Below are 111,510 nucleotides of genomic sequence, written 5' to 3' on the forward strand. Positions count from 1 at the left end.
GCGCGGTGATCCAGGTGCGTGCCGAAGAGCGCGATGCCGTATTCGCGGTGCTGCGCGAGGCCGGCCTGTCGGCGTGCAGCCACGTGATCGGCAAGCCGAACACGAACGACCAGATCGAGATCTATCGCGACGCGAAGAAGGTCTTCGGCGCTGCCCGTGCCGATCTGCAGCGCACCTGGACCGAGGTGAGCTGGCGTATCGCGCGGCTGCGCGACAACCCGGCCTGCGCCGACAGCGAGTACGACCGCGTTCTGGACGCTGCCGATCCTGGCATCAGCCCCGTGCTGACCTTCGATCCGGCGCAAGACATTGCTGCGCCGTTCATCGCCACCGGTAACCGTCCGCGTGTGGCGATCCTGCGTGAGCAGGGCGTCAATTCGCAGATCGAGATGGCCTACAGCATGGACCTGGCCGGTTTCGACACGGTCGACGTCCATATGAGCGACCTGATCGCCGGTCGCGCCACATTGGCCGATTTCAAGGGTTTCGTGGCTTGCGGCGGCTTCAGCTACGGCGACGTGCTTGGCGCGGGCGAAGGCTGGGCCAAGACGATCCTGTTCAACGGCCAGATGGCGGAGCAGTTTGCGGCGTTCTTCAACCGCCAGGACACTTTCGCGCTGGGTGTTTGCAATGGCTGCCAGATGCTGAGCAACCTGGCCCCGATCATCCCGGGCGCCGGCGCATGGCCGAAGTTCACGCGCAACCAGTCCGAGCAGTACGAAGCACGCTTCGTTACGGTGGAAGTGCAGCAATCGCCGTCGATCTTCTTCGCGGGCATGGAAGGCAGCCGCATCCCCATCGCCGTGGCGCACGGCGAAGGTTTCGCCGATTTCTCGCAGCAGGGCGATATGGCGAAGGTGGCCGTGGCGCTGCGCTTCGTCGACAACCGCGGTGTCGTGACGCAGACCTATCCGCTGAACCCGAACGGCTCGCCGCAGGGCATCACGTCGGTGACGACGGTGGACGGCCGCTTCACCGCGCTGATGCCGCACCCGGAGCGCGTGTTCCGAACCGCGACCATGAGCTGGGCACCTGACGCCTGGAAGGACATCCCCGATGGTGGCAGCCCGTGGATGCGCATGTTCCGCAATGCGCGCAAGTGGGTCGGCTGATAGAACCTGCTGCTTCGAACGAAACGCCCGCGCAAGCGGGCGTTTTTTATGGCCTAGGCTGCGGTGTCATCGCCTGACCAGATAGAGCCATGCGAAAAAGAAGATAAAGGTGAACGTCGCGTAGGCGATGATGCCCCACTCGGCGCGCTTCAAGACCTTGAATTGAAACTCGTCATCTTCGAAAAACCGGGTCAGAAACTTGCTCATCTATTTCTCCTCGTACGATTTGCGGAAGCCCCTTGACGAAGGTTAACTGGCAGTCGAAGTCAGCGCCAGACGGGCCGATGCCCATTGGACAGGACTGCGTGTGGGGCAATGCATGCCTTCACGTTCGCAACGCAGTGATCCTAGGCCTCGAGAATGGGTGCGCCAAGAGGGGTTTTGTGAACTTGTGTGTCCAGAAAACCGGCGCTTGCTTCAGGTCATGAGAAAGGTCTCAGACTGTGACAGGAGCGGGGAGGTCGACGGGGTGTTCGCCAGTTTGCGGGGCCTGGGCTTGCTGCGCGCGCAGGCGTTCGCTCCATGGCAGGTAGCGGGAATAGAGCAGGCGCATACGGTCTGCGCCGGGCGGTACGGGGATTTCGCCGCGTACTTCCATGAACGCGACGGTCGCTTGCAGCAGCTTTGACTGGGCGTAGCGGTCACGCGTCGGCAGGTGAGGATGAAGGTCGCGCCATCGGCGGCCGGTGCATTCGATGTGGGGCATGCCTAGCGCGCAGTAGACCATGCCGCTGGAATAGAGATGCCACATGTACCAGTAGCCGCTCATCATGCCCATAGCAATATGCCCTCGATCCTGGCGCTCGATACCTTGGCGGGACGGGTGTCCGGCTTCGTCGAGCCCTTCGATATTACTGGGGCCGGAGGAGCGATGGAACCCGCCAACTGCACTAGAATGTTACCGAGCGCGCCAAGGTGCGCCCCAAAAAACGAAAACCGGCGCACAGGCGCCGGTTTTTGTATGCAGCAAGCAAGGGGATTACTGGATCTTGGCCTTGTCCTTGAGCGACTTCATCATCGCCTGGAACTGCTCGCGCTGCCAGGCCTGGTCGCCCATCAGCATCTGCTGGAGCTGAGGCTTCACTTCCTCGAACGTCGGAATCTTCTGGTCGCGCACGTCCACGAGTTCAATGATGTGCCAGCCGAACTGGGTCTTGACCGGCGTATCGGTCATCTGGCCCTTCTTCAGGCCGGTCATGGCCGCCGAGAATTCCGGCACGTAGCTGCCGCTGTTGGCCCAGTCCAGGTCGCCGCCATTGGCTGCCGAGCCGGTGTCCTTCGACGATGCCTTGGCTACGTCTTCGAACTTGGCGCCGCCCTTGATCTTGGCGATCAGTGCCTTGGCGTCCGCTTCCTTTTCCACCAGGATGTGGCGGGCGTGGTATTCCTTGCCATTGCCGAACTGGCCCTTGATCTTCTCGTATTGCTTGCGCAGTTCGTCGTCGCTGGCGCCATGGGTCTTGACGTAGTCCTCGAACACCGCACCGGCCAGCACGTTCAGGCGGGCCTGTTCGAGCTGGTCCTGAACGTCGTCGCGTTGCAGGATGCCGCGCTTGGAGGCTTCCTGCACCAGCAGTTCCCGGTCGATCAGCATGGTGCGGGCACGGTCGCGCAGTTCGGGCGAGGCGGGCTGGCCGGTGCCGGCGATCAGCTTGTCCACCTTGGCCGACGGGATGGGCTTGCCATTCACAACGGCGGCGTTCTGGGCGAACACGGGCAGGCTGCCAGCAGCGAGCACAGCCGCCAGGCTGAACGAGAGGACGGTGGTCTTCATGGAGTCAGGTCTGAGAGTAGCGAGAGCGCGTCGCGTCATGCTTCGCGGGATTGATATTCTTGGTCGGTGTACGCGCTGACGGCCAGCGCATGGATCTGCGCGGGGAATAGTTCGCGCAGCGCATCATACACCATACGGTGGCGGGTCACGCGCGAATGGCCAGCGAAGCGGTTGCTGACGATCAGAACGTTGTAATGACCCCCACCCGACGCCGCGCCGGCATGGCCCGCATGGGCCGCGCTGTCGTCGTGGACGTGCAGGTGGGAGGGTTCGAGCGCCGCACGCAGCAGCGCGTCGATGGTGGCGGGATCGGCGGCCATCGGTTAGTCCTTCGGGAGTGTCATCGGGAGCGGCAGGGCGGCTGCGCTTATTCGGAGCGGCCTTCCCGCGACGGGGTTTCCTCGATGTGGCGCGACAGCCAGATGCTCTGCGCGACAATGAAGACGACCATCAGGCCCATGCTGCCGAACAGCTTGAAATTGACCCAGGTATCGGTGGAAAACTGATACGCCACGTAGAGGTTCAGCACGCCCATCACGGCGAAGAACGCGGCCCATGCAACGTTGAGCCGGCCCCACATCGCGTCCGGCATCGTGACCTGCTTTTCCATCATGGCGCGGATCAGGTTCTTGCGCCAGCCGATGACCGAGCCGATCAGCGTGACCGCGAACAGCCAGTAGAGCACCGTGGGCTTCCACTTGATGAAGGTTTCGTTGTGCAGAACAATCGTCGCGCCGCCGAAAACGCCGATGATCAGCAGGCTGACCCATTGCATCGGCTCCACCTTGCCATGACGGATGCGCACCCACGCGATCTGCAGCACCGTGGCCACGATGGCCACCGCGGTGGCCGGATAGATGCCGAACAGCTTGAAGGCGACAAAAAACAGGATGACTGGGAACAGGTCGAACAGGAATTTCATGCGGACCAAATCAGGTTGGCGAGCCAGGCATGCGGCCGGGCCCGCTGGGAATCCGCGAGGCGGATCGGACGTGGCGTCCGGTGTGCGGGTGGCGTCACCCGCGATCAGCCGGATCGCGATCGTCGAATTTTAGCGCAGCCGAGTTGATGCAATAGCGCAGACCGGTTGGGGCCGGGCCATCCTCGAAGACATGGCCCAGATGGCTGCCGCATTCCTTGCAACGGACTTCCACCCGCGTCATGCCGTGGCTGTGGTCCACGTGCTCGGCAATCACCTCGCCGTTGATCGGACGGAAATAGCTGGGCCAGCCGCAGCCGGCGTCGAACTTGGTGGCCGACTCGAACAGCGGGGTGCCGCAGCCTACGCAGTGGTAGATGCCCTGGTCCCAGTGGTCCCAGTAGCGGCCCGTGAACGGACGCTCGGTGGCGGCCTCGCGCGTCACGCGGTACTCGATGTCGGACAGCTGGTCACGCCATTCGGCGTCGGTCTTAGTGGTGGTCATCTCGTTTCCTTGTTGCGATCCCGGGCAGGCTGCCAGGCTTACGACGAACAGCTGACTTCGAGCCCCGACGCCCAGTCGGGTGGCAGGGCGGCATAGTGTTCCGCATCGGGCTGCTCGTCGAAGGGCCGCGACAGCACGGCCAGCAGGCGGTCCACCTCGGAGAAGTCCTTGTCGCGCGCGGCACGGATCGCGGTTTCGGCCAAATGATTCCGGAGCACGTATTTCGGGTTGACTTGCCGCATTGCAACCCCGCGGGCGGCATCGTCGGACTGTTCCGACTGCAGGCGGGCGCGGTATTCGGCGGCCCACGCGTCCCACGCCGCGCGGTCCAGGAACAGGTCGCGCACGGGCGCATCGCGTGATCCGTCCTGCGACCCCACCTGGGCCAGGTTGCGCCAGAACAGCGTGTAGTCCACGCGATTGGCGTGCATCACACGGAACAGGTTCGTCATCAGCGTCTCGTCCTGGTCATGCGCGGTGCGCAGGCCAAGCTTGGCGCGGTAATGGCGGAAGAAGGCCTCGGCATAGCGGTCCCGGAACGGGTCGAGCGCCTCGCGAGCGGCTTCCACGGCTTCGTTCTTGGCCGCTTCGGCATCGCTGGCATCCGCGTTGCGCCACAGCGGCAGCAGCGCCTGGGCCAGGCAATGCAGGTTCCAGAACGCGATCTGGGGCTGCTGGCTGTACGCGTAGCGGCCCTGCTGGTCGGAATGGTTGCAGATGTGGTTCGCGTCGAAGGCGTCGAGGAACCCGAACGGTCCATAGTCGATGGTCAGGCCCAGGATCGACATGTTGTCGGTGTTCATCACGCCATGACAGAAGCCCACGGCCTGCCAGTGCGCCACCATGTCCGCCGTGAGCAGCGATACCTCGCGCAGCAGCGCCTGGTACGGGCTGGCCGCGTCGCGGCAGGCCGGATAAAAACGGTCGATCACGAAATCGGCAAGCTGCTTCAGCGAGGCGTGGTCCTCGCGGGCGGCGAAATGCTCGAAATGACCAAAGCGGATGAAGCTCGGCGCCAGCCGCGTGACCACGGCCGATGTCTCGATGGTTTCGCGCCGTACCGGTGCGTCGGAGCCCATGATCGCCAGTGCCCGCGTGGTGGGCACGTCCAGCGCATGCATGGCTTCCGAGCAGAGGTATTCACGGATCGACGAGCGCAGCACCGCGCGGCCATCTGCCATGCGCGAGTAGGGGGTCAGGCCGGCGCCCTTGAGCTGGATCTCCCACGGACCGTCGGGCATCGCGGCCTCGGCCAGCCGGATGGCGCGGCCATCGCCAAGCTGCCCGGCCCAGACGCCGAACTGATGGCCGGAGTAGACCGTGGCCAGTGGGTCTGCCCAGTCCGGCACGGCGTTGCCGGCGAAGGTGTCGACGAACTTCGGGTCGTGCGTGGCGGCGCGCAAGCCTGCTTCATCCCATCCGAGCAGGGCCGCAGCCGCGGGGGCTACGCTGACTACATAAGGCGAAGGCAGGGCGGTCGGCGCCAGCCGCGTAAAAAACCGATCGCCGAGGGCCGCCATGCCGGGTGCGGTCTTGAACGGCACGGGCAATGCAATACGCGGCAGGGCGTCGTTGGATTCAGTAGGCATAGACGGCGTGCATGACGCTAGGGGAAAACGACATATTGAGGCGCTTCAGGGCTCGCAGTATTGTACTTGCACCGGTTTTCTCCTGCCGGCCAAGGGTTGTCCGCTGCTCGCAGACCATTCAAAAAGCGACGCAAATATCGGACATCAATCCGGTGCATGGCAGGGTCTGCGTATGGGTGCCAGGAGCGCGCCCACTACGTGTCAGTCCACCAACAACACCAACAAGTTTCTTCATTTTTTGTCGATGCTTTTGCAGGGTGTGGGATAGTCGGCCAAAAATAAGAACGGTTGTTCGTTTTTTCCGAACCAAGGAGACCGTTTCATGGCATTGATGGGTCAAATGATGAGCGCGCCGCTGCTCATTTCCTCCATCATCAAGCACGCTGCGCGCTACTACGGCAGCACCGAAATCGTCTCGCGGCGAACCGAAGGCGACCTTCACCGATATACCTACCGCGACTGCGAACTGCGTGCCCGCAAGTTGGCCCAGGCGCTGGCGACGTTGGGCGTGGCGCAGGGCGAGCGTGTGGGTACGCTCGCCTGGAACGGTTACCGGCACCTGGAGATCTACTACGGCGTGTCGGGCATGGGCGCCGTCTGCCACACGATCAATCCGCGCCTGTTCCCGGAGCAGATCGCCTACATCGTCAATCACGCCGACGACCAGTTCATCTTCTTCGATGCCACGTTCCTGCCGCTGGTGGAAGGCGTGGCGCCGCACTGCCCGAACGTGAAGGGCTGGGTCATGATGACGGACCGCGCGCATATGCCGGCGGAATCGAAGGTCGACCTGCTGTGCTACGAAGACCTGATCGACGCCCACGACGGCGCCTACGAATGGCCGGAATTCGACGAGAACCTGGCGTCGAGCCTGTGCTACACGTCGGGCACGACCGGCAATCCGAAGGGCGCGCTGTATTCGCACCGCTCGACTGTGCTGCATTCCTATGCGTCGGCCCTGCCCGATGCCCTGGGCTGCTCGGCCAAGGACGTGATCCTGCCGGTAGTGCCGATGTTCCACGTCAACGCCTGGGGCCTGCCGTATTCGGTGCCGCTGGTGGGCGCCAAGCTCGTGTTTCCGGGCGCCAAGCTCGACGGCGCATCGCTCTACGAGCTGTTCGAGCAGGAGGGCGTGACGTTCTCCGCGGGCGTGCCGACCGTCTGGCTGGGCCTGCTGCAATACGTGCAGGCCAACAAGCTGAAGTTCTCCACCTTCCGCCGCACGGTGATCGGCGGCTCGGCCGCGCCGCCCGCCATGATCCGCACGCTCGAGGCCTTCGACGTGGAGGTCATCCACGCCTGGGGCATGACCGAGATGTCGCCGCTGGGCACGTCCTGCAAGCTGCTGGCGCGCCACAAGGACCTGCCCGAGGACGCCCGGCACAAGATCCTGGAAAAGCAGGGCCGGGTGATCTACGGCGTGGACATGAAGATCGTGGACGGCGAAGGCCTGGAACTGCCGTGGGACGGCAAGGCCTTCGGCGACCTGCTGGTACGCGGCCCGTGGGTGATCGACCATTACTTCCGCAACGACAGCAACCCGCTGGTGGATGGCTGGTTCCCCACCGGCGACGTGGCCACCATCGACGAAGACGGCTACATGCAGATCACGGACCGCAGCAAGGACGTGATCAAGTCCGGCGGCGAGTGGATTTCGTCGATCGACGTCGAGAACGTGGCGGCGGCGCACCCGGCCGTGCATATGGCCGCCTGCATCTCCGCGTACCACCCCAAGTGGGACGAACGGCCGCTGCTGGTGGTGGTCAAGCGGCCCGGCATGGACGTCACCCGCGAGGAACTGCTGGGCTTCTTCGAAGGCAAGGTCGCCAAGTGGTGGATTCCCGATGACGTGGCATTCGTGACCGAGATTCCGCTGACGGCCACCGGCAAGATGCAGAAGCTCCGGCTGCGCGAGCAGTTCAAGGAATACAGGCTGCCCGGCGTCTGAAGGCCGGACCCCGGCATTTCCGGACCGGCAGGGCAGCAACAGGCATTTGCGGTGTCCCGCCATGGCAATCGGATGGCGGTCACAGCGCAGACGCGGCGGCCTGGCGCGAGGAGGGCACGGGCCGCCGCCCATCGCCAATGACAACAAGTGAAGGAGACAGGTATGACAAGGTTGCGTCCGCTGGTACGAGGTGTGGCTGCAGTTGTTGCTCTGGGTTCCGTGCTGGCATCGGGCGCCGCGGCGGCCGATACGGTGAAGATCGCCTTCATCGATCCGTTGTCGGGGCTGATGGCCCCGGTGGGGCAGAACCAGCTCAAGAGCTGGCAGTACGTGGCCGAGGTGGCCAACCAGAAGGGCTGGGGCGGGGCGCACAAGTTCGAGGTGGTGGGCTTCGACAACAAGCTGAGCCCGCAGGAAAGCCTGACCATCCTCAAGCAGGTGGTGGACCAGAATATCCGCTACATCGTGCAGGGCAACGGCTCGTCGGTGGGCCTGGCGCTGGAAGACGCAGTGGCCAAGCACAACGAGCGCAACCCGGGCAAGGAAATCGTCTACCTGAACTACGCCGCGGTAGACCCGGACATGACCAACAGCAAATGCAGCTACTGGCATTTCCGGCTCGATGCCAATTCCGACATGAAGATGGAGGCCCTGACCACCTACCTGGCCAAGGACCCCAGCGTCAAGAAGGTCTATCTGATCAACCAGAACTATTCGTTCGGCCACCAGGTGGCACGGGCGGCCAAGGACTACCTGAAGCGCAAGCGGCCTGACATCCAGATCGTTGGCGAAGACCTGCACCCGCTGGCGCAGGTCAAGGACTTCGCGCCGTACGCGGCCAAGATCAAGGCGTCGGGCGCCGATACGGTGATCACCGGCAACTGGGGCAGCGACCTGGCCCTGCTGATCAAGGCGGGCAAGGATGCCGGCCTGCCGGTCAACTACTACACGTACTACGCCGCCACGACGGGCGTGCCCACCGCCATGGGCGCGGCCGGCGCCGAGCACGTCAAGTACGTGGGCTACTACAACCCGAACAACGCCACCTTCCGGGGCGGAGACATCGTCGAGGGCTACAAGAAGAAGTACAACGACGACTTCTACGTGATGGCGTCGTACACGGGCGTCGCCATGCTGGCCAAGGCCATCAAGGACACCGGATCCACCGATCCGGTCAAGGTGGCCAAGGCGATGGAGGGCCTGAAGGTGGAAAGCATGAATGGCACGGTGGAGATGCGTGCCAGCGACCACCAGGCCCAGCAGCCGCTGGTGGTGGCCACCTGGACCAAGGTCAACGGCAAGGACATCAAGTACGACCAGGAAAACACCGGCTATGGCTGGAAGACCAATGCGACGCTTGACCAGTTCGTGGCGGCGCAGCCCACCTCGTGCCAGATGAAGCGGCCGGGCAGCGGTAGCTGACACCGCGACGGGTGGGAAGGGGTTCCCCACCACGCGGGAACCCCTGACAATATGGCTTTTGTCGGGTCAGGCTCCGGCTCCGGGAGCAGGCCCTGAGGACTTGCCGTGGAATTCTTCATCATCTCGCTACTGAACGGCGTCAGCTACGGCTTGCTGCTGTTCATGCTGTCATCGGGGCTGACGCTGATCTTCAGCATGATGGGCGTGCTCAACTTCGCCCATGCCAGCTTCTACATGCTGGGCGCCTACTTTGCCTACACCATCGCCACCAAGGTCGGCTTCTGGCCGGCGCTGATCCTGGCGCCGCTGCTGGTGGCCGGCGCCGGGGCGCTAGTGGAGCGGTTCGGGCTGCGCACGGTCCACAAGTACGGCCATGTGGCCGAACTGCTATTTACCTTCGGCCTGGCCTACCTGATCGAGGAAGGCGTCAAGCTGGTCTGGGGCCTGGCCGCCGTGCCGTACCGCATCCCGGCCGAGCTCGATGGGCCGCTGTTCACGGTCTTTACCTCGTCTTTCCCCAAATACCGCGCATTCATGATGCTGGTGTCGTTGGGCATGCTGGTGGCGATCTACCTGGTACTGACGCGCACCCGCATTGGCCTGGTCATCCAGGCGGCGCTGACCCATCCGGAGATGGTCGAGGCATTGGGCCATAACGTGCCGCGCGTATTCATGCTGGTGTTCGGCGGCGGTGCGGCGCTGGCTGGCCTGGCCGGCGTGATCGGCGGCAACGCGTTTGTCACCGAGCCGTCGATGGCGGCGGCCGTCGGGTCCATCGTCTTTGTCGTGGCGGTGGTGGGGGGCATGGGCTCGCTGGTCGGGGCGTTTATCGCATCGATCCTGATCGGCGTGCTGCAGACGTTCGCCGTGACCATCGATGCATCGCTGGCCGGCCTGTTCGGCAGCTTCGGCATGGCCGTCAACGATGCCACGCCGCTCAGTTCGGTCTGGAAGCTCACCGTGGCGCAGGTGGCGCCCGTGCTGCCGTACCTGCTGCTGGTGGTCATGCTGATATTCCGCCCGCGTGGGCTGATGGGCACCCGGGAGAGCTGAGCGATGGAGTCGACGACGATGCAACCTAGCTCCAACCCGGTCGTGACCGGACGCACCCTGCGGTACCGCCCGCTGAATCTGGCGCGCTGGATCATCTGGACCACCACGGCGCTGCTGATGCTGGTGGCGCCGCTGGCCTTCACGGGCGGGTTCGCGGTGACGCTGATGTCCCAGATGGGCATCATGATCATCTTCGCGCTGTCGTACAACATGCTGCTGGGCCAGACCGGCATGCTGTCGTTCGGGCATGCCGTGTACTCGGGCCTGGGCGCGTTCATCGCGGTACACGTGCTGAACATGATCGGCGCGGGCAAGGTCTGGCTGCCGGTGTCGATGCTGCCGCTGGTGGGCGGGCTGGCCGGCGCGTTCTTCGGCGTGCTGTTCGGCTACGTGACGACGAAGAAGTCCGGCACCACGTTCGCCATGATCACGATGGGCATCGGCGAGATGGTGTTTGCCAGTTCGCTGATGTTCCCCGATTTCTTCGGCGGCGAAGGCGGGATCTCCACCAACCGCGTGGTCGGCGATCCCTTCCTGGGCATCACCTTCGGTCCGGGCCGGCAGGTCTACTACCTGATCGCGGTCTGGTGCTTCCTGTCGATGGTGGCCATGTACGCCTGGACCCAGACGCCGCTGGGCCGCATCGCCAACGCGGTACGGGACAATCCCGAGCGGGTCGAATTCATCGGCTACAACACCCAGCGCGTGCGTTACCTGGTGCTGATCCTGTCGGCGTTCTTCGCGGGCATTGCCGGGGCGCTGTCGGCCATCAATTTCGAAATCGTGTCGGCCGAAAACGTCAGTGCGGTACGTTCCGGCGGCGTGTTGCTGGCCGCGTTTATCGGCGGCGCGGGCGTGTTTTTCGGGCCGGTCATCGGCGCCATCGTCTTCACGCTGTTCGCGGTGGCGCTGTCGGACCTGACCAAGGCCTGGTTGCTGTACCTTGGCCTGTTCTTCGTGACGATGGTGATGTTCGTGCCGGGCGGCATCGCCAGCCTGCTGCTGATGCAGATGCCGCTGCTGGCGAAGAAGCAGTTTGGCCGCATGCTGCCGTCATACGCACGGGCCGGCGTGGCCGGACTGGTGCTGCTGGCGGCCGTGATCCTGACCGTGGAAATGGTCTACAAGGTGCAGGTCGACAGTGCCAATGGCACGGCGATGTCGTTGCTCGGCATCGGGTTCGATGCCGGCACGCTGCCGCCGTGGATCGTGGCGGCGGCGCTGTGGGGGCTGGGTTACGCGGCCTGGCGCTGGGCGACGGCGAAGGTGCGCGCCGAACTGGACGCCATCCAGGCGGGAACGGGAGGTCTGGCATGAACGCCGCACTCGAACTTTCGGACGTCCGCAAGCGGTTCGGGCAGACCGAGATTATCCGGGGGGTGACGCTGACCATCGGCAAGGGCGAGCGGCATGCGCTGATTGGCCCGAACGGGGCCGGCAAGTCCACCACCTTCAACCTGATCTCGGGCCGGTTCGCGCCCACGTCCGGGGCGGTGAAGCTGAACGGCCAGAGCATTGCCGGACTGCGGCCATTCGAGATCAACCGCATGGGGCTGTCGCGCAGTTTCCAGATCACGAACATCTTCCACCGGCTGTCGGTGTTCGAAAACCTGCGCTGCGCGGTGCTGTGGTCGCTGGGCTACAAGTATTCGTTCTGGCACCGGCTGTCGGCGTTGCGCGATGCCAAGGCGCGCGCCGACGAGGTGCTGGAACTGATCGGCATGCAGCACCGCCGCAACACGCAGGCCGGTCTGCTGACCTATGCGGAGCAGCGGGCGCTGGAGATCGGCATCACCATCGCCGGCGGCGCCGAGGTCATCCTGCTGGACGAGCCCACCGCCGGCATGAGTCGCTCCGAATCGGACCATGCCGTGGAGTTGATCCGCAAGGTGACGGTAGGCAAGACGCTGGTCATGGTGGAGCACGACATGAGCGTGGTGTTCGGCCTGGCCGACCGGATTTCGGTGCTGGTGTACGGCGAGGTCATCGCTACCGATACGCCGGAGGCCATCCGCAACAACCGCCGCGTCAAGGAAGCCTATCTGGGCACGTCGCTCGATGAACCCGCGCTGGCAGGAGCCCACGAATGAGCAAGCCCATGCTGGAAGTCACCGGGCTGCACGCCTATTACGGCAAGAGCCATATCCTGCACGGCGTGGATGCCCGTGTCGACGAAGGCGAGATCGTGGCGCTGCTGGGCCGCAACGGCGTGGGACGCTCGACCATGGCCAAGGCCATCCTGGGCATGGTCAAGGCGGAAGGGTCCGTGCGCTTTCGTGGCGACGAAATCCTGGGACGGCGTACATTCGAGATCGCCCATGCCGGCATCGGCTATGTGCCCGAGAACCGCGACATCTTCCCGACGCTGACCGTGCGGCAGAACCTGCTGCTGGGCGAGAAGCGCAATCCGCGCCAGCAGAAGCCGCGCTGGAGTGTGGAGGACATGTACCGCATGTTCCCGCGGCTCAAGGAGCGCGAGAACACGTCGGCGGGCGTGCTGTCCGGCGGCGAGCAGCAGATGCTGACGCTATGCCGCACGCTGATGGGCGATCCCGACCTGATCCTGATCGACGAGCCCACCGAGGGCCTGGCACCGATGATCGTCACGCTGGTGGGCGACTTCCTCAAGACGCTCAAGGAGCGCGGCGTGTCGGTGCTGCTGATCGAGCAGAAACTGGCCATTGCGCTGGACATCTCGCAGCGCGTCTACGTGATGGGCCACGGGCATATCGTGTTCGAGGGCACGCCCGCGGCACTGAAGGCCAATGCCCAGATCCGGAAGGAATGGCTGGAAGTGTGAACAGTTTCACGCAAGATATCGGGAGCCCTGGCTGCCGCCTGGCCTATCTGTGCCGGGTGTCAGCGGCCGGCACGCGCGCCGCGACCTGATCGAGTACGACTTCCGGCTCATCCGCTTCGATATCGGTCTCGCCGTCAAGCCGGCTGTGCATCCGCTCGACGTCCAGGTCGCCGGTCCACTTTGCCACGACGACCGTGGCGACGCCGTTGCCGATCAGGTTGGTCAGGGCGCGTGCCTCGGACATGAACCGGTCGATGCCAAGAATCAGGGCAAGCCCCGCGACCGGCACATGTCCCACCGCGGAAAGCGTGGCCGCCAGTACGATGAAGCCGCTGCCGGTCACGCCCGCGGCGCCCTTCGAGGTCAGGAGCAGCACCAACAGCAAGGTGATCTGCTGGGTGAAGGTCATGTCGGTATTGGTGGCCTGAGCGATGAAGACCGCTGCCATGGTCAGGTAGATCGAGGTGCCATCCAGATTGAAGGAATAGCCAGTCGGGATCACCAGGCCGACTACTGACTTGCGGGCGCCCAGGTTTTCGAGCTTGGCCATCATCCGGGGCAACACCGATTCCGAGGACGACGTGCCGAGCACGATCAGCAGCTCTTCCTTGATGTACTTGATGAACTTCCAGATCGAGAACCCATGGAATCGTGCGATGGACCCGAGCACGACGAAGATGAAAAGCAGGCAGGTAGCGTAGAACGTGGCCATCAGCTGGCCAAGCTGGAGCAGCGAACTCACGCCGTATTTGCCGATGGTGAATGCCATGGCGCCGAACGCCCCGATCGGCGCGACCTTCATGATGTACCCGACGATGGCGAACAACACGTGCGAGAATTTTTCGATGAAGTCGAAAACCAGCGTGCCGCGCCCCCCGAACCTGTGCAGCGCAAAGCCGAACATCACGGCAAATAGCAGTACCTGAAGGATTTCTCCCTTGGCGAACGCATCCACCACCGTATTCGGGATGACGTTCATCAGGAACTCCACGGTGCCCTGCATCTTTCCAGGGCCGGTATAGGCGGCGATGCCCTTGGTGTCGAGGGTGGCAGGGTCGACGTTCATGCCTGCCCCTGGTTTGACGATATTGATGATCAACAGGCCGACCAGCAGCGCAATGCTGCTGACCACCTCGAAATAGAGCAGCGCCAGGCCGCCGGTCTTGCCGACCTTCTTCATGTCCTCCATGCCGGCGATGCCCACCACGACCGTGCAGAAGATGATCGGCGCGATGATCATCTTGATCAGCTTGATGAAGCCGTCGCCCAGCGGCTTCATGGCCTCGCCGGTTTGGGGAAAGAAGTGTCCCAGAATGACGCCAAGAATAATGGCGGTAATGACCTGAAAGTAGAGAGACTTGTAGAGCGGCTTTGAATGTTCGGCTTTTTCCATGTTCGTCTCCATTGCTGGTTCAGTGTCGGAAGCCGGACATCGACCGCGTCGTCTTGGCCATCTCGCTCGAGCCTCGGGCCGTATTCCGGAAACACGCTAAGGCGAGCTTAGTGCCGCGCAGTTGGGCTTGGGTATGGACCGAAAGACCTAGGTCCGCAACTGGGCCCCGGGACAGGACCCGGCCCGCTGATCCACGCGTGTGTACAAAAAGACACTTGGAGCGTGATCAGTTGATGACTTGCGTCAACTCCAGGGCGGGATGTGGACCAAAGTCCATTGTGGGAAGCGCGTGGACGCCACATATTGAAGAGCGCACAGGCCGGTAATCGGCCATCGAGACACTGATATTTGCCGCATTTCAAGCAGGGAGGTCCAAGCAATGCTGTCCAAGGTGATAGCGATGTATCGCTACTTCATGTCAGTCGTGCCGTTTCGGCTGACGCCCGCCATCATCGCCACGGCTGTTCTGGTCACGCTGCTGCTGCTCCCGGCGCCCGAAGGGCTGAAACCCGAGGCCTGGCATCTGGTGGCGATCTTCCTGACCACGATTGTCGCCATCATCCTCAAGGTCATGCCAATTGGCGTGATGGCCATGATGGCGATCGTGATCGTGTCGCTCGCACAGGTGACGTCGCCGACGTCGAAGGGCGCCATTGCCGACGCACTGAGCAGTTTCTCGAATCCGCTGATCTGGCTGATCGTCGTGGCGATCCTGATCTCGCGCGGACTGAAGAAGACGGGGCTGGGCAACCGGATCGGCCTGATGTTCATTGCCCTGCTGGGCAAGCGCACGGTTGGCATCGGATACGGACTCACCATCTGCGAACTGGTGCTGGCGCCATTCACCCCCAGCAATACGGCGCGCGGAGGCGGCATCGTCCATCCGATCATGCGATCGATCGCCGGCGCCTTCGACTCCGACCCCGCCAAGGGGACGCAGGGCAAGGTCGGCACATACCTGGCGCTGGTGAACTACCACGCCAACCCGATTACCTCGGCCATGTTCCTGACGGCCACGGCGCCGAACCCGCTGGTGGTGGACTACGTGGCCAAGGCCAGCGGCCAGGCGCTGCACCTGACCTGGACCACCTGGGCGCTGTGCATGCTGCTGCCGGGCTTGCTCTGCCTGCTTGTCATGCCGCTGATCATCTACCTGCTATCGCCACCGGAACTGAAGGTCACGCCCAATGCGGTCGACTACGCCCGCGGCGAGCTTGCGCGCATGGGGCCGCTGAGCGGCAAGGAACGCGTCATGATGGGCGTATTCGCGATGATGCTGATCCTGTGGGCCAATCTGCCCGCCATGATCTTCGGGTCCGCCTACACGCTTGACCCGACCGTCGTGGCCTTTCTTGGCCTCTTTGCGCTGATCATCACCGGGACGATCGACTGGGACGATGTGCTGTCCGAAAAGAGCGCCTGGGACACGCTGGTCTGGTTCGGTGCCCTGGTGATGCTGGCCGAGCAACTCAACAAGCTGGGTGTGATCGCCTGGTTCTCGGCCGACATGCGCGACGCCATCTCCGCCAGCGGTATGGAATGGAAGGGGATTGCGGCCGTGCTGGTGCTGGCGTTCGTGTTCTCGCACTACCTGTTCGCCAGTACCACGGCCCATATCAGCGCCATGATGCTGGCATTCCTGACGGTCGGCGCGCATCTGATCCCGCCGGAGTACATCCCCCCGTTCATGCTGATGATGACCGCCGGGTCGGCGATCATGATGACGCTGACCCACTACGCGACTGGCACGTCGCCGATCATCTTTGGCAGCGGCTACGTCACGCTGGGCCAGTGGTGGCGGACCGGCGCGGTGATGTGCGTGTTCGAGCTGGTGGTCTTCGCCGTGGTCGGGGGCCTTTGGTGGAAGGTGCTGGGCTTCTGGTGAAACCGGCCGGTCGTCGGGCGGCTTGCGTGGCCGTCCGGCGCCGTCAGGTCATCAGCAGGGTTTCGTATTCCTCGCGAAACTGGTGCATGGAGCTTTCCACCACCGTCACCGCACCGTCGATCAGTCCGCAGCGGCCGCTGCCCGGCAGGATGCTGCAGAGGTTTTCCAGCGCATCGAGGTCTGCCCGCACCCCACGGCCGGTGTCGATCCGGTTGAGCAGCCGCATCAGCTGAAAGGTGCCGCCCTTGCACGACGGGCACTGGCCGCACGACCCCTGGGCAAAGAAGCTCACGTACTCCGCAACCTTGCGGACGATGCTGGTGCCTTCCGAGACGACGATCATGGCCCCTGTGCCCAGGCTGGAACGCCGCTGACGCACCGAATCGAAATCGAGCGCGACGTCCAGGTCGCGCTTGGTCAGCAGGGTGTTGGAAGGGCCTCCCGTAAAGACCGCCTTGAACTCCTTGCCCTGCAGCATGCCGCCGCCGTGCCCGAACACCAGCGATTCCAGGCTCGTCCCCATCGGAAGTTCATACAGGCCCGGGCGCAGTACGTCGCCTGACAGGGAGTAGAGTTTCGTGCCCACCGCCTTGCCGAGACCGAGATCGCGATACCACTGTGCGCCATGGCGCAGGATGCCCGGCACGTGGGCCAGCGTCTCGGTGTTGTTGACGATGGTCGGCGCGCCATGGACGCCGTGCTCGGCCGGGTAGGGCGGCTTGCGGCGCGGGAACGGAAAACCGCCTTCGACACTGGCAATCACCGCCGTCTCCTCGCCGCCGATGTACAGGCCCGAACTCGGCATGACTTGCAGCGAGACGGCGCCGCCGACCACGGCCGCCAGCCGTTCGAACAGTGTATGGGTCTGCCACTGCTGCACAGCCAGCCGCGTGACCGCAAGCGATTGCAACTGATGCGGATTGACATACAGGACGACGTGGTTGGCCCGCGTGGCCGCCGCCGCGATCAGCGCGCCCTCGATCACCTGGTGTGGCGTGTGCTCCAGCAGGAAGCGATCCTTGAAGGTGCCCGGTTCGTCTTCGTTGCCATTGCAGACGACGTACTTGTCCCCGGCAGGCGCCGCCGCGACCGGTGCCCATTTTCGATGTGTCATGAACCCGGCACCGCCCATGCCACGCAGTTCCGCCCGTTCGATTTCGCCGATGATCGCGGCCGGATCGTCGAGGGCCCTGGCCAGCCCTTCGCCGCCGCCGTGTGCCAGCCACGCGGCCAGGTCGGCACCGACCTGGATATCGTCATTGAGCAGGACCTTGTTCGGGCGTTCCACGGCGTGGCTCATCGCAGGCTCCCCACCGTACGGCCTCGCGCACCGGCACGCAGCCCGGCATCGACACGCAGATCGAAATGCGCGTAGCCCGGAAAAAGCTGGGGCGCCTGGACGTGCAATGGCAGGCCGGCCAGCGTCAGTTCGCGCTGCCATGCGTGTACGTGGCCGATTCCGGCGCGGCTGGGCAGGGCACCGCGCATCGATTCCGCCGCCTTTGCGCCGGCCCGGCGTCCCATGCTCAGGATGTCCAGCAGGGCATTGCCCATCAGCCGGTTGCGTCCGTGGATGCCGCCGGTGACTTCGCCCACGCCAAACAGGCCCGGCACGTTGGTCGCCCCGTCCTTGTCGATGGCCATGCCGCCGTTCTGGTAGTGCAGCGTCGGGTAGACCAGGAAGGGCACCTGGGCCGCGTCGTGCCCGCACTTGTGCGCCAGATGGGTCAGGGTGACCAGGCGTTTGGCGAGGATGCCAGGATTTTCCAGCTCCAGCGTGGGCGTGTCCAGAAACACGCCCACCTGTCCGTCACGGCTGATACCGCGGCCTTCCGCGCATTCGCGCAGGATGGCCGAGGCCACGACGTCGCGCGGCTTGAGTTCGTCCACGAATCGCTCCCCTTCGCCATTGATCAGCTTCGCCCCGGCCGACCGCGCGGCCTCCGAGATCAGGCCGCCTGCCAGGTGGGGCGGATAGGCGATGCCCGTGGGGTGGTACTGGAACGAGTCGAGTTCCCGCAGCCGCGCCCCCATGCGATAGGCCAGCACCAGGCCGTCCGCGGTGGCGCCATAGTGGTTGGACGTCGGGAACGCATTCAGATGCAGCCGGCCAGCGCCGCCCGTGGCGAGGATGACCGCACGGGCGCGCACCAGTACGAAGGCCCCCCATTCGAGGTTGTAGATCACGGCCCCGGCGCAGCGTCCGCGCTCGTCGGACAGCAGTTCGACCACCGGGCAGCGGTTCCAGACGGCAACACCCGGATCAAGGTCCACCGCCTCGCGCAGCACGCGCATCATTTCCAGGCCGGTGTAGTCACGATAGGACAGGATGCGCGCCGCGGATGCCCCACCGGGCTTCTTGCGCAGCAGGTTGCTGCCGATGGCCCGATCCTCGGTCTGGTCGAACATCATGCCCAGCCGGATCAGCCACCGGATCACGTCGGGACCGTCCGAGACCATCTGCGCGACAAGTTCACGGTCTGCGCAGTAGTGCCCGGCACGCAGCGTGTCCTCGAAATGCATTTGCAGGCTGTCGTCCTCGCCGATGGCCGCCTGGATGCCCCCTTCGGCCATCACGGTGTTGCTGTCGCCCAGGCGTAGTTTGGTGGCAAGGACGACCTGGGCGCCCTGTGCCGCAGCGGTCAGTGCCGCCGCGCAACCGCCGCCGCCGCCGCCAATGACCAGGACGTCGGTCGTGACCAGTTGCGCGCCAGCGATATCGACGTCGTCGATCAGCGCGTTGGCCTGAAGGCTGCGCGCCAGGTCAGGCTGGCACGGGTCGCCACGGTTCGGCCCGACGGACAGGGCGACCCTGGCATTCGGCCCATGATCGGGGTGATAGGCCTTGAGGAGCGCCTCGACGGACGTCGTGTCGTCGCGCATGGCGGGCGTCGCGCCACGCTTGTAGCGTTGGCATGCCGCCTGGTAGGGGATGCTGGCTGGCATGGGTGTCGGCTCTCAACCCTGGTGTGGAGGCTGCGCGCCCGGCGCATCCAGATCGATCGTCATCTCGCCACGCTCGATCTGCTGCAACCGCTGCATCAGGTTCGCCGGCCGCAGCGACAGCGAAGCGATCATGCGCCGCACGAACAGGCCAAGATGGTTGGGCTGGATCAGTTCCGGGCAGGCCAGCGTGCAGAGGTTGCACATGACACATTCGTCGAAGACCTGCGCCGACGCCGCCAGTTCGCCCGCCACGGCAAGATTGACGCCACGCTGGACATCGAGCTGCTTGGGGCAGGCACGGTCACAGCCGCTGCAGTGCCGGCAGTGGGCCGCCTCCGGAAAGGTCTCGGCAATGGTGCCCAGGATCCGCCAGCTGTCGCCGATATCCTCGATCCGATAAACATGGCGCGATGACGAGGTGAAGTAGTCAAGGAAGGCCACCTGCATGCCGTCTTCGACCATCGTCTCGCAGGCCAACGCCGTCTTGACCTCCGGCTCCCCCTGGCGCCGGACCATGACCCGGCAGGAGCCGCACACCCCCTGGCCCATGCAGCCGACACCTTCCACGAGCGTCTCGCCCGCGTGGATGAACGCCTGCAGGATCGAACAGCCGGCAGGCGCCGCGATTTCCCGTCCTTCTATGTTCAGACGTGCCATGCTTCCCGCGCCTCCTGTTTTGCGGTGGTGGCCTGACCCTGCCTGCCTTTCAACAGGCCGTATAAACCATAGCACAGGGAAGGTTATTGCCAAACGGATCGCGTGTTGCCGGAGGCATCGATCCGTTTCGTGTGGCGACGCTTTTTTCCGATTGGAGGGCTCTGTCAAAAATTCGCGGGCTACGGCCGGCTGCCTGTCGATGGGTGATTCATGAGGCATAAATGGCACGATTTCGTCGCACGCCCTACGGGTTCCCCCTGAGGGTTTGAACCCCTCGGCAGGCTCAACATGAACGCCGGAAAAAGCTGCCATGAAAGGCGCGCATGACGGTATTTCCGCGGCCGAAAATTGAAATTGAACGACCGTGCTATTTTGTGTATGCTTGTCCCGCCCTCGAGCCGTATGGCCTGTGGCACAAGGGATTGCGGGCCATCGCGCAGCCGGCCCGACGTTCCGGCAGGATCAGAGCAAGACTGCATTCGAGAATTCGAATCCCGAGACAACCCATGAGCCCCTAGGAAGACGAAGGGCTCGCCAATACCAAAGGAACGCGTATGACAGCGCAGTATCAGGTACAGGACGGCGTAGCCGTTATCACGCTCGACAATCCCCCGGTCAACGGCCTCGGTCACAGCACCCGCCTGGGCATCGTCGAAGGCTTGACCCGTGCGCTGGACGATGCCGCCGTCAAGGCCGTCGTCATTACCGGCGCTGGCAAGGCGTTCTCGGGCGGCGCCGACATCCGTGAATTCAATACCCCCAAGGCCACGCAGGAGCCGACGCTGCATTCGGTGATCCGTGCGCTGGAAGCTTCGACCAAGCCGGTCGTGGCCGCCATCCACTCCGTCGCCATGGGCGGCGGCCTGGAACTGGCCCTGGGCTGCAACTACCGCGTGGCCGCCAAGGGCGCGCAGATCGCGCTGCCCGAAGTCAAGCTCGGCCTGCTGCCGGGCGCGGGCGGCACGCAGCGCCTGCCGCGCCTGATCGGCCTGGAGCACGCGCTGAACATGATCGTGTCCGGCACGGCCATCCCCTCGGAGAAATTCGCCGGCTCGAAGCTGTTCGATGAACTCGTCGATGGCGACGTGCTGCCTGCCGCCGTCAAGTTCGCCCAGAACGTGGCCGCTGCCCCCGGCCCGTACCCGAAGGTGCGCGACCTGAAGGTGCGTCACGAAAACGCCGAAGGCTTCCTGGCTTTTGCCAGGAACACCGTGGCGGCCGTGGCCAAGAACTTCCCGGCACCGTCGAAGTGCGTGGAGGCCGTGGCAGCCTCGCTCAAGCCGTTCGAAGCCGGCCTGAAGGAAGAGCGCGAAGGCTTCATGTACCTGGTCGGTACGCCGGAATCGCGCGCGCTGCGCCATGCCTTCTTCGGCGAGCGTGCTGCCAGCAAGATCCCCGATGTGCCCAGCGACACCCCGGTCCGCAAGATCGAGCGCGTTGCCGTGATCGGCGCGGGCACCATGGGCGGCGGCATCACGATGAACTTCCTGAATGCCGGCATCCCCGTGACGATGCTGGAGACCAAGCAGGAGGCGCTGGACCGTGGCGTGGGCACGATCCGCAAGAACTACGAGAACAGCGCCAAGAAGGGCAAGCTCACGCAGGAAAAGGTCGAACAGCGCATGGGCCTGCTGACCACCACGCTGTCCTATGACGACATCAAGGACGCCGACATGGTCATCGAGGCCGTGTTCGAGGAAATGGGCGTCAAGGAAATCGTCTTCAGGAAGCTGGACGAAGTGATGAAGGCTGGCGCGATCCTGGCCTCCAACACGTCCACGCTCGACGTGAACAAGATTGCCTCGTTCACCAAGCGCCCGCAGGACGTGGTCGGCATGCATTTCTTCAGCCCGGCCAACGTCATGAAGCTGCTGGAGGTGGTGCGCGGCGAGAAGACCGGCAAGGACGTGCTGGCCACCGTCATGCAGATCGCCAAGAAGATCAAGAAGACGGCCGTGGTCTCGGGCGTCTGCGACGGCTTCATCGGCAACCGCATGATCGAGCAGTACAGCCGCCAGGCGGGTTATCTGCTGGACGAAGGCGCGCTGCCGGAGCAGGTGGACCGCGCCATCGAAAAGTTCGGCTTCGCCATGGGCCCGTTCCGCATGGGCGACCTGGCCGGCAACGACATCGGCTGGGCCATCCGCAAGCGCCGCGCCGTGGACAAGCCGGACATCCAGTATTCGAAGACCGCCGACAAGCTTTGCGAAATGGGCCGCTTCGGCCAGAAGACGGGCGCCGGCTGGTACGACTACAAGGCGGGCGACCGCAAGCCGTACCCGAACGCGCAGGTCAACGAGATGATCGTCGAGCATTCGAAGGAACTCGGTATCACGCGCCGCAAGATTTCCGATGAGGAAATCGTCGAACGCCTGGTGTTCGCACTGGTGAACGAAGGCGCCAAGATCCTGGAAGAGGGTATCGCGTCGAAGGCGTCGGACATCGACATGGTCTACCTGACCGGCTACGGCTTCCCGCTGTTCCGCGGCGGCCCGATGCTCTACGCCGACCAGGTTGGCCTGTTCAACGTGGCCCAGTCGATGAAGCGTTACGCCAAGGGGTACCACGGCGAAGCCTGGAAGGTGGCCCCGCTGCTGCAGAAGCTGGCCGACGAGGGCAAGGGCTTCAACGGCTGAGACACGACGGCCTGAATCGACAGGAACAGGGAAACAGGGGACACGGAACCATGGCCTACGGCGCGCAGGACTGCCTGCTGGTGATCGACGTGCAGAACGACTTCATGCCCGGTGGCGCGCTGGCCGTGCCGCAGGGCGACGAGGTCGTGGCCGTGATCAACGGGCTGGCGCCGGCATTCGAGCATGTGGTGCTGACGCAGGACTGGCATCCGGCCGGGCATGCGTCGTTTGCCACCAGCCATGCCGGGCGCGCGCCGTTCCAGACCGCCACGCTGCCGTATGGCGAGCAGGTGCTGTGGCCGGACCACTGCGTGCAGGACACCCCGGGCGCCGCGCTGCATGCGGACCTGCGTGTTCCGCATGCGCGGCTGCTGATCCGCAAGGGCCACCATGCCGGCGTGGACAGCTATAGCGCCTTCCTGGAAGCGGATCGCACGACAAGGACCGGCCTGGGCGGCTACCTGCGCGAGCAGGGCGTCCGGCGCGTGGTCTGCGTCGGGCTGGCGACCGACTACTGCGTGGCCTGGAGCGCGCTCGATGCGCGCGCGGCGGGCTTCGAGGCGGTGGTCGTGGAAGATGCCTGCCGGGCGATCGACCTGGACGGATCGCTGGCCCGAGCCTGGCAGGAGCTTGCCGCGGCCGGCGTCCAGCGTACGACGTCCGCGGCGTTGCTGGCCGGCAGTGCGAACCACAACCCCTGGCTTCCCGAGTCCTGACGATTCACGTCGACACACCGAATATTCGTCGCAAGTTGGCTAGAGATTAGCCAGAGACACCAAGATACCGAGGAGCAACACATGAACGAGGCAGTCATCGTATCCACCGCCCGTACCGGGCTGGCCAAGAGCTGGAAGGGCGCTTTCAACATGACCCACGGCGCCACCCTGGGCGGCCACGCCGTCCAGCACGCTATTGCGCGGGCCAAGATCGAGGCCGGTGAAGTGGAAGACGTGCTGATGGGTTGTGCCAACCCCGAAGGCGCCACCGGCGCCAACATCGCGCGCCAGATCGCCCTGCGCGCAGGCTGCCCGGTGACCGTGCCCGGCGCCACCGTGAACCGCTTCTGCTCGTCGGGCCTGCAGACCATCGCCATGGCCGCGCAGCGCGTGATCGCCGACGAAGGCGATATCTTCGTGGCCGGCGGCGTGGAATCGATCTCGTGCGTGCAGCAGGAGATGAACCGCCACATGATCCAGGAAAGCTGGCTGAACAAGAACAAGCCGGAAATCTACTGGAGCATGCTGCAGACCGCCGAGAACGTGGCCAAACGCTACAACATCTCGAAGGAGCGCCAGGACGAGTATGGCGTGCAGAGCCAGCTACGTGCCGCCGCTGCCCTGGAAGCCGGCAAGTTCAAGGACGAGATCGTGCCGATGACGGTGCTCGCCGGCGTGGCCGACAAGGCCACGGGTCAGCTGATGACCAAGGAAGTCACCATCGACGCTGACGAAGGCATCCGTGCCGACACCACGCTGGAAGGCGTGTCGAAGATCCGCACGGCCATGCCCGGCGGCGTGATCACGGCCGGCAACGCGTCGCAGTTCTCGGACGGCGCTTCGGCTGCGGTGGTGATGAACGCCCGCGTGGCGGCCGCCAAGGGCCTGCAGCCGCTGGGCGTGTTCCGCGGCTTTGCCGTGGCCGGCTGCGAGCCCGATGAAATGGGTATCGGTCCGGTGTTCGCGGTGCCGAAGCTGCTGAAGAAGACGGGCCTGAAGGTCGAGGACATCGGCCTGTGGGAGCTGAACGAGGCGTTTGCCGTACAGGTGCTGTACTGCGCCGACAAGCTGGGCATTCCGATGGATCGCCTGAACGTGAACGGCGGTGCCATCGCCGTGGGCCATCCGTACGGTGTGTCCGGCGCCCGCCTGGTTGGTCATGCGCTGATCGAAGGCAAGCGCCGCGGCGTCAAGTACGTCGTGGTGACGATGTGCATCGGCGGTGGCCAGGGTGCCGCCGGCCTGTTCGAGGTGCTGTAAGGCTTCCCGGGTGCATGTTGTTTCCCCTCTCTCGCGTGCGGGAGAGGGGGCAGGGGAGAGGGCGGGCGCATCGATTTGCGATATCGCAAGTTGAAACGCGATTCCCTCTCCCCCCACCCCCTCCCGCATGCGGGAGGGGGGCGCTTTTCCTTCCCTTATTTCAGCCCGGAGCTTCGCTTTCCATGTCGCTGATTCTCTCCCGTCGTGATCTCAATTTCGTCCTGTACGAATGGCTCGATGCCGAGTCACTGACCCAGATTCCCCGTTTTGCAGACCATTCGCGCGAAACCTTCGACGCCGCGCTCGATACCTGCGAAAAGATCGCCACGGACCTGTTCGCGCCGCATAACAAGAAGAGCGATGCCCAGGAACCGCACTTCGACGGCGAGACCGTTACGATCATCCCCGAAGTCAAGACCGCGCTGAAGGCGTTCTGCGAAGCCGGCCTGATGGCGGCCGGGCAGGACTACGAGTACGGCGGCATGCAATTGCCGGTCACGCTGGAGAAGGCCGCGTTCGCATATTTCAAGGCGGCCAACGTCGGCACCAGTTCGTACCCGTTCCTGACCATCGGCAATGCCAACCTGCTGCTGACCCATGGCACGCCGGCGCAGATCGACACCTTCGTGCGGCCGGAGCTCGAAGGGCGCTTTTTCGGCACGATGTGCCTGTCGGAACCGCAGGCCGGGTCGTCGTTGTCGGACGTCACCACGCGGGCCGAGTACGAAGGCGAATCGCCGCTGGGCCAGCAATACCGGCTGCGCGGCAACAAGATGTGGATCTCGGCCGGCGAGCATGAGCTGTCCGACAACATCGTGCACCTGGTGCTGGCCAAGATTCCGGGCCCGGATGGCAAGCTGATTCCGGGCGTGAAGGGTATTTCGCTGTTTATCGTGCCGAAGTACCTGGTCAACGCGGATGGCTCGCTGGGCGAGCACAACGACGTCGTGCTGGCCGGCCTTAACCACAAGATGGGATACCGGGGCACCACCAACTGCCTGCTGAACTTCGGCGAGGGCATGAAGTACAAGCCGGGCGGCAAGGCCGGCGCCATCGGGTATCTGGTGGGCGAGCCGCACAAGGGTCTGGCCTGCATGTTCCACATGATGAACGAGGCGCGGATCGGCGTGGGCCTGGGCGCGGTGGCGCTGGGCTATACGGGCTACCTGCACGCGCTCGACTACGCCCGCAACCGTCCGCAGGGCCGGCCGGTCGGGCCGCAGGGAAAGGACCCGGCCAGCCCGCAGGTCAAGCTCGTTGAACACGCCGACGTGCGCCGCATGCTGCTGGCGCAGAAGAGCTATGCCGAAGGCGGCCTGGCGCTGAACCTGTACTGCGCGCGGCTGGTGGACGACGAGCACGCCGCAAAGGCGGCCGGCGAGACGGCACGGCACCGCGAGCTGTCGCTGCTGCTCGATATCCTGACGCCGATCGCCAAGAGCTGGCCGTCGCAGTGGTGCCTGGAAGCCAACAGCCTGGCTATCCAGGTGCATGGCGGTTACGGCTATACGCGCGAATACAACGTCGAGCAGTTCTATCGTGACAACCGCCTGAACCCGATCCATGAGGGCACGCACGGCATCCAGGGTCTGGATCTGCTGGGCCGCAAGGTGGTCATGCAGGACGGGGCGGCCTTCCAGTTGCTGGGCCAGCGCGTACAGGCAACCTGCCAGCGCGCCGCAGCCAGTGGCCACAAGGTTCTGGGCGAGCAGGCGCGTGCGCTGGGCGCGGCGGCCGCGCGGCTGGCCGAGGTCACGCAGACGCTGTGGTCGGCCGGCGATCCGAATGTGACGCTGGCCAACGCATCGGTCTACCTGGAAGCGTTTGGCCACGTCGTGGTGGCGTGGATCTGGCTGGAGCAGGCCCTGGTGGCGCAGGCGGCGCTGGCCGGCGCGAACGGCGAGGATGCCGATTTTTATCGCGGCAAGCTCGCCGCGGCGGCGTACTTCTTCCGGTTCGAGCTGCCCAAGGTGTATCCGCAGCTCGACCTGCTGGCCTCGCTGGACCGGACCACGCTCGACATGCAGGACGCCTGGTTCTAGATCGCAAGCCACCATGCACCATAAAGAAACGGAGACAACATGAGAACCATCCAGCAATTGTTCGACCTGAAGGGGCGCACCGCACTGATCACGGGCGGCTCGCGCGGCCTGGGCCTGCAGATTGCCGAGGCGCTGGGCGAGCAGGGCGCGCGTCTGGTGCTGTCGGCGCGCAAGGCCGACGAACTGCAGTCGGCGCAGGCCCACCTGAAGGCGCGCGGCATCGAGGCCGACTGGATCGCGGCCGATGGCTCGCGCGACGACGAGATCGCACGCCTGGCGGACGAGGCACTGGCCAGGCTGGGCCACGTCGACATTCTCGTCAACAACGCGGGGGCCACCTGGGGCGCCCCGGCCGAGGATCACCCGATCGAGGCCTGGGACAAGGTGATGAACCTGAACATCCGCGGTCTGTTTCTGCTGTCGCAGAAGATCGGCAAGCTGTCGATGATCCCGCGCCGCCATGGCCGCATCATCAATGTGGCGTCGATTGCCGGCCTGGGCGGCAACCCGCCGGGCTCGATGGAGACCATTGCCTACAACACGTCGAAGGGCGCGGTGATCAATTTCACGCGCACGCTGGCTGGCGAATGGGGCGAGCACAACATCACGGTCAACGCGCTGGCCCCGGGCTTCTTCCCGTCGAAGATGACCAAGGGGTCGCTGGACCGCCTGGGCGTGGACAAGATGTGCGAAGGCGTGCCGCTGCACCGGCTGGGCGACGACGAAGACCTGAAGGGCGCCGCGCTGCTGTTTGCGTCGGACGCCGGCAAGCACATCACCGGGCAGATCCTGGCGGTCGATGGTGGGGTCAGCGCGGTGTAAGTGCGATGTAAGTGTCGTGTAAGTGCCGCGCCCGCTCTCCCAACCCTCTCCGGGACACGGGAGCGGGGCGCGAAGCCGGCGCATAATTCAGGCCGAAGGTTTTTCCATTGCCCCCAAACATGACCCAACGCCAACTCAATATCCCGTTCCTTGCCGATCTCGGCGTGCTGTGCAACACCATGGAAGGCGGCCGCAGCGAGATCGAGCTGGATCTGCAGACGCGCCACCAGAACAGCTGGGACATGGCGCACGGCGGCGTGATCATGACCCTGCTCGACGTGGCGATGGCCATCGCCGGCCGCTCGTCCGACGCCGAAGGGCGGGGCGTGGTGACCATCGAGATGAAGACCAGCTTCATGGCGCCTGGGCGGGGCAAGCTGACCGCGCGCGGGCAGACCGTGCATCGTACGTCGACGATGGTGTTCTGCGAAGGCGAGATCGTCGACGTCGACGGCAAGATCGTGTCGAAGGCCTCCGGCACGTTCAAGTACATCAAGCGCATGCCGCCCAAGCGGGAAACCGGGGCGGCGGATTCGGGTGCCGACGGCTGATCCCGTCGCGCCAGCAGTGCTTCCATCCCAAAAACCGCGCAACACCGCGCAAGCCACGCGCAAACCGAGCGAAGGAATCCACACATGTCGAAGCAAACCTACAAGCGCATCGTACTGGCCTCGCGTCCGGCCGCAGCCGTCACGCCCGAGAATTTCCGCCTGGAAGAGGTGGCCGTGCCGGATCTGGCCGACGGCCAGGTCATGGTGCGCAATCATTTCCTGTCGCTGGACCCGTACATGCGCGGCCGCATGAGCGACAGCAAGTCGTACGCCGATCCGCAGCCGCTGGGCGAAGTGATGATCGGCGGCACCGTGGGCGAGGTCATCGCCAGCAAGAACCCCAAGTGGAACGTCGGCGACAAGGTCGTCGGCATGTTCGGCTGGCAGGAAATCGGCGTGACCGACGGCGGCGGCATGCAGAAGGTGGACACCACGCATATCCCGCTGTCGGCCTACCTGGGCTCGGTCGGCATGCCCGGCGTGACCGCCTGGTATGGCCTGAACAAGATCATCGCCCCCAAGGCCGGCGAGACCATCGTGGTCAGTGCGGCCTCGGGCGCCGTGGGCAGCGTGGTTGGCCAGCTGGCCAAGCTGGCCGGCTGCTACGTGGTGGGCGTGGCCGGCGGCAAGGACAAGTGCGACTACGTGACCAATGAACTGGGCTTCGACGCCTGCGTGGACTACAAGGCGGCCAAGGACGCCAAGGAGTTGTACGCGATGGTCAAGGCCGTGACGCCCAAGGGTGTCGATGGCTACTTCGAGAACGTCGGCGGCGACATCCTCGACGTGGTGCTGGCCCGCCTGAACCCGTTCGCGCGCATCGCCGTGTGCGGCCTGATCGCCGGCTACGACGGCCAGGACATGCCGATCCGCAACCCGCGCGCCATCCTGGTGTCGCGCTGCAAGATCGAGGGCTTTATCGTGTCCGAGCACATGGACGTCTGGCCGCAGGCGCTCAAGGAACTGGGCGGCTTTGTGGCGCAGGGCAAGATCAAGTTCCGCGAGAGCATCGCCGAAGGCCTGGCCAGCGCGCCGGAGGCCTTTATCGGCCTCCTGAAGGGCAAGAACTTCGGCAAGCAGCTGGTGAAGATGGTCTGAGCGGCACCCCACCCACAAAAAAGGAGACAGCCATGAACGCCCCGCAAACCGCCAATGACAAGGATGACATGGCCGCTGGCCTGTCCGAGGAGGTCAAGGCCCGCTACCGCAACCTGCCGCGCCCGCCGAAGTTCGATACGCCGGCCCAGGAGCGGCTGCACCGCAAGCAGCGGCTGGCGGCGGCGTTCCGGCTGTTCTCCAAATTCGGGTTCGACGAAGGCGTGGCCGGCCATATCACGGCGCGCGACCCCGAGTTCACCGACACGTTCTGGGTCAACCCGTTTGGCGTGCATTTCAGCCACGTCAAGGTGTCGAATCTGATCCGCTGCGACCACCACGGCAACGTGGTGGAGGGTGACTATCCGGTGAACGCGGCGGCCTTTGCCATTCACTCGCGTGTGCACCAGACGCGTGAAGACGCCGTGGCCGCGGCCCATTCGCACAGCACGTACGGCCGGGCGTGGTCCACGCTGGGGCGCAAGCTCGATCCGCTGACCCAGGACGTCTGCGCGTTCTACAACGACCATGCGTTGTACGACGACTTTGGCGGCGTGGTGGTCGAACTGGACGAAGGCCAGCGTATCGCCAACGCGCTGGGCCCGAACAAGGCGGCCATCCTGCAGAACCATGGCCTGCTGACGGTGGGCAAGACCGTGGACGAGGCCGCCTGGTGGTTCATCACGATGGAGCGGTCGTGCCAGGTACAGATCCTGGCCGAATCGGCGGCCGCCCGGACGGGCCAGGCACCGAAGGTGATCAGCGATGCGGCGGCCAGCCAGGCCTACGCGATCGTCGGTACGGCGCAGGCCGGCTGGTTCCAGTTCCAGCCGTTATACGCACGTATCGTTAAAGAACAGCCGGATCTGCTCGATTAAGCAGGAGTCGATCTTTCGCGATCTCTCTCCTCCTGAAAGGCCAAGATGCCCGACATCATCCTTCATCAATACGCAACATCGCCGTTTTCCGAGAAAATCCGGCTCGTGCTGGGCGCCAAGGGCTTGACCTGGTGCGCGGTGGAAATTCCGCCCATCATGCCCAAGCCCGATGTCACGGCGCTGACCGGCGGCTACCGCCGCACGCCGGTCATGCAGATCGGCGCCGATATCTATTGCGATACGGCATTGATTTGCGCGGTGCTGGACCGCATGGCGCCCAATCCGCCGCTGTATCCGGTGGCGCAGGCCGCGCCGTCGCGCATCATGGCGGCCTGGATCGACAGCGCGTTGTTTACGGCCACCGTGACCTACGCCATGCAGCCGGCCGGCGTGCAGGCGATGCTGTCGCACCTGTCGCCGGGGCAGATCCAGGCCTTCATGGCGGACCGCAAGGCCATGCGCGGCGACTCCAACGCGCTGCGCATGCCGTTGCCGGAGGCGGCGGCGATGCTGCACGAGACCTTCGCGCAGCTGCAGGAGCAGTTGTCCACCGGCCTGCAGCATGTGGCCGGTCCGGAGCTGTCGATTGCCGATTTCTCGCTGTTTCACTGCATCTGGTTTATCCGGCGGGCCCCGACGCTGGCGGCATTGCTCGACGGCTATCCGCTGGTCAAGACTTGGTTCGCGCGCATGCAGGCGTATGGGCACGGCAAGCTGCGCGTGATTCCTGCCGAATCCGCCATTGCCGATGCCTATGATCACGACCCGCTGCCACACGACACGACCATCCTGCCCGGCGCCGGCTTTGCGGCCGGTGACGCAGTCACGGTCACCCCCACCGACTACGCGAAGGACCCGGTGGCCGGTGTACTGCTGACGCTGACCGAGCACGTGGTCACCATTCGCCGGCAGGACCCGCGTGCAGGCGCGGTCAACGTGCATTTCCCGCGTCAGGGCTATCACGTGCAGGCGGCGGGCTAAGGCACGCAGTGGTGCAGTGTTTGCCCCTCACCCCCTTGCGGGAGAGGGGAGCAAAGAACATCAATACAAGACGTATCCGGACATATCCGGGCATATCCGAAAACGGAGGAGACACCCATGAAGCAGTTCGAAGGCAAGGTCGCCGTCATTACCGGCGGCGCATCGGGATTCGGCAAGGAGTTCGCGCGGATTGGCGCCCAGTCGGGCATGAAGCTTGTGCTGGCCGATGTCCAGGAAGATGCGCTCGACGCCGCGGTGGCCGAGTTCAAGGCGCAGGGCGCCCAGGTGATCGGGCTGCGCACGGATGTCTCGAAAGCCGAACAGGTTCAGGCGCTGGCCGATGCGGCCATGACGGCCTTCGGCGAGGTCAACCTGGTTTTCAACAACGCCGGCGTCGGTGCGGGCGGCCTGCTGTGGGAAAACTCCGAGAAGGACTGGGAGTGGGTGCTCGGCGTCAACCTGTACGGGGTGATCCACGGCGTGCGCATCTTCACGCCGCTGATGCTCGAAGCCGCGAAGAAGGACCCCGGCTTCCAGGGCCACATCGTCAATACGGCGTCGATGGCCGGCCTGCTGAACCCGCCAGCGATGGGCGTCTACAACGTGTCCAAGCACGCGGTGGTGTCGCTCACCGAAACGCTCTACCAGGACCTGAGCCTGGTCACCGAACAGGTGCGCTGCTCGGTACTGTGCCCATACTTCGTGCCGACCGGCATCAGCCAGTCGCAGCGCAACCGGCCTGCCGGCCTGGCCAACGACGCGCCGCCGACGCGCTCGCAGATGGTGTCGCAGGCGCTGTCGGACAAGGCAGTCAATTCGGGCAAGGTCACCGCGGCGGACGTCGCGCAGATGACGTTCGATGCCATTCGCGACGAAAGCTTCTATATTTATTCCCACCCGCAGGCCCTGGCCACGGTGCGCAACCGCATGGAGGACATCGTCAACCAGCGTAATCCTGGCGATCCGTTCGGCGACAAGCCCGAAGTCCGCGCCGGCCTGGTTGCCGCGCTGCGCGGCTGACCTGGCCACTTTCTTGCATCGTCGATCGGGAGACCTGTGATGGCAGACATAGCCAGGGAGACAACGATGACCGCACCCGCCGTGATCCATCATTTGCAGTTCGCCAACCTGCCCAATGGCACGCGGCTGCATTACGGCAGTGCGGGCGAGCAGGGCAAGCCGCTGATCCTGTTCGTGCATGGCTTCCCCGAGTTCTGGTACGCGTGGGAGCGGCAACTGGCGGAATTCGGGCAGACCCACTTCGCGGTGGCGCCCGACCTGCGCGGCTTCAACCTGTCGAGCAAACCGGCGTCGCCCGACGCCTACAAGCCGAAGCTGCTGGTCGAAGACCTGGTGCAGTTCATCCGGGTGCTGGGCTACGAGCGATGCACGATCGTGGCGCACGACTGGGGCGGGGCGGTCTGCTGGAATCTGGTGGCGCAGTTTCCGCAGCTGGTCGAACGCTTTGTCATCATCAACTCGCCCCACCCATACCTGTTCGCCCGGGCGCTGTCGGCCGATCCGGCGCAGCAGCAGGCGTCGGCCTACATGAACTGGCTGCGCAAGCCCGGTTCGGAGCAGGCGCTGGCGGCCAACGACTTTGCCTTGCTGGAAAAGATGCTGACGGGCGAGGCGGGCGCCGTGCCGGCCTGGTTCACGGGCGAGACCCGCGCGAAGTATCACGCGGCATGGTCGGCGCCCGGCGACGACGATTCGCACCCGCTGACCGGCGGCGTCAACTACTACCGGGCCACGCCGATGCACCCGCCGGCGCCGGGCGAGACCGCGCCGGATATCTCGCGGCTGGACCCCGCGATGTTCGTGATCCGGGTGCCTACCCTGGTGATCTGGGGCGAAAACGACCGCGCGCTGCCAAAGTCGCTGGTGGACGGGCTCGAAGATTTCGTGCCGGACCTGCGCCTGGAACGCATTCCCGAAGGCACGCACTGGGTCATCCACGAGCAGCCCGAGCGGATCAATCTGCTGATCCGCAGCGCGCTGCCGTAGTGGCACGCGGGAAGGAAGGGCGCGCACAGGCGGCTCGAACCGTAGCCGCCAGCGCGCTGCCGCCTATTTGAGCCGCTCGCGATACAGCTTGTAGTTCTCGTCGTCGAAGCAGACAAAGGTCACCTGCTCGATCGACGGGGCGCGGCCTAATGCCTCGCGCACCGCCGCGATGGCGATATCGACGGCGCGCTCGCGCGGGAAGCCGTAGATGCCCGTGCTGATGTTCGGAAACGCCACCGTGCGCAGATGATGTTCGCCCGCCAGCCGGATGCTGTTCCGATAGGCGCTGGCCAGCAGGGCATCTTCATTCGCGCTGCCGCCTTTCCACACAGGCCCCACGGCGTGGATGACATAGGGGGCCGGCAGCAGCCCGCCCGTGGTGATCACCGCCTCGCCAGTCGGACACCCGCCCTGGGCATCGCGAATCGCCCGGCAAGCGGCCCCGATGGCCGGCCCGCCCGCGCCGTGAATGGCGCCGTCCACGCCGCCTCCGCCCAGCAGCCCGCTATTGGCCGCGTTGACGATGGCATCGACCTCCATCCTCGTGATATCCCCATGCACAACCTGCAAGTGTTCGCCTGTCATGGTGTCTCCTGTTTAGTGGGGGTGCCGTGCTGGCGTTGCACGCCCCTACAAGCATAGGCGCGGAACGTGCGCCCGGCAGCATCGCAAGCATGGCCGGTGATCGCGCAAAAGGTGCTTCAGGAGTTGTCTTGAGGGTTATTTCGTAATGCTGCAGGCCGGAAAGGCTGGCATGATACGGAAATCGAACGACCGTTCACAATTCGAATTGTTGTTGAGCCTGTGATCCCGGTGTGCCCCCGGTCGGTATCGGTCTAACATGGCCGATTGTCCGATTTCGACTGTTCCTATGTCCGCTCAGCTTTCTCCGTCCGTTCCCGGCTTGCCTGCCCAGCCGCTCGACCCCCAGGTCGCGCAGCTGCTGGAACTGATTGCGCGGGCCAAGCGTCCGGCGATCCATACGATGGACCCGGCGGACGCCAAGATCGGCTACGAAAAGAGCGCGCCGATTCTGGATCTGTCGCCGGCAGCGGTACACAGCGTCGAGGATTTCGCGGTCACGGCCCGCGATGGGTATGCGATTCCGGTGCGGCTCTATGCGCCGCGCGAAGCCAGCTGGGCCGACCCGCTGCCGCTGCTGGTCTACTTCCACGGCGGCGGGTTCACGGTCGGCAGCATTCATTCGCATGACTCGCTGTGCCGCGTGTTCTGCAATGGCGCCGATTGCCTGGTGCTGTCCGTGGACTATCGGCTCGGTCCGGCGTGGAAATTCCCGACCGCCGCCAACGACGCGTTCGACGTGCTGCATTGGGTATTCGACGAAGCGGCCCGGCTAGGCGCCGACCCCGCCCGGATCGCCATCGGCGGCGACAGCGCGGGCGGTACGCTGGCGGCGGCCTGTGCCGTCGAGGCGCGCGATACCGGTCTGAAGCCCGTGCTGCAGATGCTGATCTATCCCGGCACCAGTGCGCGCCAGGACACCCCGTCGCACCATGCGCTGGCCGATGGCTACCTGCTGACGGCCGACATGATCCAGTGGTTCTTTGGCCAGTATCTGGACCAGGATGCCAGCCGCGACGACTGGCGCTTTGCGCCGCTCGACGGTGGCGGGCACGGGGCCGACGTCCGAGGCGTATGCCCGGCATGGATCGCCGTGGCCGGCTACGACCCGCTGCACGACGAAGGCGTGGCCTACGCCGCCAAGCTGCAAGGGGCCGGTGTGGCCGCCACGCTGGCCGACTACCCGACGATGATTCACGATTTCTTCAAGATGGGACGCTTTATCCATGCCGTGGCAGGCGCCCATGCCGACGCCATCGCTGCGCTGCGGGAGGCGTTCCAGACATAGTCAATCAACGAATTCTGGCCTGACCCCTGCCCATAACAACCGGGGCGGGCCTGCATCTGTTTCACGGTTTATCGAAGTCGCAACAGTGCATTTTTGCAGCAGAAGGAGACAACACTCATGCAACGCCGCCACTTTATGGCCCAGGTGGGCCTGATCGCCGCTTCGGCCGCAGTTGGACTGGCCGCCATGCCGGCACACGCCCAGGCGGACAAATTCCCGAATCGCCCGATTCGCCTGATCATCGGCTACACGGCCGGCGGTTCCACCGACATCCCGTTCCGCGTGCTGGCGGAAAACGCCTCGAAGATCCTGGGCCAGCCCGTGATCGTCGAGAACAAGCCCGGCGCCGGCGGCGTGCTGCCCGCGCAGATGATGCAGTCCACGGCCCCGGACGGCTACACGCTGGCCCAGGTGGCCATGCCCGTGTACCGCCTGCCGTACACCACCAAGATCAACTGGGACCCGGTCAAGGACCTGAGCTACATCATCAACCTGGCCGGCTATTCGTTTGGCCTGGTGGTGCCGGCCGATTCGCCGATCAAGACGATGCAGGACTACATCGCCTACGCCAAGGCCAATCCGGGCAAGCTGACCTACGGTTCGCCGGGATCGATGACCACGCTGCACCTGACCATGGAAGACCTGGCCATGCGCCAGGGCGTGCAGTTCTCGCACATCCCGTACAAGGGCAACTCGGAGTCGATGCAGGCGCTGCTGGGCGGCCATGTGATGTCGGTGGCCGATACGCCGGCCTGGGCCCAGTACGTGGAATCGGGCAAGCTGCGCCTGCTGTCCACCTGGGGCGACAAGCGGTCGGCACGCTTCCCGAACGTGCCGACGCTGAAGGAACTGGGCATGGGCATCGTGCAGACCTCGCCATTTGGCCTGGTGGCGCCCAAGGGCACCGATCCGGCCATCGTCAAGAAGCTGCATGACGCGTTCAAGCAGGCCATGGAAATGCCGAACTACCGCGAATCGCTGGCCAAGTTCGACATGGAGCCGTACTACATGAGCTCCACCCAGTACGCGGCATTTGCGGCAGACACGGTCAAGCGCGAGCGCGCGATCATCGAGAAGCTCGGGCTGAACAAGCCGCAATAAGCCTGTCATCGGGCGGGGCGTTCCACGGAGCGCCCCGTTTTTCATTGGGAGCCTGTGCCAGATGGCCAAAGAGGATTTCCGCCACAGCATGCCGCTGCGCGTGCGCTGGGCCGAGGTCGATCCGCAGTCGATCGTCTTCAACGCGCACTACCTGACCTACTGCGATATCTGCGTGACCGAATACTGGCGCGCGGTGGGCATCCGCTACCCCGAAGACGTGCTGCACGCGCATGGCGTGGACATCTTCGTGGTCAAGTCGACGCTCGAATACCACGCCTCGGCACGCTTCGACGACATGCTCGATATCCGCGGCCGCATGGCGCGGCTGGGCCGGTCGAGCCTGCTGTTCCGCGTGGAGATGTACCGCGGCGACGAACACCTGATCACCGGCGAGATCGTCTACGTGTGCGCGGACCCGAACACCCAGAAGTCGGCGCCGATTCCGGCGCAGGTGAGGGAGCAGATCGAGGCGTGGGAGGTAACCAGGCCCGCTGCGTAAAGCGGGGGGAGGGTTTGAGGCGCTCGCCCTCTCCCCCGGCCCTCTCCCGCAGAGCGGGAGAGGGGAGCACACCAACAGCGGTTGCCGTGCTTCTTGTTCTCTCCCCTCTCCCGCAAGGCGGGAGAGGGGCGGGGGAGAGGGCCAGCGGCTCAATAGCGATACGGCTCACTCAAAGCGAGATCCCCGCATCCTCCGCATAAGCCCGAATCACATCGTCAAAGCTGGCGTCGCTGACAAAGCCCAGTTCCAGCGCGCGGGAAGGGTCCCAAGCCGCCGGCCAGGTACCCACAATCTTCTCGATGCGCTCCTCGCGCTGCCAGGTCACGCGGTCTGCCACCGCATCGCCGGCCACGCGGCGCAGGGCGTCCACCATTTGCGCGGCCGTCACCGACAGGCCCGGCAGGTTCACCACGCGACGGTTGCCAAAGCGCGCGCCGTCCAGTTCGATGCCATTGACCAGCGCCTGGATCGCGCCGCGCGGCGACAGCAGCCACAGCGCGGTGTCCGGGTGTACCGGGCAGTTGGCCGCCACGCCCGACAGCGGTTCGCGGATGATGCCGCTGGCAAACGACGACGCGGCGGCATTGGGCTTGCCGGGCCGCACGCTGATCGTCGGCAGGCGCAGCACGCGGCCATCGACAAAGCCCTTGCGGCTGTAATCGGACAGCAGCAGCTCGCCGATGGCCTTCTGCGCGCCGTACGAAGACTGCGGATTCAGCGCGGTATCGTCCCGTACCACGGCCGGCAGCTTGCCGCCATAGACGGCCACCGAACTCGTGAACACCACGCGCGGCACGTGGCCGACCTGGCGGCACGTTTCCAGCAGTGCCCGCGAGGCGTCCAGGTTTACGCGCATGCCCAGGTCGAAATCGGCCTCGGCCTGGCCGCTGACCACGGCGGCCAGGTGGAAGATCGCGCCGGTATCCCGGTCGATGGCCTGCGCCAGCACGGCCGGGTCGGACAGGTCGCCCGTCACCACGCGCACGCGGGCATCGTCGATCTGGGGCGCCACCACGTCGAGCAGCGTGAGCCTGTCGATCGTGACGGCGCGGCCGTCCAGGTTCAGCGTGCCGCGCTTGAGCAGCAGGCGGGCCAGTTGCAGGCCCAGGAATCCGGCACCGCCGGTAATCAGTACGTTCATGGTTGCAACAATCCTGTGGGTTTCAGAGGATCAACGCTTCAGGTACGGCTTGAGCCAGCCCAGGCCCTCGGACGTGCCGGCACGCGGCCGGTACTCGCAGCCAATCCAGCCCGTGTAGCCGAGCCGGTCGATCACGTCGAACAGGTACGGGTAGTTCAGTTCGCCGATGTCCGGCTCGTGTCGCTCGGGCACGCCGGCAATCTGGATATGGCCGATGCCGGCAACATCGCGTGCCAGCTTCTTGGCGATGTCGCCTTCCACGATCTGGCAGTGGTAGCAGTCGAACTGCACCTTCAGGTTGGCGGCGCCCACCTGCTGGCAGATGGCCTGCCCGTCGTCCTGACGGTTCAGGAAGTAGCCCGGCATGTCGCGCGTGTTGATCGGCTCGATCAGCACCGTGATGCCGTGCGCGGCGGCCGACGCGGCGGCGTAGGCCAGGTTTTCCAGATAGACGGCGCGGCAGCGGGCGCGGTCGGCGTCGGCCGGCACCAGGCCGGCCATCACGTGCACGCGGTCGTTGCCGATCACGGCCGCGTATTCCAGCGCCTTGGAAAACGCGTTGCGGAACTCGGTCTCGCGCCCGGGCAGGGCGGCGATGCCGCGCTCGCCGGCGGCCCAGTCGCCCGGCGGCGCGTTGAACAGGGCCTGGGTCAGGCCGTGCGCGTCCAGCCGCTGGCGGATCTCGGCGGCCGGATGGTCGTACGGGAACAGGTACTCCACGGCCTGGAAGCCGTCCTTTGCCGCAGCGGCAAAGCGGTCCAGGAAGTCGTGTTCCGTGTACATCATCGAGAGGTTCGCGGCAAAGCGCGGCATGTCAGGTCTCCTTGAACTTCAGGTTCGATCAGCGGTTGACCAGCCGGGCCGGGGTCAGCCACACCAGCAGGGCGCCCACGATCAGGATGGCAGACAGCACATACATCGGCAATTGCGTGCTCTGCGTCAGGTCCTTGAGCGCGCCCACCATGTACGGCGACACAAAGCCTGCCAGGTTGCCCACCGAGTTGACCACGGCGATGCCCGACGCGGCGGCAATGCCGCTCAGGAACGCGGTCGGCAGCGACCAGAACAGCGGCGCGCAGGTCAGCACACCGGCCGCGGCCAGCGACAGCGCCGCAATGGCCACCGGGGTATTGTGGGTGAAGGACGCCGCAATCGCAAAGCCCGTGGCACCCATCAGCGCCGGCACGATCAGGTGCCAGCGGCGTTCGCGGCGGGCATCGGCGCTGTGGCCCAGGATGTTCATGACGACGATCGCGCAGATGAACGGGATGGCGGACAGCAGGCCGATGTTGAGGTTGCCGGTCACGCCGCTGGCCTTGACCAGGGTCGGCATCCAGAACGTCAGCGCATACTGGCCGGTCACGAAGCAGAAGTAGATCAGGCACATCCACCAGACGCGGCGGTCGCTGAACACGGCGCCCAGCGAATGCATGTCGCGCTGGCCATTGGCCGCGGCGGCGGCCGATGCGGCGCGCTCGTCTTCCTCGATATTGCGCTTGAGCACGCGCTTTTCGTCATGGCTGAGCCACGGCGCCTTGTCGATGCCGTCGCGCAGCACGAAGATCGTCACGATGCCGATGGCAAACGCGGGCAGCGCCTCGATAAAGAACATCCATTGCCAGCCGGCCCAGCCGTGGGTGTCGTGGAACGCGTCCATGATCCAGCCCGACAGCGGGTTGCCGAACATGCCGGCCACCGGGATGCCCGACATGAACAGCGCGATCATCTTGGCGCGGCGGTGCGAGGGATACCAGTACGTCAGGTACAGGATCACACCCGGATAGAAGCCCGCCTCCGCCAGGCCCAGCAGGAAGCGCATGACGTAGAACTGCGTGGGCGTCTGCACGAACACGAACGCGGCCGAGATGATGCCCCACGTGATCATGATCCGCGCGATCCAGACGCGCGCGCCGATGCGGTGCATCAGCAGGTTGCTGGGCACCTCGAACAGGAAGTAGCCGATAAAGAACAGGCCGGCGCCCAGGCCGAACACGGTCTCCGAGAACTGCAGGTCCTGCGCCATCTGCAGCTTGGCGAAGCCCACGTTGACGCGATCGAGATAGGCGATCACGTAGCACAGCATCAGGAACGGCATGATGCGCCAGAACACCTTGGTGTAGGCAGTCTTTTCGGTGGCGGCGTCGGCGTCGAGCCGTGCGTCGGCGGCAGGGGTCCCCACCGCGGGGTTGGAAGCGGTCATCTGGAAGGTCTCCACGTGTATTGAAAATTCAGCCGGTTTGCTTCCTCTCCCGCAGGGCGGGAGAGGGTTGGGGAAAGGGCAGGGGCGTTTGTTTTGTGGCGTCGCCTGGGGGATGCGCTGGCCCTCTCCCCCGGCCCCTCTCCCGCCAGGCGGGAGAGGGGAGAAACAATCAGTCGGTAGGTATTACAGGTTCACCACCTCGCCTTGAACGTGTCGCGCAGTTCCGCCAGCGCGGCTTCATCGAGCGGGGCGGGCTTGTCCCGCAGCATCATCCAGAGCCGGGCGGTTTCTTCCAGCTCCTCCAGCGCCCAGGCCGCGCGCGACACGCTGTCTTCCCACACCACCGGGCCCAGGCGCGCCAGCAGCACGCCGCGTACCTCGCGGGCCAGCTGCGCCACGCGGGCGGCCACAGCGGGGTCGCCGGGCCGGTGGTACGGAATCAGCGGGATATGGCCGACCTTCATCACGTAGTACGGCGTGATCGGCGGCAGCACGTCGTCGGGCTGCCAGACGCCGGCCAGCGTCAGGGCCACCAGATGCGTCGAATGGGTATGCACCACGCCGTGGGCGTTCGGGTTGTTGTCGTAGACGCAGCGGTGCAGCGTCAGCGTCTTCGACGGCTTGTCGCCCGATACCCAGGTGCCGTCGGTGGCCACCTTGGCCACCCTGGCCGGGTCGAGCGTGCCCAGGCAGGCATCGGTGGGCGTGATCAGCCAGCCGTCTTCCAGGCGGGCGCTGATGTTGCCGGCCGTGCCGACCGTGTAGCCGCGCTGGAACAGGCTGGCGCCGACGCGGCAGATCTCTTCGCGCAGCGCGCTTTCGTTCTGGCTCATGGTCAGGCTCATCGCGCGGCTCCCAGCGCCTGCAAGGCTTCGTCGAAGAAGTTCTCGCCGCCGAAGTTGCCCGATTTCAGGGCCAGCGCCAGCGGTTCGGCATCGAGCGTGACCGTGGCCGGCACGCCGGGCGCAATCTGGCGGCCGATGCGCAGCGACTGCACGCCCAGCGCCTGCACCACCGCGCCCGACGTTTCGCCGCCAGCCACCACGAAGCGGCGCGTGCCGCGCGCCTTGAGCGTGGCCGCAATGCAGGCCAGCGCGTGCTCGACCAGTTCGCCCGCGCGCGCCACGCCCAGTTCGGCCTGCACGGCCTTGACCTGTTCGGGTTGCGCGGTGGCGTAGATCAGCACCGGCTCGTCATGATCGCGGGCAAAGGCCAGGGCCTCGTCGGCCACGGCCTCGCCACGCGCCAGGCGCAGCGGATCGATCCGCAAGGCGGGGCGTTTCTGGGCGATCCAGTGCGCCACCTGGCCGTTCGTGGCGCGTGATGCGCTGCCGGCCAGCACCACGCCGTGGCCATTGACGGCCGGCACATCGGCGGCGTCGGTGCGCACGGGCAGCAGCCCGGCGCGGCGGAAGTTCTGCGGCAGGCCCAGCGCAATGCCCGACCCGCCCGTGATCAGCGGCAGCGCCGCGCAGCCTTCGCCCAGCGTGAACAGATCGGCGTCGGAGATCGCATCGGCAATGGCCAGCTTCACGCCCTCGGCGCGCAGGGCGTCGATGCGGGCGCGCACGGCCTCGGGCCCCTTGGCCACGGTGTCATAGCGCAGCAGGCCGGCCTTGGCCCGGCTCTGGCGCTGCAGCACGCGCACCAGGTTGGCATCGGTCATCGGCGTGAGCGGATGGTGCTCCATGCCCGATTCGTTGAGCAGCGCGTCGCCCACGAACAGGTGGCCACGGAAGATCGTGCGGCCGTTTTCGGGGAAGGCCGGGCAGGCGATCGTGAAATCGCTGCCCAGCGCGTCGAGCAGGGCCTCGGCCACCGGGCCGATATTGCCGGTGTCAGTCGAATCGAACGTCGAGCAATACTTGAACACGAACTGGCGGCAGCCCTGTTCACGCAGCCAGGCCAGCGCCGCCAGCGATTGCGCCACGGCGTCGGCCGCCGGAATCGTGCGCGACTTCAGCGCGACGACGATGGCGTCGGCTTCCACGGTCGACGTGGGCACGCCAATGGTCTGTACGGTGCGCATGCCGTTGCGCACGAGCGTGTTGGCCAGGTCGGTGGCGCCGGTAAAGTCGTCGGCGATGCAGCCCAGCAGCGGCGTATTCGGGCCATTGGGGCCATTCGGGCGGTTCTGGCGATCGGTCGTCATCGCCTTACTCCTTGCCTTTGCCGGCCGGCAGTTCGATGCCCGGGAAGATCTTGATGACGGCCGAATCATCCTCGCCGCCGTGGCCGGCGGTGGACGCCATCATGAACATCTGGTGCGCGGCGGCCGACAGTGGCAGCGGGAATTTGCTGGTGCGCGCGGTATCGAGCACCATGCCCAGATCCTTGACGAAGATATCGACGGCGGACAGCGGCGTGTAGTCGCCGGCCAGGATGTGCGGCACGCGGTTTTCGAACATCCACGAATTGCCGGCGCTGTGCGTGATCACGTCGTAGAGCGCGTCCGGGTCCACGCCTTCGCGCAGGCCCAGCGCCATGGCTTCGGCCGCGGCGGCGATATGCACGCCAGCCAGCAGCTGGTTGATGATCTTGACCTTCGAGCCGGCACCATGGGCGTCGCCCAGGCGATAGACCTTGCCGGCGATGGCGCCCAGCACGTCTTCGGCCAGCGCGTAGGCTTCGGCCGGTCCTGACGTCATCATCGTCATTTCGCCAGTGGCCGCGCGGGCGGCGCCGCCCGAGACCGGCGCGTCGATCAGCAGCAGGCCCTTTTCGGCCAGGCGCTTGCCCAGCGCCTCGGCAAAACCGGGGGGCACGGTGGCGCTGGCGATCACGAGCTTGCCCGCGGCCATGGCCGGCACGGCACCCCGTTCGCCGAACAGCACCGCTTCGGTCTGCGCGGCGTTGACCACCAGCGTGATCACCACGTCGCAGCGTTCGCCCAGTTCGGCCGGGCTGCCGCAGGGCACGCCGCCGGCGTCGGCAAAGCGGCGCAGCACTTCATCGCGCAGATCGAACGCATGGACCTTGAAGCCGGCGCGCAGCAGCGACTGCGCCACGCCATAGCCCATCGCGCCCAAGCCGATGACACCAATATTCCTGGACATGGAAATCTCCTGAAAGCGGGATTAATGCGACGGGCCTTGCGGCAGGTCGCCGGCGGCAGCATCGTCGTCGCCCAGTTGCGACAGGCGGCGCGCCGCGTTGTACATGTGGTTCTGCGCGGCATTGCGCGCGGCGTCGGGGTCGCCGGCACGAATGGCGGCGACGATGGCCTGGTGTTCCTCGCGCACCTGGCGCGAGAAGTCCTCGCGGCGCGCCTCGTTGGTACGGGTCACGCGGGTGGCGGTTTCCAGGTACTGGCTCAGGAACGCCAGTGTCTTGAGAAAGTAGGGGTTGCCGGTGGCTTCGGCGATGGCGCGGTGAAAGCCCACGTCGGCGTCCACGCCGTCGCCGCCGGCGGCCACCTCGGCATCCAGACGGGCCAGCGCGGCGTCGATGCCGGCCATGGCGGCATCGGTGCGGCGGCGGGCGGCCTGCGCGGCCACCTCGGCTTCGATGGAACGTCGCAGTTCGACGATCTGCAGCACCGATTCAAGGGTGCCGACGTCGGTGTAGTCGATGCGTAGCGGCCGGATGCCGGCCTGTTCCGTGACGAAAACGCCGCTGCCCTGGCGCGATTCCACCAGCCCTTCGTATTTCAGCCGCGCAATGGCCTCGCGGATTACGGTGCGGCTGACGCCGAACTCCTCCGACAGCACGGCCTCCGTGGGTAGCTTGGCGCCACGCGGAAAAGCGCCGCCTTCGATCTTTTCGAGTAGCTGTTCGGCCACGCTGTCGGTCAGCGCACGGGCGGGAATCTTCTGGAACATCATCGTCACGTCATCGGGTAGTCAGGTCATCATACAAATTTCGCCAAGGGTTGGCAGAGGGGGTAATCCCTAGGATGGTGCGGCCGATGGCCGATAATCGCACGGCCCTGCTGCATCACCTTGACCGCCGTCACGGGCCTGCCGTCGTATGATTGCGTCTTTCCAGACTTCCCCGCCCCTCGAACATCATGTCCGTTTCCGCCGATTCCGTACTGGTCTGCCCCTGGGATGAAGCCCGCGAACGTGCGCGCGCCATCCGCTACAGCGTGTTTGTGGAGGAGCAGGGCGTGCCGGTGGAACTGGAGTGGGATGACATGGACGCCCCAAGCTGGCACGCGCTGGCGTTTGCCGCCGATGGCACGCCGGTGGCCACGGGCCGGCTGCTGTCGGATGGCCATATCGGCCGCATGGCCGTGCTCAAGGTGGCGCGCGGCACCGGCGTGGGCGCCAGGGTGCTGGACGCGCTGATGGCCAAGGCCGCCGAACTGGGCTACCCGGCACTGATTCTCAATGCCCAGACCCACGCCGCGCCGTTCTACGCGCGCGTGGGCTTCGAGCAGGTCGGTGAGGAATTCGAGGAAGCCGGCATTCCGCACGTCGAGATGCGCAAGCGCATCGGCTGAGTCTGCCGGTTCCTCGGTTTTCGGCTACGCGCCGAACTCGCGCAGCAGCGCCTCGCGGTCCTCGTCGAGCCGGGGGGCCGGCCGCACCGCGCCGGTCTGCCAGGCGTCGCCGATCTTGATCGGATTGCCTGCCACGCGCAGCGACTTGTCGGCGCCGATGCCAACGTCGAGCAGCATCTGCCGGGCCTCGACGTGGGCGTTCTCCATGATCTGCGGCACCCCGTTCAATGGACCATGCGGCACGCCGGCGGCCTCCAGGATGGCTTCCCATTCGGCGGTCGGTGCCTCGCGCAGACGCGTTTCCAGGCATTGCTTCAGGTCGGCATGGTGTTCGTTGCGGGCCGGGACCGACGCGAACCGGCGGTCGTCGGCCCATTCCGGCCGCGCCAGGGCGCGGCAGAGCCGGTCGAACAAGGCGTCGTTGCCCACCGCAATCACGATAAAGCCGTCCTGCGTGGCAAACATGTCGAACGGCGTGATCGACGGGTGCCGCGTGCCCAGCGGCTTCGGCACGTTGCCGGTGGCCGAAAAACGGGCGATGGGATTTTCCAGCAGCGCCACCTGGCAATCGAGCATCGAGATATCGACCCGTTCGCCCAGCCCGGTAGCGGCGCGGCGCAGCAGCGCGGCCTGGATGCCGATGGTGGCATACAGGCCCGCGCCGATATCGCCAATCGACACGCCCACGCGCGCCGGATTGCCGCCGGGCTCGCCGGTCACGCTCATCAGGCCGCCCATGGCCTGCACCACCATGTCGTAGGCGGGCCGGTTGCGGTAGGGGCCGGTCTGGCCGAAGCCCGAGATCGACGCATACACCAGGCGCGGATAGCGGGCGCGCAGCATCTCCCATGTGTAGCCGAGCTTGTCCATCACGCCGGCGCGGAAGTTTTCCACCAGCACGTCGGCGCCTTCCAGCATCCTTTCCAGCACCGCGCGGTCCGACGCGTCCTTGAGGTCGAGCGCGATCGACGACTTGTTGCGGTTCACCGACGCAAAATAGGCCGACTCGCCATCGACGAACGGCCCCACCTGGCGCGAATCGTCGCCCCGGTCGGGATTCTCGATCTTGATGACGCGGGCGCCCAGGTCGGCCAGCATCATCGTGCAGTACGGGCCGGCCAGCACGCGCGTGAGGTCGACGACGGTGATGCCGTGGAGGGGGCCGTTTGGCGTTGTCATGCTTGACTCCTTCAGGTTCGGTGCGCGGGCCGGCATCAGTCGATCTTCGCGCCGCTGGACTGCGCCAGGTCCACGCCGATCTTGCCTTCGCGGGCCGCAAATTCGCGGAATTCAGCCACCGATGCCGACACCGACACCTCGTCGCCCTGCGCCAGGAATCGCTTGCGCAGTTCGGGGTCGGCCATGACGCGGGCGGTGGCTGCGAACAGCTTGTCGATGATCTCGGGCGGCGTTTTCGCGGGGGCGAACAGCCCGTACCAGGCCGACAGGTCGTAGCCCTTGAGCCCGCTTTCGGCGATGGTCGGCAGCTGCGGGTTGGCGTTCGAGCGTTGGGCCGATGTGACCGCGATCGGTACGACCTTGTGGGTGTCGATCATCGGCTTGACCGATGGCGCCGTGCCGAACGTCACCTGCACGTCGCCGGCGGCCACGGCCTGCGCCGACGGCGCGCCGCCCTTGTACGGCACGTGCGTCATGCGCACGCCGGCCAGCTTGGTGAAATAGACGCCAGCCAGGTGCGTGATCACGCCATTGCCCGACGACGAATAGTTGATGGCGCCCGGGTGCGCCTTGGCCTGCGCGATCAGGTCCTGCACGTTCCGGATGCCTGTGTCCTTGTTGACCGCCAGGATCAGCGGTGCGGCCGACAGTTTCGTGATCGGCGCGAAGTCGGACGGTTCGTAGCGGATGTTCTTGTACAGCACCTTGTCGCCGCCCATCAGGCTGGCCGTGGCGATGTAGAGCGTGTAGCCATCGGGCGCCGACTTGGCGACGTACTCGGCGGCAATCGTGGTGCCGGCGCCGGGCCGGTTGTCGACCACCACCGGCTGCCCCAGCTCGCGGCTCAGCGCATCGCCATAGAGCCGCGCGGTGTTGTCCGCGCCGCCCCCGGCCGGAAATCCGATCACGAGCCGGATCGGCTTGTTGGGGTAAGAAGTCTGCGCCGATGCGGCAACGGGCAGCGCCGCGAACAGCGTGCCAAGGATGGCCAGCGCGGCGCGATGGGGCAGGGTGGTCAGGGTGGTCAGGGTGGTCGTCATGATGATGTCTCCTCCGTAGCTGTTTCGCCACTTGAGTGAATGGACGCGGCTGTGCCTGGCGTGGCTATCGGCCGCGGAACGCAGGGGTTCGTTTCTCCTTCCATGCCGCCGCGCCCTCGCGCAGGTCTTCCGAGGTTTCTGAGCGGTGGATGTCGCGTTGCAGCGCGTCGGCGTCAAGCCGGCCACAGGCGATGTCGTTGAGGTGGCGCTTCATGCCGGTCAGTGCGATCGGCGCCATGCCGGCCAGCTGGGCGCTCAATGCCGCCACGCGGGCGGCCAGCGCATCGGCGCTCACCATCTCGGTCAGGAAGCCGATGCGCAGCATCTCGTCGGCCTCGATGCGGTCGGCGGTCAGGAACAGCCGCTTGGCGGCGTTCAGGCCCAGGCGCGAGACATAGCGTTCCATGCCGCCGCGATAGAAGTGCAGGCCCAGCCGGGCGGCCGGCATGAACATGTCGCATCCGGGCACGCCGATCCGGAAATCGCACGCCAGGCACAGGTCGGTGGCGCCGCCATAGACGCCCCCCTGGATGGCGGCAATCGTGGCGGGCCGCGCGGCCTCGATGGCGTCGATCACGTCGCCGAAACTGGCCGCGCCTTCCTCGGGCTTGCCGCCCAGCGATCCGATGTCGTAGCCGCTGCAGAAGTACTTGCCCGTGGCGGCGAAGCACAGCACCAGCACGTCGGGCATGGCATTGACGGCGGCAACGTGGTCGCGCAGGGCAATCAGGTCGGCCGGGCTGAGCCGGTTGGCCACATGGGGCCGGCGCAGCGTGATGGTGGCAACGCGGCCTTCGATGGCCAGCGAGGGTGAGGTATCATCCATCTTGTTATATCTCATAGCCGATTTGATATATTAAAAAAGGCTACAGATATTTTTATGCGGAAGGTAGAGGGTAAACCCATGCAATCGCTACAAGATCGGATTCGCGAAAGCGTGATCGCCGCCATCCAGGCGGGCGATCTGCGGCCCGGCGCGCAGATTGACGAGAAGAGGCTGGCCGAGCAGTTCGACAGTTCACGCACGCCGGTGCGTGAGGCGCTGCTGATGCTGGCCGCCCAGGGGCTGGTGTCGATCGCGCCGCGCGCGGGCATGTTCGTCCACAAGCCCACCGCGGCAGAGCTGGTGGCGATGTTCGAGACGCTGGCCGAGATGGAAGGGGTGGTGGCCCGCCTGGCCACCCGGCGTATTTCGGCCGAAGGGCGCCGTGCGCTGGCCGATTCGCACGAGGCCGCCGGCGTCCCGGCGCGCCAACGCGATGCGCTGGCGTACGCCGACGCGAACCGGGTCTTCCACGAGGTGCTGTACCAGGCGGCGGCCAATCCGTTTCTGTCGGAGCAGATCGTGCAGTTGCGGCGCCGGCTGGCGATCTACTGGCAGCGCAAGGACCTGATCAACGAGGCACGCGTGGCGACGTCGTACCGCGAGCACGGCCAGGTGGTCGAGGCCATTCTGAGCGGGCAGGCCGATGCTGCGGCCGAGGCCATGCGCACGCATATCTCGGCGGGCGGCAAGGCGCTGGCGGACCTGGTGCTGCTGGCCGACGCGGCGTCGGCATAGCGTTCGCGGAATGGGGGGATTCGGTCGCAGAGGGCTGCGGAGGAACGGATTTTGCGGGATGGCGTGGCCGTCTACCTGAAACCGGAGGCCATCATGAGCATCTTCAAGGACATCCTCAACAAGCTGCTGCACCGCAGCCAGTCGGGCGGGTCCGCAACCGCCAGCGCCACGCCGGGCACGACGCCGAGCGCCACGACCGGCACCACGTCGCCGTCGGCCAGCCCGAACGCGCCGTCGCCGGGCGCCGTGCCGCCGCCGGGCAGCGCGCCCGCGCCGGCCGCCGCACAGGCGCAGCCATCGTTGTCACAGGTCGATGTGGAAGCGGTCATGGACAAGGCGGCCAGCGAGGCCGGCCAACCGCTCAACTGGCGCACATCGATCGTCGATACGCTGAAGGCGCTCGGCATCGACAGCAGCCTCGAACATCGCAAGGCGCTGGCCAAGGAGCTGAACTACACCGGCGACATGAACGATTCCGCGGCGATGAACATGTGGCTGCACAAGCGCGTCATGCAGGAACTGGCCGCCAATGGCGGCAAGCTGCCGAAGGACCTGACCGACTGACCGAAGGATGGACTGGCGGTTCTGCTCGCGCCGTGAAAGTTTGCACGCCAGCTTTGCAAACGGCGGCGCGAGCCCGGGCCGGGGGCGGCCCGGCTGCGATGACGATTACCGGGGTGCCGGGACGGTCCCGGTATCGCGTGCCACCTTCAGGCGGCCCTGGTACGACACCTCGCCAGTCTTGCCATCGGCGTCGAAGCTGCGCTCGACAAAATCGAAGCGGCCATCGTGCCGCACGCGCAGCACGGTGCTGGCGCGCGTGCCATAGCTGGGCGAACGGATAAATGCCGACGACAGCAGCTTTTCCCATTCGGGTGCCACGCCGGTACTTGGCAGTTCCCAGTCGGGCGCCTGCTTTTCATCGGCCAGCAGCTGCAGGTAGGGCTCGGGGTCCGATCCGGGCTGTCCGCGGTCGGCGGCCAGTACCTCGCACATGGCGCCCACGCGGCTGCGCACCTTGGGCCAGGGCGTATCGAGCAGGGCGTTCGACAGGCCATACAGGCCCGGCTTGAGCTTCTGCGGCTGGCGCGACTTGGACCGGTTGCTGTACCACCAGAGATCGTGCAGATCGCTCGCCAGCAGGTTGAAGCCGTTGTACGCCCCGGGTGCGCGGGCCAGGTCGTGCAGATACTCGTCGGCGGTCTGGTTGCCGCGCAGGAAATGCGACACCAGTTCCCCGCGCGAGCGGGCATCGGTACGTTTTTCGGAAGGGGCGCGGTAATTGGTCAGCGCCGCAAAGCGGGCGCGCGAATCATTGGGCCATTCGGGCGATTCGGCGTTGGCGACGCCCATCCACGTACCGGCATCGCCAATCACCTCCGCCAGGTCGCGGCCGCCCAGCACTTCGTGGGCATCCTGCCACCAGTGCGCGGCCGCCGCCGGGCGGGCATAGAATTCGTCGCGGTTGCCAGCTACCACCAGGGCATAGTCCGGGTGCGATTGCCAGGCCACCAGTATCAGACACATGGGGGCTTCCTTTCTACGGCTTCTCTCGCGCGGTCAGAGCACGTCCAGATCGATGAACCGCTCGCTCATCCGGTCGCCGCTGATCCATTGCGCCAGCCCGCTCTGGCGCCACAGCCCGTCGAGCGTGGCATCGAACGCGGGCGGCACATCGGCGTAACTCTCCATCCACGTCTGCAGGCCCGCTCGGGTCTCGGGCCTGCGCATCAGCGTACCACCAATCCCGGTCGCCTCGGCGACCGTTTCCATCCAGCGGTGCCAGTGCGGCAGCGCGTCAGCCGCGTGCGCATCGGGTATCTTGAAATAGACGTAGAGATGATCGCTCATGGCGGCGTTCCCCGGGCGTTCAGCTGGCCGATTCGGCCTCGTTTGGCAGCGGCACTTCGTACGGCAGCGCACGCGTGGACAGTGCCGGTCCGTTGGCGGCGCCCAGGTGCAACGCACCGGCGGCGGCGTCGATCTTGAGTTCGGCCAGGCCGTCCCAGCCGCCCAGCGGCGACGCGGCGGCGTTGACGACCATGCCGCACGGCTGTTCGGGGTCTTCCGGACGGAAGATCTCGGCGGCGGCGGCCGGCACGGGGCCTTCGCCCTGTACGCGCCACATGCGCCGCTTGAGCGTGCCGCGATACTGGCTGCGCGCCACCACTTCCTGGCCGGGATAGCAGCCCTTGCGGAAATTGACGCCGCCCACCAGCTCGAAGTTGATCATCTGCGGCACGAATTGCTCTTGCGTCGGGGCCGTGATGCGCGGGATGCCGGCGCCAACCTCGAGCCAGTCCCAGAATGCCGGGTCGGCAGCCGCCAGCGTGGCACCCAGCGTCTGCTGCAGGGCATCGGCGCGGTCGGCGGCGGCAACCAGCTGCCAGCGCGCCTCGCCTTCGGCATCGGCCAGGCGGATCACCGTGACGCCATCGGCGTGGGCCACGGCCAGCGGGCCTTGCGGCGCGGGCAGCCCGGCCTGGCGCAGCGCGGCCTCGGCACCGGCGCCGGCCACGCCCAGCACGCGGTGCGTGGCCGACAGGTCCGACAGTTTGGCCTTTGCGCGCAGCACGAACATGGTCAGGCGCTTCTGGATGGCGGGCTGGATGTCGGCCGACAACTGCAGTACGACGCCTTCGGCATCGCGCCACATCAGGAAGCTGGCCATCAGGCGCCCCTTGGGCGAGCAGTAGCCGGCCAGCCGCGCCGTATCGGCGGGCAGGTCTTCCACGGCATTGGTCAGCTGGGTGTGCAGGAAGGCAGCGGCGTCGTCGCCGGCCACGCGGATCAGGCCCAGGCCGGCGGGCGCGGTCACGATACCGGCGGCGGGCAGGGCGGCGAAGCTGTCGGCGAGGGTCGGGAATTCAGTGGCGGACATGCGGACGGTCCTGAAAATCGGATGGATGGGTAAATTGGGGGCGCAAGTGCGGAACACAACGTACGGCGACGCCGGCGTGTCCGGCGGCACGCGATCGGCGTTACGGATCACTGCGGGCCTTCAGGTGATGCCCGTCAGGTAACGCTCGGTGACACATTGGCCACAAGGCTCCCGGTATTATATGGGCCTGTCGCCATTCCGACCGGCCGCCCCAATGATCCCGACCCGCCGGCGGGGACATGGCGGCCGGTGTTTATTCTCACGCCATGAAACGTCTGTTCCTGCGCCTGGTCGGGGTATTGCTGGTCTTTGCCATGGCCGCCGCCGGCGGCTTTGCCTGGTGGGCCCGCCAGCCGCTGGCCCTGTCCGCATCCCCCGTCGAAGTCATCATCAAGCCGAATTCCGGCGTGGCCAGCGTTGGCCGCCAGATCCAGCGCGGCGGCGTGGGCATGGACCCGCGCCTGTTCCAGTTGCTGGCCCGCGTGACCGGGCATGCCGCCGAACTCAAGGCTGGCGGATATCAGTTCGAGACCGGCGTGACGCCGCTCGATGTGATCGAAAAGCTGGCCAAGGGCGAGGTCACGCACTATGTGGTCACCGTGATCGAGGGCTGGGAATTCCGCAAGATGCGCGCGGCCGTGGATGCCAATCCGGCCCTGAAGCACGACACGCAGAACCTGTCCGATGCCGACCTGATGAAGGCCATCGGCGCGGCCGAGACATCGCCGGAAGGCCTGTTCTTTCCCGATACCTACCTGTTCGCACGCGGCAGCAGCGACGTGGACCTCTACAAGCACGCCTACCGGGCCATGCAGAAGCGCCTGAACGACGCCTGGAACGCTCGCTCGCCCAACCTGCCATACAAGACGCCGTACGAGGCGCTGGTCATGGCATCGATTGTCGAGAAGGAAACGGGCCAGGCGGCCGAGCGGCCGCTGATTGCCGCCGTGTTCGTGAACCGGCTGCGCAAGAACATGATGCTGCAGACCGACCCGACCGTGATCTACGGCATCGGCCCCGCCTTCGACGGCAACCTGCGCAAGAAGGATCTGCAGACCGACACCCCGTACAATACGTACACCCGGACCGGCCTGCCGCCGACCCCGATCGCGCTGCCAGGCCTGGCCTCGCTGGCCGCAGCCACCACGCCGGCGCCGTCCGATGCGCTGTACTTCGTGGCCCGAGGCGACGGCAGCAGCCATTTTTCCAGCTCACTCCCCGAACATAATCGCGCGGTCGACAAGTACCAGCGCGGAAAGCCCTGAATTCATGCGCGGCAGATTCATCACCTTTGAAGGCATCGACGGCGCCGGCAAGAGCACCCATATCGAATGGGTCGCCGGTCGCCTGCGCGAACGCGCAACCGTTGTGACCACCCGCGAGCCGGGCGGCACGCCGCTGGGCGAAGACCTGCGCGGCCTGTTGCTGCACCGGAAGATGGACCTGGAGACCGAGGCGCTGCTGATGTTCGCGGCACGCCGCGAGCATATTGCCGAGGTCATCGAACCGGCGCTGGCGCGCGGCGACTGGGTCATCTCCGACCGCTTCACCGACGCTACCTTTGCGTACCAGGGCGGCGGCCGTGGGCTGCCGCGCGAGCGGCTGGAAGTGCTGGAGCAATGGGTGCAGGGCGATCTGCAGCCCGACCTGACGCTGCTGTTCGACGTGCCGCTGGAGACGGCGGCCCAGCGCCTGGCCAGTGCCCGCGAGCCGGACAAGTTCGAGGCCGAATCGGGCGCGTTCTTCGAACGCACCCGGGCCGAATACCTGCGCCGCGCGGCCGAAGCGCCGGGCCGGTTCCGCGTGATCGACGCCACGCGTTCGATCGACGAGATTCGCGTGACGCTTGAGCAAATCATCTCAAGTCTCTGATTTATTGGGTATATACGCGCACGCTGATGTGGACGGGCACAGCTCGGACAATACATGAGACGATCGCGCTAACTGACTGATCCGGCATGCTTTATCCCTGGCAACGAGAAGACTGGCAACGGCTGGCCGCGCTACGCGACCGGCTGCCGCACGCGCTGCTGCTGCATGGGCAGCAGGGCATCGGCAAGCGCGACCTGGCGCTGCATTTCGCCCAGGGCCTGCTGTGCGAATCCCCCGTGGCCGATGGCCAGCCGTGCAACACCTGCGGCGCCTGCCACTGGTTCAGCCAGGGCAATCACCCCGATTTCACCGTGGTACGCCCCGAGGCGCTGGAAGCCGGCACGGGCGATGCCGATGGTGACGGCGAAGGCGGCGGTAGCAGCAAGAAGAAGGCGCCCAGCAAGATCATCCGCATGGAGCAGGTGCGTGGGCTGATCGAGGCCGTGGGCGTGGGCACGCATCGCGCGGGCCTGCGCGTGGTGGTGATCTACCCGCTCGACGCGCTGCAGACCGAGGGCGCCAACGCGCTGCTCAAGACGCTGGAAGAGCCGCCGCCGTCCACCGTGTTCCTGTTGGTGACCGACCGGATCGACCGCGTGCTGCCGACGATCCTGTCGCGCTGCCGGCAGTTTTCGGTGGCGCGTCCCACCCACGCCGCCGCGCTGGAATGGTTGCGCAGCCAGGGCGTGGCCGATGTCGAGGCCCAACTGGCGCTGTCGGGCGGGGCGCCGCTGACGGCCCTGCATGCCGCGGAGGCCGAGGAACAGCCGCTGCAGCGTTTGCTGGTGGGGCAGCTGGGTGCCGGCGCCGCGTTCGATCCGCTGGCGGCGGCCGATCAATTGCAGAAGCTGCCCGTGCCGGCCGTGTTGGGCGTGCTGCAGCGCTGGACGTACGATCTGCTGGCGCTGTGCCTGGGCACCGGCGCCGTGCGTTATTTCCCGAAGGAGCAGGCCGCGCTGGGGCGCTGCGCCGGGGCCACCGATGCCCATCGGCTGCAGGGGTTTGCCGCCCGGCTGGTCAATCACCGGCGTAGCGAGAACCATCCGCTGGCGGCGCGGCTGGTCCTGGAGTCGGTTTTTCTCGATTACCGGCAGTTGTTCCGCTGAAAGCGACAAAAAAAGGACCGAAGCGGCCAAAAGCATAGGCATCGATGGGCACGCGTGGTAAAAGTCGAGCCACGCAGTTCCCATATTCCATAGCCCGCCCAAGCGGGCAAATCACAGCAGGGGTCAAACATGAATGCACCAGTCACGATGCCGCCGCGTCCGGCGACGGCTGCGCCCGTCAATCCGGTCGGGCCCATCACCGGCGGCGCACCGCAGCGGCCGAATGTGCTGTCGCTGTCGATCAAGGATCAGGCGGGGCTCTACGCGGCCTACATGCCGTTCCTGGCGCGCGGTGGAATCTTTGTACCGTCGAACCGGCCGTTCCGGCTGGGCGAGCAGGTCTACCTGGTGCTTTCATTGCTGGACCGGCCGCAGAAATACCAGGTGCAGGGCACTGTGGCCTGGATCACCCCGGCCGGCACGCCGATGAAGACGCCCGGCGTGGGCGTGCATCTGCCGGATGATGACAATGGCCGCATGCTCAGGCGTGCGGTGGAAGAGCTGCTGGGCAAGACCATCGAATCGGGCCGCCCCACGCAGACCCTCTAACTTCATGTGAAATGCGAAGCCTGCTTCGCAAGTATCTGTTTTTATGAGTCATAGTGGTTTTTCGGTGCGTCTGGCGACGCGTGACGACCTGGCTGGCATCGTCGAGATCTACAACAGCACGGTGCCGTCGCGCATGGTGACTGCCGATACGGAGCCGGTATCGGTGGCTTCGCGCGAGGCCTGGTTCGCGGCGCACCTGCCCGAACGCCGCCCGCTCTGGGTGTGCGAAGCCGCCGATGGCCGCATGGCCGGCTGGGTCAGCTTCTCCGACTTCTATGGCCGTCCTGCGTACGGCGCCACAGCCGAAGTCTCGATCTACCTGCACGAAAACTTTCGGGGCCAGGGCCTGGGCCGCTTCCTGCTGGAGCAGGCCATTGCGCATGCGCCCCGGGTGGGCGTCAACACGCTGCTGGGCTTTATCTTTGGCCATAACGCGCCGAGCCTGGCCCTGTTCGAGCGCCATGGCTTCTCGCGCTGGGGCGACCTCCCGCGCGTGGCCGTGCTCGATGGCGTCGAGCGAGATCTCGTGATCCTGGGCCGCCGCCTCGGCTGAGCGCGAAGGAATACACCATGTTTGTCGATTCCCATTGCCATATCGATTTTCCGGAACTGGCGCAGCGCCTGCCCCAGTTGCTGGAAAACATGAAGGCCAACCAGGTCACGCATGCGCTGTGCATCTCCGTGACGCTGGAGGATTTTCCGCGCGTGCTGGCGCTGGCCGAACAGCATCCCAACCTCTACGCGTCGGTGGGGGTGCACCCCGACTACGAGGAAGACGCCGAGGAGCCGACGCTGGAGCGGCTGGTGACGCTGTCCGCCCATCCGCGCGTGGTGGGCACCGGCGAGACCGGCCTGGACTACTATCGGCTCAATGGCCGCAGCGTCGATGACATGGAATGGCAGCGCGAGCGTTTCCGTACCCATATCCGCGCTGCCCGCCAGACCGGCAAGCCGCTGATCATCCATACGCGGTCGTCGGCCGACGACACGATCCGGCTGATGCGCGAAGAGAATGCGCGCGAGGCCGGCGGCGTCATGCACTGCTTTACCGAGACCTGGGACATCGCGAAGCAGGCGCTCGACGAAGGCTTCCATATCTCGTTCTCGGGCATCGTCACGTTCAAGAGCGCGGCCGACCTGCAGGAAACCGCGAAGAAGGTGCCGCTGGACCGCATGCTGATCGAGACCGATTCGCCGTACCTGGCGCCGGTGCCGTATCGTGGCAAGACCAATGAACCCGCCTGGGTACGCCATGTGGGCGAGTTCATCGCCCGCCTGCGCGATGTGCCCGTGGAGGCGGTGGCGGAACAGACGACGGAAAACTTCTTCCGTCTTTTCAAGCACATAGACAGGAATGCTCATGCTTGACATCAAGATTCGACGCCTGGCATCGACCATGGCCCTGGTGGGCCTGACCGCGATGTCGGGTTGCGCGCTGGTGCAGGCCGCACCGGCCGACGACATGCGCAAGGCCGTGGAATTCGACGACGGCAACACCGTGCAGAAGCTGCTGGCCAAGGGCGTGGACCCCAACCTGGTGGACAACCGCGGCAACCCGATGCTGGTGGTGGCGCTGCGCGAAAAGTCGAAGAAGGCGGCCACGGCGCTGATCAAGGCCAAGAACATCGACTTCGACAAGACCAACCCGGCCGGCGAGAACGCGCTGATGATGGCGGCGCTGAACGGCGACCTTGACATGATCAAGCTGATGGTCGATGGCGAGGAGGCCGAGGTCAACAAGAAGGGCTGGGCGCCGCTGCACTACGCCGCGACGAACGGGCACAACGACGTGGTCAAGTACCTGGTGGACCATGCCGCCTATCTGGACGCCGAAAGCCCGAACGGCACCACGCCGCTGATGATGGCGGCGCGCGGCGGGCACATCGAGACGGTCAAGCTGCTGCTGGACGAAGGCGCCGACATGCGCCTGAAGAACCAGCAGGGCATGACGGTGATCGACTTCGCCGAGCAGTACAACCAGAAGGAAATCGCCGACGGCCTGAAGTCGCGCTGGCAAAAGCTCTACGGGAATGTGCCGGCACCGGCACCCAAGCCGAAGCCCTACGTCGCGCCCAACGGCCAGCCGCAGCCCAAGGCCTATTGAGCCCTGCTAATCGCATTCCCGCGCCTGCGGCGGACGGCGTCCCGTCGCCGGCTCAGGGAAATTCGCGCTCCGAGATGGTCACCGAGCGCGATGTGCCGCCAGGTACCGCGTACAGCTTGAAGACATTGCGGTTGGCGCTGGTGCCGGCCGCCTCGCGGATTTCCGATAGATCGAAGCGTTCCGAGCGGAAGATCTCGCCGGTGTCGAGGCTCTGGTAGCGCAGGTCATAGGCGCCGGGCGAGATATTTTCCATCGTGAACGACGATCCGCTGCGCACGAAGCTGGTGCGCACCGGCAGCGGCGCATTGCCGTCGACGGCCACCAGTTTCAGGATCACGTCGGACGCGCTACCGGAGTTGTCGACCGTTAGCGTGGACAACCCATTCCCGTTGAGTACCGGATAGCCCGGCAGATAGCCCGAATGATCGGGCCAGGGCATGCCGCGCGGCGTCAACGACGGCCGGGTATAGCCACGCTCGCCGGCAACCCGCTGCACGCCCGGTAACACCGATCTGACCAAGGCCTGGGGGGCGCTGGCCGGCACGGCCCGCGCGTCGTGGCTGCCCGCCGTGGCGTCGCCGGAGCCCGACCAGTCTCCCAGCATGATCACGATGATGGCACCGATGGCCGCGTAGAGTGCGGCCGATCCGTACTTTGGCAGCGGGACGGCGGGTCCATCGGGGGCACGCTCGCGGGCGGCGCGGCGGGTGCGCTCCTGGCGGTCCGGACGCGCCTTGCGTGAACGGAAGGGCGGCGCATCCGTGGGCTCCGGATCGGCGGCACGCGCCTGCTGCGCGGGGCGGGAGGTGGCCTGACGCGCGGCCTGCTGGCGTTGTGCGGCCTGGCGCTGGGCCTGGGCCGCCGCCGCCCGCTGGGCCTGCGCCTGGCGCTGCATCCGCTCGGCCTCGCGTCTTTCCTCGGCAAGGATCCACTGGTCGTGCTCGGCGCGGCGCTCCGGGTCGCGCAGCACTTCATAGGCGGCGTTCAGCAGCCGCATGATGCGGTTCGCTTCCTCGCTGTCGGCGTGCCGGTCAGGATGATATTTCTGGCTCAAGGACTTGTAGGCGGCCCGAATCACTTCGGTCGGGGCGTCGCGTGAAACCTTGAGGTTGTCGTAGTGGGTGTGCATCAAGCAGGAAGACGCAATGGCGGTGGTCGACAACAGATAACGGCAAGTCGCCGCGAATATCAAGCTGAACGCGCGGGCCGGGCCTGGCGCGGACAAGTCTGGCGCAACCGGCGGATGGGGTCTGCGGGGTGGCGAACAAAGCCCCGCCGGGCCACCGGGCGCAGCGCCCGACGCCGGGCTGCGCCGTTGCCGGTGGTGTTGTTTTTTGGCGGCAGTATGGTCTGAGCGAGCTTGGCTTTGGCATGCTGCGGGATGCAGACGCCGCCGGATCGGCGTGCCACGAAAACACTAAAAAACACTAAAGAAATCCGGCCGCCTGCCGATAATGGCGGCCAATGATAAGAATCAGCGCGAGGGGCCGGCCTGACCAGAGCCCCGCCTGAACGGGTACGCGGGGCATGGGCTTCGTGGGCCATTTGATAGGGGCGATTGCATGCTGAGAAGAATCAAGGCGGAACAGCTGCAGATTGGCATGTTCGTGGCAAGGCTGGGCGGGCCGTGGATCAACCACCCGTTCTGGCGGTCGCGTTTTCTGGTGACGAGCGACGAGCAGGTGGAGCAGATCCAGTCCGCCAACGTGCAGGACGTCTGGATCGACATCCTCAAGGGCCGGAACCTGCCGACACCGGCAGCCCCGGAAATGATGGAGGCCGACGACGCCAGCGACGATCCCGAGTCGAGCTTCGAGGACGAACTGGAGCGTGCGCGCGAACTGATCAAGACCGGCCGCGTGCTGGTCGGCAACCTGTTCAACGACGTCCGCATGGGCCGCGCGCTCGAAACCCACGGCGCGCTGCTGCTGGTGGATTCGGCGTCGACATCGCTGTCGCGCCATTCGCAGGCGCTGCTGGCCATGGCCCGGCTCAAGGTCAAGGACGACTACACGTACCTGCATTCGTTCTCGGTCTGCGCGCTGATGATTGCCGTGGGCCGCAATCTCAAGCTGCCCGACGGCGAGGTGCGCGAACTAGGCCTGGCCGGGCTGGTGCACGATATCGGCAAGCTGACGCTGCCCGAATCCCTGCTGATGAAGGGTGGCGACCTGTCGCCGTCGGAAGAGGAGCAGATGCGTCGCCATCCGTCGGCCGGCTACCGCATCCTGAACGAGGCTCGGCTCTACACCAACATTCCGCTCGATGTCTGCGTGCACCACCATGAACGGGTGGACGGGCGCGGCTACCCGTTCGGGCTGCTGGAACACGAGATCAGCGTCCACGCCAAGATCGCGGCCATCTGCGACACCTACGATTCGCTGACCTCGCCGCGCCCGAACCACCCGGCGTGGTCGCCGGCGCGCGCCATGGAATACATCGCGGTGCGTGTGGACACGCTGTTCGACCGCCGCGTATTCAAGGCGTTTACGCGCACCATCGGCATCTACCCGCTGGGCACCGTGCTGCGCCTGCGTTCGGGCCGGCTGGCGGTAGTCTGCGGCCAGAACGAAGGCGAACCGCTGCGCCCGCGTGTGATGGTGTTCTACTCGGTGACCGACGCCAGGCCGTTGCCGCCCGAGGTGCTGGACCTGACCCAGGCGGACGACACCGTGATCGCGTTCGAGGACGCCCGCCAGTGGGGCTTCAGCGACGAGCAGCTCATGGCGATGTACGCGCCGCACGCCAAGTAGGGCGGCGCGCAGGGCGGGTCAGTCCTGCAGCACCCAGGGCGACAGCCGCAGCGCGTCGGTGACGAAGTCGTTGAAGGCGCGCACGCGCGCGCTGTGGCGCAGGTCCGGATGGGTCAGCAGCCACAGCGGGGTGTCCAGCGCGGGGTCGGGGTCGGCCAGCCGCACCAGCGACGCGTCGGCATCGCCGAGCATGCATAGCAGCATGCCGGCGCCCATGCCAAGCCGGACGGCCTGCGCCATGGCCACCAGGCTGTCCGCGCGCACGGCGCAGCGGTCCGGGGACACGTTGGCCAGTGCCCAGCGGGCCTGCGCCAGATGCGCGAGGCTGTCGTCCGGCACCACCCACCAGTGGCCCGCCCAGTGCGCCTGGGCGGGCGCTTCCATCCGGTCCAGATAAGCGCGCGACGCATAGGGCGCGGTCTGCAGCCGACCCACGTGCCGGCCCAGCAGGTGTTCGGGCGGCGCCGAGGCCGGCCGCACGGCCACGTCGGCCTCGCGGCGGGTCAGGTTCAGGAAGTTGTTGTGGATCACCACCTGCAGTTCGATACGCGGATGCCGGGCCCGGAAATCGGCCAGGATCGGCATCAGCAGCCCATAGGCGAGCGTATCGGTGGTCGTCACGCGCAGCGGGCCGCCCAGTTCGGTGTCGCGCCCGGCCAGCACGCGCTGGGCGGCGTCGATCTGTTCGCCCACGCCGTCAAGCTGCCCGGCCAGCGTTTCGCCGGCCGGCGTCATCACATAGCCGCCCAGGTCTCGCGAGAACAGCCGCGTGCCCAGGTCTTCCTCCAGATGGTTCAGCCGGCGCAGCACGGTCGAATGATTGACCCGCAGCGCCCGCGCCGCCGCCGCCAGCGACCCGTGCCGGCTGACGGCCAGAAAGACGCGCAGGTCGTCCCAGTCTGCCTCCTGCATTTTTGCATTGCCTTTCCGCGATTTACGCGAATTGTTATGCCGATTTGCAGAGCCTACAGTGTGGCGGAAGGAAGGGCAACCGGGGTTGCCCGATTTGAGGAGAACACCATGGCGTGGACGCTGCTGGTCGTGGCGGGACTGATCGAGATCGTGATGGCGCTGGCGCTGAAGCACACCGATGGCTGGACGCGGCCCGGGCCGACGCTGCTGGGCATTGGCGCGGCGCTGGCCAGCATCTACCTGCTCAGCGCGGCGTTGCGGCAACTGCCGGTGGGCACCGCCTATGCGATCTGGACCGGCATCGGGGCCATCGGCGTGACGCTGGTGGGCATCCTGTTTCTTGGCGAAAGCGCGTCGCCGGCCCGGCTGGCGCTGATCGCGCTGATCTTTGTCGGGATCGGCGGCCTGAAGCTGCTTCCGGCGTGAGACAAGTCCGAATTTGCCGGATCAGGCATGCAAAGTGTGGCGCCCGGGCGCATGGCTAGTAGACTTGTCGCCTGTTCCGAACCGATTGCCTTTGCATTGCCCTGATGACATTTGATGCCCTGCTGGACCTGTTCCAGCAACGTATTCCCGCCCATCCTTGGGCGCAGATCTCGCTGTATGTGCTCGCGCTGCTGATGATTGCCGCCATCGCGCAGTGGCTGGTGGCCCGTGTGGTGGGCCGTGTGGTGTATCGCGTGCTGAGCCTGTCGGGCAACCGTGACTGGGCGGCCGCGCTGATGCGCCACCGCACCTACCGCCGGCTGGGCTATGCGGTGTTCCTGGCCGTGATCACGGTTGGCATCAGCCAGGTGCCCGACCTGGGCAAGTTTTCGATCCTGATCGAGCGGCTGGCGCATGCCGGCACGTGGGTCAGCGTGTTCCTGATGCTGTCGGGCGTGCTTGGCGCCTGGCAGACCGTGTTCGCCAACAGCCGCCGCGCGCAGACGCGCTCGATCAAGGGGTACGTGCAGATTGCCCAGCTGGCGCTGTGGCTGGTCTGCGGCGTGCTAGTGCTGTCGATCCTGATCGACCGCTCGCCGCTGTGGATGCTGTCCGGCATTGGCGCGATCTCGGCGGTGCTGCTGCTGGTGTTCAAGGACACGCTGCTGTCGCTGGTGGCCAGTACGCAGCTGACGTCGAACGACATGCTGCGCATCGGCGACTGGATCGAGATGCCGCAGTCCAATGCCGACGGCTTCGTCATGGACATCGCGCTGCACACGGTCAAGGTGAAGAACTGGGACAACACCGTGACCACGGTGCCGACCTACAAGCTGTTCTCGGAGAGCTACCGCAACTACCGGCACATGTTCGAGTCCGGCGCGCGGCGCATCAAGCGTACGCTGCGCATCGACGCCACGTCGGTACGCTTTCTGGACGATGCCGAAGTGCGCGCGCTGATGCGCTTCCGGCTGCTGCACGACTACCTGGAGGTCAAGCAGCAGGAGGTGGAGCAAACGAACCGGGCGCTGCAGGGCCCGGACGCCGACCCGGTCAACCGGCGCCGTCTGACCAACCTGGGCACGTTCCGCGCCTATGGCATCGCGTTCCTGCGCGCGCATCCCGATATCCATCACGACTTGCTGCTGAACCTGCGCATGATGGAACCGGACTCGCAGGGGATTCCGATCGAGGTCTACTGCTTCAGCACGCGTACGGGCTGGATGGACTACGAGCGCATCCAGGGCGACATCTTCGACCACCTGTTTGCGATCCTGCCGGAGCTGGGGCTACGGCTGTACCAGTCGCCGTCGGGCGCAGACCTGAGCGGCCTGCGCGATTCTCCGCGCGGCGCGCATGCGGCGCTGGCCGCGGCGGCGGCCGACCCGGGCGCGCGCGAGCCGATGGCGGCGCCGACGGATCGGGCAGACCAGGTGATGTGAGGGGAGAAAACCCCTAAGGCCGTGCTCAGGCGGGGCTCAGGCCTTGCGCGGCTTGACCTTGCCGGCGGCTTCCTTGGCCCGATCGCGGGCGGTTTCGACATCGGCGGCGTAGGCCAGCGCCACGCCCATGCGGCGCTTGGTGAACGACTCGGGCTTGCCGAACAGGCGCAGCTCGGTCTGCGGCACGCGCAGAGCCTCGTCCACGCCGTCGAACACGATGCCTTCGGCGTCGACGCCGCCGTAGATCACCGCGCTGGCACCCGGGGCGCGCAGGCTGGTGTCCACCGGCAGGCCCAGAATGGCGCGGGCGTGCAATTCGAATTCGTTCTGCCGCTGCGAGATCATCGTCACCATGCCGGTGTCATGCGGACGCGGGCTGACTTCGCTGAACCAGACCTGCTCGCCCTTGACGAACAATTCCACGCCGAACAGACCCTGGCCGCCCAGGTCCGCCGTCACAGCACGGGCGATATGCCGGGCCGATTCCAGCGCCTTCGGGTGCATCGGGTGCGGCTGCCAGCTTTCCACGTAGTCGCCCGCCACCTGTACGTGGCCGATCGGCTCGCAGAATTGCGTTTCCACCTGGCCGTTGGCACCCACCGCGCGTACGGTCAGCAGCGTGATTTCATAGTCGAAATCGATGAAGCCTTCGACGATGACGCGGCCGTGGCTGACGCGGCCGCCGGCCATGGCGTAGTCCCACGCCGCCTTGACACCCTCGGGGCCGTCGATCTTGCTCTGGCCCTTGCCAGAACTGCTCATGACCGGTTTGGCCACGCACGGGTAGCCAATGCCGCCGTCGATGGCGGCCTGCAGTTCTTCGAGCGAATCGCAGAACTTGTACGGGCTGGTGGGCAGGCCCAGCGTTTCGGCGGCCAGGCGGCGGATGCCTTCGCGGTCCATCGTCAGGCGTGCGGCGCGGGCGGTGGGGATCACGCGGACCACGCCGGCGGCTTCCAGGGCTTCGAGCATCGGCGTGGCGATGGCTTCGATCTCGGGCACCACCAGGTCGGGGCGCTCGGCCTCGATCAGCGCCTTGAGCTGGTCGCCATCGCTCATCGTGATGGTGCGCGCGTGGTGTGCCACCTGCTGCCCCGGCGCGTTCTCGTAGCGGTCCACCGCAATGGTCTCCACGCCCAGACGCTGCAGCGCGATCAGCACTTCCTTGCCAAGCTCGCCGGAGCCCAGCAGCATGACTTTGGTGGCGGACGGGGAGAGGGGGGTTCCAAGGGTGGTCATGGCGGGGGCTCGGCGGGAAGGAAAAACCGCGATTGTATATCCTAGTACGCGATCTTCGCGCTCAGGCTGATGGCGCGCGGGTCGGCCGGCTGGGCGTAGTTTTCGTACTGGAAGCCCCAGTATCGCTTGTTGGTCAGGTTGGTCAGCGCCGCGCGCAGCGTCAGCTCCTTGCCGGACACGCGCGTGTTGTACGTGGCGCCGAGATTGAACACCGTGTAGCCACCCAGGTTCAGGTTGTTGGCGGCGTCGGCCTTCATCGGGCCGGTGTACTTGCCGTCCACGCCCACCTTCAGGCCCGGCACGAACGGGATGCGGTAAGCCACGCGCCCGGTCAGCATGAAGTTCGGGGCGCCCGCCACGCGGTTGCCGATGTTGGTATCGCCTTCGGTGTACTCGGTGTGCAGGAACATCGCGCTGCCGCCCACTTCCCACTGCGAGCCGATCCGCGACGAGCCGGCCAGTTCCAGGCCCTGATAGACCGACTGGCCATCCTGCACGAAGGTCGGCAGCGCGCCCGCGCCGTTGTCGCGCGCGAATTCGCTGCGGCGTTCGATGCGGAACAGTGCCGCGGTACCCGTCCAGATGCCCTGGTCGGTCTTGGCGCCCACCTCGTACTGGCGGCTCCGGGCCGGCGTCAGGCCCTGGCCGGCGTTCGCGTAGTTGGAGGCCACCACGCCGCCACCGTCGAACGACTCCACGTAGCTGGCGTACAGCGTGGTGCTTGGCATCGGCTTGAACATGATCGCCGCGGTGGGCGTCAGCAGGCCGTTCCTGGTGAAGCTGGTGTCGCCCGAACCCGTGCCGGTGAAGCTGTTCTGCTCGTAGTTGGTCACGCGCAGGCCGGCCAGCACCGACCACTTGTCGGTCAGGTGCATCGTGTCGCTGACAAAGGCGGCCTTCTGGGTGGTATCGCCGGCGCGGTACTTCTGGAACGCCGTGTTGCTGTAGTGCACGCCCGTGTACGGACCATACAGGTTGCCGGATGCCAGCAACGGGTCGTTGAAGAAGTTGCTCGTATAGCGGTCGATCTGCTGCTGCCAGCTCACGCCGGCCACCAGCTCGTGGCGGAACTGGCCCGTGCGGAACTTGCCCTCGACCATCGTCGTCCAGTTGCTGAACTGCTGGTTCTCGGCCCCGTCGTAGCGCGAGCTGGTGTAGTTGCCGGCAGCGTCCGACACGAAGAACGTGCTTTCGTTACGGCTGCGCGCCTGCTTGCTGAAACTGTAGGTCGTGCTGACCGTCCAGTCGGGGTTCAAGGTGTAGCGCAGGCCGGTCTGGTAGACCTGGAGGTTGGAGTAGAAATGCGTGTCCGGGCCGGCGTAGAGACCGCCGCGGCCGCTGATCACGCCGGGCAGCTGGTTGCCGGCGAGGCTGCCAAAGTAGAACGACGGCGTGGCGCCCCAGGTATTGCGGTCCTGGTAGAGGCTGTCGAACGTCCAGGTCAGGTCGCGCGTCAGGCGGGCGTCCAGGCCCAGCGACACCGAATTGCGGTTGATGCCCACGGCATTGGCCGGCTTGCCTTCCTCGTGAGTCACGTTCAGGCGATAGCCGAACATGTTGTCCGGGCCGGCCCGGCCGCCCACGTCCACGTGCTCGGTCCAGACATGCGACGACCGGTAGCCCAGTTCCACGCTGGCCGTGAACTGGTCGGTCGGCTTCTTCGTCACGTAGTTGACCGTGCCGCCCGGGTTGCCAAAGCCGTACATGAAGCCGGACGCGCCCTTGAGCAGTTCCACCTGTTCCAGCTGTTCGTAGGGCAGCGTAATGCCGTAGGCAATGAACGGCATGCCGTTGATCTTGAACGCGTTGCGCCAGTCCAGCTGCAGGCCGCGCACGGTGGTGTACGACGCCCAGGCGTTGTTGCCGTTGCTGTTGTCCGATACCGAGGCGTCGTTGAAGAACACGTCGCCGACCTTGGTCACCTGGCGGTCAGCCAGGTCTTCGCCGCTGACGACCGTGGTGGAAAACGGCGTGTCCAACTGCGAACGGCTGCCCAGCGCACCGCCGGAAGCCTTTTTCTGAAGCTGCGGACCCAGATCGATCTCCTGCGTGGCGCTCACGGTCACCGACGGCAGGGCCTGTTCGGCCGGGGTGGTCTGGGCCACGGCCGTTCCGCAAAGCGGAAAACCGGCCAGGACAGCCATGCGGGCAAAGGCGGCGAGAGGGCGGATGCGCGAGGGCGCGTGCTGGCGGGGGGATGCCGGCGACGGACAGGACGTCATGGTGCGGGTGGGCTCGTCAATGAAAACGTAAACCGTAATACGAACGACTCGCATTACGATATCGAGGGGCGAATGATGCCCATTGAACCGTTGCACCGTCAAGGGAAAGCCGTGGCTTGCCCAGGGGCTTCGTCATATTTCCAACACGTCGCAGCGGGCATGCAATCCGGACAAGACAGGCGCGCCGGTCCGTTGATGGCCGGGGGGCCGGCAGGCGGTCAGCGCAGTCCGAGCAGGTCTTCCAGCGTGCGCGCCAGGGCGACCAGGCGTGGCCCGACGCGCTTCTGCACGGTATCGAACGTGCCCGGCCGCGCCGGGACGCCGCCATTGACCACGAACCATTGGGAATCGACGGGCTTGCACAGCGGCACGGCGAAGCCGAACACGTCGTGTCGCCATTCGGCCCGGTTCGAGCAATAGCCGAGCACGTCCAGGTCGTGCCGCGCCTGGGCCAGGGCCGGTTCGGCGCGGCGCCAGGCGTCGGGCGACGCCAGCCGCAGGCGGTTCAATACCGGATCGCGCAATGCGGCCGGCACGCGCCACAGCCATGCCTTGCCGATGGCGGTGGTCAGCATGGGCAGTGCCGCGCCGATATCGGGCGGCATCACCAGGTTGTCGGTCGAGCGCGCCGTTTCCACGTAGATCATCTGGGTGCGGTCGCGGATGCCCAGCGACACGGCGCCGCCTGTTTCATCGGCCAGCGCCTTCATCAGCGGGCGCGCCACCTGGCGGATCTGCATGCTGGCCAGCAGCGGGTAGCCGGGCGCCAGCACCGGCGCCCCCAGGCGGTACTTGCCCAGCGCCGCCTCATGGCGCAGGTAGCCCAGCACGGCCAGCGTGTGTGTCAGCCGCGCCACCGTGGATTTCGACAGCCCAGTGCGCTGCACGAAATCGCGGTTGCCCAGCAGCGCTTCGCCGGGGCGGTAGGCCAGCAGGATGTCGATGCCGTTGGCCAGCGTGCGGGCGAACTGGCGGTCGGCCGGGTCGTCGTCCGTGGCTGGCAAAGGCGGGGCGGAGTTGCCGGGGAGGATCTCGCGTGTCATGCCAGCAGCGCCTCGACGTCTGCCACCAGTTCGATCAGGCGCGGTCCCATCTCGCGTTCGAGTTTTCCGGGCCTCATGCGGGTGGCGGGCACGCCGCAGTTGAACACCAGCGTTTCGCCATCGGTCGGCTGCCGCATGGGCACGGCTACGGCGTGGACATCGGGCAGCCAGTCGCCGGCCGAGCGCGTGAAGCCAAGCGTCGCCAGATCGTCGATGGCAGCCGGGATGGCGCCCGCATGGCGCTGCCAGTCGTCGGGCTCGGCCTCGCGCAGGCCCGCCAGCATTGTGGCGCGCAGGTCGGCAGGTGCCTGGGCCAGCCAGGCGCGGCCGATGGCCGACGCCAGCATCGGCAGCGACGCGCCAATATCGGGCCGGAACGCGATGGCGTCGTGGCCCCGGCTGGTTTCCACATAGACCATGCGCAGGCGGTCGCGCAGGCCCAGCGACACCGACCCGCCCATGCGGTCGGCCAGCGTCTTCATCAGCGGGCGCGCCACCTGGCGCACGCGCAGGCTGGCCAGCAGCGGATACCCGAGCGACAGCGCCGTCGATCCCAGCCGGTAGCGGCGCAGCCGGTCGTCATAGAGCAGCAGCCCGCGCACGGCCAGCGTGTAGGTCAGCCGGCTGATGGTGGCCTTGGACAGCCCCGTGCGTTCGGCCAGCTCCTTGTTGCTGAGCACCGTTTCGCCCACCCGGAAGCACTGCAGCAGCGCCAGGCCGTGCGCCAGCGTGGTGGCGAAGGCCGGATCGGGATGGTGGCGGGGAGATTTGGGTGCGGGCATCGGGTTGTCATCCTACCGAAGCCAGTATGGCGCCGGACCGTCGAGTGTTCAAGATAGCGAAACAATGATGCCGGCATATCGAAGCGGGCGGTACGCTTGGGCCCATCACAAGACAAGAGATCGAGGGAGCGAGACGATGATTCGTGATCCGGACGTATTCCAGCCGTTCCTGCAGTCGCTGCGCCGTTTCGTGCGCGAGCGGCTGGTGCCGCGCGAAGCCGAGGTGGCCGCGCGCGACCTGGTGCCCGAGGACGTGGTGGACGCCATGGCCGCGCAGGGCATGTTCGGCTATTCGATTCCGGAGGAATACGGCGGCGCGGGCATGACCACCGAGGAACTGGTGCTGGCCGCGATGGAACTGTCGCAGTGTTCGGTGGCGTTCCGGGCCCGTGTGGGCACCAATACCGGGATCGGCTCCGAGGCCCTGGTGGCCGACGGCACGCCCGAGCAGAAGGCGCGCTACCTGCCGCTGCTGGCCAGTGGCGAGTTGACCGGGTCGTTCGCGCTGACCGAGCCCGATGCAGGCTCCGACGCCACGGCGCTCAAGACCACGGCCGTGCGCGATGGCGATCACTACATCCTGAACGGCACCAAGTGCTTCATCACCAATGCGCCCATTGCCGGGCTCTTCACGGTGATGGCGCGCACCGATCCGGACAAGGCCGGCGCGGGCGGCATCTCGGCGTTCATCGTGCCGCGCGGCACGCCGGGGCTTGGCACCGGGCAGCCGTACCAGAAGATGGGGCAGGCCGGATCGCCGGTGTCCGAGGTCTATTTCAACGATTGCCGCGTGCCGGCCGCCAACCTGATCGGCGGCGAGGAAGGTCAGGGCTTCAGGACGGCGATGAAGGTGCTGAACAAGCAGCGCATCCACCTGGCCGCGCTGTGCACCGGACCGGCCATCCGCATGCTCGACGATGCGGTGCGGTTCGTCACCGAGCGTAAGCAGTTCGGGCAGGTGCTGGCCGACTTCCAGCTGGTGCAGGCGATGATTGCCGACTGCCAGACCGACATCCACGCAGCCCGCGCGCTGATCCTGGACACGGCGCGCAAGCGCGACGACGGGCAGGACGTGACGATGGAGGCGTCGATCTGCAAGTATTTCGCGTCGGAGATGTGCGGCCGCGTGGCCGACCGCTGCGTGCAGCTGTTTGGCGGCTACGGCTATATCGCCGACTACGGCATCGAGCGCTTCTACCGCGATGTGCGACTGTTCCGGCTGTACGAGGGCACCAGCCAGATCCACCAGCTCAATATTGCCAAACGCACGTTCGCGCAGGCCGGCACCCGCTGAGCGGCTGCCGTAGCACAGAGAAAGACGGAGACAACATGTTCAAGCCCATCCTGATTGCCGCCGGCCTGGCGTGCGGCATGGCCGTGATGCCGATGATGCCGGCCCACGCGGCCGACGCCGATGCGAAATATCCGAGCAAGGTAATCCGCCTGGTGGTGCCATTCGCGCCGGGCGGGTCCACCGACATCGTCGCGCGGCTGATTTCAGAGCCGCTGCGCGAGGAACTGGGCCAGACCGTGATCGTCGAGAACCGGCCCGGCGCAGGCGGCAATATCGGCGGCGATATCGTGGCCAAGGCTGCGCCGGACGGCTACACGCTGCTGATGGCCGCCGCCGGGCAGATCGCCATCAACCCGAGCCTGTACGCGAAGATGAGCTACGACCCCGCGCGCGACCTGGCGGCCGTCACGATGATTGCCCGCGACCACAACATGATGGCGGTCAACGCGTCGCTGCCGGTCAGGAACGTCAAGGAGTTCGTCGCCTATGCCCGCGCGCATCCGAACCGGATCACCTTCGGGTCGCCCGGCAACGGCAGCCCTGCGCAACTGGCGGGCGAACTGCTGAACCAGACCGCCGGCCTGAAGATGCAGCATGTGCCGTACAAGGGCAGCGGCCCGGCCGTGGCCGACCTGATCGCCGGCCATATCACGCTGATGATCGACAACATGCCGGCGATCTGGCCGCACGTGCAATCGGGCAAGCTACGGGCACTGGCGGTGACCAGCGAGAAGCGCGCCTCGGGTGCGCCAGACGTGCCCACCGCCGAGGAAGCCGGGCTCAAGGGCTACATGGTGACGGCGTGGAAGGGGCTGATGGTGCCGGCCCATACGCCGCGCCCCATCGTCGATCGCCTGAACCAGGCCATGGTCAAGGTACTGGCGCGGCCCGAGATCAGCAAGCGGCTGGTCGAACAGGGTGCCGAGCCGGTAGGCAATTCGCCCGAGCAGTTCGCGCAGCAGATCCGGACCGATACCGCCTGGTGGGCGGCCTTGGTGAAATCCACCGGCACTACGCTGGACTGACGATGACGCGCGCATCCACTCACGCAACCCCGCACGCATCCGCGCAGGCATCCGGGCACGCAGGCCAGGGCCCGCTGGCCGGCATCCGCATCCTCGACATGGCCACGGTGCTGGCCGCGCCGTTTTCCAGCGCGCTGTGCGCCGACATGGGCGCCGAGGTGGTCAAGCTGGAACTGCCCGACGGCAGCGATCCGCTGCGCGGCCTGGCGCCGGTCAAGGGCGATCTGGCGCTGTACTGGAAGGTCACGAACCGGGGCAAGCGCGGCATCACGCTCGACGTGCGCAAGCCGGCCGGCCGTGCACTGTTCCTGAAGCTGCTGCCCGACTTCGACGTGCTGGTCGAGAACTTCCGCACCGGCACGCTCGACCGCTGGGGCCTGGATCTGGCCACGCTGCATCGCGCCAATCCCCGGCTGACGGTGCTGCGCCTGACCGGCTTCGGCCAGACCGGCCCCTACGCGCAGCGCGCCGGGTTTGCGCGGATCTTCGAGGCGATGAGCGGATTCACGAACCTGACCGGCGAAGCCGGCGGCGCGCCGCTGCACATGAACTATCCGATGGGCGACATGGTGGCCGGCCTGTTTGGCGCGTTTGCCATCGCCAGCGCCATGGCCGAGCGCCGCCGCGCGGGCAACGAGACCATGCCGGGCCAGGAGATCGACCTGGCGGCCACCGAGGCGCTGTTCCGCGTGCTGGAACCGCTGGCCGTCGAATACGAGCAACTGGGCCAGGTGCGCGAGCGTGCCGGCAACCGGGCCACGTACACGGCGCCGTCGAACATGTACGCGACGGCTGACGGCCAGTGGGTGTCGCTGGTGGCCTCGTCGGGACCGATCTTCCGGCGGCTGTGCCAGGCCATCGGCCAGCCGGCCATGGCCGACGATGCGCGCTTTGCCACCAATCCGTCGCGGGTGCGGCATCTGGACGCCCTGGACGCGGCCATCAAGGACTGGTTCGCGGCGCATGCCTACGCGGCCGTGGCACAGGCGCTAGCCGCGCACGAGATTCCGTTCAGCAAGATCTTCTCGATTGCCGATATCGTCGACGATCCGCACTTCCAGGCGCGCCAGGCCATCGTGCGGCTGCCCGATCCGGATCTGGGCACGATTCCGGCGCCCTGCGTGGTGCCAAGGTTTTCCCGGCATGCGCCGGCCCCGGCGCGCAGCGGGCCGGGCGTGGGCGAACACAATGCCGAGGTGTATGGCGGGCTGGGGCTGACCGCCGACGATATCGACGGGCTGAAGCGCGACGGGGTGGTCTGAGGGAGGCTGCGGGGGGGGGGTGGGGAAGCGCGGCGGTCAGGCGTCGATCACCCGCCGCGCGAACCGTTCCAGATAGTCCATCAGCAGGTCGGCGCCGCGCGCGGCTTCGGCCTCGTTGCCGCTGGCGATGGCGCTGGCCATCGCCTGGTGCGCCTGGGCGCCCTCGGCAATCTCGCCTTCGTGCTGGTAGGCGTACCAGAAGCGGCGGCACTGCACGATCAGCGGGATCACGGCCTTCACGGCCGACCGGTTGCGGCAGGCGGCATGGTTGACGTGGTCCAGCGCCTGGTCGGCGGCCATGTATTCGTCCAGGTTGCCGCGCTGGGCCGCCTTGACCATCTTCTGGGCGCTGGCCATCAGCGCCTTGCGCTGGGCGTCGGTGGCGCGCCGCGCGGCGCTGGCGGCGATCAGCCGTTCCAGCACGCGGCGGGTGGCAATCACGTCCAGGTGGTCCATCACGTCGATGGTCGACACCATCAGCCCGCGCCGCGGCTGCTGCACGATCAGGCCCATCGACACCATGCGCATCAGCGCCTCGCGCACCGGCGTGCGCCCCAGTTCGGTCATCTCGGCCAGTTCGGCCTCCACCACGGGGCTGCCGGGCGCAATCTCCAGCTTCGAGATCATGGTCTCGATCCGGTCATAGGCGATATCGGCGGCGCGGCGCTTGCCGGTTTCCGGCGCGTGTGCGGTCGTACCCAGGGAACTGGAAGCGTTAGGCATCTCGAACGAAGGAGCGGGGCCCGCCAGCCGGCGGGCTGGCGGTGGCCGTCTTATGCCGCAGGCGGACGGTGCGTCAGAGCGTGGCGCCGATCTTGCGCAGCTCGGGGATGGCCGGGGCCTTGGCCACCCAGAGTTCGTCGAACTTCTTCACGACCGGCTGCGGGTCGTAGCTCGATGCGCTCTTGAAGGCCACCGACGACCGCTTGAGCTTGTCCACCAGGCCGGCTTCGGTGGTCACGATGTCATTGATCTGCGCCGTCAGCGCCTGGTTGACCAGTTGCCGCACCAGGTCGCGGTCCCTGGCATCGAGCCCGGCCCAGATGCGGCCCGACACCAGCGGCGCGAACGGCATGAACAGCGCGTTCATCGGCAGCAGCGCCTTCGAGATCTTGTCGTACCGCTGGTTCCAGGACAGTTCGATGTCGGCTTCCAGCCCGTCCACCTGGCCGTTGGTCATGGCGTCGAACACGGCCGGGGTGGGGATGGGCGTGGGGGCGGCGCCCAGCATCGAGTAGAAGTCGCGGTAGACCGGCGTGGGGTTGATCCGCAGCTTCATGCCCTTGAGGTCGTCGGGCGAGCCGATGTCCCTGGTGGCGAACACCACGCGCATGCCCGTGATGCCCCAGCCCAGGCCGATGGTGCCGGTCTCGCGCGGCAGCGCATCGAGCAGCTTCAGCGCGGCCGGCGTGCGCACCAGCCTGGCCACGCTGGCCGTGGAGCGCACCAGGTAGGGCGCGTTGATGGCGGCCACGCTCGATACGCGCGAGCCCAGTTCGGCGGCCTGGATCCAGCCCATGTCGAGCGCGCCCGACTGCAACTGCTGCATCATGGCCGATTCGTTGCCAAGCTGGCCCGAGTGGAACACCGTGACGCTGAGCCGGCCGTCGGTTTCCTTCTTCAGCAATTCGCCAAACGCCACGGCGGCGCGGTTCCAGGAATGCCCGGCCGGCGTGATCAGGCCCAGGCGGAATTCCTTCGTGGTAGCGGCGCGCGTGGTGGACGTGATCACCAGCGGCGCGGCGGCGGTGGCCAGCGCGGTGGTCTTCAGAAAGCGGCGTCGGGTGAAGTGGGACATGGCAGGCTCCTGTACGTTTCGGGGGATGTCGAGGGGGGAGAGGGAAGGGGAAGCGGCTACTTCAGCAGTCCGATGGACAGGCTGGGGAACAGCGACAGCAGCACCAGTCCAACGCAGCTGATCAGGAAGAAGGGCAGGGTGACCATGAACATCTTGCCGGGCTTGGCGCCGGTGACGGCAGACGCCACGAAGAAGCTGAGCCCCACGGGCGGGGACATCAGCCCCAGCACCAGGTTGATCACGATGACCACGCCAAAGTGGCGCGGGTCGATGTGATAGACCTCGGTGGCCACGGGCAGCAGGATCGGCACGGTCATGATCAGGCCCGGAATGCCGTCGATGACCGTGCCGATGATCAGCAGGATGACGTTGGCCAGCAGCAGGAACGCGATCGGGCTGTGCGCCACGGTCTGGATCCAGGTGGCGACCATCTGCGGGATCTTCCCGTAGATCAGCAGCCATGAGAACACGGCCGCCGCCGCCACCAGGAACAGCACGATGGCCGAGTAGATGGCCGAGCGCAGCAGGATGGCCGGCAGCGTGCGCATGTCGAATTCCTTCGTCACATAGCGCCCCACCAGCGCCGCGGCCAGCGCGCCCACGGCGGCGGCCTCGGTGGGATTGGCCAGGCCGGCCAGGATCGAGCCGACGATGACGATCGGGATCAGCAGCGTGGGGCTGGCCTGCAGCACGGTCGTCGCCCGCTCGCGCAGCGTCTGGCGGGCGCTGCGCGGGTAGTTGTAGAACATCCCCATGATGGCGATGATCACGAAGAACAGCAGTGTCAGCAGCACGCCGGGCAGGATGCCGGCGATCAGCATGTCGCCCACCGCCACCTGGGCCAGCACGCTGTAGACCACGAACATCACCGACGGCGGAATGATGGGGCCGAGCATGCCGCCGTAGACGGTCAGACCCGCCGCGAAGGTCTTGTCGTAGCCCTGCTTTTCCATCTCGGGCACCATGACCTGCGCCATGATGGCCACCTGCGCGGTGGCCGAGCCGATGATCGACGACACCAGCATGTTGGCCAGGATGTTCACGTAGGCCAGGCCGCCCTTGACCGAGCCGACGAAGGCCATCGACAGGTCCACCAGCCGGCGCGTGATGCCGCCGCTGTTCATGATCTCGCCGATCAGGATGAACAGCGGGATGGCGATCAGGCCGTAGCTGTCCACGCCGGCGAACATCTGCGTGGGAAACGACTGCAGCAGCACGGTGTCGCCGGTGCTGAAGATAAAGGCCAGCCCGGACAGGCACAGGCAGATGCCGATGGGCACGCCGGCCAGCATCACGGCGCAGAAGAAGAAGGTGGTGGTCATGGCTTCAGTTCACCGATTCGGCATCGCCGACGTAGAACTCGGGGTACGCCCGGCGCGGCGCCAGGTCCAGGTCTTCGAGCAGGTTGGCCAGCGCATGCAGGCTCAGCGTGCAGGCGAACAGCGGCATGATCAACTGCAGCGCCCACATCGGCCATTCCAGTGTCTGTGTGTGCTCGGTGTAGAGGAAGTTGAACGACTGGGCCGCGTATTCCTTTGCGTCGAAGTGGAAATTGGCGATGCCGACCGGGTCCATCCACAGCCAGCACATGGCGATCATGGCCAGGCCGAACACCAGCACGCCGCCCGTGGCGATGACCTTGGCGGCCCTTTGCAGCCGGGGCGGCAGTTGCTCGGTCAGCAGCCCCACCGCGAAATCCAGGCGCAGGCGCGTCATGACCGATGCGCCGACGAAGGTCAGCCACACCACGGAATAGACCGACGCCTCGTCCACCCAGTACAGCGGCAGGCCGGCGTAGCGCGTGGCCACGTTCAGCAGGATCAGCAGCACCAGCAGCGTCATCAGCCCGCCAAGCGCCAGGCGCTCCACGGCCAGCACGGCGTCGGAGGCGCGCAGCACCCAGCGCACCGGGCGGGCCACGGGCGGGCTGGCGGGCGCTGCGTCCGCCGTGATCGAGGAGAGGTCGGGCATGGCTGTCAAGCTCCTGTGCGTGGATATCGGACGGGCCGGGTCGTGCAAGTTGGATGCCAGTCGGCGCGCTGGAGGGCGCCGGCCGGCATCGCGCGCGTCAGGCCACCGACTGGTACTGGGCCGGCCGCGTGGCCAGCGCCTGGCGCACGACCTTTTCGACGAAGGCGCGTTCCTCGCCGATCAGCGGCAGACGCGGGCGGCGCATGTGTTCGGTGCCCACGCCCACGATGGCGTCGATCAGCTTCAGGTTCTGCACGAGCTTGTTCGACACGTCGAGATGGAGCATCGGCGTCATCCAGCGGTAGAGCTTCAGTGCCTCGGCGAAATTGCCGGCGCGCATGAGGTCGAACAGCGCCACGGTCTCGCGGGGGAAGGCACAGCCCACGCCGGCCAGCAGGCCGTCGCAGCCGAGCGCCAGCCCTTCGTAGGCCAGGTCGTCCACGCCCATGAAGATCTGGTAGCGGTCGCCCACGGTGTTGCGCAGGTCGGTCACGCGGCGGATGTCGCCGGTGCTTTCCTTGACGGCCGCGATCCACTTGCAGTCGGCCAGCTCGGCCATGTGCTCGGGCTTGAGATCGACCCGGTAGGCCACCGGGTTGTTGTAGACCATCACCGGCTTCTGGGCCGCCTCGGCCATGGCGCGCACGTTCTGCATGGCCTCGCGGGCGTCGGCCACGTAGATCACCGACGGCATGACCATGAAGCCGGCCACGCCGAGCTTGTTGGCGCCGTCGATGTAGCGCAGCGCGTCGCGCGTGCTGGTTTCGGACACATTGGCCAGCACGGGAATGCGGCCGTCGGCGGCCTCCAGCGCAATGCGCGCCACGTCGAGCTTTTCTTCCAGCGACAGCGTGCTGGCCTCGCCGAGCGATCCGCACGTGACCAGGCCGTGGATGCCGTTGCGGATCTGGAAGTCGATATGGCGGATGGTGCCTTCGGCATCGATGCGCTCGTCGGCGTGGAACTTGGTCGTGATGGCCGGGAAGATGCCGGTCCAGCGCGGATTGCTCATGAGGAACTCCTCGGTCGGGAAGGTGAGGCTGCGCACCCGGCGGTCTGTCGGCCGCCCCGGTGCGCCGCGTGAAAATATCTTCTAAATATATTAAGGATATCTTTGCGAAATAATCCAGCACGATCCATGCCAGTGGAAACCCGAATAGGCGGCGGGCCGGAAAAGGGCGTCAGGCGGCGGATTGGCGGGGGGCACGCCGGGTCAGGCGCGGGTCAGGGCGGGCAGGGCCGGGGTCTGGAAGGGGCTCGATGGGACATCGCGGGGCACGCATGCACGCCGTCATGCACCGCAGGCGGGGGCGTGCACCGAGACGGCTCGCGTGGGCGGGCATCGGTTGGATCAGGCACGGCGACGTCGCGGGGGCCGTTCAACAGGCAAGTCATCCCCCGGGGCCGGTCTTGCCGCCCCAGGGCCTGCCGCTTTTTTGTAGCGACTTAATTCAGTTCGTCATCCTTGTAGTACTTGGTGCCTTTGGCAGTCAGTTCCAGCGCCAGGCCCTTGTCCGTGATCTGGTAGAGCCAGATTCCCGGCCCGACGGCCAGTGCGCCCTGGTAGGAAGAGCCGCTGTCGCCGGCCTTGGCCGCGGCGGTCGATTGTCCGCCGAAGGTCCAGCCTGACTGGATGAAGTCGTTCAGCGCGGATTCCTTCTCGAACACCCAGACCAGCTGGAACTTCTTGACCCCGATGCCAAGGCCCGCCTGCAGCTCGACCATCTTCATGTAGGTCATGGCCTTGGTCTTGTTATTGACCGCGATGCCTTCACCCGTGCCGCTGCCGGCCAGCAGGATCTTCATGCCGAAATTGCTGAAAGCCGCATACCCGGCCGCCGAAGCCACGGCGCTGCGGGCCGATGGCTGCGCCTTGTAGAGCGCATCCAGCGCCTTCTGCGCAGCCGTGCGCACCTCGGCCTGCTTTTCGGATTTGCTTGCGCCCAGTGCGATCGCCGGGACTGCGATCAGGGTGGGGAGTGCCAGGATGGCGATTCGTCGATGCATTGCTGCCCCCTTTCTTCGTAACGGGGCGCCAGGCCCCTTGCTTTTGCAGCGCCGGCCAGTGTGCAACACGCCGGTTGCCTCGTTCGATCGCCGGTTCACCGTACTGTCGTGCGCCCAGGGGGCAGCTCTTTCTTGTGAAACGCGGGAACGTATCCCAGACTAGACGATGGAAGGCAGTGCGGCAATCTGGCCCGGATGCGGCCAGCTTTCGGCCTGCTCCGAACCCGTGACAGTCGGTTCCGCGTTCGCCGGGGCAGCCATGAAATCTGCCGCTATGGTTTGTGCGTCGATGGCGTTGCTGGCGTTGGCGGCTTGTGCCGCGCCGGAGCGCCAGCAAGCCGTGGGCGACTTCCGCTCGCGGGCCGTCACGCGTGCCGACGGCGGCGTCAGCGTGGCCGTCTCGGTCCTGTCGGCGCGCGAGAGCGCGGACGTCTATGGCGTGCCGTTGGCCCACAAGGCCACGCAGCCGGTCTGGGTGCAGGTTCGCAATGACGACGACCGGCCGTACTACCTGCTGTTCCCCGGGCTCGATCCCAACTTTGTCCCGGCCTCCGAGGCCGCCGACGCGTTCGCCGAGAACGAGCCCGCCGATGTGAAACGCCAGCTGCACGATCGCTTTGCGGCGCTGGCCTTCCGCAATCCGGTGCCGCCCGGCCAGACCGTATCGGGCATGGTGCTGACCAGCCTGGAGGAAGGCGTCAAGCTGGTGCAGATCGACCTGGCTGCCGATGGCCGCACGCGCACGTTCTCGGTCTTCACCGTGGTGCCCGGCTTCCGGGGCGACTATCACGCCAGCAAGGTCTTCACGCGCGAGATCTATCCGCCCGAGGCCATCCGTGACTTCGACGACGATGCCGCATTCCGGGCCGCCCTGGAGTCGCTGCCATGCTGCGCCACCAATGGCGACGGCTCGCGCAACGGCGATCCGTTGAACCTGATCATCGTGGGCGGCCTCGATGACGCCTTCCCGGCCCTGGTACGGCGCGGCTGGCGTCCGACCGAGACGAAATGGTCGGGGGCCATCATGCGCGTGGTGACATCGGCGCTGTCGGGCGATCGCTACCTGAACGCGCCGGTCAGCGATCTCTACCTGTTCGGCCGTCCGCAGGACCTGGCGCTGCAGAAGGCCCGCGATTCGGTTCACCAGCGCAACCACCTGCGGCTCTGGCTCAGCCCCATGCGCTATCAGGGCAAGCCGGTATGGGTGGGCCAGATCAGCCGCGATATCGGCAGCCGCATGACGATCCATTCCCCAACGCTGACGACCCACAAGATCGACCCCGATGTCGACGAGGCGCGCACGGCGCTGGCCGAAGACATGGCGTACTCCCAGAGCCTGGCCGTGGTCGGGTACGTGGGCGGCGTCGGTCCGGCGCCGCAGCGGGCGCCGCGCCAGAACCTGACCACCGACCCGTATTACACGGACGGCGACCGCCTGGTCATGGTGTTCTACCAGCGCCCCGTGTCGCTGTCGGCGATCCGCCGCTTCAGTTGGCATGACGAAAACGGGCCGGACGGGCGCCGTGCCACGGGTGTCGGGGTGGGGCGATGATGGCCGCTCCGGGTGTCCGGCATCGGGCGGCTGCCCTGGCGCTGATGGCCTGCCTGGCGTTACTGCTGGCGGGATGCACCACCTGGCAACGGCCCGCCCCGGACGGCGACGCGCCGCTGCGAGCCCGGGCGGTCAGTGTCACGAAGGAAAGCATCACGCTGCGCGCCGTCGTATTGGGCAAGATGGAAAGCCACCGCCTGCTGGGTGCGAATATCGGTGCATTGGGGGTGCAGCCGGTCTGGATCGAGGTGCGCAACGACACCCCGCAGTCGCTGGCGCTGCTGCGTACCGGCACCGATCCCGACTACTTCTCGCCGCTCGAAGTCGCGTGGTCGCTGCACGGGTGGTTCAGCGGCAGCCGGAATGCCGAGATCGACGACTGGTTCAACCAGGCGGGATTCCACAATCCCGTGCCGCCCGGTGAAACCCGCTCGGGCATCGTGTTCACCAACGCCGCGCGCGGCACCAAGCTGCTCAATGTGGATCTGCTCGGCAATCAGCACCTGGTGGTCTTCACGCTGTTCCTCAGGGTGCCCGATGACGCCGATGACCCGAATTTCTCGCGGTCGCTGTTCACGTACCCCGATCCGCAGGTGACTGACTATCAGGACATGGCGACGCTGCGTGCCGCGCTGGAACGCCTGCCATGCTGCGCCACCGACGCCAGCGGCCAGCACGGCGGCGATCCGCTGAACGGGGTGGCCATCGGCGGGCTGGAGGATTTCGGGGCGGCCATGGTGCGCCGGAACTACCGCCGCAACCACCAGCCGCTCGACGACACGCAGTATGTGTTCGGCCGCGTCCCGGACGCCGTCCTGCGCAAGCAGGGGCCTGCCGGGTCGGTGTCACCAAATTGGATGCGTGCCTGGCTGGCGCCGTTTCGCTATCGGGGGCAATCGGTCTACGTCTTGCAGATTGGCCGGCCAGCCGGTGGCCGTCTCGGCGCTGCGCCGGCGCAGTCCATGTTGCACGAAGACGCGGACGAGGCCCGGAACATGGTGGTTCAGGACTGCATCTACTCCGAAGGCCTGGAGAAGCTCGGTTTTGTGACCGGGGTGGGGCCGGTCATCCGGCAGCAGGAGCGCAGCAGCCTGAACGGGGCGCGGTACTTTACCGACGGTCTGCGCGCGGTCATGTTCTTCGTGACCCGGCCGCTCAGCATTGCGGATCTTGAGATCCTGGACTGGGTGCCCCTGGGCCAGCCCGCGAAGACCGACGCCACCGAAAAGGATCAGCATGCCGCCGAGGACACCGCGCAGGCGCGCTAGGCTGCCGCGGGGCGGGGCACTGGCCTGTGCCTGCCTGATGCTGGCCGGCTGCGCATCGAAGCCACTGGTTCCGTATTCCGCGGACACGCCGCCGCTGGCGCTGGTGCCGGCCGCCAGTGCGGGGGTGCGCGACGCACGCGGGCGCTTCCGGGAGATCTATTGCGCCGTCCTGAATGCGCGCCAGCAGGACCTGCCTGACCACCGGCCTTGCGAAGACGCGCTGACGCGGGTCGGGACCGAGCCGGCCGGCACCGGCAAGCCGGTCGATCTGGGTCCGTCGCGGCGGCATCTGGTGGCGATGATCGTGCCCGGCATCGGCTACGAGTGCTTCGAGCCGTGGCTCGATCCGCCCGGCACGGTGGCCACCCATGTGCGGCAGTTTGGCTACGATGCCGTGCTGCTGCGGGTGGATGCCCTGTCCGGCTCGGCGCACAACGCGCGCCAGGTGCGCGATGCCGTCCTGGCGCTGCCAGCGGGCCCCGACGGGCCCTATGTCGTGCTGATCGGCTATTCCAAGGGCGCTCCCGACATCCTGGAGGCCGTGGCCGGGTATCCGGAAATCGGCAGCCGTGTGGTGGCAGTCGTCAGCGCGGCCGGTGCCGTGGGTGGCTCGCCGCTGGCCAACGACGCCGAGCAGTACCAGGCCAACCTGCTGCAGCACTTCCCCGGGTCGAAGTGCGAGGCCGGCGATGGCCGGGGCGTGGAAAGCCTGCGGCCGGCGGTTCGCAAGGCGTGGCTGGCTGGCCACACGCTGCCCGGCTGGCCGCGCTATTACTCGCTGGTGACGTTCCCGGCCCCGGATCGCATTTCGTCGATCCTTGAATCGAGCTACGAAAAGCTGGCGCGCATCGACGGCCGCAACGACAGCCAGGTGATCTTCTACGACCAGATCGTGCCGGGCAGTGCGCTGGTGGGGTACGTCAACGCCGACCATTGGGCGCTGGCCGTGCCGGTCGCGCGCTCGCGCCCGACCATCGGCGCCATGTTCGTGACCCGCAACGCCTATCCGCGCGAAGCCCTCACGGAAGCGTTGCTGCGGTTCATCGAGGAGGATCTGGCGAGCGGGGCCTCCAGGTGACCACGTCCAAAAAAAATGCCGCGCCCAGGGCGGCGCGGCCGTCAAGCACCCGCAACCGGGATGTGTCCGGGCGCGTCGCCAATCTAGCGGATCGAACGTGCGACCGATTATGTCCGTATAGATATCTTTATGGACATGCAAAATCGGCTCAGGTCCGGTATCTTTGTCGCGGCAGAGGGGATAGCTCACACCGTGATGTGAGCCATGTCACAGATCAGGAGATCGCGATGGTACGCAATGCCTTACGCGACGCGGCGATGCTGGAGCAGTACGTCAAGTATCTGCAGACCCGGGTCGCCAAGCAGCAGGCTGTTGTCGCGCAGCTTAGGGAATGCGGGCTGGACCCGCACGAAGATCAGGTCGTCCTGGAGAATCTGGAGGGCGCCGCCGAGGCATTGGCGCGCCAGCTCGCCCAGCTCAGGGCCCGGCCAAGGCCGGCGCTTGCGCTGGTCTGAGTCACGCAAGGTGCGACTGGCGATGCGCCGCGGCGCCGGCCGCTATGGCGCCGGGGCCATCGCCGTCTCGATGGCATCCATCAGTTCCTGAAGCCGCAGCGGCTTGCCGCACACCGCGTCGAAGCCCGATTCGATGGCGGCGCGGCGGTCCTGCTGGCGCGTGAACGCGGTCAGGGCGACGGCGGGCACGCGCTGCAGCGCCTCCACGGCCTCGCGTACGCGGATCTCGCGGATCAGGTCATTGCCGTCGCGGCCGGGCAGGCCGATATCGCTGATGACCAGATCCGGCGTGACGCGCGCCACTTCGTCCAGTGCCTCTTCGCAATCGCGCGCCGTACGCACCCGGGCGCCGTACTCCGTCAGGATCGCGGACAGCGCCGCCGCCGCGTCGGCATCATCCTCCACCACGAGCACGTCCAGCGCCGTCAGCGGCACCGATTGCTGCAGCGCCGGCACCGCTTCGGTGGCGGCGGGCACTTCCGGCGCGCCGGCATCGGCGAGCGGAATGATCACCTCGAAGGTGGCGCCCAGTCCCGCCCCGGCGCTGAACGCCCGCACCGTGCCGCCATGCATTTCAGACAGGTGCTTGACGATGGCCAGGCCCAGGCCCAGTCCGCCGTGCTTGCGGCGGTTGGTGTCCTCGCTCTGGGTGAAACGGTCGAACAGCAGCGGCAGGAAGTCGGCCGGGATGCCGCGGCCGTTGTCGATCACGCGCACGTGCAGGTAGTCGGTGTCGGACGACACGTCGATCCGCACCGTGCCGTCCTCGGGCGAGAACTTGATCGCGTTGGACACCAGGTTCCACAGGATCTGCTGGAAGCGGGCCGCGTCCAGCCAGGCCGACTCCGCCGTGGCCGGCGCCAGATGCAATTCCAGCTTGATCTGCCGTTCGGCAGCCTGCGCCTGCATGGTGTCCAGCGCGCCGCGCACCACCTCGGCCACGTTGGCGCGCTCGCGTTCGAGCTTCATCTTGCCGACATTGAGCATCGACACGTCTACCAGGTCGGCCACCAGCCGGCGCTGGATGGCCACGTTGCGCTCCACGGCGGCCAGTCCGCGCCGGCCTTCCTCGGTATCGATATGGCGCGCCAGCACGTGGGTCCACACCGAAATCACGTTGAGCGGGTTGCGCAACTCGTGCGACAGGATGGCGATGAAGTCGTCCTTCATGCGGTTCAGCCGCTCCACGGCGGCCCGCGCGGCCTGCTCGCGCTCGATCAGCTGCTCGCGCTGTCGTTCCAGGTTGATGTGGTCGGTGATGTTCGACACCACGGCCACCTTGACCCCCGTTTCCAGCACGGGCGAGATGCTCCACTCCAGGTGCATGGTCTCGCCGAGCGCGTCCTCCAGCGGGAACGTGCCCTGCCAGCCGTCCACCCGCGCGTGGCCGGTGGCCTCGGCAATCTTGTCGCGGTACGCCGCCGGGGCGAAGGCCGCCACGGGCTGGCCCACCAGTTCGGCGTCGGTGCGCTTGAGCATCGTCAGCATGGCCGGGTTCACGTCGACAAAGCGGCCGGCCAGGTCCAGCGTGCAGATGCCGCCGATGGCCTGGTGATAGATCGCGCGGAAGCGTGCCTCGCTCTCGCGCATCGACCGCTCGGCGGCGCTGGCACGCAGCAGCGACGCAATGGTGGCCACCAGCACGCCAGGCTCGGCCGGGTGGACCAGGTAGGCGCTGGCACCGGCATCGAGGCCGCGCACCTTGTCGTAGTCGGCCACGTAGGTGGCGGACAGGTGCACCACGGGCACGGTCGCGGTCTGGGGCCGGTCGCGCAGCATGCGGCAGACCTGGAAGCCGTCGATATCGGGCAGGTTGACGTCCAGCACCACGGCCGACACGCTGGTGTCGGCCAGTTGTAGCGCTTCCTGCCCGCTTTCGGCTTCGATCGTCCGGTAGCCTGCCGCGGTCAGCACGCGTACCGTGGCGTAGCGCGTCACCGGGTTGTCGTCGACCACCAGCACCAGCGAGTCCGAAGCGCCGGGCAGGCGTGCATTGCGGGTTTCATCCGGCATGGTCGTCTCCGGAGCCGGTGGCCGGGGCTGCAGGGGCTGCCGGTGGACTGGCATTGGGCGCGGTGGCCGGGCTGGGGTAGGTCGTGGGCAGCGTCACGTAGAACCGCGAACCGACGCCGACCTCGCTCTCGAAGCCCACGTAGCCGCCCAGCAGTTCGGCCAGCCGCTTCGAGAGCGCCAGGCCCAGGCCGGAGCCCCGATAGCGGCGTTGCAGCGGCGAATCGATCTGCACGAAATCCTGGAACACCTCGCCGTGCGATGCGGGCGGGATGCCGATGCCGGTATCGCGCACCGAAAACGTGATCGTGTCCGGCGTGTCGCAGGTGGCCGACACGCGCACCTCGCCGCTGGGCGTGAACTTCAGCGCGTTCGAGATGTAGTTGCGCAGGATCTGCGACACCTTGCGGTTGTCGCTGAACAGCTTCGAGACACCGTGCGGTTCCTCGAAGATCAGCGACACGTCGGGGTTGGTCAGCACGGGCTTGAACATGCCGCGCAGGGCGTCGAACAGCGCCACCATGTCGAACCAGGCGGGCGACACCTCGACACGGCCGGCTTCCAGCCGCGCCAGATCCAGCAGGTCATTGACCATCTCCGAAAACTCCGCGGCCGTGTCGCGCACGAAGCCGACCTGCTTTTCCTGCTCGGGCGTGAGCGGGCCGTCCACGCGGTCCATCAGCAGCCGCGTGATGCTCTGGATGGCCACGATGGGCGTCCGGAACTCGTGGCTCATGTAGGCCAGGAAGCGGCTCTTGAGCTCGGTGGCGTGGCGCAGCTGTTCGGCCTGGATGTCCAGTTCGGAATAGAGCGCCACCACGCCGCGGTTGGTTTCCTCGATTTCGGCGCGCAAGGCTTCCACTTCCTGCGTGCGGGCTTGCAGCGCGGCGCGCAACGTGGCCACGTCGTCGGGTGCATCGAAGGTGGCGGTGGGGGATGGCTCGGATGGATTGGGCATGGCGTCGTCCGGGATCGCGTCCGGGGCAGTCATCTCAAAACTCCGCGCGGCGGATCACCACCACGGTGGCGTCGTCCCGCCCGCGGGCGAATTTCCAGAGTACGAAGGCGGCCACGATGGCCGGGTCGCGCTGCAGCACGGTGGCGTCGTCGAGCTGCCAGCGCGACTGGATGCCGTCGGAATGCAGGATCACCAGCGCATGGGCAGGCCAGTCCAGTTCCTGTTCCTGCACCGAGCGCATCTGGATGCCGGCCGTGCCGTTCTGGCTGACCAGCGTGCGGTCGGCGATGCCGGAAATCACGCGGCCCAGGATGTTGCCCGCCCCGGCAAAGCGGATGCGCTGGGTGCCGCCGTCGATGCGGTAGGCCCCGATGGCGGCGCCGCGCGTGCCGCGCAGCGCGGCATGGGCGCGCTCGATGTATTGCCCCGGGCTGCCGCCGCGCTGCGGGTCGAACACCGTCAGCGCCGCCGTGGCGGCGGCGGCGGCATCGGGCCCGTGGCCCAGCCCGTCCACCAGCACCACGTCGGCACGATGATCGTGTACGGCCACGCCCCAGCCATCGCCGCTGACCTGCTCGCCGGGGGCGGCCAGGCAGATCGCGCCCACGGCGAAGCCACCGTTCAGCCGGCGGGGATTGCCGGTCGCGTCGCGGTCGCGATAGAAGCGCGCCAGGATCAGGCTGCCCGCGCCGGGCTGGGTATGCACATCGAAATCGTCGGCCAGCCGGCTGACAGCGCCCAGGCCCTGGCCGGCGCTGCCGGCCGTGGAGTAGCCGTCGTGCATGCAGGCCTGCAGGTTGGCCATGCCGGGGCCGTCGTCGATCGACATCAGTTCGATGGCCAGGCTGCCGTCCACTTCGCACGCGGCCAGCAACAGCCGGCCACCCTGCGCGTGGCGCACAAGGTTGTTGCCCAGCTCGTTGACGGCCACCGCCAGGCGGCCGCACTGGATGGCGTCGAACCCCAGCCGTGCGGACATCTCGGCGACGTGGCGCCGGGCTTCGCCCACGCGGCTGGGGTCGCTCATCGGCACCGCGTGATGCGGGCCGTGGCCCTTACTTCCACCGAGTGATGCTGACACAGGTTCCCTCGCCAACTTGCGTGCGGATTTCGAACTCGTTCACCAGCCGGCGCGTGCCCGACAGGCCCATGCCCAGGCCGCTGCCGGTGGTCCAGCCGTCGACCAGCGCCTGCTCGACATCGGGAATGCCGGGCCCGTGGTCCTCGAAGTGCAGGCGCAGCCCGCGCCGGATGCCTTCGGCCAGGATTTCCCAGCGCATCTCGCCGCCGCCGCCGTACACCATCGTGTTGCGTGCCAGCTCGCTGGCCGCCGTAATCATCTTAGTCTGCTCCACCAGCGAAAACTTCAGCTGGGCCGTCAGTGTGCGCACCACGGCGCGTGCGTGCACGATGTCGCGCTCGTCGCGGATCGGGGCGCTGCCCGCCTGGGCAAGTTCGGTCGTCACGTCAGAGCACCCGGGCGGCGTCGAGCATCGCCATGCCGCGTTCCACGTTGAGCGCGGTCTTCACCCCGCCCAGCGACAGCCCCAGTTCCACCAGCGTGATGGCCACGGCCGGGCGGATACCCACCACCACGGTCATGGCGCCCAGGATGCGGCTGATGTCGGAGATGCTGACCAGCATGCGGCCGATGAAGGAATCGACCATTTCCAGCGCCGACACATCGATCAGCACGCCGTGCGCGCCGGTTTTCTCGACCATCGTGGCCAGGTCTTCCTGCAGCAGCAGGGCGGTCTGGTCCTGCATGTCGATCTGGATGGTGACGAGCAGGTGCTTGCCCATCCGCAGGATTGGAATTCGTTCCATGGCTGGCTCGCGGTTCAGTTGGCGTCGCGGGTCACCGTGTGCCCCGTCATGCGCATGGCCGTGGCCAGCGCGTCGGCCAGCGTCGACTTGGTGATGATGCCCTGCAGGTCGATACCCAGATGCACGATGGTCTGCGCAATCTGCGGCCGGATGCCGCTGATGATGCTTTCGGCGCCCATCAGGCGGATGGCGGTCACGGTCTTCATCAGGTGCTGCGCGACCAGCGTATCCACGGTGGGCACCCCGGTAATGTCGATGATGGCCAGTGGGGAGCCGGTTTCCACCAGCCGTTCGAGCAGCGATTCCATGACCATCTGCGCGCGGCTGCTGTCCAGCGTGCCGATCACGGGCACGGCCAGCACGCCGTCCCACAGCTTGATGACCGGCGTGGACAGCTCCATCAGTTCGTGCTGCTGGCGCACGATGATGTCCTCGCGCGTCTTCTGGTACGCGGAAACGGTCCACTGCGCCATGCGGTCGACGATGGCCGAGGTGGTCCAGATCACTTCGATTTGACCGTCCACGCCGCCGGTCTGGCGCTGCAGCGCATCGAAGATCGGGCGTTTCAGCGCCAGCACGAAGCCGCTGGTCACGTCGGCCGTCTCGCCCTGGGCGGCGCGGTTGCGGGACAGGTGCGTCAGGGCGTCGCGCAACGTGCCCCACGGGCCGTTATTGAAGTTGCTGGCGTCGCCGTCGGCGCGCAGGCCCGCTTCCAGGCCTTGCAGGATGGCCGTCTGTTCGGCCGCCACGTTCTGCGTCAGGCCGCGGCCCTCGGCATAGTTATGGTATTCCGCCGTCCAGCCGCGCAGGATGTCTTCGTGTTCGGTGCGCAGGAAGTCGGCAAGTCGCAGGTTTTGGGTCCGCATGGCGTGGCTATGATGGGGTTGGGGAGGCCCGGCCGCAAGGCTGTGGCGGCGGAATGGTGATCCCAACCCATTCTAGGAGAGATTGATAGCTCACACTATCGGCGTCCGGCTGATTGACGGCACAACCGAAATCGGCGTTACCGGCAGCGGTGCGGCGCAGACGCCTTATCGGTAACATGGTCGCCGCCCTTGTGAGAATGCGCCGACACGGGAACGGGACCGCCCCGGCTGACGGCGCCGCACGCCCCTGTCTAGTCTGTAGCATCGGACAAAGGAGGGGTGACTGTGGACTGGCTTGACGCGCTGCAATGGCCCGCCATGGCTGTGACCGTGCTGGCCACCTGGCTGGTGGGCAGCGAATCGGCACGCCGCCGCAAGGCGGGGTTCTGGGGCTTCCTGGTCAGCAACGCGATGTGGGTCGGCTGGGGATGGCATACGGGCGCCTGGGCGCTGGTGTTGCTGCAGTTCGCGCTGGCCGTGCTCAATATCCGCGGCCAGGCCAAGGCCGACCGCGCCCAGCATGCCGGCAAGTCCGGCCAGGAAGGCGCCCCCGGCTGAATCCGGATGGATATCGGGATGGACAGGACATCGGACCTGATCGTGGCAACGCCGCAGGGGCTGTACTGCCCGGCCGGCGACTTCCATATCGACCCCTGGCGGCCGGTGGCGCGGGCCGTCATTACCCACGCCCATGCGGACCATGCCCGCCCCGGCAATGGCCATTACCTGTGCGCCGAACCGGGCCGGGGCGTGCTGCTGGCACGCCTGCCGGGGATATCGCTCGATACGCTGCCATACGGCCAGCGCATCACGCACCACGGCGTGACGCTGAGCCTGCATCCGGCCGGGCACGTGCTGGGGTCGGCCCAGGTGCGGCTGGAACACGGCGGCCAGGTCTGGGTGGCCTCGGGCGACTACAAGGTGGAGCCCGAAGGCACCTGCGCGCCATTTGAGCCGGTGCGCTGTGACACGTTCATCACCGAAAGCACGTTTGGCCTGCCGATCTACCGCTGGCCGCGCGAGGCCGCGCTGATGGCCGAGATCTTCGGCTGGTGGCAGGACAACGCGGCGGCGGGCCGGGCCAGCGTGCTGTACTGCTACGCATTCGGCAAGGCCCAGCGCATCCTGAACGGGCTGATGCGCCATGCCGGCGCGGCGCTGGCGATGCCGGGCCCGATTGTCGTCCATGGCGCGATGGCCGCGCTGAATCACGCTTACGCAGCAGCCGGCGTGGCCTTGCCGCCGACCATGGCCACTGCGGATCTGCCCGCGCGCAGCCCGGCTCTGCGCCGGGCGCTGGTGCTGGCGCCCCCACCGGCGCAGCGATCCACCTGGCTGCGGCGCTTTGGCGAGGCGTCCGACGCCTTTGCCAGCGGCTGGATGCAATTGCGCGGCACGCGCCGGCGGCGCGGCGTGGACCGCGGCTTTGCGCTGTCCGACCACGCGGACTGGCCAGGACTGCTGTCGGCCATTGCCGCCACGGGCGCCGCGCGCGTGATCGTCACCCATGGCAACGTGCCCGTGATGGTGCGCTACCTGTGCGAGCAGGGCCTTGACGCGCAGGGCTTCCGCACCGAGTTCGGCGATGACGACGATGCCACGGGCGCCGCCGCCGAGCCGGCTTCCGACGCCGCGACAGCGGACGCACTGGCCGGGGAGGGCGCCGCATGAAGGCGTTTGCCGACCTCTACAGCGAACTCGACGGCACCACGTCGAGCAAGGCCAAGCTCGCGGCGCTGGCGCGCTACTTCGGCAACGCCGCCCCGGCCGACGCCGCCTGGGCGGTCTACTTCCTGTCGGGCGGCAAGCCGCGCCAGATCGTGCCGGTGGCCGCACTGCGCGCGCTGGCGCAGCGGGCGGCCGGGCTGCCCGAATGGCTGTTCGAGGAAAGCTATCAGGCCGTGGGCGACCTGGCCGAGACCATCGCCTTGCTGCTGCCCGATGCCGATCACGTCGACACGGCCGGGCTGGCCGAATGGGTCGAGCAACGCGTGCTGCCGCTGCGCGAGCTGGCGCGCAGCCAGCCGCCCGAGGTGCTCAACGATGCGCTGGACGCGCTGTGGCGGCCGCTCGATGCGCGCGGCCGGCTGGTGCTGTTCAAGCTCATCACGGGCAGCTTCCGCGTGGGGGTGTCGAAGCTGCTGGTCACCCGGGCGCTGGGCGAGGTGGCCGGTATCGATCCGAAACGCGTGGCCGAGCGCCTGGTCGGCTACACCGACATCCGCACGCTGCCCACGCCAGCGCGGTTCCTGGCCCTGATCGAGCCGGCGCGGGCCGAAGGCGAAGCGGGCGGCGGCAGCCCGGTGCGCGGCGGTCAGCCGTACCCGTTTTTTCTGGCCCATCCGCTACAGGCGCCGGTCGAGGAATTCGACGCCTTGCTCGGCGCCCCGTCGCGCTGGCAGGTGGAATGGAAGTGGGACGGCATTCGCGCCCAGCTGGTGCGCCGCGCGGGCCAGACGTGGCTGTGGTCGCGCGGCGAAGAGCTGATCACCGAGCGGTTTCCGGAGCTGACCGACGCGGCGCAGCGGCTGCCGGACGGCACGGTGCTCGACGGCGAGATCATCGTCTGGATCGATGGCCGCGTGCAGCCGTTCGCGTTGCTGCAGCAGCGCATCGGCCGCAAGACCGTGGGCGCGAAACTGCTGCGCGACGCGCCGGCCATCCTGATGGCGTATGACCTGCTGGAATGGCAGGGGCAGGACTGGCGCGCCCGGCCGCAGGCCGAACGCCGCGCCCAACTGGCCCGCGTGGTGGCCGACCACATCCACCCGGCGCTGGAACTGAGCCCGCTGGTCGAGGCCGACGACTGGCCGCACTTTGCCCGGCTGCGCGACACATCGCGCGCCCTGGGCGTGGAGGGCTTCATGCTCAAGGGGGCAGACGCCGCCTACGGGGCCGGACGCACACGCGACGTGGGCCTCTGGTGGAAGTGGAAGATCGACCCCTACACCGTGGACGCCGTGCTGGTCTACGCGCAGCGCGGCCATGGGCGCCGCGCCAGCCTCTATACCGATTTCACGTTCGCGGTCTGGAACGCGCCGCCCGGCACGCCCGACCGCGCGCTGGTGCCGTTCGCCAAGGCCTATTCGGGGCTGACCGATGCCGAAATGCGCGCCGTGGACGCCATCGTGCGGCGCACCACCGTGGAACAGTTCGGCCCGGTGCGCAGTGTCACGCCGAGCCAGGTGTTCGAACTGGGCTTCGAGGGCATCGGGCGCAGCGGCCGCCACAAGAGCGGCATCGCGGTGCGTTTTCCGCGCATGCTGCGCTGGCGCACCGACAAGCCGGTGGAAGAAGCCGACACGCTCCAGACGCTGGAAGCGATGCTGCCGGCGGCCGTGGCGAAGGACGCCGCATGAGCGCCGACGACGCCCCGTTCGTCCAGGCCCCGCCGGTGGCGCAATCGCTGCCGGCGCTGTTCGCGGCACGGCACTGGCAGCCGTTCGATTTCCAGCGCGCCGTCTGGCAGGCCATCGGCGAAGGCAAGAGCGGGCTGCTGCACGCCACCACGGGCACCGGCAAGACCTATGCGGCGTGGCTGGGCGCGTTGCTGGCCTACGCGGTGCCGCCGGCGCGGGCGGGCGCGCTGCCGCCGCCGCTCACCGTGCTGTGGCTGACGCCGATGCGGGCGCTGGCCGCCGATACCACGCGGGCGCTGCAGGCCCCGCTGGCGGAGCTGGGGCTGGACTGGACTGTGGCGCTGCGCACTGGCGACACCGGCAGCAGCGAACGCGCGGCCCAGGCCAGGCGCCTGCCGACTGCGCTGGTCACCACGCCCGAAAGCCTGTCGCTGCTGCTGACCCGGGCCGATGCCCGCGATGCGCTGGGCCGCGTGCGGCTGGTGGTGGTCGACGAATGGCACGAGCTGATCGGCAGCAAGCGCGGCGTGCAGGTGCAACTGGCGCTGGCACGGCTGCATGGATGGCAGCCGGATCTGTGCGTCTGGGGCCTGTCGGCCACGCTGGGCAACCTCGACCATGCGCGCGACGTGCTGCTGGCCGGTGTCCCCGGGCGCCGCCGCGTACTGGTGCACGGCCATACGCCGAAGACGCTGATCGTGGATACGCTGCTGCCCGATGCCGCCGGGCGATTCCCGTGGGCCGGCCATCTGGGCCTGTCGATGCTGCCGCATGTGCTGCGCGAACTGGAGTCCAGCAGCACGTCGCTGGTCTTCCTGAATACGCGCTCGCAGGCCGAAATCTGGTATCAGGCCATGCTCGATGCGCGGCCGGACTGGGCCGGGCAGATCGCGCTGCATCACGGCTCGCTGGACCGTGCCGTGCGCGAATGGGTGGAAGTGAACCTCAAGAATGGCGCGCTGCGTGCCGTGGTCTGCACGTCAAGCCTGGACCTTGGCGTGGATTTCCTGCCTGTCGAACGCGTGCTGCAGATCGGCTCGCCCAAGGGCGTGGCGCGGCTACTGCAGCGGGCCGGGCGGTCGGGGCATGCGCCGGGGCGCGCATCGCGCGTGACCGTGGTGCCCGCGCATAGCCTGGAACTGGTGGAATCGGTGGCGGCGCGCCTGGCGATCCAGGCCGGCCGCATCGAGGCCCGCGAATCGCCCGACAAGCCGCTCGACGTGCTGGCGCAGCATCTGGTGACCGTGGCGCTGGGCGGCGGCTTCCGGGCCGACGCGCTGCTGGCCGAGGTGCGCCAGACGTGGGCCTATCGCAACCTGACCGACGACGAATGGCGCTGGTGCCTGGAGTTCGTGCGGCAGGGCGGCCCCACGCTGACCGCGTATCCGGACTACCGGCGGGCCATGCCGGACGATGCGGGCGTCTGGCGCGTGCCCGATGCCCGGCTGGCGCGGCGGCATCGCATGAGCGTGGGGACCATCGTCAGCGACGCATCGATGCAGGTCCGCTTCTGGACGCGCGCGGGTAGCGGCGGGGCATCGCTGGGCACCGTGGAGGAGGGGTTTATCGCGCGCCTGGCACCGGGCGACTGCTTCCTGTTCGGCGGCCGGCTGCTGGAACTGGTGCGCGTGCAGGAGATGACGGCCTACGTGCGGCGCGCCACGGGCAAGCGGCCGTCGGTGCCGCGCTGGAACGGCGGCAAGATGCCGCTGTCGACGGAACTGGCCGACGCGGTGGTGACCACGCTCGACGCCGTGCAGGCCGGCCGGCTGGACCCGGCCACCACACCCGAACTGCCGCTGATCACGCCGATCGTGGCGTTGCAGGCGCGCTGGTCGGCGCTGCCGACGCCACAGACGCTGCTGGCCGAAAGCCTGCATTCGCGCGAAGGCTGGCACCTGTTCCTGTATCCGTTCGCGGGGCGCTCGGTGCATCTGGGGCTGGGCAGCCTGCTGGCGTGGCGGCTGGGCCAGAAGGTGCCCGCCACGTTCTCGGTGGCGGTGAACGACTACGGGCTGGAACTGCTGGCGTCGGCGCCGGTGGACTGGGCGCACTGGCTGCCACGGGTGCTGGCCGAAGAGCGCCAGCGCGACCTGGCTGCCGACGTGCTGGGGAGCCTCAACGCCGGCGAACTGTCGCTGCGGCGCTTTCGCGAGATCGCGCGCGTGGCCGGCCTGATCTTCCAGGGCTATCCCGGCGCGCATCACAGCGCGCGGCAGCTGCAGGCATCGTCGAGCCTGTTCTACGAGGTGTTTCGCAAGCACGACCCGGGCAACCTGCTGCTGGGCCAGGCCGAGCGCGAGGTGCTGATGCAGGAATTGGACGCCCACCGGCTGGCCGACACGCTGCAGCGCATGGCGACGCGGCGGCTCGACCTGCGCGTGCTGCAGCGGCCATCGCCGCTGGCCTTCCCCTTGATCGTGGAGTTCCTGCGCGAAAAGCTCAGCACCGAGAAGCTGGCCGACCGCATCGCGCGAATGCTGGCCGAACTGGAGCAGGCGGCCGCGCAGCCAGAGGACGAACCCGGCAAGGGCCATGCCTACCGCGGACCGATGCACGACAACCCGCCCGCCGTGGACGCCGGGCGCGTGGCCGAACTGGCGCGCTTCGGCATGGCTGACCACGCAGGGCCGGCCGGCCCGCGCAAGCCCCGGCGGCCACGCAAGCCGTCGAAGCCGCTGCCGCTGTTATGAACCTGGCTGCCCTGACACCGGAGGAGGCCGGGGCCCAGGCCGTGACGCTGGCCGGGGAGACCGTCTGGCTGCTGCCCGAGCACGCGGTCTGGTGGCCATCGGCGTCCATGCTGATGGTGGCGGATGTCCATATCGGCAAGGCGGCCGCGTTCCGCGCGCTGGGCCAGCCTGTGCCCCATGGCACCACGGCCGACAACCTGGCCCGGCTGCTGAGCCTGGCGCGGCGCTATCCGGCGCGGGAGCTGGCGTTCCTGGGCGATTTCCTGCACGCGCGGGCCGCGCGCACGGCGGCGGTGCTGGTGGCGCTGCACGATTGGCGGCGCGCCATGCCGTCGCGCGTGCGCTGCACGCTCGTGCGGGGCAATCACGACACGCACGCGGGCGATCCGCCAGCCGAGCTGGGCTTTGCCGTGGCGACGGAACCGCTGGTGGCGCCGCCATTCGCGCTGTGCCACGAACCGGGCGCGCGTGCCGAAGGCTACGCGCTGGCCGGGCACCTGCATCCAGCCTGCGTGTTGCGCGGCACGGGCGCCGACGCGCTGCGGCTGCCGTGCTTCGTGGTGGGAGAGCGGGGGATGATCTTGCCGGCGTTCGGCGCGTTTACCGGCCACGCCACGGTGCGGGCGGGGCAGGGCGAGCGGCTCTATCCGGTGGGCGACGGGCGGGTGTGGGCGCTGCCCGGCGGATGACGCCTCGTGCCGGATGCGCCGTGCCCTCTCCCCCGGCCCCTCTCCCGCCGGGCGGGAGAGGGGAGCAAACCGTTGGAGACTGCCATGCCTGCTGGTTGTCTCCCCTCTCCCATGTATGGGAGAGGGGCGGGGGGAGAGGCAAGCAGCTCAACCCGCGACTGCCTCGAATTGAACCGCCTCGCGCGGTCCCCGCTCCCGCCGTGCGGGAGCGGGGAGCAAACCGTTGGAGACTGCCATGCCTGCTGGTTGTCTCCCCTCTCCCATGTATGGGAGAGGGGCGGGGGGAGAGGCAAGCAGCTCAACCCGCGACTGCCTCGAATTGAACCGCCTCGCGCGGTCCCCGCTCCCGCCGTGCGGGAGCGGGGAGCAAACCGTTGGAGACTGCCATGCCTGCTGGTTGTCTCCCCTCTCCCATGTATGGGAGAGGGGTCGGGGGAGAGGGCAAGCAGCTCAACCCGCGACTGCCTCGAATTGAACCGCCTCGCCCCCCGGGAGCACGCGCCGCGTCAGTCTCCGGCAATCACCTTCAGCAGCACGTCGAGTTCCACCGGCTTGACCAGATGCACATCGAAGCCCGCGGCGGCGGTCTGATCCCGGTCCGACGCCTGGCCGAAGCCGGTCAATGCCACGTAGCGCGTGCCGGACAGCGCCGGCATGCCGCGCAGCGCGTGGATGACCGCGAAACCGTCCATGCCGGGCATGGCCAGGTCGATCAGCGCCACGTCGGGCCGTACCCGCGCGGCGGCGTGGATGGCTTCCATGCCGTCGTAGGCAATGGTCACTTGGTGGCCCGACATTTCCAGCAGGATCGACATGCTGTCGGCCGCGTCGCGGTTGTCGTCCACCAGCAGTACGCGGCGCCCGTGGCCGCCGCCATGGCCGGGGCCGTCGTCGCTCCGGGGCGTTTCGGCCGCAGGCGCCAGCGGCAGCTGCACGGTGAACGTGGCGCCCAGCCCTGGGCCTTCGCTGGTGGCGGCAATCGATCCGCCATGCATTTCCACCAGCGAGCGGCACAGCGACAGGCCGATGCCCAGCCCGCCCTGCGCGCTGCTGCCGGGCCGGTCTTCCTGCGCGAACAGGTTGAAGATCGATTCCAGCGATTCGCGCGCAATGCCCCGGCCGTGGTCGATGACCTGGATCACCAGCGTGCGGTGGCGCACCGACGCCGAGATGGCGATCTGCGCGCCCGGAGACGAGAATTTCGATGCATTGAGCAGCAGGTTCTGCATGACCTGGCTCAGCCGGGTACGGTCGGCGTACAGCGGCAGCGGCACGGTGTCGGCGGTCACCGTCACGGTCTGCGCCTTGGCCGCCAGGGCCGGATCGGCGGCCTCGATACCCAGGGCGATGATGTCCCGGGCGTCAACGGGCTCCAGCCGCAGGTCGATCTTGCCGGCGGCGATGCGGCCCACGTCGAGCAGGTCGTCCACCAGCCGCGTCAGGTGCGACATCTGACGCTCGACCAGGCCCACGCTCTTCTGCATGGCCTGCGGGTCCTCCGGGCGCATCTGCATGACGGTCAGCGCGTTGCGGATGGGCGCCAGCGGGTTGCGCAGTTCATGGGAAAGTGTCGCCAGGAATTCGTTCATGCGTCGTTCCGATTGCTCCAGTTCCTCCAGCCGCTTGCGCTCGCTCATGTCGCGCGTGATCTTGGCAAAGCCGCGCAGGGCGCGCGTATCGTCGTAGACCGCCGTGATGGTCACGCTGGCCCAGAACAGCGAGCCGTCCTTGCGCACGCGCCAGCCTTCATCCTCCACGCGGCCCTTCTCGCGGGCGATGAGCAGCTCGCGGCCGGGCTTGTCCGCGGCCACGTCGTCGTGCGGGTAGAACACCGAGAAGTGCTTGCCGAGGATTTCGTCGCGGCGATAGCCCTTGATGTACGACGCGCCGGCGTTCCAGCTGATGACATGCCCGGAAGGGTCGAGCATGAAGATCGCGTAGTCCTTGACGCTGTCGACCAGCAGCCGGAGGGTTTCCTCGCTCTGGCGCAGCGCCTCGGCGGTGGCGCGCTGCGCGGTCATGTCGCGCGTGACCTTGCCAAAGCCGGTCAGCTTGCCGTGATCGTCGTACAGGGCGGTGATGATCACGTTGGCCCAGAACTGCGTGCCGTCCTTGCGCACGCGCCAGCCTTCGTCCTCGAAGCGGCCCAGCCGTGCGGCGGCTTCCAGCTCCGTGTCCGGCCAGTGGCGCGCCTTGGCCTCTTCGGTATAGAAGCGCGAAAAATGCTGGCCGATGATTTCGTCGCGGCTATAGCCCTTGATGCGGGCGGCGCCGGCATTCCAGCTCATGACGCGTCCGGTGGCGTCGAGCCGGAAGATGGCGTAGTCGTAGATCGACTCGACCAGGAGGCGGTAGGAGGCGTCGTCGCCGGTGTCGCGGGGCGGCACCGGATCGGGGGCAGAACGGGACATGATCTGGGGGGTCTTGCATGTCTCTGGTTTGATCGTCTGAAAGGATAACCCGAGACAGGCCGTTCGCTCGAAGGCGCGGCAAATGTGTTGCAAATCAGCCGTCTGGGGCATGGACCGAATGCTTCTCACCCTCCAGACGGGTGACGCGCGCCGGCGCCGGCGGGGCCATCGATCGGCTGCCGCGCGTGGGCCGCCAGTCGGATAAAAGCTGACAGACCGGACGCCGCCGTTGGGTTAGACTCGAAAACTTCCTGCCCCGATGTCTCCCGCCGCGCCATGGCAGGCGCCGGAGATCGAGTGCCTGGACCCAAGGAGACGTCCCGCATGTATGCAGAGTCTGCGCTAGACCGCCGTACCCCCGATCACGGCTCCGACCCGGCCGCAGCCGGCTCCGCGTCGGCCGTACCCCCTGCGTTGCCCGAAGCGCCGCCGCGCGACCTGCGCCGTGTCCCCATCCATCCCGATTTCTGGTATCCGCTGGCCTGGTCGCGCGAGGTGAAGGCGGGCCGCGCCCATGGCGTGACATTCGCCGGCGACCCCATCGTGCTGGTGCGCACGGCCACCGGCAAGGTGTTCGCGCTGGAAGACCGCTGCGCGCACCGTCAGGTGCCGCTGCATGCCGGCGTGGTGGACGGCGAGTCGATCCGCTGCTGCTACCACGGCTGGACCTACGACTGCACCGGCCGCTGCATCGACGTGCCGTACCTGGGCAAGGAACGCCTGCCCAACGGCGTGCGCGCGTACCCGTGCCAGGAGCGGGCGGGGCTGATCTTCGTGTTTCCGGGCGATCCGGGGCTGGCCGAGCAGAAACCGCTGCCCGAGTTCGCGTCGGTGTCGGACCCCAAGTACAAGACGCGCCGCCTGGGCCGCGCGGTCAACTGCCACTATTCGTTCATGCACGAGAACCTGATGGACATGAACCATCAGTTCCTGCACCGCAAGCAGATGGGCATGATGCGGGCGCGTTCGCTGGGCCGGCGCCGTGGCGACGACTTTGTCGAGGTGGACTATGTGTTCGAGCGCGAGGGCGGCAAGCAGCCCGTGGGCGAGGCGCTGGTCTTCGGCAAGGACGGCGGCCAGAACAACAAGGACGTGATGACGGTGCGCACCGGCTATCCGTACCAGACGCTGCAGATCCGTTCGGGGTCCGGCACGCTGGTCATGGACCTGTGGATCGTCTACGTGCCGCTGGACGCCGCGCAGCGCACCAATCGCACGTTCGGCATGCTGTCGATCCGCCGGCCGGGCATTCCGCTGCTGCTGGATGCCGCGTGGCCGCTGCTGGTGTGGTTCACCGAGCGGATCTTCAAGGAAGACCGCGAGATCGTGGAGATGGAGCAGGCGGCCCATGACCGCCAGGGCGAGGACTGGAACCACGAGGTGTTTCCGGTCATCAAGGAACTGCGCGATCTGCTGCGCCAGTGCGGCGCCCGCACGGTGATCCCCATCCACCCCGTACCGGCCGGGCCAGGCTGAGCCAAGCCGGGTGTTCCGGGCGCCCGGGGTGCCCCGGGCCGGCCGGAATGCCGGGGCGTCCGGGATACGCGGGCAAAGTCAGGCCTGGATGGCCTGGGACAGCGTCGGATAGTCGGTGTAGCCCTGGGCCGGCTCGCCCGCGCTGCCATACAGCGTGGTCGGGTCCACAGCGTTCAGCGCGGCACGCTGCTTCAGGCGATCCACCAGATCCGGGTTGGCGATATAGGCGCGGCCAAATGCCACCGCGTCGGCGTCGCCACTCGCCAGCACCGCCTGGGCGGCATCCTGGTCGAACCCGTCATTGGCGATGATCGCGCCGCCAAACGCCTGTTTGATCTGCGGCAGCAGCGCACCTTCCCCCTGCGTTTCGCGCACGAACAGGAAGCCCAGCCCACGCTGTCCCAGCGCCTTGGCCACGTAGCCGAACGTTTGCGCCGGCTGGGTCTCGCTCATCGAATGGCTCGGCGAACGCGGGGCCAGGTGCACGCCCACACGGCTGGGGTTCCAGACCGCCGTGACGGCGTCTGCCACTTCCAGCAGGATGCGGGCGCGGTTTTCGACCGATCCGCCATAGGCATCGGTGCGGACATTGCTGCCGTCCTGCAGGAACTGGTCCAGCAGGTAGCCGTTGGCGGCATGGATCGTCACGCCGTCGAAGCCGGCGGCCTTGGCATTGGCCGCGGCACGCCCGAAATCGGCCACGACATCGGCGATTTCCGCCACGGTCAGCGCGCGCGGCACCACGAACGGACGCTGCGGACGCAGCAGGCTGACGTTGCCGCCGGCCGCGATGGCGCTGGGCGCCACCGGCGTGCGGCCATCAAGCAGGCTCGGGTCCGAAATGCGGCCGACGTGCCACAGCTGGGCCACGATTCGGCCGCCGGCACGGTGCACGGCATCGGTCACCTGTTTCCAGCCGGCAACCTGTTCGTCGGACCACAGGCCCGGCACGTTCGGGTAGCCCACGCCATCGGGCGACACGGGCACGCCTTCGGAAATCAGCAGGCCGGCGCTGGCGCGCTGGGCGTAGTACTCGGCCATCAGCGCGTTGGGAACATGTACCGGATCGGCGGCGCGCAGACGCGTCAGCGGCGCCATCACGATACGGTTGGGCAGGTGCAGGTCACCAATCTGGAGCGGATCGAAAAGGGTAGTCATATGCTTATGCGGCTGGGCTATAAGGCTTTCAAAATGAAAGTATCGAAAGCATAGCAGCGCGCGGTAAGATCGCTATCGTTGTTTCCGTACATGTCCGTTGTTCATGCTGGAACAATCACGGGAGGGGGCATGATGCATGTCACGCACGCTGCGCTCAGGCAGGTGAGCCGGCCGCTGATGGTGATGCTGGCGCTACTGATGGGCGCCTGCGCCGGGTTGCCGCAACGACCGCCGCTGGCGCCCGAGATGGCACTGCAGGACACCGGCGACACCATGCTGGCGCGCGGCATGGCGCCCAGGCTGGCGGAACATCCGGGCCAGTCGGCCTTCTATCCGCTGCTGTCCGGTACCGATGCCCTGGCAATGCGGATCGCCCTGGCGCGCACCGCGCAACGCAGTCTCGACGTCCAGTACTACATTTTCGATGCCGACAACACCGGCCTGACGCTGCTGGCCGAGATCATGGCCGCCGCCGACCGGGGCGTGCGGGTGCGGGTGCTGCTGGACGATATCCACCTGGCACGGCAGGACCACGCGCTGTCCGCCGTGGATGCCCATCCCAACGTCGAAGTGCGGGTATTCAACCCGTTCGCCAGTCGCAATGTGCGGCTGTTCGAGTACGTGACCGACTTTCGGCGCATCAACCGCCGCATGCACAACAAGTCACTGACGGCCGACAACCAGCTGACCATCGTGGGGGGGCGCAATATCGGCGACCAGTACTATGGCGCGGCCGACACCGATTTCACCGATCTCGACCTGCTGGCCGCCGGGCCGGTGGTGCCCGAGGTGTCGGCCGTGTTCGACGACTTCTGGAACAGCGAGGCCGTGTATCCGCTATCGGCGATGGCCAAGCCGCTGAGCGGCGACGAGGCGGCCACCCAGCAGCAGAAGCTGCGCACCTACCTGGACGAGCACGCCGTGAACATGCGGGCCACGCCCTACGGGCAGTCTCTGCTGGAAACCGGCATCGTGCAGCTGCTGCGCGACAACAAGCTGCCGGAGTACTGGGGCCAGGCCACCGTGATTGCCGACCGCGCGGCCAAGGTGCTGCTGCCGCCCGAGGACGACTCCACCCACGCGATTCCGAAGCTGGTGAAATTCCTGGAAGGCGCGCAACACGACCTGACGCTGATCTCGCCGTACTTCGTGCCGCCGGACGCCGCCATGACCTGGCTGACCGACATGCAGAAGCGCGGCGTGCAGGTGCGCATCCTGACCAATTCCTACGGCGCCACCGATGTGTCCGCGGTCCATGCCGGCTATGCGCCCAAGCGCAAGGCGCTGCTCAAGGCCGGCGTCATCCTGTACGAGCTGAAACCGACCGCCTATGCCGAGATGGCCAAGCAGAAGCGTCACCGGGGCCCGGGCGGAAGCAGCCGCGCCAGTCTGCACGCCAAGACCTATATGGTCGACCGCCACGAACTGTTTATTGGATCGCTGAACCTGGACCCGCGCTCGGCACGGCTCAACACGGAGATGGGCATCGTCGTCGACAGCAAGGAACTATGCGACATGCTGTCCCAGGGCGTTGACGATGCGATGCTCGACGCGGCGTACCAGGTCGTGCTGAGCGACGACGGAGAATCGCTGCAGTGGGTGACGCGCGAGGGCGGGGTGGTGCGCACCTACACCAGCGAACCGGATATGAACGGGTGGGACAAGTTCAAGCAGGGCGTGCTGCGGCTGCTGCCGGTGGAAGAGCAGCTTTGAACATTTGACGGGGTGGTCGCCGCGCTCCCATGCAGGGGAGCGGGCGGGAGAGTGCAGCGAGAGGCGCTGGGGGCGGGCAAGCCCGCACGCCGATGGCGCCCGTGGACATCAACGATGCAGCAGTTCGCGGAAGCCGGCGATCAGCCGGTGCATGTCGGCCGCCGTCAGCGCGCCCATGGTCGAGATCCGGAACAGTTGCGAAGACAGGCCGCCCTGGCCGGCATAGATGACGAACCCGCGCGCCTTGAGGCCGTCGTGCAGTTGCTCGTACGTGACACCTTGCGGCAGCTTGTACGCGCGCAGCACCACCGACGACTGCGCTGCCGGCCACAGGGCCTCGATGCCCAGCGCCGCCAGCCCGCTGCGCACTTCCTCGGCCAGCGCGGCATAGCGTTGGTGGCGCGCTTGCCAGCCGCCTTCGTCGCTGTGCTCGCGCAGCGCCTCGACCAGCGCATAGAACGCATGGACGGACGGCGTGAACGGCGTGTTGCGCTGGTCCTGCTGCTTCGCGTACCGGGCGATATCGAGGTAGTAGGTGCGGCTCACCGCATGGGCCAGCGCCGCGCGGCGCACGATCACGAAGGCCGCGCCGGGCACGCCGTGCAGGCACTTGTTGGCGGTGGCTGCCACGGCGTCGATATTGCCGCTGAAGTGGATCGCCTCGGCGCCGAAGCTGCTGACCGTATCGGCCAGCAGGCGCACGCCGCGCGCCTGGCACAGCGCATCGATGGCCGGCAGGTCGTTCAGGCGGCCCGTGGTGGTCTCATGATGGATCACGGCCAGGTGGGTGATGGCCTTGTCAGCCGCCAGCGCCGCGTCGATGCGGGCCAGGTCCGGGGCTTCCATCCACTCGTGCTTCACCACCGTGTGCGGGATCTGGTACTGCGTGGCGATCTGCGCGATGCGCTCGCCATAGACGCCGTTCTGCACGATCAGCAGCTTGCCTTGCGCCGGGACCAGCCCGGCGATCATGCCTTCCAGCGCCGCCGTGCCGGAACCGGTCATCAGCACCGCCGTCCAGGCGGCCGGGTCGAGCCCGTAGATGTCCAGCAACCGTTGGCGCGCTTCGTCCTGCAAGTCGAAGAACTCGCTTTCACGGTGGCACAGGTCTGTTTGCAGCAGGCTCTTGCGGACGCGTTCGGACAGCGTTACCGGGCCGGGATTCAGAAGCAGCATGTGTTCTCTCAAGCGGGTTGGAGTCAGGCGTGGCTGGCGTTGCCCTGGTTGGCGCCAATCTGGCGGCCCAGGCGCGTGGACACCTGCACGGGCGTCACCGAGGGGCGCGGCAGGTCGTCCGGCGAGCCGGGGCGCGTCTGCAGGCACACAAAGTTCGGGCCCGCCGTGGCCGTGGCCGCACGGGCCAGCACGGCGTCCAGCATGGCCAGGTTGTCGCCCTCGATGGCCGACGCGTAGCCACACGCCGCCGCCACACCGGCAAACGACACGTTGTGCGACACCGTGGCCTGTCCGCCCGTGGAATCGTGGGCGTTGTTGTCCAGCAGCACGTGCGTCAGGTTGGCCGGGCCATAGGCGCCCAGCGTGGCAAACACACCCATGCGCATCAGCGCGGCGCCGTCGCCATCGACCGCCACCACCTTCAGGTCCGGGCGTGCGAGGGCCAGGCCGAGCGCGAACGGCGTCAGGCAGCCCATCGATCCCACCATGTAAAGCTGGTTTGGCCGGTCGTCCAGCGCGTAAAGCTCGCGGCCGCAAAAGCCGGTCGATGCCAGTACCACGGTCGAATCGACTGGCGTATGGGCAATCACGCGCTGCAGCGCATCCGTGCGGCTCGGCAGCGTGGCGGCGCCGGTGCGGGACACTTCCGGCAGCGCCCTGTCACGTGCGATGGGCCCCTTCTGCGACTTGAGCGGGTAGGGTGCGACGCTGCCCTTCTGCATGATCAGCGCGTACGGGCGGCCCGTGGCGTCCATATGGGCGATGGCCCGATCCAGCGCCGGGCCCACGGCCTGCGGCTCGGTGGGGAACAGCTCCCACGGGATGTCCATCGTGTCGAGCATCTGGGGCGTTACCGGACCCATCAGCGCGTGCTGCGGTTCGTCCGCCGCGCCGCCGGGCTGGCCGCGCCACGTGACGATCAGCAGCTGCGGCAGGCGGAACGTCCAGGTCAGCGACGTCAGCGGGCTCACCGCGTTGCCGAGGCCCGAGTTCTGCATCATCGTGATGCCGCGCACGCCATCGCGCGCCCCCTGCGTCACCCCGGCGATAAACGCCACGGCATCGCCTTCGTTGGCGGCCGACACGTAGTGCAGCGACGGGTCCTGCACCACGTAGTTGATGAACGGCGTCAGGTACGAGCAGGGCACGCCCGCATACCACTCGAAGCCGCGCTCGCGCGCGGCTTCCACGAACTGGACCGCCTCGATCATTGAGCGGCCTCGCCGTTGCCCACCGCGAACGGCGTCTGGCCGTGCGCGAAATCGCCGGCGCGGCGGAAGTCTTCCAGGTCGTTCACGCCACGCCAGTGGCCGTGCACGTACTTGACCTCCACCTGTTCGCCGGCGGCGACCAGCGCGTTGAGCAGGTCGGGCAGGTCCAGCTTGTCGAAGTCCGGGCGCTGGCGCAGTTCGCCCAGCAGCGTCTGCAGGCGAGCGCGGCCTTCGCCACGCACGTTCATCAGGCCGATCCAGCGGCCGTGCGGGGCGTCGCCGGCCGGCACGTCGTCCGAGATCTTCTTGAGCAGCACCTTCTGGCCGAACAGGTCGCGGTCGTCCGATGCCGAGCACCAGGCAAAGTCACGCACGCTCTGGTTGGACGGCGCCGATTCCGACGAATCGATCACCACGCTGAACGGCGCATCGGTGTCCACCAGGTCGCGCAGGATGTAGCTGCGGAACAGCAGGTCGCCATAGGCGATCACGGTGTCGTTCTGCAGCGTGTCGGCGGCGGCCGCCAGCGACGCCAGCTCGCCGGTTTCGGCATAGCGGTCGTTGCGCACCAGGTTGATGCCGGCCGCGTCGATGGCCTCGGCCTTGTAGCCGCCCACCACTGTGATGTCGTTGATGCCCTGGTTCTTGAAGCCGTCCACCAGCCAGCGCAGCAGCGGCTTGCCGGCCACCGGCAGCATGACCTTGGGCTTGTCCTCGGTCAGCGCCTCCAGGCCCTTGCCACGGCCTGCGGCCAGCACCACGGCCGAGCCCGGCGCCTGGCCGCCGGTCAGGTAGATCTTCTCGGCGGCCGAGTATTCGTCGGCATCCTGCAGGCGGAAGATCTCGTTGACGGTGGCGATGCGGTCTTCCACATTGACCAGCGTCTGGTTCTCGTAGATATCCTTCGCCACGGCCTGCATGCCCGATGCGGCCACGCGGATCAGGTGGTTGGCCCAGATGATCAGGCTGATGCCAGCCTTGCGGAACACGTCGGTCGGCGTGCTGTAGTACTTGGTCGGCACGATCACCAGCGGGGCGCGGTTGCCCCATTCGCGGGCGAACGTCACGATCTCGTCGGCCTTCGACAGCTTGCTGTGGATCAGGATGGCGTCCGCGCCAGCCTGGCGGTAGGCCTCGGCGCGGCGCAGCGCTTCTTCCATGCCCCAGCCCGCGATCAGGGCCTCCACGCGGGCCACGATCGAGAAGTTGTCGTCGGCCTGCGAATCCTTGCCGGCCTTGATCTTGCCGCAGAACTCGTCAATATCGGCCAGCGGCTGCTGCTCGCCGCCGATGAAGCTGTTTGTCTTCGGGAAGATCTTGTCCTCGATGCAGACGCCGGCAATGCCGCGCTGCTCCAGCTTGCGTACCAGGCGGCGCACGTTGTTGAAGTTGCCGTAGCCGGTGTCGCCATCCAGCAGGATGGGCAGGTCGCTGGCGTCGGCCATGAACTCCAGGTTGTCCACCACCTGGGTCCAGCTGGCCTCGTTGTTGTCGCGCACGCCGAACTGGGCCGAAATGGCCAGGCCGGACGCCCAGATGCCCTTGAAGCCGGCCTCGCGCACGATGCGTGCGGACAGGCCGTTATGGGCTTCCATGATGAATTCGAGCTCGTTCGAGAGCAGCATCTGGCGCAGTCGCGCGGCGCGCGACAGGGGCACCGAAGTTCCGGAGTTGGCGAGCAGGTTCGGGTCGATGGCGTTCATTGGGCGATTCCTACAGGCAGAAGTTGGGGCAGGACTTCAACGGCTGCGCGCGAGACGTCGCCGGGAAAATCGATTTCGATCCACGGGGCGCCGGTCACGTCGGCAGTGTCGAATACGTGGGACTGTTCCAGCAGCAGGTCGCGCACGGCTTCCTCGTGCGGCATGTTGGCGCGGCCCGAGTCGACGTAGCCCTTGACGATGTCGGCCAGGCGGCGCGCGCAGTCTTCCTTGAAGCGGAAGAAGCCGACCGACTCGCCGATGGTGTCGTACTGCAGGTCGGCCATGAGCTGCTTGCGCAGTTCCACGGGCACGCCGTCCTTCAGGCACAGCTTCACGGGCTCGTCGCCGGCTTCGAAGTCGCGGTCGATCAGCAGGCGGTTCACGGTGTCGCCGGCCACCAGCTTGGCCATGATGCGCTCGTCGTAGAGCACGTCGGCGTCCATCAGCAGCACGTCGTCGCCGCGCGTCATGGCGTCGGCCACGGTATGCACGGTCAGCACGCTGCCCAGGTCGTAGCGCGTGTTGATCACGATTTCGAGGTCGCGGCCGATTCGGGCCAGCTCTTCCTTGACCTGGTCCGGCTCGAAGCCGAGCGCCAGCACCACTTCGGTCACGCCGGCCGCATCGAGCAGGCGCAGGTGACGTTCGAGCAGCGTGAGCCCGTCAAAGCGCAACAGGCATTTCGGGAACTGCTTGCCCGGCTGTTGCTGAAGTCGCAGGCCAAGGCCCGCGGCAAGAATGATTGCTCGCATCACGTTGTTCTCATGAGAAATGAATGTGGCCGCGCTAGCCTCGATCCGCCGCCAGGGCGTGCGCGGCGCGACGGCGCTGGAACTTCCGTTCGCTGAAATGCAGATACACCAGTCCGGGAATGCCGAGCACCAGCTCGCGCACGCGCTTGGCCAGCGACAGCGCCAGCGCGGCGTCGGGCGGCAGGCCCACCAGCGGCGCCAGCAGCAGGTAGCCGCCTTCCTGCGCACCGAGCGACCCCGGAATGGCAAACGCGGCACCCCGGATGGCCTGGCCCACGCTTTCGAGCAGCAACGCCTCGTGCCAGTCCACCGGATGCCCCAGGAAATAAAGAATCAGCCAGACCTCGCCGGTGCCGGCGATCCAGCCCAGCAGGTTAAGCCCGAAGCTGGCCGCAACCTTCTTGCGGTCGCGATACAGTTCCCGAATCGCACTGTCCACGGCGTCTGCACGCAGGGCCAGCCCGGCCCAGCGGCCCGGCCTGGCGTCGCTGCCGTCGCTGCCGTCGTTGGCTGCGGCTTGCGTCGCATCGGCGCGCTTGCCGAACAGTTTCTGCCCGATGCGCATCATGCGGCCGAACATCCCGCGCCGCTGCAGCACGCAGAACGCCAGCACGCAGGCGCCCAGCACCACGGTCACGGCGATGATCGGGGTACGGTACTCGGACATGTCGCCGTTGGCGCCGAACACGGCAATGCCCAGCAGCGCGAACAGCATCTGCGACAGCGCCTGGGTGGTGGTGCTGACGGTGATGGCGGCCGCCGCGTCGCGCATGCGCGCGCCGCGCTGCGACAGGTAGCGCACCATCAGCACCGGCCCGCCGATCTGGCCGGCCGGCAGCAGGCTGTTGACCGATTCGCCGGTCCAGCGCGCCTTGAGGGCGCTGCAGAACGACCCGTGGCGGGTCTTGCGGTCCATCAGCACGGCAATGGCGCCGGCATCGAGCGCCAGCGGCACCAGATGGAACGCGGCCACCACGGCCAGGCCCCAGCCGGCCGACATCAGCGTGGTGGTCACCGCGCCAAAGCCCTGCCAGGCCAGCAGCCCCACGAACAGCGCCGCGCCTACCGACAGAAAAATGAAAGCTGCACGATTCACGCTGCCAACTACCTCGCTGACTTCCCGCCCAGCAGGCGCCGGAACACCTGGCGGAACCCGAAGTACGCCACGGCGTCCTTCATGTTCGAGATGAAGCGCAGCCACGGGCGCATGCCCGGATCGGTCACATATTCGAAAGTCAGCGACACGCGGATCTCGTTCGGGCCGGCCGGCGTGATGCGGTGGCGCAGCTTGTCGCCGTCGAACAGCACGATGCCGCCCGGCGGAATCTGCACCGAGCCCGGTTCGTCCGCGATGTCGGGGTTGCGCGTGTGGAGTTCGTAGTCGAGCCGGCAGGTCGATTCGTCCAGCACGCCGATCAGCAACGTGTAGCGCCGGCCGTCGTAATAGGACGTGTCGTAGTGCCAGCCGATGTGGTCGCCCTGGCGCGTGTAGTAATAGAGCGCGTAGGCGTGCGGATCGGTTTCCGGGCAGACCTGGAGCTTGTCGCCGGTCACGGCTTCCAGCCAGCCGATCAGCGCCTTCGAGCGATACAGCTCGGCAATGAACGGGGCCTTTTCGTCGATCGTGTGGCGGCTGACGCTGCCGCCCTGCTTGTGGCCGGGCAGGTAGTTGCGGTTCAGGCCGGACTGCAGCGCGCGGGCCAGCGTCACCAGCTGGGCGGTCTCGTCCGGGCCCAGGAACTTGTCCAGGTACAGGAACGCGCCCTGGCGGTCGAAGTCCTGGCGCAGGGCGGGGGTGTCCAGTTGCGACACCACGCTGGCCACGGCGGCGTCCGGGCGGCGCGTGGCCGGACGTCCGGCCACGGGTTCGGCTTCGCGCGCCAACTGCGGGGCGATGGCGATGTCGCCGGTAACTTGCTCTGGCATGGGCTGCCTCAGTGTTCGGTGGAGGTTGCGACTGGCTGGGGGCGCCGCATGACTCGCCAGTAATCGATGATGACCAACAGGGCAAAAAGCGGGGCGCCGATCGAGGCGGCGGTCAGGAAAGGACCGATACCGTCCGTCAGCGTCACCAGCGGCAGCAGGTACAGCACGTCTTCGGTCTCGAATCCGCCCGCCGATGCCTGTTTGGTTCCACTTTTGCCAACCCGCGATTCTATACGCATGCGCAGGAAGAAGATCAGCGCCACGGCAAGGCCCGCGATCGTGCCGCGCAGCACCGGCCCGAAAACCTCCGGCGTGCCGCCGGGCGCGGTCGTATTGGCCACGGCCATGCCAAAGCTGACAAACAGCAGCACCGTAATCAGCGCATCGCTGGCCAGGTCGTAAAAGTGACCGATCTTGCTCGATTTGCCGCTAATCCGGGCCAACTCACCGTCGGTGTGATCGACGAAGTTGGAAATGACGACGAGCAGTGCGCCCCAGTTGCTCCACGCGTAGCCACCCTGCGCAATGCAGGCGATGCCGGCGACGCCGATCAGCAGCCGCAGCGTGGTCAGGTGGTTCGGGGAGACACGGGTGTTCTTGAGGGGCCGCACCAGATGGCGGGCAAGGCGGGCATCCCAGGTGGACGGCAAGGGCGGTTCATCCGGGTATTTAGGGGATTTCTGGTTCATCCGTCAAAACTGGTCTGGAGGGGCGGCTCCGGCACTTCGGCGCGCCAGGCGATGCGGAACACTACGCCTACGACGCCCGAAAGACAAGTTCACGAGAATACGCCCTTTCCCGCACCCCTGCAGCAGGGGCGGTCAAGGCGACGCCATGACGGGCCCCGGGGCGCACCAACGCACGGCGTGAAACCAATCACTAAAGTCCTTGCTTAACTATCGGAAGTCTCTATACTAAAGGACATGCTTAACTATTCCGATCCTCTCGACGCCACGTTCCAGGCCCTGGCCGACACCACGCGGCGCACGATGCTTGTGCAACTGGCACGCGGACCGCTGTCGGTCTCGGACCTGGCCAAGCCGCTGGCGATGTCGTTGCCGGCGGTGATGCAGCACCTTTCGGTGCTGGAACAGGCCGGGCTGGTCAGTACCGAGAAGGTCGGTCGGGTACGCACCTGCCGCATGGCGCCCAATGCGCTGAGCGAGGCAGAGCAGTGGATCAGCGCCCGCCGCGCCGAATGGGAAGGCCATTTCGACCGCCTGGGCGAATATCTGGAAACCATGAAAAAGGAGGCAGCATCCGATGGCACCCGCGACCGCAACCGCAACGAAGACTGATACGCCGCAGCACGCCCAGCACCGGCTGACCGTATCGCGCGCCTTCAACGCCCCGCGCGACCTTGTTTTCAAGGCCTGGAGCACGGCCGATCACCTGAAGCACTGGTTCTGCCCACAGGGCTTCACCGTGCCGGCCTGCGAGGTCGAATTCCATCCGGGCGGCAAGTTCGACCTGTGCATGCGCTCGCAGGGCGGCGAATTCGAGCACTGGATCCGGGGCCACTTTGTCGAGGTCATGCCGCACGCGCGGCTGGTGATCGACATGACCGTGGTCACCGTCGATGGCAAGCCGCTGTTCAATGCCCTGACGACAGTCGGCTTCGAAACCGTCTGCGGCGGCACCGAGATGCGCGTGACGCAGGACTACACCTTGCTCGATCCGTCGGCCGGCGACTTCACCCGTGGCGCCGAGGCCGGCTGGAAGCAGACGCTGGACCGTCTGGAGCAGGAAGTGGCCCGTATCGTCGCCGAAGCGCCGCCGCGCTCGGTGGCCCACGGCACCTTCTCGATTTCGCGCACGTTCGATGCCCCGCCGGCGCTCCTGTTCCGCGCGCTCACCGACCCGGCGGCCAAGGCCGAGTGGTTCCGCGGCGGGCCGGGCTACCAGACCGTGTCACGCGCCATGGACGTGCGGCCCGGCGGCCGCGAGCATCTGCAGGGCAAATGGGAAAACGGCCTGGTGTCGACGTTCGACGCGGTCTATTTCGACGTGATTCCGAACGAGCGGCTGGTGTACAGCTACGAAATGCACATGGGCGACCGCAAGATCTCGGTGTCGCTGGCCGTGTTCGAGCTGAAAGCCGTGGGGCAGGGCACGCAACTGACGCTGACCGAGCATGGCGCATTTCTGGACGGCTATGACGATGCGGGCTCGCGCGAACACGGCTCGCGGCTGCTGCTCGATGCCATCGGTGAATGGGTGGAGCAGGCGGCGCGCTGAAACGCCGGCACGCCAGGTCAATCGACAAACCGCAAAGGGGCGGGATGGGGCAGCAGGGCGCAACGCTAGGCCTTGCGCAGGCTGCGCCATTCGGCCCACTGCCACGACAGCAGCGCCGGCACGCCGAATGCCAGTTCCCGCGCGCGCTTGACCAGGGCCAGTGCCAGCGAGGTCTGCGGTGCAATGCCCAGGCCGGTGCCCAGTACCATCAGCACGGCCTCCTGCACGCCCAGGCCGGCGGGGATGAAAAAGACGACCTGGCGCGCCGCCAGCGTCAGGGCTTCGATGGCCAGCGCGGCGCCAAAGCTCACGGGATGGCCCAGCAGTGACAGGCCCCACCAGACTTCCACCGTGCCCACGGACAGGCCGGCCAACTGCCATGCCAGCGTGCTGAACAGCGCGCGTGCGCGCCCACAGAGTGCGCGAATCTGCGCATCCAGCCGCTTGCCATCGATGTGCGATGCCAGCCAGTGCTCATGGCCCAGGATGCGGCGCGCCGCCCCTTCCAGTCGCGTGAACCATGCGCCGTGCCGCAGCGCCCAGGCGAACAGCGCGGGGACCGGCAGCGACAGCAGCAGCCCGATCGCAATCAGCATGCCATGCCCGGTCAGCGGGGTGGTCGAGACCAGCAGCAGCACGCCGGCCAGCGCGAACAGGTATTGCGCGAACATCGTCACCATGACTTCGATCACCACGCTGGCCGTGACGGCGCTGCCGTCGGGCACGCGGCGCCACGCCAGGCGGATACCGACGATTTCGCCCCCAATGCCGGCGCTTGGCAGCAGCCGCGTGACGGCCTCGCGCACGGTGGCAACCCACAGCAGGAAACCGGTATCGGCCCGGGCCGCGGGATCGGCCGGCGCCAGCAGCGTGCGCCATCCGCGTGCATCGAGCCATAACGCGGCCAGGTGGATGGGCACCAGCCACAGCAATGGCCAGCCGGCGCGCCGCAGGATGTCGCCCACTTCGGCCAGGCCCGCCTGGGTGACCACGGCGGTGAGGATCAGCAAGCCCGCCAGCGCGCCCGCCAGCGCCAGGCGTTTGAGCCTCATGCGGCGATCAGGTCGGCAAAGCCGCCGCGCCGCGGGGCCACGCGTTCGGCCGCCGCGCGTACCCGGGGCGACAGCAGCGCCGCCAGTTCGTCGGCATGCCGATAGCCGGTCATCGACGCGCCGATCCGCGCGCCCGAGCTGACAGCCGGATGGCAATAGATCTCCACCACGCCGTCCGGCAGCCGATCAAGCGCGGCAAGCAGCGCGGCTTCGTCCATCGCCCCGCTGGAAGACAGCCCGAGCACGAAATCGTTGTGGGCAATGCCGGCGCGGTCCATCCGCCGGTGCAGCAACGCCAGCCAAGGGCGCAGGAACAGCGGGCCACGGGCCTCGCGTGGCAGCCGCATGGCGCGCAGGCCATAGTCGCGCCCGATGCGCAGGATCAGCCCCAGCACGGTGGGATGCAGGTGGAAGTGCTTGTGCGCGTTCACGTGGTCGAGCGGCAGGCCGGTACGCGCGAACGCTTCGAACTGGGCGCGGATCTCGGCGGCCAGCTGCGCGCGCAACGTGGGATACAGCGCGAAGCGCACGCCATCGCGCACCATGGCATCGCCAAAGCGCCCGTCGATATCGACCAGGTCCGGAATCGACTCCCAGGGCAGCGTCGACCACCCATCGGCCAGCACCAGGTGCAGCCCCACGCGCAGCCCGGGCAGCCGGCGCGCGCGCGCCACGGCATCGGCGGTGGCCGGGGCCCCGACCATCAGGCTGGCAGCATTGAGGATGCCCTCGCAATGCGCGCGTTCCACGGCCTCGTTGACGTCCCCGTGCAGGCCGAAGTCATCGGCGGTCACGATCAGCATCCGGCGGCGAGCCATGGCCTCAGGCCTCGTGCGAATGCAGGAATCGGAAAAACTCCACGCCTTCGCGCAGGCGCCGCCGCGTCATGCTCCAGCTGCCCATCATCTCCCTGACGATTTCCCAGATCTTGCCCGGCCGGAAATAAAAGCGCCGGTAGAACGTTTCCACGCCGTGATAGATCTCCTCGCGGCTCAGGTGCGGGTAGCTGATGGCGGCCAGTTGCACCCCCTGGTTGTTGACCAGATGGATCACCTTGTTGTCTTCGAGCCAGCCGTTGTCCACGGCCTGCCGGTACAGGGTCGTGCCCGGATACGGGGCCGCCAGCGACACCTGGATCGTATGCGGATTGATCTCCTTGGCGTAGGCGATGGTCTTCTCGATGGTCTCGCGCGTCTCGCCGGGCAACCCGAGGATGAACGTGCCG

106 protein-coding genes (2 of these 106 cut by a window edge) are annotated in these 111,510 nt (G+C 66.9%); 51 read left to right on the plus strand and 55 right to left on the minus strand.

The features are described 5' to 3' along the window. Positions 1–1,112, plus strand: partial view of a phosphoribosylformylglycinamidine synthase gene (gene purL / locus AC3G88_RS11900; protein WP_488773158.1) — the 3' end only. Its footprint begins 2,863 nt before the window's first position; 1,112 of the gene's 3,975 nt are visible here — the last part of the coding sequence; the start codon falls outside the window, past its left edge; the stop codon is at positions 1,110–1,112. Between the two features lie 66 nt (positions 1,113–1,178). On the opposite strand, the gene AC3G88_RS11905 is transcribed toward purL, so the two are convergent. The 7 genes from AC3G88_RS11905 to AC3G88_RS11935 all read right to left on the minus strand — a co-directional run bounded on the left by AC3G88_RS11905 (position 1,179) and on the right by AC3G88_RS11935 (position 5,899). After that, on the minus strand, positions 1,179–1,319 hold the full coding sequence (locus AC3G88_RS11905) for a hypothetical protein (protein WP_487523835.1): 141 nt from the start codon (positions 1,317–1,319) through the stop codon (positions 1,179–1,181). A gap of 229 nt (positions 1,320–1,548) precedes the next feature. Continuing rightward, positions 1,549–1,890, minus strand: a complete 342-nt coding sequence (locus tag AC3G88_RS11910; RefSeq protein ID WP_488772920.1) for a hypothetical protein — start codon at positions 1,888–1,890, stop codon at positions 1,549–1,551. 201 nt (positions 1,891–2,091) lie between these two features. Further along, positions 2,092–2,886 (minus strand): peptidylprolyl isomerase, encoded by a 795-nt coding sequence (locus tag AC3G88_RS11915; RefSeq protein ID WP_092595716.1) that lies wholly within the window; start codon positions 2,884–2,886, stop codon positions 2,092–2,094. A gap of 35 nt (positions 2,887–2,921) precedes the next feature. Continuing rightward, the gene (locus AC3G88_RS11920; protein WP_092595714.1) at positions 2,922–3,206 is read right to left on the minus strand and encodes a BolA family protein; all 285 of its coding nucleotides are present in this window, start codon (positions 3,204–3,206) and stop codon (positions 2,922–2,924) included. Between the two features lie 47 nt (positions 3,207–3,253). Beyond that, positions 3,254–3,808 (minus strand): septation protein A, encoded by a 555-nt coding sequence (locus AC3G88_RS11925; RefSeq protein WP_153948172.1) that lies wholly within the window; start codon positions 3,806–3,808, stop codon positions 3,254–3,256. Between the two features lie 94 nt (positions 3,809–3,902). Next, positions 3,903–4,310 (minus strand): peptide-methionine (R)-S-oxide reductase MsrB, encoded by a 408-nt coding sequence (gene msrB, locus AC3G88_RS11930; protein ID WP_153948173.1) that lies wholly within the window; start codon positions 4,308–4,310, stop codon positions 3,903–3,905. 38 nt (positions 4,311–4,348) lie between these two features. Beyond that, entirely contained in the window at positions 4,349–5,899 is a 1,551-nt protein-coding gene (locus AC3G88_RS11935) for a protein adenylyltransferase SelO (protein ID WP_488893407.1), read from the minus strand. Positions 5,900–6,221: 322 nt separating this feature from the next. Here AC3G88_RS11935 and AC3G88_RS11940 point away from each other — a divergent pair, with 322 nt between their 5' ends. The 6 genes from AC3G88_RS11940 to AC3G88_RS11965 all read left to right on the plus strand — a co-directional run bounded on the left by AC3G88_RS11940 (position 6,222) and on the right by AC3G88_RS11965 (position 13,122). Beyond that, entirely contained in the window at positions 6,222–7,847 is a 1,626-nt protein-coding gene (locus AC3G88_RS11940; RefSeq protein ID WP_488893408.1) for a 3-(methylthio)propionyl-CoA ligase, read from the plus strand. Positions 7,848–8,009: 162 nt separating this feature from the next. Then, positions 8,010–9,269 (plus strand): branched-chain amino acid ABC transporter substrate-binding protein, encoded by a 1,260-nt coding sequence (locus AC3G88_RS11945; RefSeq protein WP_488772923.1) that lies wholly within the window; start codon positions 8,010–8,012, stop codon positions 9,267–9,269. A 105-nt stretch (positions 9,270–9,374) separates the two neighbouring features. Next, a complete protein-coding gene (locus tag AC3G88_RS11950) occupies positions 9,375–10,322 on the plus strand; it encodes a branched-chain amino acid ABC transporter permease (RefSeq protein WP_249640875.1) in 948 nt (315 codons plus the stop codon). Between the two features lie 3 nt (positions 10,323–10,325). After that, positions 10,326–11,639, plus strand: a complete 1,314-nt coding sequence (locus tag AC3G88_RS11955; RefSeq protein ID WP_488772924.1) for a branched-chain amino acid ABC transporter permease — start codon at positions 10,326–10,328, stop codon at positions 11,637–11,639. Further along, a complete protein-coding gene (locus AC3G88_RS11960; RefSeq protein WP_153948178.1) occupies positions 11,636–12,412 on the plus strand; it encodes an ABC transporter ATP-binding protein in 777 nt (258 codons plus the stop codon). The genes AC3G88_RS11955 and AC3G88_RS11960 overlap by 4 nt, the downstream gene beginning before the upstream one ends. Then, entirely contained in the window at positions 12,409–13,122 is a 714-nt protein-coding gene (locus AC3G88_RS11965; RefSeq protein ID WP_153948179.1) for an ABC transporter ATP-binding protein, read from the plus strand. Before AC3G88_RS11960 ends, AC3G88_RS11965 begins: the two co-directional genes overlap by 4 nt. A gap of 43 nt (positions 13,123–13,165) precedes the next feature. Here the strand turns inward: AC3G88_RS11965 and AC3G88_RS11970 are convergent, their stop codons facing one another. Continuing rightward, positions 13,166–14,515, minus strand: a complete 1,350-nt coding sequence (locus tag AC3G88_RS11970; protein WP_487523831.1) for a dicarboxylate/amino acid:cation symporter — start codon at positions 14,513–14,515, stop codon at positions 13,166–13,168. Between the two features lie 379 nt (positions 14,516–14,894). Here AC3G88_RS11970 and AC3G88_RS11975 point away from each other — a divergent pair, with 379 nt between their 5' ends. After that, on the plus strand, positions 14,895–16,400 hold the full coding sequence (locus tag AC3G88_RS11975; RefSeq protein ID WP_153948181.1) for a DASS family sodium-coupled anion symporter: 1,506 nt from the start codon (positions 14,895–14,897) through the stop codon (positions 16,398–16,400). A 43-nt stretch (positions 16,401–16,443) separates the two neighbouring features. On the opposite strand, the gene AC3G88_RS11980 is transcribed toward AC3G88_RS11975, so the two are convergent. From AC3G88_RS11980 to AC3G88_RS11990, 3 genes are read right to left on the minus strand one after another with little or no spacing between them, the layout of a single operon-like run. Then, positions 16,444–17,700 carry a complex I 51 kDa subunit family protein gene (locus AC3G88_RS11980; protein ID WP_488772925.1) on the minus strand — a complete coding sequence of 419 codons (1,257 nt, stop codon included), beginning with the start codon at positions 17,698–17,700 and terminating at the stop codon, positions 16,444–16,446. After that, positions 17,697–19,346 carry an FAD-binding protein gene (locus tag AC3G88_RS11985; protein WP_488893409.1) on the minus strand — a complete coding sequence of 550 codons (1,650 nt, stop codon included), beginning with the start codon at positions 19,344–19,346 and terminating at the stop codon, positions 17,697–17,699. Before AC3G88_RS11985 ends, AC3G88_RS11980 begins: the two co-directional genes overlap by 4 nt. Positions 19,347–19,358: 12 nt before the next feature. Next, the gene (locus AC3G88_RS11990) at positions 19,359–20,003 is read right to left on the minus strand and encodes a 4Fe-4S dicluster domain-containing protein (RefSeq protein WP_488772927.1); all 645 of its coding nucleotides are present in this window, start codon (positions 20,001–20,003) and stop codon (positions 19,359–19,361) included. Between the two features lie 554 nt (positions 20,004–20,557). Between AC3G88_RS11990 and AC3G88_RS11995 the strand changes: the two genes are divergently transcribed. From AC3G88_RS11995 to AC3G88_RS12045, 11 genes are all read left to right on the plus strand, one after another. Continuing rightward, the gene (locus tag AC3G88_RS11995) at positions 20,558–22,639 is read left to right on the plus strand and encodes a 3-hydroxyacyl-CoA dehydrogenase NAD-binding domain-containing protein (protein WP_488772928.1); all 2,082 of its coding nucleotides are present in this window, start codon (positions 20,558–20,560) and stop codon (positions 22,637–22,639) included. A 50-nt stretch (positions 22,640–22,689) separates the two neighbouring features. Then, positions 22,690–23,355 (plus strand): bifunctional nicotinamidase/pyrazinamidase, encoded by a 666-nt coding sequence (gene pncA, locus AC3G88_RS12000; RefSeq protein ID WP_488772929.1) that lies wholly within the window; start codon positions 22,690–22,692, stop codon positions 23,353–23,355. 81 nt (positions 23,356–23,436) lie between these two features. After that, positions 23,437–24,615 (plus strand): acetyl-CoA C-acyltransferase, encoded by a 1,179-nt coding sequence (locus AC3G88_RS12005; protein WP_153948186.1) that lies wholly within the window; start codon positions 23,437–23,439, stop codon positions 24,613–24,615. 182 nt (positions 24,616–24,797) lie between these two features. Then, a complete protein-coding gene (locus tag AC3G88_RS12010; protein ID WP_488772930.1) occupies positions 24,798–26,657 on the plus strand; it encodes an acyl-CoA dehydrogenase in 1,860 nt (619 codons plus the stop codon). A 39-nt stretch (positions 26,658–26,696) separates the two neighbouring features. Next, positions 26,697–27,479, plus strand: a complete 783-nt coding sequence (locus AC3G88_RS12015) for an SDR family oxidoreductase (protein ID WP_153948188.1) — start codon at positions 26,697–26,699, stop codon at positions 27,477–27,479. Between the two features lie 119 nt (positions 27,480–27,598). Next, complete coding sequence (locus tag AC3G88_RS12020) at positions 27,599–28,030, plus strand: PaaI family thioesterase (protein ID WP_488772931.1); 432 nt, start codon at positions 27,599–27,601, stop codon at positions 28,028–28,030. An 84-nt stretch (positions 28,031–28,114) separates the two neighbouring features. Further along, positions 28,115–29,128: an NADP-dependent oxidoreductase gene (locus AC3G88_RS12025; protein WP_488772932.1), complete on the plus strand. Its 1,014-nt coding sequence runs from the start codon at positions 28,115–28,117 to the stop codon at positions 29,126–29,128. Between the two features lie 32 nt (positions 29,129–29,160). Next, entirely contained in the window at positions 29,161–30,003 is an 843-nt protein-coding gene (locus AC3G88_RS12030) for a class II aldolase/adducin family protein (RefSeq protein ID WP_488772933.1), read from the plus strand. Between the two features lie 45 nt (positions 30,004–30,048). Next, on the plus strand, positions 30,049–30,984 hold the full coding sequence (locus tag AC3G88_RS12035; protein ID WP_488772934.1) for a glutathione S-transferase family protein: 936 nt from the start codon (positions 30,049–30,051) through the stop codon (positions 30,982–30,984). 117 nt (positions 30,985–31,101) lie between these two features. Continuing rightward, on the plus strand, positions 31,102–32,004 hold the full coding sequence (locus tag AC3G88_RS12040; RefSeq protein WP_488772935.1) for an SDR family oxidoreductase: 903 nt from the start codon (positions 31,102–31,104) through the stop codon (positions 32,002–32,004). Between the two features lie 66 nt (positions 32,005–32,070). Next, a complete protein-coding gene (locus AC3G88_RS12045; protein ID WP_488772936.1) occupies positions 32,071–32,991 on the plus strand; it encodes an alpha/beta fold hydrolase in 921 nt (306 codons plus the stop codon). A gap of 63 nt (positions 32,992–33,054) precedes the next feature. On the opposite strand, the gene AC3G88_RS12050 is transcribed toward AC3G88_RS12045, so the two are convergent. After that, complete coding sequence (locus tag AC3G88_RS12050; RefSeq protein ID WP_488893410.1) at positions 33,055–33,576, minus strand: O-acetyl-ADP-ribose deacetylase; 522 nt, start codon at positions 33,574–33,576, stop codon at positions 33,055–33,057. A 286-nt stretch (positions 33,577–33,862) separates the two neighbouring features. On the opposite strand from AC3G88_RS12050, the gene AC3G88_RS12055 reads away from it, so the two are divergent. From AC3G88_RS12055 to AC3G88_RS12065, 3 genes are all read left to right on the plus strand, one after another. Next, entirely contained in the window at positions 33,863–34,861 is a 999-nt protein-coding gene (locus AC3G88_RS12055; protein WP_488772938.1) for an alpha/beta hydrolase, read from the plus strand. A 117-nt stretch (positions 34,862–34,978) separates the two neighbouring features. Then, positions 34,979–35,962, plus strand: a complete 984-nt coding sequence (locus AC3G88_RS12060; RefSeq protein WP_400391915.1) for a tripartite tricarboxylate transporter substrate binding protein — start codon at positions 34,979–34,981, stop codon at positions 35,960–35,962. 61 nt (positions 35,963–36,023) lie between these two features. Then, the gene (locus tag AC3G88_RS12065; protein ID WP_488772939.1) at positions 36,024–36,461 is read left to right on the plus strand and encodes a YbgC/FadM family acyl-CoA thioesterase; all 438 of its coding nucleotides are present in this window, start codon (positions 36,024–36,026) and stop codon (positions 36,459–36,461) included. Positions 36,462–36,630: 169 nt separating this feature from the next. Here the strand turns inward: AC3G88_RS12065 and denD are convergent, their stop codons facing one another. The 7 genes from denD to AC3G88_RS12100 all read right to left on the minus strand — a co-directional run bounded on the left by denD (position 36,631) and on the right by AC3G88_RS12100 (position 43,623). After that, positions 36,631–37,602: a D-erythronate dehydrogenase gene (gene denD, locus AC3G88_RS12070; RefSeq protein WP_488772940.1), complete on the minus strand. Its 972-nt coding sequence runs from the start codon at positions 37,600–37,602 to the stop codon at positions 36,631–36,633. A 30-nt stretch (positions 37,603–37,632) separates the two neighbouring features. Then, entirely contained in the window at positions 37,633–38,415 is a 783-nt protein-coding gene (otnI, locus tag AC3G88_RS12075; protein ID WP_488772941.1) for a 2-oxo-tetronate isomerase, read from the minus strand. 28 nt (positions 38,416–38,443) lie between these two features. After that, positions 38,444–39,802 (minus strand): MFS transporter, encoded by a 1,359-nt coding sequence (locus AC3G88_RS12080; protein ID WP_488772942.1) that lies wholly within the window; start codon positions 39,800–39,802, stop codon positions 38,444–38,446. A 191-nt stretch (positions 39,803–39,993) separates the two neighbouring features. Beyond that, positions 39,994–40,635, minus strand: coding sequence for a 3-oxo-tetronate 4-phosphate decarboxylase (gene otnC / locus AC3G88_RS12085; protein ID WP_153948202.1), 642 nt, complete (start codon positions 40,633–40,635; stop codon positions 39,994–39,996). A gap of 8 nt (positions 40,636–40,643) precedes the next feature. Next, complete coding sequence (gene otnK, locus AC3G88_RS12090) at positions 40,644–41,954, minus strand: 3-oxo-tetronate kinase (protein ID WP_488772943.1); 1,311 nt, start codon at positions 41,952–41,954, stop codon at positions 40,644–40,646. Between the two features lie 4 nt (positions 41,955–41,958). Continuing rightward, a complete protein-coding gene (gene ltnD / locus AC3G88_RS12095) occupies positions 41,959–42,858 on the minus strand; it encodes an L-threonate dehydrogenase (protein ID WP_488772944.1) in 900 nt (299 codons plus the stop codon). A gap of 21 nt (positions 42,859–42,879) precedes the next feature. Next, positions 42,880–43,623 carry a FadR/GntR family transcriptional regulator gene (locus AC3G88_RS12100; RefSeq protein ID WP_400395460.1) on the minus strand — a complete coding sequence of 248 codons (744 nt, stop codon included), beginning with the start codon at positions 43,621–43,623 and terminating at the stop codon, positions 42,880–42,882. Positions 43,624–43,811: 188 nt separating this feature from the next. On the opposite strand from AC3G88_RS12100, the gene AC3G88_RS12105 reads away from it, so the two are divergent. Next, positions 43,812–44,246 carry a GNAT family N-acetyltransferase gene (locus tag AC3G88_RS12105; RefSeq protein ID WP_488772945.1) on the plus strand — a complete coding sequence of 145 codons (435 nt, stop codon included), beginning with the start codon at positions 43,812–43,814 and terminating at the stop codon, positions 44,244–44,246. Between the two features lie 24 nt (positions 44,247–44,270). On the opposite strand, the gene AC3G88_RS12110 is transcribed toward AC3G88_RS12105, so the two are convergent. The 3 genes from AC3G88_RS12110 to AC3G88_RS12120 form a co-directional block, all read right to left on the minus strand. After that, complete coding sequence (locus AC3G88_RS12110; RefSeq protein ID WP_488772946.1) at positions 44,271–45,425, minus strand: CaiB/BaiF CoA transferase family protein; 1,155 nt, start codon at positions 45,423–45,425, stop codon at positions 44,271–44,273. A gap of 35 nt (positions 45,426–45,460) precedes the next feature. Beyond that, positions 45,461–46,465 carry a tripartite tricarboxylate transporter substrate binding protein gene (locus AC3G88_RS12115; protein ID WP_488772947.1) on the minus strand — a complete coding sequence of 335 codons (1,005 nt, stop codon included), beginning with the start codon at positions 46,463–46,465 and terminating at the stop codon, positions 45,461–45,463. Between the two features lie 64 nt (positions 46,466–46,529). After that, positions 46,530–47,291: an enoyl-CoA hydratase/isomerase family protein gene (locus AC3G88_RS12120; RefSeq protein ID WP_488893411.1), complete on the minus strand. Its 762-nt coding sequence runs from the start codon at positions 47,289–47,291 to the stop codon at positions 46,530–46,532. 78 nt (positions 47,292–47,369) lie between these two features. Between AC3G88_RS12120 and AC3G88_RS12125 the strand changes: the two genes are divergently transcribed. After that, positions 47,370–48,026, plus strand: a complete 657-nt coding sequence (locus tag AC3G88_RS12125; protein ID WP_488772949.1) for a GntR family transcriptional regulator — start codon at positions 47,370–47,372, stop codon at positions 48,024–48,026. 93 nt (positions 48,027–48,119) lie between these two features. Beyond that, positions 48,120–48,590 carry a DUF3597 domain-containing protein gene (locus tag AC3G88_RS12130; protein ID WP_488772950.1) on the plus strand — a complete coding sequence of 157 codons (471 nt, stop codon included), beginning with the start codon at positions 48,120–48,122 and terminating at the stop codon, positions 48,588–48,590. 105 nt (positions 48,591–48,695) lie between these two features. Here the strand turns inward: AC3G88_RS12130 and AC3G88_RS12135 are convergent, their stop codons facing one another. From AC3G88_RS12135 to ygfZ, 3 genes are read right to left on the minus strand one after another with little or no spacing between them, the layout of a single operon-like run. Beyond that, positions 48,696–49,553 (minus strand): NRDE family protein, encoded by an 858-nt coding sequence (locus AC3G88_RS12135; protein WP_488772951.1) that lies wholly within the window; start codon positions 49,551–49,553, stop codon positions 48,696–48,698. 33 nt (positions 49,554–49,586) lie between these two features. Beyond that, entirely contained in the window at positions 49,587–49,877 is a 291-nt protein-coding gene (locus tag AC3G88_RS12140) for a DUF4936 family protein (RefSeq protein WP_153948213.1), read from the minus strand. A gap of 19 nt (positions 49,878–49,896) precedes the next feature. Next, positions 49,897–50,907 (minus strand): CAF17-like 4Fe-4S cluster assembly/insertion protein YgfZ, encoded by a 1,011-nt coding sequence (ygfZ, locus tag AC3G88_RS12145; protein ID WP_488772952.1) that lies wholly within the window; start codon positions 50,905–50,907, stop codon positions 49,897–49,899. Positions 50,908–51,173: 266 nt separating this feature from the next. Between ygfZ and mltG the strand changes: the two genes are divergently transcribed. From mltG to AC3G88_RS12180, 7 genes are all read left to right on the plus strand, one after another. Continuing rightward, on the plus strand, positions 51,174–52,172 hold the full coding sequence (gene mltG / locus AC3G88_RS12150) for an endolytic transglycosylase MltG (protein WP_488772953.1): 999 nt from the start codon (positions 51,174–51,176) through the stop codon (positions 52,170–52,172). 4 nt (positions 52,173–52,176) lie between these two features. Continuing rightward, on the plus strand, positions 52,177–52,779 hold the full coding sequence (gene tmk, locus AC3G88_RS12155) for a dTMP kinase (protein ID WP_488772954.1): 603 nt from the start codon (positions 52,177–52,179) through the stop codon (positions 52,777–52,779). An 86-nt stretch (positions 52,780–52,865) separates the two neighbouring features. Further along, on the plus strand, positions 52,866–53,885 hold the full coding sequence (locus AC3G88_RS12160) for a DNA polymerase III subunit delta' (RefSeq protein ID WP_488772955.1): 1,020 nt from the start codon (positions 52,866–52,868) through the stop codon (positions 53,883–53,885). Positions 53,886–54,032: 147 nt separating this feature from the next. Next, positions 54,033–54,434: a PilZ domain-containing protein gene (locus AC3G88_RS12165; RefSeq protein ID WP_488773159.1), complete on the plus strand. Its 402-nt coding sequence runs from the start codon at positions 54,033–54,035 to the stop codon at positions 54,432–54,434. 43 nt (positions 54,435–54,477) lie between these two features. Further along, entirely contained in the window at positions 54,478–54,987 is a 510-nt protein-coding gene (locus tag AC3G88_RS12170) for a GNAT family N-acetyltransferase (protein WP_488772956.1), read from the plus strand. 17 nt (positions 54,988–55,004) lie between these two features. Further along, positions 55,005–55,802, plus strand: coding sequence for a TatD family hydrolase (locus tag AC3G88_RS12175; RefSeq protein ID WP_153948220.1), 798 nt, complete (start codon positions 55,005–55,007; stop codon positions 55,800–55,802). Continuing rightward, positions 55,795–56,538: an ankyrin repeat domain-containing protein gene (locus tag AC3G88_RS12180; protein WP_488772957.1), complete on the plus strand. Its 744-nt coding sequence runs from the start codon at positions 55,795–55,797 to the stop codon at positions 56,536–56,538. The genes AC3G88_RS12175 and AC3G88_RS12180 overlap by 8 nt, the downstream gene beginning before the upstream one ends. 52 nt (positions 56,539–56,590) lie before the next feature. Here AC3G88_RS12180 and AC3G88_RS12185 read toward each other — a convergent pair whose 3' ends face one another. Continuing rightward, on the minus strand, positions 56,591–57,667 hold the full coding sequence (locus AC3G88_RS12185; protein ID WP_488893429.1) for a J domain-containing protein: 1,077 nt from the start codon (positions 57,665–57,667) through the stop codon (positions 56,591–56,593). A gap of 433 nt (positions 57,668–58,100) precedes the next feature. Between AC3G88_RS12185 and AC3G88_RS12190 the strand changes: the two genes are divergently transcribed. After that, the gene (locus AC3G88_RS12190) at positions 58,101–59,291 is read left to right on the plus strand and encodes an HD-GYP domain-containing protein (RefSeq protein WP_488772959.1); all 1,191 of its coding nucleotides are present in this window, start codon (positions 58,101–58,103) and stop codon (positions 59,289–59,291) included. An 18-nt stretch (positions 59,292–59,309) separates the two neighbouring features. Here AC3G88_RS12190 and AC3G88_RS12195 read toward each other — a convergent pair whose 3' ends face one another. Then, complete coding sequence (locus AC3G88_RS12195; protein ID WP_488772960.1) at positions 59,310–60,203, minus strand: LysR family transcriptional regulator; 894 nt, start codon at positions 60,201–60,203, stop codon at positions 59,310–59,312. Positions 60,204–60,311: 108 nt separating this feature from the next. Between AC3G88_RS12195 and AC3G88_RS12200 the strand changes: the two genes are divergently transcribed. After that, entirely contained in the window at positions 60,312–60,629 is a 318-nt protein-coding gene (locus tag AC3G88_RS12200; protein ID WP_153948225.1) for a DMT family transporter, read from the plus strand. A gap of 104 nt (positions 60,630–60,733) precedes the next feature. Next, entirely contained in the window at positions 60,734–62,071 is a 1,338-nt protein-coding gene (locus tag AC3G88_RS12205) for a mechanosensitive ion channel family protein (protein WP_488772961.1), read from the plus strand. 36 nt (positions 62,072–62,107) lie between these two features. Here the strand turns inward: AC3G88_RS12205 and purT are convergent, their stop codons facing one another. From purT to AC3G88_RS12225, 4 genes are all read right to left on the minus strand, one after another. Further along, positions 62,108–63,310: a formate-dependent phosphoribosylglycinamide formyltransferase gene (gene purT, locus AC3G88_RS12210; protein WP_488893412.1), complete on the minus strand. Its 1,203-nt coding sequence runs from the start codon at positions 63,308–63,310 to the stop codon at positions 62,108–62,110. A gap of 41 nt (positions 63,311–63,351) precedes the next feature. Continuing rightward, complete coding sequence (locus AC3G88_RS12215; protein WP_488893413.1) at positions 63,352–65,532, minus strand: TonB-dependent siderophore receptor; 2,181 nt, start codon at positions 65,530–65,532, stop codon at positions 63,352–63,354. A gap of 218 nt (positions 65,533–65,750) precedes the next feature. After that, positions 65,751–66,575, minus strand: a complete 825-nt coding sequence (locus AC3G88_RS12220; protein WP_488772964.1) for an IclR family transcriptional regulator — start codon at positions 66,573–66,575, stop codon at positions 65,751–65,753. After that, a complete protein-coding gene (locus tag AC3G88_RS12225; RefSeq protein ID WP_488893414.1) occupies positions 66,572–67,357 on the minus strand; it encodes an IclR family transcriptional regulator in 786 nt (261 codons plus the stop codon). Before AC3G88_RS12225 ends, AC3G88_RS12220 begins: the two co-directional genes overlap by 4 nt. Before the next feature lie 136 nt (positions 67,358–67,493). Here AC3G88_RS12225 and AC3G88_RS12230 point away from each other — a divergent pair, with 136 nt between their 5' ends. The 3 genes from AC3G88_RS12230 to AC3G88_RS12240 all read left to right on the plus strand — a co-directional run bounded on the left by AC3G88_RS12230 (position 67,494) and on the right by AC3G88_RS12240 (position 70,938). Continuing rightward, positions 67,494–68,651, plus strand: a complete 1,158-nt coding sequence (locus tag AC3G88_RS12230) for an acyl-CoA dehydrogenase family protein (protein WP_488772966.1) — start codon at positions 67,494–67,496, stop codon at positions 68,649–68,651. Positions 68,652–68,686: 35 nt separating this feature from the next. Further along, positions 68,687–69,676 (plus strand): Bug family tripartite tricarboxylate transporter substrate binding protein, encoded by a 990-nt coding sequence (locus tag AC3G88_RS12235; RefSeq protein WP_488772967.1) that lies wholly within the window; start codon positions 68,687–68,689, stop codon positions 69,674–69,676. Positions 69,677–69,774: 98 nt separating this feature from the next. Beyond that, a complete protein-coding gene (locus AC3G88_RS12240) occupies positions 69,775–70,938 on the plus strand; it encodes a CaiB/BaiF CoA transferase family protein (RefSeq protein ID WP_488893430.1) in 1,164 nt (387 codons plus the stop codon). A 36-nt stretch (positions 70,939–70,974) separates the two neighbouring features. Here AC3G88_RS12240 and AC3G88_RS12245 read toward each other — a convergent pair whose 3' ends face one another. The 6 genes from AC3G88_RS12245 to AC3G88_RS12270 all read right to left on the minus strand — a co-directional run bounded on the left by AC3G88_RS12245 (position 70,975) and on the right by AC3G88_RS12270 (position 76,714). Then, entirely contained in the window at positions 70,975–71,661 is a 687-nt protein-coding gene (locus AC3G88_RS12245) for a GntR family transcriptional regulator (RefSeq protein WP_488772968.1), read from the minus strand. A 73-nt stretch (positions 71,662–71,734) separates the two neighbouring features. Next, a complete protein-coding gene (locus tag AC3G88_RS12250; protein ID WP_488772969.1) occupies positions 71,735–72,736 on the minus strand; it encodes a TRAP transporter substrate-binding protein in 1,002 nt (333 codons plus the stop codon). Positions 72,737–72,792: 56 nt separating this feature from the next. Further along, positions 72,793–74,058 (minus strand): TRAP transporter large permease, encoded by a 1,266-nt coding sequence (locus AC3G88_RS12255; RefSeq protein WP_488772970.1) that lies wholly within the window; start codon positions 74,056–74,058, stop codon positions 72,793–72,795. 4 nt (positions 74,059–74,062) lie between these two features. After that, the gene (locus AC3G88_RS12260; RefSeq protein WP_488772971.1) at positions 74,063–74,707 is read right to left on the minus strand and encodes a TRAP transporter small permease; all 645 of its coding nucleotides are present in this window, start codon (positions 74,705–74,707) and stop codon (positions 74,063–74,065) included. A gap of 97 nt (positions 74,708–74,804) precedes the next feature. Then, positions 74,805–75,719, minus strand: coding sequence for a dihydrodipicolinate synthase family protein (locus AC3G88_RS12265; RefSeq protein WP_488772972.1), 915 nt, complete (start codon positions 75,717–75,719; stop codon positions 74,805–74,807). Between the two features lie 434 nt (positions 75,720–76,153). Further along, positions 76,154–76,714, minus strand: coding sequence for a lipid-binding SYLF domain-containing protein (locus tag AC3G88_RS12270; protein ID WP_153948238.1), 561 nt, complete (start codon positions 76,712–76,714; stop codon positions 76,154–76,156). Between the two features lie 259 nt (positions 76,715–76,973). Here AC3G88_RS12270 and AC3G88_RS12275 point away from each other — a divergent pair, with 259 nt between their 5' ends. The 4 genes from AC3G88_RS12275 to AC3G88_RS12290 all read left to right on the plus strand — a co-directional run bounded on the left by AC3G88_RS12275 (position 76,974) and on the right by AC3G88_RS12290 (position 81,067). Continuing rightward, entirely contained in the window at positions 76,974–78,266 is a 1,293-nt protein-coding gene (locus AC3G88_RS12275; protein ID WP_488772973.1) for an LssY C-terminal domain-containing protein, read from the plus strand. Then, complete coding sequence (locus tag AC3G88_RS12280) at positions 78,263–79,534, plus strand: LssY C-terminal domain-containing protein (protein ID WP_488772974.1); 1,272 nt, start codon at positions 78,263–78,265, stop codon at positions 79,532–79,534. Before AC3G88_RS12275 ends, AC3G88_RS12280 begins: the two co-directional genes overlap by 4 nt. Before the next feature lie 37 nt (positions 79,535–79,571). Continuing rightward, positions 79,572–80,612, plus strand: a complete 1,041-nt coding sequence (locus AC3G88_RS12285; RefSeq protein WP_488772975.1) for a lipase family protein — start codon at positions 79,572–79,574, stop codon at positions 80,610–80,612. Between the two features lie 227 nt (positions 80,613–80,839). Further along, positions 80,840–81,067 (plus strand): hypothetical protein, encoded by a 228-nt coding sequence (locus AC3G88_RS12290; protein ID WP_488772976.1) that lies wholly within the window; start codon positions 80,840–80,842, stop codon positions 81,065–81,067. Between the two features lie 42 nt (positions 81,068–81,109). Here AC3G88_RS12290 and AC3G88_RS12295 read toward each other — a convergent pair whose 3' ends face one another. Genes AC3G88_RS12295 through AC3G88_RS12320 form a run of 6 tightly spaced genes read right to left on the minus strand, consistent with a single transcriptional unit; the run spans position 81,110 to position 86,728 of the window. Beyond that, positions 81,110–83,080 carry a hybrid sensor histidine kinase/response regulator gene (locus AC3G88_RS12295; RefSeq protein ID WP_488772977.1) on the minus strand — a complete coding sequence of 657 codons (1,971 nt, stop codon included), beginning with the start codon at positions 83,078–83,080 and terminating at the stop codon, positions 81,110–81,112. Continuing rightward, positions 83,070–84,035 carry a sensor histidine kinase gene (locus tag AC3G88_RS12300; protein WP_488773161.1) on the minus strand — a complete coding sequence of 322 codons (966 nt, stop codon included), beginning with the start codon at positions 84,033–84,035 and terminating at the stop codon, positions 83,070–83,072. Before AC3G88_RS12300 ends, AC3G88_RS12295 begins: the two co-directional genes overlap by 11 nt. Positions 84,036–84,069: 34 nt before the next feature. Then, on the minus strand, positions 84,070–85,062 hold the full coding sequence (locus AC3G88_RS12305; protein WP_488772978.1) for an ATP-binding protein: 993 nt from the start codon (positions 85,060–85,062) through the stop codon (positions 84,070–84,072). Between the two features lie 28 nt (positions 85,063–85,090). Further along, complete coding sequence (locus tag AC3G88_RS12310; protein ID WP_249640873.1) at positions 85,091–85,501, minus strand: anti-sigma regulatory factor; 411 nt, start codon at positions 85,499–85,501, stop codon at positions 85,091–85,093. Between the two features lies 1 nt (position 85,502). After that, entirely contained in the window at positions 85,503–85,862 is a 360-nt protein-coding gene (locus tag AC3G88_RS12315) for an STAS domain-containing protein (protein WP_153948243.1), read from the minus strand. 14 nt (positions 85,863–85,876) lie between these two features. Then, positions 85,877–86,728 (minus strand): STAS domain-containing protein, encoded by an 852-nt coding sequence (locus AC3G88_RS12320; RefSeq protein ID WP_488772979.1) that lies wholly within the window; start codon positions 86,726–86,728, stop codon positions 85,877–85,879. Positions 86,729–87,013: 285 nt separating this feature from the next. Here AC3G88_RS12320 and AC3G88_RS12325 point away from each other — a divergent pair, with 285 nt between their 5' ends. From AC3G88_RS12325 to pdeM, 5 genes are read left to right on the plus strand one after another with little or no spacing between them, the layout of a single operon-like run. Continuing rightward, the gene (locus tag AC3G88_RS12325) at positions 87,014–87,286 is read left to right on the plus strand and encodes a hypothetical protein (RefSeq protein WP_488772980.1); all 273 of its coding nucleotides are present in this window, start codon (positions 87,014–87,016) and stop codon (positions 87,284–87,286) included. A gap of 18 nt (positions 87,287–87,304) precedes the next feature. Then, positions 87,305–88,399, plus strand: coding sequence for a ligase-associated DNA damage response exonuclease (locus tag AC3G88_RS12330; protein WP_488772981.1), 1,095 nt, complete (start codon positions 87,305–87,307; stop codon positions 88,397–88,399). Further along, the gene (locus AC3G88_RS12335) at positions 88,396–90,087 is read left to right on the plus strand and encodes an ATP-dependent DNA ligase (RefSeq protein WP_488772982.1); all 1,692 of its coding nucleotides are present in this window, start codon (positions 88,396–88,398) and stop codon (positions 90,085–90,087) included. Before AC3G88_RS12330 ends, AC3G88_RS12335 begins: the two co-directional genes overlap by 4 nt. After that, positions 90,084–92,780: a ligase-associated DNA damage response DEXH box helicase gene (locus AC3G88_RS12340; RefSeq protein ID WP_488772983.1), complete on the plus strand. Its 2,697-nt coding sequence runs from the start codon at positions 90,084–90,086 to the stop codon at positions 92,778–92,780. The genes AC3G88_RS12335 and AC3G88_RS12340 overlap by 4 nt, the downstream gene beginning before the upstream one ends. Continuing rightward, positions 92,777–93,469, plus strand: coding sequence for a ligase-associated DNA damage response endonuclease PdeM (gene pdeM / locus AC3G88_RS12345; RefSeq protein WP_488772984.1), 693 nt, complete (start codon positions 92,777–92,779; stop codon positions 93,467–93,469). Before AC3G88_RS12340 ends, pdeM begins: the two co-directional genes overlap by 4 nt. Before the next feature lie 506 nt (positions 93,470–93,975). Here the strand turns inward: pdeM and AC3G88_RS12350 are convergent. Continuing rightward, positions 93,976–95,880, minus strand: a complete 1,905-nt coding sequence (locus tag AC3G88_RS12350) for a PAS domain-containing hybrid sensor histidine kinase/response regulator (RefSeq protein WP_488893415.1) — start codon at positions 95,878–95,880, stop codon at positions 93,976–93,978. Positions 95,881–96,204: 324 nt separating this feature from the next. On the opposite strand from AC3G88_RS12350, the gene AC3G88_RS12355 reads away from it, so the two are divergent. Continuing rightward, on the plus strand, positions 96,205–97,356 hold the full coding sequence (locus tag AC3G88_RS12355; protein ID WP_153950131.1) for an aromatic ring-hydroxylating oxygenase subunit alpha: 1,152 nt from the start codon (positions 96,205–96,207) through the stop codon (positions 97,354–97,356). Positions 97,357–97,434: 78 nt separating this feature from the next. Here the strand turns inward: AC3G88_RS12355 and AC3G88_RS12360 are convergent, their stop codons facing one another. Next, the gene (locus AC3G88_RS12360; RefSeq protein WP_488772985.1) at positions 97,435–98,514 is read right to left on the minus strand and encodes an alkene reductase; all 1,080 of its coding nucleotides are present in this window, start codon (positions 98,512–98,514) and stop codon (positions 97,435–97,437) included. A gap of 129 nt (positions 98,515–98,643) precedes the next feature. Between AC3G88_RS12360 and AC3G88_RS12365 the strand changes: the two genes are divergently transcribed. Beyond that, positions 98,644–100,227 (plus strand): phospholipase D family protein, encoded by a 1,584-nt coding sequence (locus tag AC3G88_RS12365; protein WP_488893416.1) that lies wholly within the window; start codon positions 98,644–98,646, stop codon positions 100,225–100,227. Between the two features lie 108 nt (positions 100,228–100,335). Here the strand turns inward: AC3G88_RS12365 and AC3G88_RS12370 are convergent, their stop codons facing one another. Genes AC3G88_RS12370 through AC3G88_RS12400 form a run of 7 tightly spaced genes read right to left on the minus strand, consistent with a single transcriptional unit; the run spans position 100,336 to position 107,684 of the window. Continuing rightward, on the minus strand, positions 100,336–101,403 hold the full coding sequence (locus AC3G88_RS12370; RefSeq protein WP_488893417.1) for a 2-aminoethylphosphonate aminotransferase: 1,068 nt from the start codon (positions 101,401–101,403) through the stop codon (positions 100,336–100,338). Positions 101,404–101,426: 23 nt separating this feature from the next. Further along, positions 101,427–102,614, minus strand: coding sequence for a phosphonopyruvate decarboxylase (aepY, locus tag AC3G88_RS12375; RefSeq protein ID WP_488772988.1), 1,188 nt, complete (start codon positions 102,612–102,614; stop codon positions 101,427–101,429). Further along, positions 102,611–104,317: a phosphoenolpyruvate mutase gene (gene aepX, locus AC3G88_RS12380; protein WP_153950136.1), complete on the minus strand. Its 1,707-nt coding sequence runs from the start codon at positions 104,315–104,317 to the stop codon at positions 102,611–102,613. Before aepX ends, aepY begins: the two co-directional genes overlap by 4 nt. Then, the gene (locus AC3G88_RS12385; RefSeq protein ID WP_488772989.1) at positions 104,314–105,069 is read right to left on the minus strand and encodes a phosphocholine cytidylyltransferase family protein; all 756 of its coding nucleotides are present in this window, start codon (positions 105,067–105,069) and stop codon (positions 104,314–104,316) included. The genes aepX and AC3G88_RS12385 overlap by 4 nt, the downstream gene beginning before the upstream one ends. 34 nt (positions 105,070–105,103) lie before the next feature. Next, on the minus strand, positions 105,104–106,165 hold the full coding sequence (locus tag AC3G88_RS12390) for a lysylphosphatidylglycerol synthase domain-containing protein (RefSeq protein ID WP_488772990.1): 1,062 nt from the start codon (positions 106,163–106,165) through the stop codon (positions 105,104–105,106). Between the two features lie 8 nt (positions 106,166–106,173). Next, on the minus strand, positions 106,174–106,995 hold the full coding sequence (locus AC3G88_RS12395) for a HalD/BesD family halogenase (protein ID WP_488893418.1): 822 nt from the start codon (positions 106,993–106,995) through the stop codon (positions 106,174–106,176). 8 nt (positions 106,996–107,003) lie between these two features. Further along, positions 107,004–107,684 carry a CDP-alcohol phosphatidyltransferase family protein gene (locus AC3G88_RS12400; protein ID WP_488772992.1) on the minus strand — a complete coding sequence of 227 codons (681 nt, stop codon included), beginning with the start codon at positions 107,682–107,684 and terminating at the stop codon, positions 107,004–107,006. Between the two features lie 234 nt (positions 107,685–107,918). Between AC3G88_RS12400 and AC3G88_RS12405 the strand changes: the two genes are divergently transcribed. Continuing rightward, the gene (locus AC3G88_RS12405; RefSeq protein WP_092595571.1) at positions 107,919–108,293 is read left to right on the plus strand and encodes an ArsR/SmtB family transcription factor; all 375 of its coding nucleotides are present in this window, start codon (positions 107,919–107,921) and stop codon (positions 108,291–108,293) included. Then, positions 108,259–109,233 (plus strand): SRPBCC family protein, encoded by a 975-nt coding sequence (locus tag AC3G88_RS12410; RefSeq protein ID WP_488772993.1) that lies wholly within the window; start codon positions 108,259–108,261, stop codon positions 109,231–109,233. The genes AC3G88_RS12405 and AC3G88_RS12410 overlap by 35 nt, the downstream gene beginning before the upstream one ends. Positions 109,234–109,298: 65 nt before the next feature. Here the strand turns inward: AC3G88_RS12410 and AC3G88_RS12415 are convergent, their stop codons facing one another. The 3 genes in view from AC3G88_RS12415 to hpnJ are tightly spaced (at most 19 nt apart) and all read right to left on the minus strand, a layout consistent with a single transcriptional unit that may run on beyond the window. Beyond that, positions 109,299–110,285, minus strand: coding sequence for a lysylphosphatidylglycerol synthase domain-containing protein (locus tag AC3G88_RS12415; protein WP_488772994.1), 987 nt, complete (start codon positions 110,283–110,285; stop codon positions 109,299–109,301). Further along, positions 110,282–111,088: a hopanoid biosynthesis-associated protein HpnK gene (gene hpnK, locus AC3G88_RS12420; protein WP_488773162.1), complete on the minus strand. Its 807-nt coding sequence runs from the start codon at positions 111,086–111,088 to the stop codon at positions 110,282–110,284. Before hpnK ends, AC3G88_RS12415 begins: the two co-directional genes overlap by 4 nt. Positions 111,089–111,107: 19 nt before the next feature. After that, positions 111,108–111,510 carry the 3' portion of a hopanoid biosynthesis associated radical SAM protein HpnJ gene (hpnJ, locus tag AC3G88_RS12425; protein WP_488772995.1) on the minus strand. 1,019 nt of this gene lie beyond the right edge of the window, so 403 of the gene's 1,422 nt are visible here — the last part of the coding sequence; its start codon lies off the right edge, out of view; the stop codon is at positions 111,108–111,110.

This window comes from Cupriavidus sp. 86D6 (assembly GCF_057815095.1).

Bases quoted from the DNA above. Each gene is read 5' to 3' on its own strand.
- AC3G88_RS12395 (WP_488893418.1), bottom strand. From the start codon at position 106,995: ATGCCAGAGCAAGTTACCGGCGACATCGCCATCGCCCCGCAGTTGGCG.
- pdeM (WP_488772984.1), top strand. From the start codon at position 92,777: ATGAACCTGGCTGCCCTGACACCGGAGGAGGCCGGGGCCCAGGCCGTG.
- AC3G88_RS11910 (WP_488772920.1), bottom strand. From the start codon at position 1,890: ATGGGCATGATGAGCGGCTACTGGTACATGTGGCATCTCTATTCCAGC.
- AC3G88_RS11915 (WP_092595716.1), bottom strand. From the start codon at position 2,886: ATGAAGACCACCGTCCTCTCGTTCAGCCTGGCGGCTGTGCTCGCTGCT.
- AC3G88_RS11905 (WP_487523835.1), bottom strand. From the start codon at position 1,319: ATGAGCAAGTTTCTGACCCGGTTTTTCGAAGATGACGAGTTTCAATTC.
- AC3G88_RS12410 (WP_488772993.1), top strand. From the start codon at position 108,259: ATGGCACCCGCGACCGCAACCGCAACGAAGACTGATACGCCGCAGCAC.
- AC3G88_RS12255 (WP_488772970.1), bottom strand. From the start codon at position 74,058: ATGACCACCACCTTCTTCTTCTGCGCCGTGATGCTGGCCGGCGTGCCC.
- aepY (WP_488772988.1), bottom strand. From the start codon at position 102,614: ATGATCGAGGCGGTCCAGTTCGTGGAAGCCGCGCGCGAGCGCGGCTTC.
- AC3G88_RS12360 (WP_488772985.1), bottom strand. From the start codon at position 98,514: ATGACTACCCTTTTCGATCCGCTCCAGATTGGTGACCTGCACCTGCCC.
- AC3G88_RS12415 (WP_488772994.1), bottom strand. From the start codon at position 110,285: ATGAGGCTCAAACGCCTGGCGCTGGCGGGCGCGCTGGCGGGCTTGCTG.
- AC3G88_RS12005 (WP_153948186.1), top strand. From the start codon at position 23,437: ATGAACGAGGCAGTCATCGTATCCACCGCCCGTACCGGGCTGGCCAAG.
- AC3G88_RS12125 (WP_488772949.1), top strand. From the start codon at position 47,370: ATGCAATCGCTACAAGATCGGATTCGCGAAAGCGTGATCGCCGCCATC.
- hpnK (WP_488773162.1), bottom strand. From the start codon at position 111,088: ATGCTGATCGTGACCGCCGATGACTTCGGCCTGCACGGGGACGTCAAC.
- AC3G88_RS12135 (WP_488772951.1), bottom strand. From the start codon at position 49,553: ATGTGTCTGATACTGGTGGCCTGGCAATCGCACCCGGACTATGCCCTG.
- AC3G88_RS12335 (WP_488772982.1), top strand. From the start codon at position 88,396: ATGAAGGCGTTTGCCGACCTCTACAGCGAACTCGACGGCACCACGTCG.
- AC3G88_RS12230 (WP_488772966.1), top strand. From the start codon at position 67,494: ATGATTCGTGATCCGGACGTATTCCAGCCGTTCCTGCAGTCGCTGCGC.
- AC3G88_RS11945 (WP_488772923.1), top strand. From the start codon at position 8,010: ATGACAAGGTTGCGTCCGCTGGTACGAGGTGTGGCTGCAGTTGTTGCT.
- AC3G88_RS11935 (WP_488893407.1), bottom strand. From the start codon at position 5,899: ATGCCTACTGAATCCAACGACGCCCTGCCGCGTATTGCATTGCCCGTG.
- AC3G88_RS12100 (WP_400395460.1), bottom strand. From the start codon at position 43,623: ATGTTCCAGAAGATTCCCGCCCGTGCGCTGACCGACAGCGTGGCCGAA.
- AC3G88_RS12205 (WP_488772961.1), top strand. From the start codon at position 60,734: ATGACATTTGATGCCCTGCTGGACCTGTTCCAGCAACGTATTCCCGCC.
- AC3G88_RS12225 (WP_488893414.1), bottom strand. From the start codon at position 67,357: ATGCCCGCACCCAAATCTCCCCGCCACCATCCCGATCCGGCCTTCGCC.
- AC3G88_RS12305 (WP_488772978.1), bottom strand. From the start codon at position 85,062: ATGAGCGACCCCAGCCGCGTGGGCGAAGCCCGGCGCCACGTCGCCGAG.
- aepX (WP_153950136.1), bottom strand. From the start codon at position 104,317: ATGAACGCCATCGACCCGAACCTGCTCGCCAACTCCGGAACTTCGGTG.
- msrB (WP_153948173.1), bottom strand. From the start codon at position 4,310: ATGACCACCACTAAGACCGACGCCGAATGGCGTGACCAGCTGTCCGAC.
- AC3G88_RS12295 (WP_488772977.1), bottom strand. From the start codon at position 83,080: ATGCCGGATGAAACCCGCAATGCACGCCTGCCCGGCGCTTCGGACTCG.
- AC3G88_RS12010 (WP_488772930.1), top strand. From the start codon at position 24,798: ATGTCGCTGATTCTCTCCCGTCGTGATCTCAATTTCGTCCTGTACGAA.
- AC3G88_RS12065 (WP_488772939.1), top strand. From the start codon at position 36,024: ATGGCCAAAGAGGATTTCCGCCACAGCATGCCGCTGCGCGTGCGCTGG.
- AC3G88_RS12175 (WP_153948220.1), top strand. From the start codon at position 55,005: ATGTTTGTCGATTCCCATTGCCATATCGATTTTCCGGAACTGGCGCAG.
- AC3G88_RS12235 (WP_488772967.1), top strand. From the start codon at position 68,687: ATGTTCAAGCCCATCCTGATTGCCGCCGGCCTGGCGTGCGGCATGGCC.
- AC3G88_RS11955 (WP_488772924.1), top strand. From the start codon at position 10,326: ATGGAGTCGACGACGATGCAACCTAGCTCCAACCCGGTCGTGACCGGA.
- AC3G88_RS12290 (WP_488772976.1), top strand. From the start codon at position 80,840: ATGGTACGCAATGCCTTACGCGACGCGGCGATGCTGGAGCAGTACGTC.
- AC3G88_RS12365 (WP_488893416.1), top strand. From the start codon at position 98,644: ATGATGCATGTCACGCACGCTGCGCTCAGGCAGGTGAGCCGGCCGCTG.
- AC3G88_RS11940 (WP_488893408.1), top strand. From the start codon at position 6,222: ATGGCATTGATGGGTCAAATGATGAGCGCGCCGCTGCTCATTTCCTCC.
- AC3G88_RS12040 (WP_488772935.1), top strand. From the start codon at position 31,102: ATGAAGCAGTTCGAAGGCAAGGTCGCCGTCATTACCGGCGGCGCATCG.
- tmk (WP_488772954.1), top strand. From the start codon at position 52,177: ATGCGCGGCAGATTCATCACCTTTGAAGGCATCGACGGCGCCGGCAAG.
- AC3G88_RS12340 (WP_488772983.1), top strand. From the start codon at position 90,084: ATGAGCGCCGACGACGCCCCGTTCGTCCAGGCCCCGCCGGTGGCGCAA.
- AC3G88_RS12045 (WP_488772936.1), top strand. From the start codon at position 32,071: ATGACCGCACCCGCCGTGATCCATCATTTGCAGTTCGCCAACCTGCCC.
- AC3G88_RS12190 (WP_488772959.1), top strand. From the start codon at position 58,101: ATGCTGAGAAGAATCAAGGCGGAACAGCTGCAGATTGGCATGTTCGTG.
- AC3G88_RS12025 (WP_488772932.1), top strand. From the start codon at position 28,115: ATGTCGAAGCAAACCTACAAGCGCATCGTACTGGCCTCGCGTCCGGCC.
- denD (WP_488772940.1), bottom strand. From the start codon at position 37,602: ATGAACGTACTGATTACCGGCGGTGCCGGATTCCTGGGCCTGCAACTG.
- AC3G88_RS12200 (WP_153948225.1), top strand. From the start codon at position 60,312: ATGGCGTGGACGCTGCTGGTCGTGGCGGGACTGATCGAGATCGTGATG.
- AC3G88_RS12240 (WP_488893430.1), top strand. From the start codon at position 69,775: ATGGCCACGGTGCTGGCCGCGCCGTTTTCCAGCGCGCTGTGCGCCGAC.
- AC3G88_RS12245 (WP_488772968.1), bottom strand. From the start codon at position 71,661: ATGCCTAACGCTTCCAGTTCCCTGGGTACGACCGCACACGCGCCGGAA.
- ltnD (WP_488772944.1), bottom strand. From the start codon at position 42,858: ATGTCCAGGAATATTGGTGTCATCGGCTTGGGCGCGATGGGCTATGGC.
- AC3G88_RS11970 (WP_487523831.1), bottom strand. From the start codon at position 14,515: ATGGAAAAAGCCGAACATTCAAAGCCGCTCTACAAGTCTCTCTACTTT.
- AC3G88_RS12165 (WP_488773159.1), top strand. From the start codon at position 54,033: ATGCCGCCGCGTCCGGCGACGGCTGCGCCCGTCAATCCGGTCGGGCCC.
- AC3G88_RS12315 (WP_153948243.1), bottom strand. From the start codon at position 85,862: ATGGAACGAATTCCAATCCTGCGGATGGGCAAGCACCTGCTCGTCACC.
- AC3G88_RS12180 (WP_488772957.1), top strand. From the start codon at position 55,795: ATGCTTGACATCAAGATTCGACGCCTGGCATCGACCATGGCCCTGGTG.
- AC3G88_RS12110 (WP_488772946.1), bottom strand. From the start codon at position 45,425: ATGACAACGCCAAACGGCCCCCTCCACGGCATCACCGTCGTCGACCTC.
- ygfZ (WP_488772952.1), bottom strand. From the start codon at position 50,907: ATGTCCGCCACTGAATTCCCGACCCTCGCCGACAGCTTCGCCGCCCTG.
- mltG (WP_488772953.1), top strand. From the start codon at position 51,174: ATGAAACGTCTGTTCCTGCGCCTGGTCGGGGTATTGCTGGTCTTTGCC.
- AC3G88_RS12270 (WP_153948238.1), bottom strand. From the start codon at position 76,714: ATGCATCGACGAATCGCCATCCTGGCACTCCCCACCCTGATCGCAGTC.
- AC3G88_RS11985 (WP_488893409.1), bottom strand. From the start codon at position 19,346: ATGCCAGCCAGCATCCCCTACCAGGCGGCATGCCAACGCTACAAGCGT.
- AC3G88_RS11925 (WP_153948172.1), bottom strand. From the start codon at position 3,808: ATGAAATTCCTGTTCGACCTGTTCCCAGTCATCCTGTTTTTTGTCGCC.
- AC3G88_RS12050 (WP_488893410.1), bottom strand. From the start codon at position 33,576: ATGACAGGCGAACACTTGCAGGTTGTGCATGGGGATATCACGAGGATG.
- AC3G88_RS12030 (WP_488772933.1), top strand. From the start codon at position 29,161: ATGAACGCCCCGCAAACCGCCAATGACAAGGATGACATGGCCGCTGGC.
- AC3G88_RS11990 (WP_488772927.1), bottom strand. From the start codon at position 20,003: ATGGCACGTCTGAACATAGAAGGACGGGAAATCGCGGCGCCTGCCGGC.
- AC3G88_RS12220 (WP_488772964.1), bottom strand. From the start codon at position 66,575: ATGACACGCGAGATCCTCCCCGGCAACTCCGCCCCGCCTTTGCCAGCC.
- AC3G88_RS12080 (WP_488772942.1), bottom strand. From the start codon at position 39,802: ATGACCGCTTCCAACCCCGCGGTGGGGACCCCTGCCGCCGACGCACGG.
- AC3G88_RS11920 (WP_092595714.1), bottom strand. From the start codon at position 3,206: ATGGCCGCCGATCCCGCCACCATCGACGCGCTGCTGCGTGCGGCGCTC.
- AC3G88_RS11965 (WP_153948179.1), top strand. From the start codon at position 12,409: ATGAGCAAGCCCATGCTGGAAGTCACCGGGCTGCACGCCTATTACGGC.
- AC3G88_RS11960 (WP_153948178.1), top strand. From the start codon at position 11,636: ATGAACGCCGCACTCGAACTTTCGGACGTCCGCAAGCGGTTCGGGCAG.
- AC3G88_RS12130 (WP_488772950.1), top strand. From the start codon at position 48,120: ATGAGCATCTTCAAGGACATCCTCAACAAGCTGCTGCACCGCAGCCAG.
- otnK (WP_488772943.1), bottom strand. From the start codon at position 41,954: ATGACGACCGATCGCCAGAACCGCCCGAATGGCCCCAATGGCCCGAAT.
- AC3G88_RS12160 (WP_488772955.1), top strand. From the start codon at position 52,866: ATGCTTTATCCCTGGCAACGAGAAGACTGGCAACGGCTGGCCGCGCTA.
- AC3G88_RS12250 (WP_488772969.1), bottom strand. From the start codon at position 72,736: ATGTCCCACTTCACCCGACGCCGCTTTCTGAAGACCACCGCGCTGGCC.
- AC3G88_RS12170 (WP_488772956.1), top strand. From the start codon at position 54,478: ATGAGTCATAGTGGTTTTTCGGTGCGTCTGGCGACGCGTGACGACCTG.
- AC3G88_RS12055 (WP_488772938.1), top strand. From the start codon at position 33,863: ATGTCCGCTCAGCTTTCTCCGTCCGTTCCCGGCTTGCCTGCCCAGCCG.
- AC3G88_RS12350 (WP_488893415.1), bottom strand. From the start codon at position 95,880: ATGTCCCGTTCTGCCCCCGATCCGGTGCCGCCCCGCGACACCGGCGAC.
- AC3G88_RS12185 (WP_488893429.1), bottom strand. From the start codon at position 57,667: ATGCACACCCACTACGACAACCTCAAGGTTTCACGCGACGCCCCGACC.
- AC3G88_RS11975 (WP_153948181.1), top strand. From the start codon at position 14,895: ATGCTGTCCAAGGTGATAGCGATGTATCGCTACTTCATGTCAGTCGTG.
- AC3G88_RS12300 (WP_488773161.1), bottom strand. From the start codon at position 84,035: ATGCCCAATCCATCCGAGCCATCCCCCACCGCCACCTTCGATGCACCC.
- AC3G88_RS12215 (WP_488893413.1), bottom strand. From the start codon at position 65,532: ATGACGTCCTGTCCGTCGCCGGCATCCCCCCGCCAGCACGCGCCCTCG.
- AC3G88_RS12035 (WP_488772934.1), top strand. From the start codon at position 30,049: ATGCCCGACATCATCCTTCATCAATACGCAACATCGCCGTTTTCCGAG.
- AC3G88_RS12260 (WP_488772971.1), bottom strand. From the start codon at position 74,707: ATGCCCGACCTCTCCTCGATCACGGCGGACGCAGCGCCCGCCAGCCCG.
- purT (WP_488893412.1), bottom strand. From the start codon at position 63,310: ATGACCACCCTTGGAACCCCCCTCTCCCCGTCCGCCACCAAAGTCATG.
- AC3G88_RS11980 (WP_488772925.1), bottom strand. From the start codon at position 17,700: ATGAGCCACGCCGTGGAACGCCCGAACAAGGTCCTGCTCAATGACGAT.
- AC3G88_RS11995 (WP_488772928.1), top strand. From the start codon at position 20,558: ATGACAGCGCAGTATCAGGTACAGGACGGCGTAGCCGTTATCACGCTC.
- otnI (WP_488772941.1), bottom strand. From the start codon at position 38,415: ATGCCGCGCTTTGCCGCGAACCTCTCGATGATGTACACGGAACACGAC.
- AC3G88_RS12330 (WP_488772981.1), top strand. From the start codon at position 87,305: ATGGACAGGACATCGGACCTGATCGTGGCAACGCCGCAGGGGCTGTAC.
- AC3G88_RS12370 (WP_488893417.1), bottom strand. From the start codon at position 101,403: ATGCTGCTTCTGAATCCCGGCCCGGTAACGCTGTCCGAACGCGTCCGC.
- pncA (WP_488772929.1), top strand. From the start codon at position 22,690: ATGGCCTACGGCGCGCAGGACTGCCTGCTGGTGATCGACGTGCAGAAC.
- AC3G88_RS12115 (WP_488772947.1), bottom strand. From the start codon at position 46,465: ATGACGACCACCCTGACCACCCTGACCACCCTGCCCCATCGCGCCGCG.
- AC3G88_RS12015 (WP_153948188.1), top strand. From the start codon at position 26,697: ATGAGAACCATCCAGCAATTGTTCGACCTGAAGGGGCGCACCGCACTG.
- AC3G88_RS12275 (WP_488772973.1), top strand. From the start codon at position 76,974: ATGAAATCTGCCGCTATGGTTTGTGCGTCGATGGCGTTGCTGGCGTTG.
- AC3G88_RS12280 (WP_488772974.1), top strand. From the start codon at position 78,263: ATGATGGCCGCTCCGGGTGTCCGGCATCGGGCGGCTGCCCTGGCGCTG.
- AC3G88_RS12195 (WP_488772960.1), bottom strand. From the start codon at position 60,203: ATGCAGGAGGCAGACTGGGACGACCTGCGCGTCTTTCTGGCCGTCAGC.
- AC3G88_RS12405 (WP_092595571.1), top strand. From the start codon at position 107,919: ATGCTTAACTATTCCGATCCTCTCGACGCCACGTTCCAGGCCCTGGCC.
- otnC (WP_153948202.1), bottom strand. From the start codon at position 40,635: ATGAGCCAGAACGAAAGCGCGCTGCGCGAAGAGATCTGCCGCGTCGGC.
- AC3G88_RS12320 (WP_488772979.1), bottom strand. From the start codon at position 86,728: ATGCGGACCCAAAACCTGCGACTTGCCGACTTCCTGCGCACCGAACAC.
- AC3G88_RS12285 (WP_488772975.1), top strand. From the start codon at position 79,572: ATGCTGGCCGGCTGCGCATCGAAGCCACTGGTTCCGTATTCCGCGGAC.
- AC3G88_RS12105 (WP_488772945.1), top strand. From the start codon at position 43,812: ATGTCCGTTTCCGCCGATTCCGTACTGGTCTGCCCCTGGGATGAAGCC.
- AC3G88_RS12020 (WP_488772931.1), top strand. From the start codon at position 27,599: ATGACCCAACGCCAACTCAATATCCCGTTCCTTGCCGATCTCGGCGTG.
- AC3G88_RS12060 (WP_400391915.1), top strand. From the start codon at position 34,979: ATGCAACGCCGCCACTTTATGGCCCAGGTGGGCCTGATCGCCGCTTCG.
- AC3G88_RS12140 (WP_153948213.1), bottom strand. From the start codon at position 49,877: ATGAGCGATCATCTCTACGTCTATTTCAAGATACCCGATGCGCACGCG.
- AC3G88_RS12355 (WP_153950131.1), top strand. From the start codon at position 96,205: ATGTATGCAGAGTCTGCGCTAGACCGCCGTACCCCCGATCACGGCTCC.
- AC3G88_RS12265 (WP_488772972.1), bottom strand. From the start codon at position 75,719: ATGAGCAATCCGCGCTGGACCGGCATCTTCCCGGCCATCACGACCAAG.
- AC3G88_RS12400 (WP_488772992.1), bottom strand. From the start codon at position 107,684: ATGAACCAGAAATCCCCTAAATACCCGGATGAACCGCCCTTGCCGTCC.
- AC3G88_RS12120 (WP_488893411.1), bottom strand. From the start codon at position 47,291: ATGGATGATACCTCACCCTCGCTGGCCATCGAAGGCCGCGTTGCCACC.
- AC3G88_RS12385 (WP_488772989.1), bottom strand. From the start codon at position 105,069: ATGCGAGCAATCATTCTTGCCGCGGGCCTTGGCCTGCGACTTCAGCAA.